Here is a 114132-nt window from a genome sequence, read left to right on the forward strand (position 1 = left end):
CCGGATTGCTATCGTCCTTCAGCAGATAGGCGACGACCGACGAGATTAGCCCCGCCTTGACGATGCCCTTGCCGCCATGGCGTGACATGTACCGCGCCACCTCACCGCCCCCCATCGAGAAGCCGACCAGCGTCGCATCGCTGACGCCCGTCGCCTCGATCACTTGGGCGAGATCGTCGGCGAACGTGTCATAATTGTAGCCGCTGAAGGGCTGGCCCGATCGGCCGAACCCCCGGCGATCGTAGAAGATCACGCGATGTCCGGCCTCGGCCAGCGCGAGCGCCTGATCGTCCCAGCTATCGGCCGAAAGCGGCCAGCCATGGAGGAGGATCACCGGGCGGCCAGACCCCCAATCCTTGACGTAGAGGTCAACATGGTCGCGGGTCTTGACGTAGGGCACCGGCAGCTCCTCTTATGGTAGCTGCTCAACGCGGCAGATCGCGAAAGGCACCGTCAGGCGCCGTGAAATTCCGTCCTCGCCGCCACTTCCGCCGCCTGTGCCTCGCCGCGCATCGGCACGCGGACCGAAGGGCGCAGGCGCGCGATGCTGAGTACCCCCGCCACCGCCGTCAGCCCGGCGGCGATCAGCGCCGGTGTCGGGGAGGCGCCGATCCCGAGGGCGAGGAGGGCCGCCACCAGCGTGGCGCCCGCGGTCTGCCCGGTGAGGCGGGTCGTCGAAACCAGCGCACCCGCCGATGCGGCGCGTTCGCGCGGTGCCGATCCCACGATCAGCCGGGCATTGGGAGACAGATAGAGGCCGAAGCCCGCGCCGGTGAAGGCCATGCGCCAGGCGATGTCGGCATAGCTCGGCGCGTGCGGCAGCCAGGCGATCAGCAGAGCGCCGATGGTGGCGATCACCATGCCGATCCCGCCGAGCAGCCCTGCCGGATAGCGGTCGCTGAGCGTGCCCGCCGTCGGCGCGACGATCATCATCGTGAGCGGCCAAGGCGCGATCATCGCGCCGATCTCCTTGGGGCTGAGCCCGTAGCTATGCTGGAGGCGGAACGGCAAGGACAGGATGATGCTCATCGATGCGATGAAGGCGAAGAGCGCGCCTGCCGTGGAAAGGGCCAGCACGGGCCGCGCGAGCAGATCGACGGGCAGGATCGGCGCGGCTTCGCGCCGCTCGTGCAGGAAAAGGCCGATCCCGAAACCGATCCCGATTGCGACGATGGCGAGGCTTACCACTGGCGAGCTGCCATGGACCAGGGCCTCCAGTCCGGCGATCACCAGCCCGAAAGTGGCCATGTTGAGTATGGCGCCGGCCAGATTGTAGCGGCCCGGGCGGGCGGGCACGTCCGGCAGACTGCTTCGCCCGAGCCAGAGCGACAGCAGCCCGAACGGCGCGCCGATCGCGAAGACCCATGGCCAGGGCGCAAAGCCCAGGATCAGGCCGCCCGCGGTCGGCGCGACGGCGCCGGCGGTTGAGGCAACGACGCTGTTGAGGCCGAGGCCGCGCCCCAGCTTGTCGGACGGATAGACCGAACGGATCAGCGCCGACATGACCGAAAGTGCCGCCGCCGCGCCGACCGCCTGCAACGCGCGGACGACGAGCAGGAATGGCAGGCTCTTGGCGAAGAAGCACAGGGCCGTGGCGATCGTAAAGACGAGCTGACCGAGCTGATAGAGCCGCTTGAGGCCGATCTGGTCGCCAAGCGCCGACAGCGGCAGCAGGGTCATCACCAGCACCAGCTGATAGACGGTCACCACCAGCACCGCCGATGATCCATCGACGTTCAGGTCGCGCGCGATCGTCGGCAACGCCACGGTGGCGATCGCGCCGTCGATCGTGGTGAGTGCGGTTCCCAGGCTGATCGCGGCGGCGGCGAGATAGCGCTGGGGGATCGGCAGGCCTTCGATACGCGGGGCTTCGGGCAAGCTGGACTTCTCCGGGCTAAGGTTCGGCGAACTGGACAAGGGCGCGCTTCTGTTCCAACGGCCCGCGCATCAAGGAGACATTATGGGCTATCGGGTAGTCGTCGCGGGCGCGACCGGCAATGTTGGTCGTGAAATGCTGAACATTCTGGCCGAGCGCGAGTTTCCGGCCGACGAGATCGCCGTGCTGGCCTCGTCGCGCTCCACAGGCCTTACCGTCGATTTCGGCGATACCGGTAAGACGCTCAAGATCCAGAATATCGAGCATTTCGATTGGGCGGGCTGGGATATGGCGCTGTTCGCGATCGGCTCCGAAGCGACCGCCAAATATGCGCCGATCGCGGCGGCGGCGGGCTGCACGGTGATCGATAATTCGTCGCTCTACCGGATGGACCCCGACGTGCCGCTGATCGTGCCCGAAGTAAACCCGGAGGCGATCAGCGGATATAAGCGCAAGAACATCATCGCCAATCCGAACTGCTCGACCGCGCAGATGGTCGTCGCCCTGAAGCCGCTGCACGATGAGGCGACGATCCGGCGCGTCGTCGTCGCCACCTATCAGTCGGTCTCCGGCGCGGGCAAGGAAGGCATGGACGAGCTGTTCGAGCAGAGCCGCAACATCTTCGTCGGCGATCCGGCGGTGCCCAAGAAGTTCACCAAGCAGATCGCCTTCAACGTCATCCCCCATATCGACAGCTTCCTGGACGATGGATCGACCAAGGAGGAATGGAAGATGGTCGTGGAAACCAAGAAAATCCTCGATCCCAAGATCAAGGTCTCGGCCACCTGCGTCCGCGTGCCGGTATTCGTCGGCCATTCGGAGGCGATCAACATCGAGTTCGTCGACGAGATTTCTGCGGCCCGGGCGAAAGCGATCCTGCGCGAGGCGCCGGGCGTGATGCTCGTCGATAAGCATGAGGATGGCGGCTACGTCACTCCGATCGAATGCGTTGGCGAATATGCCACCTATATCAGCCGCGTGCGCGAGGATCCGACCGTGGACAGCGGCCTGAGCCTCTGGTGCGTCAGCGACAACCTCCGCAAGGGCGCGGCGCTGAATGCTGTGCAGATCGCGGAGCTGCTCGGGCGGAAGCACCTGCAGAAGGCTGGCTAAGCCACCGTTGAATGAATGATAGCAGATTGCTATCATTCTTCGATGGGCCAGATGCTGATCCGCCAGTTGGACGATGCTGCGATCGAGCGGCTAAAGCTTCGTGCGAGAAGAGAGCGTACCTCTGCCGAGGCTCTGGCAAGGGGCGCCATTCATCGTGAAGCTGCGCAACTCACCCTTGACGAGAAGCTTGAGCTGGTCCGGCAAATGCAGGAAAAAACGCGCCGCGCGACGATTCCGGACGCGGTGCAGACATCCGGCGTCGATCTGATCCGCGAGGATCGTGACCGGTGATTGTTGATGCTTCGGTGGCTGTAAAATGGCTGATCGAGGAAGAGGGTAGTGCCGACGCGATAGCCCTGCTCAGCCGCGACGATCTCGCGGCGCCTACCTTGTTGCACGCTGAAGTCGCTAATACGATCTGGAAGAAGGCTCGTCGAGGGGAGTTTGCGCCTGATCCAGGCCTCGTTTCGCTGCCGGAGCAAATTGCTGAAATCATCGAGACGCACGACGAAACGCCCGTCATGGCGCGCGCCTTGGCGATCGCAATGGAGCTAGATCATCCAGTCTATGACTGCGTCTATCTCGCTCTCGCGGAGGCCCTAGAGACCAGCTTGGTGACGGCCGATGAACGGTTCCTGCGCAAGCTTGATCAGCGCTATGCCGGTGCCAAGGTGATGGCGCTCGGTGCCTGAAAATGGTTGCAGCCATCTATACAGAGGACAATCCGAACCGCGTGAAGCGCTGGAAGGAAAAAGTTGGCCATCTCCCGCAATGATCTGATCCCGTCGTTCTTCGAGGCGGCGGATGGCGAGAAACTGGCTTATTATACGATCGGCGAGGGACGGCCGATCGTGCTGATCCATGGCTTGTTCTCCAACAGCTGGACCAACTGGGTGCGCTACGGCCACGCCGAGCGTATCGCCGCCGGAGGGCACCGCGTCATCATGGCCGATCTGCGCGGGCATGGCGCGAGCGCGGCGCCGCACGATCCCGCCGCTTATCCGCCCGATATCCTCGCCCGCGATGCGCTGGCGCTGATCGATCATTTGCGAATTCAGGACTATGACCTCGGGGGCTATTCGCTAGGCGCGCGAACGACGGTGCGTGCGCTGGTCCACGGGGCGACGCCGCGCCGCGCGTTCGGGGCGGGGATGGGACTCGAGGGGATTTTGCGCACGCAAGGGCGCGGCAGCTTCTTCCGGCGCGTTTTGGAGAACCGCGGCACGCATGAGCGCGGCTCCCCCGAGTGGATGTCCGAAGCTTTCCTCAAAACCACCGGCGGCGATCCGATCGCGCTCCTCCAGATACTGAACACCTTCGTCGATACGCGCCGCGAGCAGATCGAAGCAATCGCCACCGAAATGGCGGTAATCTGCGGTATCGATGACCATGACAACGGATCGGCGGAAGCCCTGGCGGCGCTCTTTCCGCATGGCCGATATCAAGAAATTCCGGGCAATCACATGAGCGCGGTCCTCAAACCCGAACTCGGTGCGGCCATCGTCGCCTTCATTAACGAATAACATTAACCATTTAAAGATGTTAGGGGGGCTTGACCCGGCTTTACAACATCGCTTTGGAACAGTTCCACTCTTTGGGGGAAGAGTTGGAGCGGATGTATCGAGTATCCTTACTCATAGCTGCGGGGCCATGTTTTACCATGGTGCTGGCGGCATTTGCCATGTTTGTCCTCGGGGACACGCTGGCGCGGACCCGTCACGCCCGCATCTGGGCGGTAGGTTTCGCTTTGGAGGCATGGCTGTGGATGCTGGTCGCTCTGTTCGATCCGCACGAGGTGGGTTTCTCCGCAGCCATCATCCCGATCATCTGCTTTACGACGGCCAGCGCCATCTGCAACTTCGCCGGCTTTCTCGAACGGGCGGGAAGAACGCCGAGCGTGTGGTTGATCGCTGTCGCGACAGGCGCGGCAATCGTGCAGATCTTACTATGCTATCAAAGCAATCATCTTCTGCAGGTGGTGGCTTATGCCATGTTTCCGGCGTGGCGCTGTCTGCTCTTCGCCGTATCGGTGCCGCTGGTGGCGGTAGATCGCAAACAGGCCTCCGTCACGGAGCGGTCGGTGATCGTCATGCTGCTCCTGCTCGCCATCAGCCAGGCGGGCATGACGGTCGCTGCTTTCCTGCCGATGGCGGGCCTGTCGCCGAAGGGGGCGTATACCGCTGCGCTCGCGTTCACCACGACGCCGATCGCGGCGGCGATGGGGTTGTTCGCGCTGATGCTGATGGCATCCGATTTTTCGCGCGAGCGGCTCCGCCTGATCCACACCGATCCGCTCACCGGAGTACTCAATCGCGTTGGCTTCGAAGAGGCGGCGCGGCGGCAAATCTACCGATCCGGCGCTCGCCCGCTGACGTTGGTGCTGGCCGATATCGATCGCTTTAAGGCGATCAATGATCGCTTCGGTCATTTGACGGGCGATGCCGGTCTGATCGGCTTTGCCAGGCAAATGGTCGATGGTCTGCCCGACGCCGCGCTGATCGGGCGGTTCGGCGGCGAGGAGTTCACTATCGTGCTGCCGGATCACGATGGCGAAGCCGCCCGCTCGCGGATCGACGCGATCCGGGCAGCACTGCCTGGAATGGTGATCCCCGGCGGTGCGCGCCTGAACCTGACCGCGAGCTTCGGCATCGCGGAGCATCGCCCGCGTGAGACGCTGGAGGGCCTGTACGCCCGTGCCGATGCCGCGCTTTATCAATCGAAGCAGCAGGGAAGGGACCGCACAACGGTCGATGCGACGCCGTGATGGTAACGGGCCTTGGAGATGTCGGGATCTCGCTGATTGCGGTTTGCTTCATCGTGGCGGTGGTTCTGGCGATCGCCTGGGCGGATTTCGGGCATCCGCGGCATGCGATCACTTGGTCCTTCGGATGCAAGCTGATCGGCTTCGGCTGGATTTTGGTCATATTGCCTCACGCTTCGGTGGCGATCGACCAATTTATCCTGTTCCTCGCGCAGAGCCTGATCGGTACGGGCGTCGGAATGACCGCGGCGGGCTTCGGGCAGCGGTGCGGACGCAGCATCTGGCGGCCTATCGGGATCATGAACGCCATGCAGATCGCGGCCACGGTGCCGCTGATTTGGTGGTGGCGGCCGACCCCGGACGCGCCCCAGTGGCCGCTTTACCTGATGATCGCGGGCTCATCATGGTTTTCTTCACAGACTTTGATCGGTCGGCGAAAGGGCGAGCGGACCGCCGAGCGCCTGGTGCTGTATTGGCTTCGCGGCATGACGCTCGGCGCCTTCGCGTTGCTGGCGATCAGCATCGCGGCGCTTTTGAAGGTGCCGGCCATCGAGCCCGCCTTTCACTGGCGCGAGCTTACGGCGCTGTTACCGGCCACCATGACCTGCTCGGGGATATTCGCGGTTTTCCTGCTGACCGCCGATCTCGCCGATCAATCGCGGCGGCTCGCCGGCACCGACATGCTGACCGGGCTGCTCAATCGACGCGGCTTCCAGGAGGCGGCCACTGCCGTGCTGGCGAGCGCGCAGCGCAATGCGCGGAGCCTTTGCCTGACGGTGATCGATATCGATCACTTCAAGGAGGTGAACGATCGGTTCGGCCATCTGGCGGGGGATGAGGTGCTGCGCCGTTTCGCCGCCTGCCTCCTGCAGCATGCGAACGCCCGCGATGTCGTCGCCCGCGTCGGCGGCGAGGAGTTCGCGCTGGTCCTGATGGATCGCGATTGCGCCAACGCGCATGCGCTGCTCGAAGATCTGCGCACTGCGATTGCGCAATGCCCTTTGGGATTGCCGGACGATTATCGCATTACCGCCAGCTTTGGACTGGCTGCCCTAGGAACAGCCTATGACCTTCCCGGCCTGTTCGAGGAAGCTGATCGCGCGCTTTATGCCGCGAAGGCGGCTGGCCGCAATCGCGTCGTGATCGCGGATTAGCGAAACGGCGGCTCGTTGAAGGCGCGCAGCTTGCGGCTGTGCAGCGCCTCGCCATAGGTGCGCAGTTCCTCGATTGCGGCGATGCCGATGCGCAGATGCTCGGCGATGGCGCGTTCGTAGAAGCGGTTGGCCTGGCCGGGCAGCTTGATCTCGCCATGGATCGGCTTGTCCGAGACGCAGAGCAGGGTTCCGTAGGGAACGCGGAAGCGGAAGCCCTGCGCGGCCAGCGTTGCGCTTTCCATGTCGATGGCCACCGCGCGGCTCTGGCTGAAGCGCAGCGCCGATTGGCTGTAGCGCAGCTCCCAGTTGCGATCGTCGGTGGTGACGACGGTGCCGGTGCGCATCCGGCCTTTCAATTCCTCGGCCGATTGGCCCGATACCTTCTGCGCGCCCTTGGAGAGCGCCAGTTGCACCTCGGCGATCGCCGGCACCGGGATTTCCGGCGGCAGCACGTCATCGAGAACGTGATCGTCGCGCAGGTAAGCGTGGGCAAGCACATAGTCGCCGATCCGCTGGCTAGGGCGCAGGCCGCCGCAATGTCCGATCATGAGCCATGCCTCCGGACGCATCACCGCAAGATGATCGGTGATCGTCTTGGCGTTGGAGGGGCCGACACCGATGTTGACCAGCGTGATCCCCGTGCCGTCCTCGGCTACGAGGTGATAGGCGGGCATCTGGTGCTTCTTCCAGGCCGCATCGGTGATCGCGGTCTGCGGATCGCTGTCGCCGGGCCGGATTTCCAGCCCGCCGGCGCCGCTCAGCATCGTATAGCGGCCGCCGTCGCGCAGCTGCTCCGCCGCCCAGGCGACGAATTCGTCAACATAGCGATTGTAGTTGGTGAACAGGATGTATTTCTGGATGTGGGCGGGCGGCGTGCCTGTGTAGTGGCGCAGCCGCGCAAGGCTGAAATCGACGCGCGCGGCATCGAACAGCGCCAGCGGACGCGGACGATCGTCGCCGTGATTCCAGGTGCCGTCGGCCAGTTCGTCGCCGATCCGCTCCAGCTCGGTCGAGGGGAAGATGCGCGCCAGCTCGGCGGCGCGCACGTCGGCGAGATCGAGGCTCGAATCGAGCACATAGGGATAAGGGATCTCATCCTCGCCGACGCCGGTCTCGACCCACACTTGGAAATCGTCGATCAGCATATCGAGCTGGGTGGCGAGATAGTCGGCGAACATCGCCGGCTGGGTGACGCTGATCGCATAATCGCCGGGCGTGTTGAGCCGACCATAAGCGCGGCCGAGCGGGCCGGGCACATGTTCGCCATCATAATGCAGTTTGATCTGCGGATACGCGAAAGCGCCCGCCGCGCGCGCGCCGGGATCGGGGCGTTCGCCCGTCTCGATATAGAGCGCGAGCGCCGTGCGTAGCCGCGTCACCGATTGCTGATAAAGGCTCTCGAGTTCCTGGACGATCTTCAGACTGCGATTGCTGGGCATGAGCGTCAGAGTGCCGCCAGCTGATAATCCGCCGCGCTGACCCGGAATTCGCCCGGCGCCTCGATATCGAGCCTTTTCACGACGCCGTTGTCGACGACCATCGCGAACCGCTGCCCGCGCGTGCCCATGCCGAAGCCCGATCCATCGAAATCGAGACCCAGCGCGCGCACGAAATCGCCGTTTCCGTCCGCGAGCATCGTCACCTTGCCCTCGGCGCCGGCCGATTTGCCCCAGGCGGCCATGACGAAAGCGTCGTTCACCGCCGTGCAGGCGATCTCGTCCACGCCCTTGGTGAGGATTGCGTCGGCCTTGTCGATGAAGCCGGGCAAATGCTTGGCCGAACAGGTGGGCGTGAAGGCGCCTGGCACCGAGAACAGCGCAATCTTGCGGCCCGCGAAATAAGCGGCGGTGGTCGTCTTGTCGGGCCCATCGGGCGTGACCTTCACGATCGCCACGTCGGGGATGGTATCGCCTATCTTGATCGTCATGGTCTTCCTCTCGATATTTGGAGCTGCTCTAACAGCAGGTGACGGCCAACAAAATCCCGTTCGTCGGCGCGAAAGGCGTGACGAGGTGGACGTAACGGACGCAGAACCCTATTTTCCTGCCATGGCCGTTCTGCTCTCCGATATAGAAGACGAACCCTCCTTAGCGGGAGAATTGCTGCTGGCGATGCCCGGCATCGGCGATCCGCGCTTTGCGCATGCGGTGATCGCGATGTGTGTGCATAGCTCGGGCGGCGCGCTGGGTATCGGCATCGGCAGCACCTTGCCGAGGCTGACCTTACACGGCCTGCTCGGCCAGCTCGACATCGATCCCGGCGTCGCGCCCGATTGCGCCATCCATCACGGCGGCCCGGTCGAACAGCAACGCGGTTTCGTGCTCCATAGCAGCGATTGGGCGGGGGACGACACGATCGATGTCCCCGGCGGCCTCGCGCTGACGACTACCTTGGATGTGCTGCGCGCGATTGCGGAGGGACAGGGGCCGGAACGCTGGCTGGTCGCGCTCGGCTATGCCGGATGGGGCGCGCATCAATTGGATGGGGAACTGGCGCGGCACGGCTGGTTCACGACCCCGCTCAGCGAGTCGATCATCTTCGACGCTGCACCTGCCAATCGCTGGGCCAAGGCCTATGCCGCGGCGGGTGTCGATGTCCGGCTGCTCGCCTGCACTACGGGCAATGCCTGAAGCGGCGCCGTAACGAATTAACCAAAATGCGACGAACCGTTGGCAAGCGTCACGCTTAACGCGCAAGTTACGAAAAATTCAGATGAATCGGTGATGAACCTGTGATTTATTCCATGGGCCGTGCGGGGGATGTCGGGGTTGGCATTCGGGCGGCGAAGGGGGTTACATGTTCAAGTCGCTTGGTGCCGCCGCTGCGGCGCTTGCTCTGGTCGCGGCCTCGGCGCCGGCCAGCGCGCAATGCTGGAACCGCGAGGAAACGTCCGCGGCCACGATCCGCGATCTGCAATCCCTGCTGATGGTCGCCACGCTGCGCTGCCGCGCCGCCGGGATGGATATCACTGCCGACTATAACGGCTTCGTGTCCGCCAATCGCCAACTCGTCCAGCACGAGAATGATCGCATCAAGGCGCATTTCATCCGCGCGGCGGGTCCGGTCGCGGGGCAGCGAGCTTACGACAGCTTCGCGACGCATCTCGCCAATATCTACGGCGGCGACGCCAGCACGCCCGACGCTTGCGAGAATCTGGCGACGGTGGCGCGCGAGGGCGCGTTGATGGCCAATTCGGAAGAAGGCCTGCTGCTGCTCGCCTCGCGTCAGGGCATCTCTACCGATCTGCCTGGCGGGATGTGCGAGCGGCCGACGATCGCTTATGGCGAAGGCGCTCCGGTCACGGCGCGGGCCGATGTGCCGCCGGCCTATGCCATGCCCGCAGGCTACAATCACTGACCAACATATAAAGACATCTTTATATTTGATTTGAGGCCTCGTCGCGGCTAATCGGCGGCGACGAGGCGCCGGCATTTCGGCGCACTTTCCAGGAGAAGCGCCGTGGCCACCGCCACCGTCAGCCCCATCAACGATTACGTCATCGCCGATATTTCGCTCGCCGAATTCGGTCGCAAGGAAATCGCGATCGCCGAAACCGAAATGCCGGGCCTGATGGCCCTGCGTGAGGAATTCGGCGGCTCGCAGCCGCTGAAGGGCGCGCGGATCACCGGATCGCTGCACATGACGATCCAGACCGCCGTGCTGATCGAAACGCTCGCCGCCTTGGGCGCCGATCTGCGCTGGGCGACGTGCAACATTTTCTCCACGCAGGATCACGCCGCTGCCGCAATCGCCGCCGCGGGCATCCCCGTGTTTGCGATCAAGGGCGAGAGCCTGGCCGAATATTGGGATTATGTCGGTTCGATCTTCGATTGGGACGACGGCAACGGCCAGACCTGCAACATGATTCTCGACGATGGCGGCGACGCCACGATGTTCGCACTGTGGGGCGCGAAGATCGAGGCCGGCGCGACCCTGCCTGAGCCCGAGAATGAGGAAGAGGTGGAATTCCAGCGCGCGCTGAAGGCGTTCATCACCAAGAAGCCCGGCTATCTCACCGATACCGTACGCAACATCAAGGGCGTCTCCGAAGAGACCACCACGGGCGTCCATCGCCTGTATGAGATCGCCAAGAAGGGCGAGCTGCCGTTCACCGCGATCAACGTCAATGACAGCGTCACCAAGTCAAAGTTCGACAATCTCTATGGCTGCAAGGAAAGCCTCGTCGACGCGATCCGCCGCGCCACCGACGTGATGCTCGCCGGCAAGGTCGCCTGCGTCGCCGGCTTCGGCGATGTCGGCAAGGGCTCGGCCCAGTCGCTCCGCAACGGCGGCGCGCGCGTGATGGTCACCGAAGTCGATCCGATCTGCGCTTTGCAGGCGGCGATGGAGGGGTTCGAGGTCGTGACGATGGAAGAGGCCGTCCAGCGCGCCGATATCTTCTGCACCGCCACGGGCAATGCCGACGTGATCACCGCCGATCACATGAAGGCGATGAAGCCGATGGCGATCGTCTGCAATATCGGGCATTTCGATAGCGAGATCCAGATCGCGGCGCTTTCGAACTACAAGTGGAACGAGGTGAAGCCCGGCACCGATCTGGTCGAATTCCCGGACGGCAAGCAGATCATCATCCTCGCCAAGGGCCGCCTGGTGAACCTCGGCTGCGCCACCGGCCACCCGAGCTTCGTGATGTCCGCCAGCTTTACCAACCAGACGCTGGCGCAGATCGAGCTGTTCACCAAGGCCGAAGACTATGGCAACCAGGTCTACGTCCTGCCCAAGCATCTCGATGAGAAGGTGGCGATGCTGCATCTCGAAAAGCTCGGCGTGAAGCTGACCAAGCTGAGCGAGAAGCAGGCCTCCTACATCGGTGTCAGCACCGAAGGCCCGTTCAAGCCGGATCACTACCGCTATTGATGGTCCCGGGGCGCCGGTGGCGAAGGCTACGGCGCCCTTTTCCGCCCGTCATGCTGAAACACGTTCAGGATGACGAACGGCGCTCTTGCGGGATGCGTCGGCCGTAACGGCTGCTATAGACGGCGCGTGACGCCGTTTTCCGCCTCATGCTGATGTCTCCCGCTGCGGCGACGCTGATCGTCGCGCTGTTCGGCGCTTGGCTGCTCGCGGGTGTCGCGGCGGTGCTTTGGGGTGTGCGCCGCGGGCGGCATGCTGCCGCGGCGGAGCGCGATGTTGCGGAAATCCAGTCGCACCTTCAGACGGCGCCTGTCGCCGCCTTGATCATCGATGCCGACGGTGGGCTGTCAGGCGCGCCGCGCGCCGCCGGCTGGCTCGGCTTTGTCGATCTGCCGCCGTCGCTCGACGCGCTCGATCAGGCGGGGTTTGATCCGGGCGAGATGAGCGCGCTGCGCGAAGGTGTCGCCGCGGCGCTGCGTTCGGGCAAGGCGTTCGCACAATTGCTGTCGCTGCCGCGCAGCGCGCGCGTGCTGGCGCTGCAGGGCACCGCAATGGCGGGCGGTTTGAAGGAGACGCCGCGCGTCCTCGCCTGGATCAGCGATGTATCGGATGCGCACCGCGTCGCGGTGGATGCGGATCGGGAGACGCGGCGACTGAACCTCGCTTTGGACAGCTTGTCGGCGGTGATCGAGGCGGCGCCTTTCCCGATCTGGTATCGCAAGGAGGATCTGGGGCTGGCGCTGGTCAACAGCGCCTATGTCCGCGCGGTGGAAAGTTCGGATTCCGCCGATGTCGTACGGCGCGGGCTGGAGCTGATCGACGCGGGCAGCGAGGGCAGCGCGGCCGAGATCGCGGCGCGGGTGGCGCGCGGCAACCGCGCCGCCGCGCGCACCACCGCCGCCATCGTCTCGGGCGAGCGGCGGATGATGCAGGTCACCGATGTGCCGATCGAGGGCGTCGGCGTCGCGGGCTTCGCGGTGGACGTGCAGGATTTGATCAACGCGCGCGCCGATCTCGCCCAATTCGCCACCGCCCAGCGCGCGATGCTCGATCGGCTGTCGGCGGGCGTGGCGCAGTTCGGGTCCGATCGCGCGCTGGTGTTCTACAACCGCCACTTCCTCCGCCTGTTCGCGCTGGATGCCGATTGGCTGGCGGACCGCCCCGAATTCGATCGCGTGCTCGAACGGATGCGGGAAGCGCAGCGGGCGCCCGAAAGCCGCGATTTCCCCACCTGGCGCGCCGATCGCCGCGCCTGGTTCAACGCCGCCGAGGCCGCCGAAGAGAATTGGCTGCTGCCCGGCGGCACGCACCTGCGTGTCGTCGCCCAGCCGTTGCCCGATGGTGGGCTGCTGGTGATCTTCGAGGACCGTACCGAGCATCTCCAGCTCGCCAGCGCGCGCGATACCTTGCTCCGCGTCCGCGCCGCGACGCTGGAAAATCTGTTCGAAGCGATCGGCGTGTTCGCCGCCGATGGCCGCCTCCATCTTTGGAACAAGAGATTCCGCGAGATGTGGGAACTCAACGAAGAATATCTCGTCCGGCATCCGCGCGTCGACGCACTGGCCGAAATGATCGCCCCGCGGCTCGAGGATCCGCGCCAGGCCGCGCAGATCCGCGAGATCGTCCGTGCCGCCACCACCGATCGCCAGCACCGCACCGGTCGCCTCGCGCTCGCCGATGGCCGCCATCTCGATGTCGGCGCGGTGCCGCTGCCGGACGGCAACGCCTTGCTGACTCTGCTCGACATTACGTCGAGCTGGCGGATCGAAGAGGTGCTGCGCGATCGCAATCAGGCGCTGGAGGAAGCGAACGATCTCAAAAGCGATTTCGTCTCCAATATGAGCTACGAATTGCGCGTGCCGCTGACGACGATCACTGGCTATGCCGAGATGCTGGCGTCGGGCTACGCCGGGCCACTTGCCGATACGGTCAGCGAATATCTCACGGCGATCCTGTCCGCCGTCGAGCGGCTCCGCACGGTGATCGGAGACGGCCTCGATCTTTCGCAGAGCAAGATCGGTAGCCTGCCGCTGCATATTGCGCCGGAACGGCTCAACGAGCTGGTTCGGGAGGCGACGCAGGCGCTGGCTGATACGGCGACGCAGGCGGGCGTCCGGCTGGCGGTGGATCTCGCGCGCGAATCGCCGGTCGTGGCTGGGGACCGGCGGCGGCTTTTGCAATGCCTCGATCACCTGCTGCGCGGCGCGATCGCCGAGAGCGACGCGGGCGCGCGCTTGCTCGTCGAGGTTCGCGGCGAAGCGCAAGGCGAGGTGCTGATCTCAACCCCAGCAACCCGCCACGATGGCGCGGAGATGGGCGAGGTTCAGGATAATCTGCTCGAAACCGGTCTGCCGCTGGTTCGGCAGCTGGTCGAAGCGCATCAGGGCCACCTCGATCTCGCGATTGATCGGGACAACGGGTTGAGGATCGCGATAGGCCTGCCGCTTGCTGAAGATGGCTGAGCTGTTTCTGGCCGATGTGTCGGCGACGCTGGCGGCGGGCGCGGCGCTCGCGCCGCTGTTGCGCGCGGGCGATGTGGTGACGCTGTCGGGGCCGCTCGGCGCGGGCAAGACCAGCTTCGCGCGCGGCGTGCTTGGTGCCTTGGGGCTGGAGGACGAAGCGCCGAGCCCCAGTTTCGCGATCGTCATCGCGTATGAACCGCCCGACGTGACGCTGCCCCTCTGGCACGTCGATCTGTATCGGCTGGCCGATCCGCAGGAAGCGCTGGAGCTTGGCCTGGAGGATGCGCTGCACACTTCCGCGCTGCTCATCGAATGGCCCGAGCATGGCGCTGGGCGCTGGGCCGACGCGCTGGCGCTGCGTTTCGCGGCGTCGGGGGATGGCCGGCGCTTGACTTGGGAAGCAGGCGCGGCATGGGCGGATCGATGGCCGCCAGCCCCGCTTCGATGATTCCACCGGCGGCGGCGCCCGCGTTTCTCGCATCGGCTGGGTGGGGTGACGGTCGCATCGTGCCGCTGGCGGGCGATGCCTCGTTCCGCCGCTATTTTCGTGTGCTGGGCGATGGCCGCAGCGCCGTGCTGATGGATGCGCCGCCCGAACATGAGGACAGCCGTCCCTTCATCACGGTTGCCGAACATCTCCACAGCCTCGGCTTCGCCGCGCCGCGCATCCTGGCGCGGGATCTGGATCAGGGCCTGATCCTGCTCGAGGATTTCGGCGATGCCCGCATGGCCGAGGTGATCGCCGCCGATCCCACGCGCGAAGCCGCGATCTACACCCAGGCGATCGATCTGCTCCGCGCGCTGCACGCCCACGATGCCGGCGCGCTGTCGCCTTACGACTTGGCGGCGCTGGAACGGGAGGCGGGGCTGTTCCCCGAATGGTACATGCCTGCGGTCGGGCTCGCAGAGACCTCTGGCTGGCGCGAGGCTTGGGCCGCCGCGTTGGCGCATGTCGCCGACGATCGCTCCGTCACCGTGCTGCGCGATTACCATGCCGAGAATATCATGCTGATCGAGGATGGCAGCCTTGGCCTGCTCGATTTCCAGGACGCGCTTGCCGGGAACCCCGCTTATGATCTTGCCTCGCTGCTTCAGGATGCGCGGCGCGATGTGTCGCCGGAGCTGGAGCGCGCGATGCTCGCCCGCTACGGCCCGATCGATCCCGCCGCCTACGCCATCCTTGCCGCGCAGCGGAACACCAAGATCCTCGGCATCTTCACCCGCCTGTGGAAGCGCGACGGCAAGCCCCGCTACCTGAGCTTCCAGCCGCGCCTCTGGGCCTATCTGGAGCGTACGCTGATGCACCCCGCGCTAGGCGAAGTGAAGGCCTGGTTCGACGCCCATGTTCCGGCCGAAAAGCGCGCGGCTTTCTGGGAAGGCCATCGCGCATGACCGCCGAACCGCCGCTCGCGCTGCGCCCTACGCCCAAGGCCCCGCCGATCCGCACCGCGATGGTGCTGGCCGCAGGCCTCGGCAAGCGCATGCGCCCGCTCACCGCGACGCGGCCCAAGCCGATGGTGGAAGTGGCGGGCAAGCCGCTGATCGATCATGCGCTCGATCGGCTCCGCTCGGCGGGCGTGCAGCGCGCGGTGGTCAACGTCCACTACCTTGCCGACGCGCTCGAATCGCATATGCGCCGCGCCAAGGGGATCGAGGTGCTGATCTCTGACGAGCGCGATCATCTGCTGGAAACCGGCGGCGGCATCGTCAAGGCGCTACCGCTGATCGAAGACGATCATTTCCTCGCCATCAACAGCGACAATCTGTGGTTCGACGGTCCGATCGACGCCATCCACCTGCTCGGCGACCGCTGGGATGACGCCCAGATGGACGCGCTGCTCCTGCTGGTGCCGCTCGCCCGCGCCAATTGTCACCGCGGCCAGGGCGATTTCCACATGGACCCCGCGGGCCGCCTCACCCGCCGCAAGCCGGGGCGGGTGGCGCCGTTCGTCTTCACCGGCGTGCAGCTCCTTGCCAAGCGCCTGTTCGACAACGAACCGATCGAGCCTTTCTCGATGAACCGCATGTTCGACAAGGCGATCGCTTCGGGCCGCCTCTATGGCCTCGTCCACCAGGGGCTATGGTTCGATGTCGGCTCGCCCCCGGCTATCCCGCAGACCGAGGCGCTGCTGTCGCACGGCTAGCCTCGTGATCGCCAAACGTTGCTTTCGGCGACCACGCGGCTGCCCTATCGTGCGACGGCCCGCCACGTAGCGGTCGTTTCGTCTAACTCTTCGGTACAAAAAGGGATGTTTTCCCGTCTGCACCATTTCGGAAAATGGGGCTTCCTTCGCCATTTAACACCGCCGTCATATCGCGTTTCAACGTCATTGTATCGGGCATTGCCGTATAGAAGAGCCAGCCAGTGAAGTCCGTTTGAGAGACAGTTGCGAGCAAATAGCCCTCAATCGCGGCGGCCTTGCCCTCCTTCGACGCTTCGATGGCCTTGAGAAGGTCTGTGACTGGGACGACCAAAGCTATCGGATCGCCCTTCTTTGCAGGAAGGCCTTTCCGCCGCCCGCCAGCCGTATCATCTCCCCATAACTCGTAAGAACTATTGCCGGACGCGAGTTGTCCCAGATCACACGTCGCCTTATTCGCAGCAGAAGCATAATCGATATGCATCAGCTTCGGCAGCATGCTCATCGAGACGATGAGGTTCGCATCGGTCTGAAGCGCCGGATTCATCGGCCGCACAACTGCCTTCGGATCGGAAAGAACCGAGCAATCGGCGTAGGCGGCGCTTGCCACCAAGATTGCTAGAATCGCGCCGATAGGTAGGTTTTTGCCCATAGCAGCTTCCATCTCCGTCCGTTGGCGCATTACGCCGCTGAGCGCATCACGTCTGGTCATCCTGCGACAATGACGAGCCTCATGATACTGTTAATCAACGCCCCAGCATATGATCCACGAGCTGCCCGAGGCTGGCGAAGTTGAGGAAGTTGAGGCTTGCGACGCTTTCTTTCGATCCCGGTGGCGTGAGCGCCCGCGTAAAGCCGAGCTTGGCCGCTTCCTTGAGCCGCAGCCCGCCATGCGCCACCGCGCGCACCTCGCCCGACAGCGCGATTTCGCCGAAGACGATCGTCTCCGCCGGCACCGGCCGTTCCGACAGCGCCGAGACCAGCGCCGCTGCCACCGCGAGATCGGCGGCGGGATCGACGATGCGGTAGCCGCCCGAGACGTTGAGGTAGACCTCGCAGGTCGAGAAGCTCAGCCCGCAGCGCGCTTCCAGCACGGCGAGGATCATCGCCAGCCGCGCCGAATCCCAGCCTACCACCGATCGCCGGGGTGTCGCGCCGCTGGCCAGCCGCACGACCAGCGCCTGGATTTCGACCAGCACGGGCCGCGTCCCCTCCATCGCCGGGAAGACGGTGCCGCCCGCCATGCCCTCGGCGCGGTTGGCGAGGAACAGAGCGGAGGGGTTGGCGACCTCCTCCAGTCCCTCGGTCGCCATCGCGAAGACGCCGATCTCGTCGGTGCCGCCGAAGCGGTTCTTGGTGGCGCGCAGGATGCGATACTGGTGGCTGCGCTCGCCCTCGAACGCCAGCACGGTATCGACCATATGTTCGAGCACGCGCGGCCCCGCCAGCTGTCCGTCCTTGGTGACGTGGCCGACCATCACCAGCGCCGTGCCGCGTTCCTTGGCATAGCGGATCAGCTCCTGCGCGGCGGCGCGGACCTGACTGACCGTGCCCGGCGCGCCCTCGATCAAATCCGAATGCATCGTCTGGATCGAATCGATCACCAGCAGGGCCGGGGGCGCGTCGCAATCGAGCGTGGTGAGGATGTCGCGCACCGAAGTCGCCGCGCCGAGCTGCACTGGCGCAGCACCAAGCCCCAGCCGCCGCGCGCGCAGCCGCACCTGATCGGCGGCTTCCTCGCCCGAGATATAGGTCACCCGCTGCCCGGCCAGCGCCATGCGCCCTGCTGCCTGGAGCAGCAGTGTCGATTTGCCGATCCCCGGATCGCCGCCGATCAGCGTCGCCGAGGCCGAGACCAGCCCGCCGCCGAGCGCGCGATCGAGCTCTGCAATCCCCGCCGCCAGCCGTGGCGGCAGCACGACATCGGCATCGAGCCCCGATAGCGCAATCGCCCGCCCGCCGGCGCGCAGATCATGCTTGGCCGCGAAGGGCGTGACATTGCCGCTGCGCTCCTCGACCAGACTGTTCCACTCGGCGCAATCGGCACACTGCCCCTGCCAGCGCGAACTCACGCCCCCACAGGCCTGGCAGACATAGCGACGCTGAAGCTTGGCCATCGATGCTCCGTGTGAACGAAGGAAGAACATAGCAAGCGTCCTGCCTTAGTTCAACGGCAAAAGCGAGGCTCGGCTAGATGGATCGGCATTTGGAATCCTCCCCTGCAAGGGGAGGTGGCAGCCCGAAGGGCTGACGGAGGGGTGTCTCTCTCCTAGATAGCGCGACACCCCTCCTACGCGCTTCGCGCGCCACCTCCCCTTTCAGGGGAGGATTTGTCATCGCTATGGTCGTGGACCCTGCCTAGAGTAAGACATGACCATCGAGACGCTGGCCGATTGGCTCGAACAGCAAGGGATCGTGCCCGCCGAGGGACCGGGGAGCATTGCCGATGTCGCGCTGGTGCGCCGCCTGCTGATCCAGGCCGCGGGGGAGCGGCGGGCGGTTAGCTATTCGGAATTGCTCGGCGCGCTGGGCCATCGGTTCACGCGCCCCAAGGTGCGCGCGCTTTGTAAGACTCTGGATGCGGTCGAGGAGGGTGAGGGTGCCGGGTTGGCGGTACTGGTCGTGCGCGAGAGCGATCGGCTGCCGGGGCAGGGCTGGTGGGTGGCGCAGACGGCGCGGGGGTATGCTGGTCCCTGGAACGGACCGGGCGCGGAGGCCCACGTTGGCGCGCTTCAGCAGATGTTGTTTGAGCGGTGGAACGCCACACCATAGCCCCGTTTGTGCTGAGCCTGTCGAAGCACCGTTCTTCTTGATAGAAAGAACAGCCCTTCGACAAGCTCAGGGCGAACGGGGATAGGTTCGCCTTAAATCCTAAGAGCTCAGTAGAAATCGGCCGGGTTGGGCGTCGGCATGTTGCAGGCGCGCTGGTTGCCGCGCTTGCACGCCGCCGCCTGCCAGCGCCACGCCGCCATGGCATCGGCATAGGCCGCCTGCTGGCGCGCCCAGCGGGCATCGGTGCGGTTCACGGCGCGGTCGTGCTGGGCAAGCGCGGCCATATAGGCCTCGCGGTCGGCCTGATACTGGGCGTCGCCCTCCGCGGTTTTGGCCTGCGCCATGTCATCGGCCGAAAGCACGGCGCCGTTGGCGGCCTGCGTACCCGGATTGGGTGAGGCCGGAGCGGGCTGGGGGCTGTTGGGATCGTAAGCCTGCGCGAGTAGCGGCGTCGCAACGAGCGCGCCGGCGATCAAAAGGATGCGAACCATAGTCTCTCTCCTGATTGTTGCGGCCCCAACGCCCTTGCGCCGGAGCCGTTCCGATCAGGCGGTGACGGGTGCGAAGCTGCCGGTGCCTTCGTCGAGCAGATGCAATTGGCCGTCGGCGATCGCGAACAGCCCGCCGTGCAGTTTGAGCTTGTCCGCCTGCTCCCGCTCCCGGACCATCGGGAAGCTACGCAGGTTGGCGAGGCTGACCTTGATGCAGGCGAATTCCAGCGCGCGGATCGCTTCGGCTTCGGGCAGGCCCTTGGCCTCGACCTCGTCGCGCGCATCGTCGAGCAGCTTCACCCAGTCGGCGATGAAGCCGCCTTCTCCGCGCGGTGCATTCTCGAACAGGCGCTGCAGCGAAGCCTTCACACCGCCGCAGGCGCCATGGCCCATCACGATGACGTCGCTGACTTCCAGCACGGTGACCGCAAATTCCAGCGCCGCGGAAACGCCATGGCGCCCCGGCGTCGTCTCATAGGGCGGCACCAGATTGGCGACGTTGCGCACCACGAAGATCTCACCTGGGGAGACATCGAAGATCTGCGCGGGATCGACTCGGCTGTCCGAACAGGCGATCACCATCACCTTCGGGCTCTGGCCCTCGGCCAGTTCCGCCCAGCGATCGCGCTGGGGGCTCCAGCCGGTGCTGCGGAACCGCTGGTAGCCTGCGAGAAGGCCGGTGAAGTCGCTCGGGGTCTTGCTCATCGGCGCTCCGTTAGCGATCGATCGGCGAATGGCAAGGGCTGGCGATTTGCCCCTCCGCTCGCTATCTGCGCACCATGATCGAGCCGCTCGCCCAGCCTTATCCTCTCCGCCAGCGCAAGCCGGACTGGATCCGCGTCAAGGCGCCTATGGGCGCGGCGTTCAACGAGACCAAGGCGCTGATGCGCCGCCTCAATCTGGCGACGGTCTGCGAGGAAGCGGCCTGCCCCAATATCGGCGAGTGCTGGACCAAGAAGCACGCGACGGTGATGATCCTGGGCGATACCTGCACGCGCGCCTGCGCCTTCTGCAACGTCAAGACGGGGATGCCGCGCGCGGTCGATCTTCTCGAGCCGCAGCATGTCGCCGATGCCGCCGCCGAGTTGGGCCTCGAACATATCGTCATCACCTCGGTCGATCGCGACGATCTCAAGGACGGGGGCGCGAGCCAGTTCGTCAAGGTGATCGAGGCGCTGCGCACGGCGACCCCCAACACCACGATCGAAATCCTCACCCCCGATTTCCGCAACAAGGCCGATGCCGCGATCGAGGCGATCGTCGCCGCCCGCCCCGACGTCTACAATCACAATCTGGAGACGGTGCCGAGGCTCTATCCCACGATCCGCCCGGGCGCGCGCTACTATGCCTCCCTGCGGCTGCTGGAGCAGGTGAAGCGGCTCGATCCTTCGATCTTCACCAAATCGGGCGTGATGGTGGGCCTGGGCGAGCAACGTATGGAGGTCCATCAGGTTATGGACGACATGCGCTCGGCAGGGATCGATTTCCTGACGATGGGCCAATATCTCCAGCCGACACCCAAGCACGCCAAGGTCGAGGCGTTCGTTTCGCCCAAGGAGTTTGAAGCCTATGCCGCGATCGCGCGCGCCAAGGGTTTCCTGCTCGTCGCGGCGAGCCCGCTGACCCGCTCAAGCTATCACGCCGGCGACGATTTCGCGCGGATGAAGGCCGCGCGCGATGCGCAGCTGGCGAGGGTGGCAGCCTAATGATCCTCCCCGGCACGGGGAGGGGGACCATGCACTGCATGGTGGAGGGGGCTCTCAACAGGCGCTGCGCCCAGCGAATAACCCCCTCCGTCACGCCTTCGGCGCGCCACCTTCCCGTGCCGGGGAGGATCTGAGGTGCCCAAACACTCCGAAACCCGCCATCTGCCCTACACGCCGGAGCAGATGTTCGATCTCGTCGCCGATGTCGGGCGCTATGCCGAGTTCCTGCCCTGGGTCGTGGCGGTGCGTGTGCGTTCCGATGGCGAGACCGAGATGCTCGCCGATCTGATCGTCGGCTTCATGGCGCTGCGCGAGAAATTCACATCGAAGGTGACCAAGGAGCGCCCGGGCCGCGTCCATGTCGATTATATCGAAGGACCACTGGCCTATCTCCACAATGATTGGATGTTTCGGCCCGATGGCAAAGGCGGCTGCTTCGTCGATTTCACCGTCGATTTCGCGTTCCGCAGCCGGATCTTCGAGGCTCTGGCCGGGCAGATGTTCGGCCTCGCACTGCGCAAGATGATCGGCGCGTTCGAGGAGCGCGCCGCCAAGCTTTACGGTGCGTCCGTGCCTTCGCCCAGCGGGGCGTCCGGCAGCAGCAGTTCGAGCGCGCACAGCGCCGCCTGATGGCGGATGCCGCCGCGGCCGATATCGCCGAAGCGCTTCTCGTCGGTCAGCGCCTTGTCGGGATCGTCATTCTTGAGCGCGCGCGCGAAGATCACCGTGCCCACCGGCTTGCGATCCGATCCGCCTGACGGTCCGGCGATGCCGGTGATCGCCACTGCGATATCGGCATTGGCCTTCGCGGCCGCGCCGTGCGCCATCGCCCATGCGGTGGCGAGGCTGACCGCGCCGAACGTCTCGATCACATCCTGCGCCACGCCGAGCGCTGCGATCTTGGCTTCGTCCGCATAGGTGACGAAGCCTGCCAGGAAGACATCCGACGATCCGGGAATCTCGGTCAGCGCCGCGCTCACCAGCCCACCCGTGCAGCTTTCGGCGACCGCGATGCGGCGTCCCGCAGCGCGGTTGGCATCGATCACGCGCCGCGCGAGAGCGACGAGATCGTCGGGGAGAAGGGCGTCGCTCATGGCCGGGGCTCTATGTGGGGTTCGGGCCGACAGATGTGAAGCACGCCTGCTATGCCTTTGTCTTTCTTGTCCGCGATCGTCGCGGCCATCGCGGCGAGCTCGCCGAGATTATGCCCCGGCAGTGGCGCGGCCTGCGTGATCGCGGCGTTGATCGTGCCGCAATCGCCGATGTTCACCGCCTTGGCCAGCAATTTGCCAAGCATCGGCTCAAGCAACATGCGCAGCACGTCGGAGTTCATTTCTTCCGGCATCGGCTGGCCGAGCAATTGGGAGAAAAACCCCGCCATCGTGCGTCGCGCCAGCGGCCATGCGGCGTCGGCATCGGGCTGGTAGCGGCGGGCGAGCGCCTCGGCATTGATCGAGAGATAGGCGTTCGGGCCGAGTGAGTTCGCACAGCGCCTGGCAACGCCTTGGACCAGCGAGGGCAGCGCGAAGGTGACGAGCGACGCGGCCTGGCCCTGCGAGATACAACGGGGGGCCTGGGCGATCGAGGCGGTGGGGAGGGTTAGGCTGAGGAGGAGGCCGACGCACATCCTCCCTGAGCTTGCTCGGGGAGGGGGACCAGCCGCAGGCTGGTGGGGGGGAGAATGCGCAACCGTTGCGCCTTGCCCCTCCACCACGCTTCGCGCGGTCCCCCTCCCCAAGACAAGCTTGGGGAGGATGTGCGTCGGCCTCTTCACAACCCCACCTCCGGCACACGCACCGTCGCCACCGCCTGCGCGGCGATGCCTTCGCCGCGGCCGGTGAAGCCCAGTTTCTCGGTGGTGGTGGCTTTCACGCTGACCTGAGCCTCCGAAATCGCCAGAAGTTCCGCGATGCGCGCGCGGATCGCCGGGCGATGCGGCCCGATCTTGGGCGCTTCGCAGATGATCGTGACATCGACATGATCGATCCGCCCGCCCGCCTGCGTCACCAGATCGCGCGCATGGGTGAGGAACTGGTGCGAGGCTGCGCCGCGCCAGCGCTCGTCGGATGGCGGGAAATGGCTGCCGATATCGCCGTCGCCGATCGTGCCGAGCAAAGCATCGACCAACGCATGCAGCGCGACATCGGCATCGGAATGGCCCGCCAGTGCCTTGCCGTGCGGCACCTTGACCCCGCCGAGCCAGAGATGATCGCCCTGCGTAAAGGCATGAACATCGAAGCCCATGCCGGTCCGTGAGACCAGCGCCGGCGCGTGCCGCCGTTCCGCCGCGCCAAAATCCTCGGCCCAGGTAATCTTTTCGAGCATCGCCGATCCTTCGACCATCGCCACCGCATAGCGCGCGTGGCGCACCATCTGCGCATCGTCGCTCGCCTCGCGGGACGCATCCCATGCGGCATGCGCATCGCGCAGCAGCTTGGTATGGAAGGCTTGCGGTGTCTGCACCCTGACCAAAGTCTCGCGCGGCACGACGTCGCCCAAGGTCGGGCCGCCCAGCGCCAGCGTATCCGCCACCGGCAAAACCGGGATCGCGCCCGCCGCCGTTTCCAGGGCTTTGATCAGTCGATCGATCACGGATGCCGGCAGGAAGGGCCGCGCTGCGTCATGCACCAGCACCCAATCGCCGGTGATCGCCGCAAGCCCGTTGGCCACCGACTCGCGTCGCAACGCACCGCCGATCACCGGCGCGGGCAGGGGACGATCGCCGATCGCCTCTGCATAAAGCGCGCCTTGCCCGTCGCCGATCACCACGACGATCTCATCGATCGCGGAATGCGCGAGCAGGGCATCGACCGCATGCGCCAGCACGGGCTTGCCCGCCACGATCCGATATTGCTTGGGGATATCGCCGCCGATGCGGCTGCCGGAACCTGCCGCAACGACCAGCGCCGAGATGCGATGGCTCATCATGCGGGCGCTTACTGCAACCCTCGTTCAAAAGAAATCCGTCCCCTTTTTCCGTTTGCCCTGAGCTTGTCGAAGGGCCGTTCTTCTTCCGAGGGCCAGAAGGGCAGTGCTTCGACAGGCTCAGCATGAACGGTAGTGGGTTGTCGCGGACAGCGCACCCCGCTACGGGTCTGCCGCTTTTTTAGGCAGAGTAAACCAACAGTGTCCGCGCGCCTCAAACCGATCCACATCGGCCCCGTCACCATCGAAACGCCGGTGATCCTGGCGCCGATGACCGGCGTCTCCGATCTGCCTTTCCGCAAAATGGTGCGGGCGTTCGGATCGGGTCTCAACGTGACCGAGATGATCGCGTCCCAAGCCGCGATCCGCGAAACGCGCCAGAGCCTGCAGAAGGCGCTGTGGGATCCGTCCGAGGATCCGGTCTCGATGCAGCTCGTCGGCTGCGAACCCGCGCAGATGGGCGAGGCGGCCAAGCTCGCCGAAGATAAGGGCGCGGCGATCGTCGACATCAACATGGGCTGCCCGGTGCGCAAAGTGGTCAACGGCGATGCCGGTTCGGCGCTGATGGCCAAGCCCAAGCTCGCCGCCGAATTGATCGCGGCGACGGTGAAGGCGGTGAAGGTGCCGGTTACGCTCAAGATGCGGATGGGTTGGGACCACCAGAGCCTCAATGCGCCCGAGCTGGCGCGCGTGGCCGAGGATCTCGGCATCCAGATGATCACCGTCCACGGCCGCACCCGCTGTCAGCTTTACAAGGGCACGGCGGATTGGGCGTTCGTGCGCAAGGTGAAGGATGCGGTCTCGATCCCCGTCATCGTCAACGGCGATATCCTCTCGCCGGACGATGCCACCGAGGCGCTGGCGCAATCGGGCGCCGATGGCGTGATGATCGGGCGCGGCGCCTATGGCCGCCCCTGGCTGCTCGATCAGGTGATGCGCTGGCTGCAGCATGGCGAGCGCCGCGCCGATCCGGCGATCGACGTGCAATATGACGTGTTGACCGATCACTACCGCCAGATGCTCGCGCTCTACGGGCGCGAAGTCGGCGTCAACATGGCGCGCAAGCATCTCGGCTGGTACACCAAGGGCCTGCCCGGCTCGGCCGAGTTCCGCAATCGCGTCAACCAGGAACCCGATCCCGATACCGTGCTCGCGATGCTCGCCGAATTCTATGCGCCGTGGCGAACAAGGGCCGCGGCTTGAACATCATCCAACGGGTGCGCGGCCTGACGGGGAAGGCCGCGAACGAGCTGATCGCCGCGATGCCGACGCCGGTGATCACCATCGATGATCAGGCGCGTGTGCAGGATGTCAATTCGGCGGCCGAGCAGTTGCTGATCCTGTCGCGCGCGGCGGTGGTCGGCGCGGCCATCCGGGATGTGATCGGTTACGAAGTCGATCCCGAGGCGACCGAGACGCCGCTGGTCGCCTATGGCGAGGATCTGCTGCTCACCGGCGGGCGCAGCCAGCGCGCCGATGTGCTGATCGCGCCCTGGCCGGAACGCGCGGGCTGGCGGATCATCACGCTCCATGCGCACCCGTCTGCCGCGCCAATCGCGCGCCGCAGCCGCCACGGCAGCGGCACCGCCACCGCCGCCGGCGCCGCCGCAATGCTGGCGCACGAGATCAAGAACCCGCTTTCGGGCATCCGGGGCGCCGCCCAGCTGCTGGAGAGCGGCCTGGGCGATGAATCGCGCGCGCTCACCCGGCTGATCCGTGACGAGGTTGATCGCGTCGCCGCGCTGATCGATCGGATGGAGGGCTTCACCGATACGCGCCCACTGGAGACTGCGCCGCACAATATCCACGCCATCCTCGATCACGCCCGATCGGTGGCGATCAGCGGTCTGCCGCCCGAGATCAAGCTGCGCGAGCGCTATGATCCCTCGCTGCCTGCGGTGCTCGTCCATCGCGATTCGCTGGTGCAGGTGCTGATCAACCTTATCAAGAACGCCGCCGAGGCATTGGGACCGTTGGGCGGCGAGATTACGCTGACCTCGGCCTATCGGCATGGTGTCGGCACGGTGACCGAGCGGGGTGGCCAGCGCCGCTCGCTGCCGATCGAGGTCTGCGTGATCGACGATGGCGCCGGCGTGCGTTCGGACATCGCCGAGCATCTGTTCGATCCGTTCATCAGCACCAAGCCGACCGGACGCGGCCTGGGCCTGGCGCTGGTCCACAAATTGATCGCCGATCAGGGCGGCATCGTCGAATATGCGCGCGAGGGGCGGCCGGAGCGGACCGTTTTCCGGATCCTGCTGCCCCGCGCGCCGCGGCCCGAGCCTGAGGCGGCGCGATGAAGGGCCGTATCCTCGTCACCGATGACGATGCCGCGATCCGCACCGTGGTGCGTGAGGCGCTGCGGCGCGAGGGGCATACCGTGGAAGTCGCCGCGAGCGTCGCCGAGCAGCGGCGCGCATTGGCCCATTTTCGCCCGCAGGTGCTCGTCACCGATGTCGTGCTGCCCGATGGTAACGGCCTGGAGGTGATCGACGAGGTCCGCCGCCTCCATCCCAACCTGCCGATCATCGTGCTGTCCGCGCAGAATACCTTCACCACGGCGCTCCGCGCTACCGAGCAGGGCGCTTTCGATTACCTCCCCAAGCCGTTCGACCTATCGGAGCTGACCCGCACGATCGCCGATGCGCTCGCCGCGGCCACCCGCGACGAGGCGGTGGAAAGCGATCAGCCGGGCGAAGATCTGCCGCTGATCGGTCGATCGCCGCCGATGCAGGAGGTTTATCGCACGATCGCGCGCGTCGTCGCCAACGATCTCACGATCCTCATCCTCGGCGAGAGCGGCACGGGCAAGGAGCTGGTCGCCAAGGCCATCCACGATTTCGGGCCGCGGGCCTCCGCGCCTTTCGTGCCGATCAACATGGCGGCGATCCCGCGCGACCTGATCGAGAGCGAATTGTTCGGCCATGAGCGCGGCGCGTTCACGGGTGCTGCCCAGCGCAATGCCGGCCGTTTCGAACAGGCGCAGGGCGGCACCTTGTTCCTCGACGAGATCGGCGACATGCCGGCGGAGGCGCAGACCCGGCTGCTTCGCGTGCTGCAATCGGGCGAATATACGCCGGTCGGTTCGGCGCGCGCGATCCGCGCCGATGTGCGCATCATCGCTGCGACCCATCAGGATCTCTCCCGGATGATCGCGGAAGGCACCTTCCGCGAGGATCTCTATTACCGGCTCAACGTCGTGCCGATCCGCCTGCCGGCGTTGCGCGATCGGGGCGACGATGTCGCCGAACTCGCGCGCCACTTCCTTGATCGCGCCGCTGCCGACGGCCTGCCGCGCAAGAGCCTCGACGTTGCCGCCGCGGCGCGGCTGACGCAGCACAGCTGGCCTGGCAACGTCCGCGAGCTCGAAAATCTCATGCGCCGCCTTGCCGCCCTGGGCCGCGATCCGGTGATCGGTGGCGCGCAGGTTGAGCAGCAGTTGGCGGGCGCCTCATTGCCGTCGATCGGGCTGGTGCCCGAAGGATCGAGCCTTGGCGATGCCATCGAGCAGCAAATCGCCCGCCATATCGCCGGCTATGGCACCGCGCTGCCACCAGACGGGCTTTACGATCGCATCCTGGCCGAGGTGGAAAAGCCGCTGTTCAAACTCACGCTGGCGGCGGTGCGCGGCAACCAGCTTCGGGCGGCGAAGTTGCTAGGGTTGAACCGCAATACGTTGCGGAAGAAGCTCACTGAGCATGGTGTCGGCCCGCAGGTGCGGCGCTCAGACTAAGGTCGACCACCTGTGCTGTTCGTCGCATTCGCCCGACGACACGCCGCATTTCGTCGCACTGTGCTTGAATGGCCACGGTGCTGTGTTACCAAAGCAACAATGACCGGGCTTTCTCAACCCGCTGCAGCGTTGCCGAGCCGCTTCGGCACGCGGCGCTCGCGCTTGAGGCGACGTCTGACCCTGCTGTTCCGCGGTCGGCGTGCGATCGCGTTGATCGAACTCGCCACCATCGTGATGATGATCGTGATGGCCGTCGTCGCTTATGTCACGATTGCCGCTTCGGGGGCACCGCAAAAGCCGCTTAAGCCGCCGGTCGTAGCGCTTCTGCTGATCGGCAACCTGTTGCCGGCGATGGTGCTGCTGGTGCTGATCGCGCGCCGCAGCGCACGGGTGCGCGCCGAGCGATCGGGGATGAAGGGCCGCGCCACGCTCCACGTCCGCCTGGTGGCGCTGTTCTCGGCGATCGCCGCGCTGCCGACATTGCTGGTAGCGATCTTCTCCTCGCTGCTCTTCCAATATGGCGTCGAGTTCTGGTTCTCGGATCGCGCGCGCACCGTGCTGCAGAACGCCGATCGCGTGGCGCAGACCTATGTCGATGAGCATAAGTCCGATCTCGGTGCCGAGGCGCTGGCGATGAAGGGCGATCTGCTCAATTGGATGAACAACGCCTCGCCCGAGGATCCGCGATCGTCGCAATATTTTCCGAGCCAGGTTTATTATCGCAAGCTCGATCAGGCGGCGTTGATCGAGGTCGGCCTGGATGGGCGCGAGTCGCTGATCTACGGTGCCAATCTGGATGCGCGGCCGATGGAGCAGAGGCTGCCTCCCGCGCTGATCCCGGAGCTGAGCGACGATCGCCCTCATTTCCGCGCGCGGCCGGATCAGTTCGAAGCGGCGATCGCCTTCGATCGGGCGAGCCGCACCTACCTGTGGATCAGCCGCCATGCCGATCCGCTGGTGCTGGCGCAGACCGGGCGCGCCAACACCGCGCTCGGCGAATATCGCACCCTGCTCGCCCGCTCGCGCATCCTGCAGCTGCAGTTCAATCTCGCGCTCTATCTGGTTTCGCTGCTGATCGTCGCGACCGCGATCTGGGTGGCGCTGCGCGTCGCTGATCGGATCGTGCGGCCGATCGGCGAGCTGGTCGGCGCGGCGCGGCGCGTGGCGGCGGGCGACCTCGCCGCGCGGGTGGCGCCCGCGCATCGTGCGCAGGATGAGGTCGGCACACTCGCCGCCGCTTTCAACCGCATGACGCGGCGCCTGCAGGAGCAGACCGGCGTCCTCGAAAGCCGCCGCGCGCTGACCGAGGCGGTGCTGTCCGGCGTCACGGCCGGGGTCATTTCGGTCGATGCGAACCGTCTGGTGACGATCATCAATCCCTCGGCGATCACCCTGCTCGGCACGACGCGGGCCGATGCGATCGGCGCGCCCTTGGCGGAACTGGCGCCGGAGCTTTTCGACATGCTGCAGTCCGGCGATCGCCAGGCGGTAATCCAGTTGGCGGCGGAGGGCGAGGTGCGCACGCTTGCCGCCACTGTCGGCCGTGCTGGCTCAGGCTATGTGCTGACTTTCGATGATATCACCCAACAACTCGCGGATCAGCGCCGCGCCGCCTGGTCCGATGTGGCGCGCCGCATCGCGCATGAGATCAAGAACCCGCTGACCCCGATCCAGCTTGCCGCCGAACGGCTCCAGCGCCGCTACGGCCGCACGATCGAGAATGACGACGGCACGTTCAGCCGGCTGGTCAGTACGATCGTCCGCCAGGTCGGCGATATCCGCCGGATGATCGACGAATTTTCCGCCTTCGCGCGCATGCCGAAGCCGAGCTTCGCCGAGGAATCGCTGGTCGATCTCGCGCGCCAGGCGCTGTTTCTGCACGAGGTCGCGCATCCGGCAATCGAATTTCGCCTCGATGCCCCGGCCGAGGGCGCGCGGATGGTCTGCGATCGGCGCCAGCTCGGCCAGGCGCTGACCAACCTCGTCAAGAATGCCGTCGAGGCGATCGAGGGGCGGGGCGAGGACGCGCCCGATGGCGAGGTGCTGTTCACGATCGCGGAGCAGGGCGAGCATCTGGTGATGACTGTCGCCGACAATGGCATCGGCCTGCCCGTCGAACGCGAGCGGATGACCGAGCCCTATATGACGACGCGCGCCAAGGGCACGGGCCTCGGCCTCGCGATCGTGCAGAAGATCGTCGAGGATCACCTCGGCACGATGAGTTTCGCCGATCGGCCCGGCGGCGGCGCGATCGTGCGCCTCTGCTTTGAACCGGACGCGCTCGCCCCGCTGGCGATCGCCGCCCCGCATGAACCACAAGCCGCCGCTTTCGCGGCCGGGAGACACTGATGGCGCTGGATATCTTGATCGTCGACGACGAGGCCGACATCCGCGAGCTCGTGGCCGGCGTGCTGGAGGATGAGGGCTACAGCGCCCGCACCGCCGCTGATTCCGATAGCGCGCTCGCCGCGCTCGCCGAACGCCGCCCAAGCCTCGCCCTGCTCGATGTCTGGCTGCAGGGATCGCGGCTGGATGGATTGCAGCTGCTCGACGAGATCAAGCGGCGGCATCCCACGCTGCCGGTGATCGTCGTTTCCGGGCATGGCAATCTCGATACGGCGGTGGCCGCCGTCCGCCAGGGCGCGGCCGACTTCATCGAGAAGCCGTTCGAGAGCGAGCGTCTGCTCCACCTCGTCGCGCGCGCTACCGAGACCGATCGTCTGCGCCGCGAAAATGCCTCGCTCAAGGCGCGGATCGGCGACGAGGCCGAACTGACCGGCATTTCCACCGCGATCAACAGCGTCCGCGCGACGCTGAAGCGCGTCGCCGCCACCGGCAGCCGCGTGCTGATCTCGGGGCCCGCCGGCGTCGGCAAGGAAGTCGCCGCGCGGCTGCTTCACGATTGGAGCAACCGCTCCACCGCTCCCTTCATCATCGGCGCCGCCGCAGCGATGACGCCCGAGCGGCTGGAAGAGGAATTGTTCGGCATGGAGGACGGCGGCGAAGTAATCCGTCCCGGCCTGCTTGAAGAGGCACACGGAGGCACCCTGTTTCTCGATGAGATCGCCGACATGCCGCTGACCACGCAAGCGCGGATCCTGCGCGTGCTGACCGATCAGAGCTTCACGCGCGTCGGCGGCAGCCGGACGATCAAGGTCGACGTCCGCGTCGTCTCCTCCTCATCCCGCGATCTGGCCGACGAGATTGCGGCGGGCCGTTTCCGCGAGGATCTTTATTATCGGCTCAACGTCGTACCCGTTCATCTGCCGCCGCTTTCGGCGCGGCGCGAGGATCTGCCGCCGCTCGCCGAACGCTTCGCCGCGCGCTACGCCGCCGAGCGCCGCCTGCCGACTCCGACGATCACCGCCGATGCGATGGCGGCGCTGCAAGCCTATGATTGGCCGGGCAACGCGCGCCAGCTGCGCAACGTCATCGAACGCACGATCATCCTCGCGCCCGGCGATCGCTTGGCCGAAATCGATGCCGATATGCTGCCGCCCGAAGTGCTGAGCACGCAGTCCGAGATGGTGCCGAACAACAGCGCGCGCGCGATCATGGGGTCGCCGTTGCGGGAGGCGCGCGAAACCTTCGAACGCGAATATCTGCGCATCCAGATTCGCCGCTTCTCCGGCAACATCAGCCGTACGGCGAGCTTCATCGGCATGGAAAGATCGGCGCTTCACCGCAAACTGAAAACGCTCGGCCTCGCCGATTCCCGCGGGGACGAGGAAGAGTGAGGCCCATAACCCTCTCCCGCCTTCGCGGGAGAGGAGGGGCCCGCTCGCGGAGCGAGTGGGAGGTGAGGGTCTTCTTCTTTTGTCGGGCGGGCCAAAGAAGAAGACCCTCACCCAACCCTCTCCCGCGAAAGCGGGAGAGGGCAACCTCCGCCTGTCGGAGAGGATTGCCCCTAGCCAAACCCACTCTTGTGCTGCGGTGCAAAATGCATAGATTGTCCCGTGGGGAGCCTGCCTCGGGCTTCCTCGTCAGCAATGAACGCAATTCGCGGGCCACGACCCGCCAAATACCGGAGAACCGGAACGATGGCCGAGAAAGCCGCCAAGGCCCCCGCCGCCAAAAGCCCCAAGGCCGGCGCCAACAATCTTCAGGATATTTTCCTCAATTCGCTGCGCAAGACCAAGACGCCGGTGACGATGTTTCTGGTCAAAGGCGTCAAGCTGCAGGGGATCATCACCTGGTTCGATAATTTCTCGGTGCTGCTGCGCCGCGATGGCCAGAGCCAGCTGATCTACAAGCACGCCATCTCCACCGTGATGCCGGCGCACCCGGTCGATCTTTCGGCGATCGATGCCGGCTTCGATGATAAGAAAGCGCCGATCCTGCAGGAAATCTTCCTCGCCGCGATCCGCAAATCCGGCGATCCGGTGACGATGTTCCTGGTCAATGGCGTGATGCTGCAGGGTGAGGTTGCGGCCTATGACCTCTTCTGCATGCTGCTGCGCCGCGATGGCATGAGCCAGCTCGTCTACAAGCACGCCATCTCCACCGTCCAGCCGCTCCGCCCGCTCAATCTGATGAGCGAGGAAGAGGAGGAAGACGGCGAGGATTGATCCATTCGTCAAAGCTCCGGCGTACTGCCCGCACTTTACACGCCCTCGCGCGTATAGACTGATATGAGCGGTTTCACCCGGGAGGAAGGCGACGAGGTTCGCCGCGGCGGCCGCGCGATCATCGCGCTGCCCGAGCGCGGCGATCATATGCGCGATACCGATGCGCGGCTGGAAGAGGCGGCGGGCCTCGCCGTGGCGATCGGCCTCGAGGTCGTCGATCAGATGGCGTTCCGCGTCCGCCAGCCCAAGCCCGCGACCCTGTTCGGCTCCGGCCAGGTCGATCAGATCGCGCAGGCGGCGCGCATGGCCGATGCCGAGCTGATCGTCGTCGATGCGGCGCTCACGCCCGTTCAGCAGCAGAATCTCGAAAAGGCGACCGAGGCGAAGGTCATCGATCGTACCGGCCTAATCCTGGAGATTTTCGGCGAGCGTGCGTCCACCGCCGAGGGCCGTCTCCAGGTGGAGCTTGCGCACCTCGATTATCAGGCTGGCCGCCTCGTTCGCAGCTGGACCCACCTCGAGCGCCAACGCGGCGGCTTCGGCTTCCTCGGCGGCCCCGGCGAGACCCAGATCGAGGCCGATCGCCGCATGATCCGCGATCGTATGGCCAAGATCAGGCGCGAACTCGAACAGGTTCGCAAGACGCGCGGCCTCCACCGCGCCCGCCGCACCCGCGCGCCCTGGCCGATCGTCGCGCTGGTCGGCTACACCAACGCCGGCAAATCGACGCTCTTCAACCGCCTCACCGGCGCCGATGTGATGGCCGAGAATCTGTTGTTCGCCACGCTCGATCCCACGATGCGCCAGATCGCGCTTCCCGGCCTCGACAAGGTGATCCTGTCGGACACGGTGGGCTTCGTTTCCGATCTCCCGACGCAATTGGTGGCCGCCTTCCGCGCCACGCTGGAAGAGGTCACCGCTGCCGATCTCATCCTCCACGTCCGCGACATCGCGCATCCCGATAGTGAGGCGCAGCGTGCCGATGTGCTGGCGGTACTGGCGGAGATCGGCATCGGTCCGGAGATCGCGCCGGAGGGCGATGATAGCGAGCAAGGCGCGCCGGTGCCGATCGTCGAGGTCTGGAACAAGATCGATGCGCTCGATGCCGAAGGCCGCGAGGCCTTGCTCGGCGATGCGCGATACAGCGACGAGATCATCCCCGTTTCCGCACTGACCGGGGAGGGCCTCGACCTCCTCAAGCGCCGCGTCGCCACCCGCCTGCTCGCCGGCTCCCGCATCCACCGTGTGCGCCTGCCCAGCGAAGACGGCCGCGCCCTCGCCTGGCTCCACCAGCACGGCGAAGTGATGGACCAGCGTAACGACGATGCGACGGTGACTGTGGACGTGCGGCTATCCCCGATCGAATGGAGCCGTTTCCAGGCGCGGGGGTAACGCGAAAGGCGCCATCATCCCACTAAAATCTGAATAGTGACAAGAGCATGAAGACAAAGTCCGACGATCGAACCCAATAGTCTTGGAAGCACAGCAAAACTGTCATCAGAGAGTCGCGCAAAGCCGTCAAAAAGCTTCCCGAGAAAACGGGGAAATATTCGATGTCCAAAACTCTACAACGCCAGTTTCTGGCGGCGACTGCGCTTTGCCTAAGCCTGACCGCTTTGCCCGCTCACGCCGCCGATCCCGTGCCGGCCGCTGCCGTGCCCGCCGATCAGCATCAAGTTCGTGGTCGGCGGCCTTGCCTATCATGAGCATGTTCGGGATCAGGCACAGGCTTTCAACACGGGATATTTCAATAGCGCCGGTCAGTGGATCGTTAGCCTTCCCGGACCCAATAATCTGATCAATCTCAACGGCCAGACGGCGGTCACGAACGCCGTGACGCCGCTATACCCCTATGCCGGCGTCGATCGTGCCAGCATTGCCAAGACGACCAGCTACGGCATCTTTGGTCAGGCGACCTGGACGCCGGCTTTGCTGGAAGATCGCCTGCACCTGACGGGCGGCCTGCGCTGGACCGACGATAAGAAGCAGGGCACCTTGCTAGTCACCAACAACTTCGCTCCGGTCAATTCGAACGGCAGCTTCGCGCCGATCAGCTTCAAGTCGGAGTGGAAGCGGGTCGATCCGATGGTCAATCTCGCGGTCGATCTGTCGCGGGATATCCAGGTTTATGGCAAGTTCAGCACCGGCTACAAATCCGGCGGCGCCAACTCACGCTCGCTCAACTATCGCGCGTTCGATCCTGAATCGATCTCGGTGTTCGAAGTCGGCCTGAAGAGCGAGTTCTTCGACCATCATGCCCGCTTCAACATCGCGGGCTACACGGGCATCTACAAGAACCAGCAGGTCGATTTCAGCGTTCCTTACTTCTGCTATAGCGCGGCGGGCGCCGTCATCGCCTGCCCGGGCGCTGCGGTCACGACGCGGACCACCACCAACACCTACAACACGCCCGAACATGGCCGGATCAGCGGCATCGAGACCGAGCTCACGCTGGCGCCGTTCGCCGGCCTGACCCTCACAGGCTCTTACACCTACGCCTATGTCCGCGTCGGCGCGGCGGTCGATCCCTTCTGCGAACCGCTGGCCACCGGCGGCTGTATCGTCGATCCCACGCCGCGCGCACAGCAGCCCGTCAACACACCGAAGCACAGCGCATCCGGCCAGATCGATTATGAAACCTCGCTCGCCGATCTGACGCTGCGCGGCCACTTCGATGGCGCCTGGGACTCGGGCTCCTATACGAGCAGCACGCCGAACCTGCCCGGTATCCCGAACCCGCGCAGCGTACCCGGCATCGTGTTCAACACCCGCGTTTCGGTCGGCGATATCGCGCTGGGCGGTGTCGGCGCCAAGCTGACGATTGCCTTCTGGGTGCGCAACCTGTTCAACGAACAGCATCTGGTAGCGCGCACCTACACCACCGGAACGGGCATCTACGGTTATTTCAACGATCCCCGCACCTTCGGCGCGCAGGGCACGGTTCGGTTCTGAGAGGAGACGTGGCGATGACGGGGCTGGTGTTCGATCGATGGCGGCGGATCATTCTGGCCGGGGCTGTGCTCCTGCCGGGAATGCCGCCGGCCTTCGCCCAGATACCGGCCCCCGTGGCGGTGCCGGCACCGCACGATCGGCTGCTGCCGCTGCAGGGCGGCCGCAACTTCCGCGATCTCGGTGGCTACCGCACCGCAGATGGCCGCTCTGTGAAGTGGGGCCTGCTGTTTCGATCGGGATCGATGCACGGCCTTACCGATTCCGATTACCGCAATCTCGAGGCCCGCGGCATCCGCGTGGTCTGCGATTTCCGCGATCGTAAGGAGCGGGCGAGTGAACCGGTGGCCTGGCCTGCCTCAGCTGCGCCGCGCGTGCTGAGCGACGATTATGACACCGACATGCACTTCATGCCCCCCGGCGATCCCAAGGGCTGGACCGAAGCGCAGGCGCGGGCGTCGATGGCGGCCGCCTATCCGCGCCTGCTCCGCCAATTCAACAGCCAGTACCGGCGCATGTTCGGCGAATTGCTCGCCGGCCATGCTCCGCTCGCGTTCAACTGTTCGGCAGGCAAGGATCGCACGGGCGTCGCCGCGGCGCTGCTGCTCACGGCGCTAGGCGTGCCGCGTGCGACAGTGATCGAGGATTATCTGCTCACCAATCGCTACCTCGATCCGGCGAGCCTTCGCTCCAGGGATGCTGCGCCGAGCCCAGCCAATCTGCTGGCGGGCGTTTCGCCGCAGGTGGCCAAGGTGATGATCGCCGCCGATCCGAGCTATATCGCCGCGGCGTTCAGGGTGATCGACGCGCATGAAGGCGGTGCGGAAGGCTACCTCCGGGATGAACTGGGGCTCAGCCATGCCGATCTGGCGAAACTGCGCGATCTTTACCTGACACGGGCCTAGGATCGAGGGCGCATCTGGTCCACCGAGCGCGCCACGCTGCTAACGACCCCTTCCAACGTTCACCGCAAAACCAGGCGATCCCCTTGGATAGCCACCTCATCGAGCCGTGAGAGTACGGCCTGGCCGAGCAGGCACGGCATGCCGCTGCCGGGCACGAGAATGCCGGAAACGTCGTGCAGCTGGCGGCCGGCTAGCTCCAGTGTCATCAATCGGGTGCGTGCCGCCCGCCGAATGCCGCCGGCTGTGGCGATTTGGCCGTTCAACTTCAGACTGTCGCTAATCCCCAAACGGCGAGCCTCTGCCATATCCAGGGTCAATCCTGACGCGCCGGAATCGATCAGGCAGCGCACCGCGTTTCCGTTGATCTTGACCTCTGCATAGAACAGCCCGTCGGCGGCCCGCGTCACCGTGCCGGGTTCGCGGCGATCGTCATCGATGATCGGGGCGTCGTTCGGTCGCTCCTGCGTCTCGCTCGACGCCATGGAGGCGGAGAAGGCCGGTGGGCTCGCGTCGGCGACTTTGAGAGCATCGGGAATGCCCACCAGCGCGCCTGCCGCAAGGCCGGCGAGCGCAAGTCCGGTCACCCGATCGGCGATCCGGGCCACGTGACGGCGGCGGTTCATCACAGAAAACGCTCTGCCAGCGCGATGGGCAGGGCCCATCCGAGCAGCGCGCCGCCCAAGATCAGGCTGACGCGAACCCGCAGCGGAAGCTTATCTTCATCAGCGATATGATCGCTGGTGTCGATCAGCCAATCGTCCATGGGTTGGGACCAAGGCGCGGCAGTCTTGAGCGGCGAGTTCGCCACCGAATCTACCCGCGTAAAAGAACTGCTGACCGGATATTCTGCGCAGTCTCTGTAAATCTGGTTTGAAAAGCAAGCAACCATCTCACAAATCCCTTCCTATACTCTGAAGGACTAATATTTATTTGAACGCTACGCTACCAACCTTTCCAGGGGAGGGGGGATTCCCCATGCCATCTTTCTGCCGATCCCTGCAGCGTCATTCTATCTACGGAATCTACCGTGTGCTTTACGAAGGTGATCGACCTACGCGGGGCTGCCGCCCTCTCTCTTCAAGACGGTATCCGCCCCGCCTCTTCGGTCGTTTTCGCGGGGTTAGGATATGACGGCCGTTACGCCGCGCGCTGAAGCAACGGCTCCGTCAGATGCCCGGCCGCATGTGGTGTATCTTAGCCGCGCACCTGCGCTATCGCTTCGAGCAGCTCCTTGGTCCGGAACGGTTTGCGCAATATCGGCACGCTGCTGATATGGGGTGGGGGGGATTCGAGTTCGTCGGCGAATGCGGTTATCAGCAGCATCGGCATATCGGGGCGCTCCGCGCGCACCGCCGCGACCAGATCGATCCCGCTCATGCCGTCCCCCATGCGAATATCCGAAACGATAAGATCATAGGGATGCAGTTCGCGCACGAGATGCATCGCCTCCTCGCCATTGGCAGCCTCGTCGACGATATACCCGGCGCGAGCCAAATGAATGGCGAGCAGTTTTCGGACCTTTCCTTCATCCTCGACGATCAAAACACGCGGGGCGTTGGAACCCTCGGCCAAGGCATCCGGCGCTACTGGCATGGCTTGTTCAGACGGCAGGATTAATTCAATGGTCGTTCCCTGGCCGAGCGAACTTTCGATTTTGGCGTAGCCGCCCGATTGGCGCACGAAGCGATACACCATCGAAAGCCCCAGACCGGTGCCTTTGTCATTATCCTTGGTCGTGAAAAATGGCTCGAATGCGCGCAACCGCGTCTCTTCATCCATACCTTGGCCCGTATCCGTCACGCTTATCACGATCGCGTTCTCCAGGCCCGGCCCCGCGTCCGCGCGACGGCGTGTGGAAATCCGAATAGATCCCCCGTTTGGCATCGCGTCGCGCGCATTCAGCGATAGATTAACAAGGGCGGTCTCGAACAAGGTTTTGTCCGCAATGACCGTGCCCACGGAGGCGCTGAGGTCCGTTTGAAAATGGATGGTTTTGGCCATCGTTCGGGCAAGCAGCGCTACGACCGACTGGATCAGAGCGTTGACATTTACCGACTCAGAGGCGGTGGATTGGCCGCGTGCGAACTGAAGCAGGCGCGCCACGACATTCGAGCCCCCGTCTGCTGCTTCGATGATATCCCTGGCCGCTTCGTGCAAGAGCGAACCGACCGGCGCTTCGCCCGCGATGATCTCGGCATTGCCCATGATCAACGCGAGAATATTATTGAAATCGTGCGCCAGGCCGCCGGACAGCTTACCCAGCGCCTCCATTTTCTGAGATTCTCTAAGGCTATCTTCCAGCTGGAGACGCTCAGTCACATCGATCTGTACGCCGACAAAAAATTTTCCATTTTGGCCATCGTCGACGGGGATGATGGTTAGATCGTTCCAGAACTGGCTACCGTCCTTACGATAATTCAGGACAAGGCCGTGAAACGGTGCATGTTCCCTGACGGCGGTTCGGATCCGCTGGCGCACATAGGGCGCGGTCTGAGGACCGCTCAGCAAATTGCAACTGCGGCCCATGACTTCATCGGCCGAATATCCTGTCAGCTTCTCAAAGGCCGCATTGACATAGATCATGGGGCAGCCGTCGCGCAGTGCGTCGGATACCACTACGCTTTGGGGAACAGCGTCCAGTGCAAGCTCGCGGATCCGCGTGATGTCATAATTCCTCTGATCGACAGCGGAGACCTGCTGTTCCATAATTCCCTTCGGTGCGTGAATATGTCGCGCCTAGGAAACATTTAGCACATAAAAAAACAATATGGTATTTCTCGTATACAGAGGTCTCAACGCTTCTCAATAGACTAAGTCAATTGGAGACGGCAGGGTATGGCATCTTCTTTGCCGATCTACGTTTTGGACGACGACGCGAACATGCTTGGCATGATCGCGCGGCTGGTCGAACTGATCGGTTACAAGGTGACGAGTTTTGCCAGCGCAACTGCGTTCATCGACAAACTCGAAGATTTGCCCTTTGGTTGCCTTTTACTTGATATTGGCATGCCCGCTCCGAACGGACTGGAGATTCTTTCTGCACTGTCACAGCGGCAACCTGCGTGGCCGGTCATCATGGTATCGGGCACGACCGATGTGGGCGACGCCGTTGAGGCCTTTCGGCGCGGTGCGATCCAATTCCTACGCAAGCCCTTCCGGCGGGCGGAGTTGGAACATATTCTGTCGGAGGCTATCGATATCGGGCTCAAACGGCTGGCCGAGCACGAGCGCATTCAGCGGGCAGGGAAAATCTCCCTGACCGGCCGCGAACGCGAGGTGCTCTGCGCGATCGCCCGCGGTGATCCGACCAAGAAGATCGCCTGGTCCCTTGGGCTATCGTCGCGTACGATCGATATGCATCGTGGGAATGTCCTGAAGAAGCTCGCGGCTCGAAATGCCACGCAGGCAGTCGCCTTGGCGCGCGAGCTGAAGCTGATCGAATAAGTTTTAATCCCAAACGCAAGTCGCTCGTTATGGGCGCGATGATGGCCTTGGCGCCCGTCCGGCGCTGATCGCTACGGCAACTTCCCTGCTGCCAACGGTCGCAACCAACAGCGCTTCTGCCCGTTGCTGCGCCAAAACCGCGCCCAAAGCTCATGCTGCTCTTTATTGCCGCACATTACAGGACCGCACGATGGCGACAATTGCAGCGGCAGGAGAAAATGGAGGGCATAGCGCGGACCTGACGCGGGGCAAGCGCGCGCTGCAAGCCCTCAACTTCTTCATGGCCGATATGCAGGCCGGGATCGGCCCGTTTCTGGGCGTGTTCCTGCAGCAGCGAGGATGGGCGACGGGGCCGATCGGCACGGTGATGACGGCGGGCGGGGTGGCGGGAATGCTGTTCACCGCGCCCGCCGGCGCGTTCATCGACCATACCACAAAAAAGCGCAGGGTGGTCGTGGTCACGGGCATCTGCACCGTGGCGGCCTCGTTCCTGATCCTGCTCTCGCAATCGGGTTGGGTCGTCACCGTCAGCCAGGTGGCGACGGCCATCGCCGGTGCCGCGATCGGCCCCGCCGTTGCGGGTATGACCCTCGGGATCGTGCGCCAAAAGGGCTTCAACGCCCAGAACGGGCGCAATCAGGCGTGGAATCACGCGGGCAATATGGTGGGTGCAGGCCTTTCCGGCTGGCTAGGGTGGCGGTTCGGGATGCCGGCGATCTTCTACCTCGCGGCGGCGTTCGGGGTGCTCGCCATTGCATCGGTGCTGCTCATTCCCGAGCGCGCGATCGACCATCAGGCCGCGCGGGGCCTCGAAAAGGGAGACAGTGACGACGCCGGCGGAGGACAGGCCGAGGGATTCCGCGTGTTGCTGCGGAACCGGCCGATGTTGATCCTCGCCGTCTCCCTTGCTTTCTTCCATCTCGGCAATGGCGCAATGCTGCCGCTCTATGGCCTCGCCGTGGTCGGCGCGGGCAAGGGCAACCCTGCGGTATTTACCGCCACGACCGTCGTCGTCGCGCAAGCGGTGATGATCGTCACCGCGCTGATCGCGATGCGGGTGGCGGCCGGCAGGGGCTATTGGTTGGTCATGCTCATCTCGTTCGCGGCGCTTCCCGTACGCGGGCTGATCGCCGGTTGCGTCATCGAGCATTGGGGCGTGTGGCCGGTGCAGGTGCTCGACGGTATCGGCGCGGGGCTGCAGAGCGTCGCGGTGCCGGGTCTGGTCGCGTGCCTGCTCAACGGCACGGGTAGGGTGAATGTCGGCCAGGGCGCGGTGATGACGATGCAAGGGCTGGGCGCATCGCTCAGCCCCGCGATCGGTGGCTGGCTCGCGCAACTCCTCGGCTATCGCATCGCCTTCTTCATCCTGGGCGGGTTTGCCCTGGGGAGCCTGGCGCTCTGGCTGGGGTTTGCCGCGACGCTGCGACCGGCGTGCGCCGGTGATCGGACCGAACAGGAACCGGCTACGGAATGACGGCCGCGTTACCCACTTGGATCATCTGTATCGCAGCGACGGCCGGAGTCATCACCCGCCCGTTCCGCTGGCCGGAAGCGATCTGGGCGGTCGCGGGGGCGGTCCTGCTGGTGGCGTTGGGGCTCTTGCCGATCGGTTCGGCGCTTGGCGCGATCTCGAAGGGCACCGACGTCTACCTGTTCCTAACGGGCATGATGCTCCTGTCCGAAGCCGCGCGCGCCGAAGGGCTGTTCGATTGGGTGGCGGCAACGGCGGTCAACCACGCGCGCGGGTCTTCGATCCGCCTCTTCATGTTGGTCTATGGCGCCGGGGTGGTCGTCACCACGTTCCTGTCGAACGACGCTACCGCCGTCGTGCTGACGCCTGCGGTCTATGCGGCCGCGCGCAAGAGCGGCGCGGAACCGCTCCCGCTGCTGTTCGCCTGCGCGCTTGTCGCCAACGCCGCGAGCTTCGTGCTGCCGATTTCCAACCCGGCGAACCTGGTTCTCTACGGGGGACATATGCCGCCGCTGAAAGCCTGGTTGGGCTCGTTCGCGTTGCCGTCGCTCGCTGCGATCACCGTGACATTCGTTGCTCTCAGGTTGGTCGAGCGCAAGCGGCTGGTGGGTCCTTGCGCGCCCGCTGTGGAACGGCCCGTCCTTGGGCGCGGGGGATGGGCAGCGTTGCTCGGGATCGTTGCGACGGCACTTGTGCTGATCGCCATGTCGGCGCTCGATCGGCCGCTCGGGTTGCCCACCTGCCTGGCGGGCGCTGCAACGGCACTCGGGGTCAGTATCATGGCGAGGCGCTCGCCGGCCAAACTGGTCGGCGCGATTTCCTGGGGCGTGCTGCCCCTCGTCGCGGGGCTGTTCGTGCTGGTCGAGGCTCTCAACCGCACGGGCGTCGTCGGGTGGATCGCCGGCGCGCTCGGCCGCGCTGCGCGGTTTGGTGAGCCGATTGCCGCTGCGGGGGCGGGGACGATCCTCGCCTTCGGCTCCAACCTGATCAACAACCTGCCCGCCAGCCTGATCGCGAGCACCGCGATCGCACAGGCGCATGCGCCACGTCTCGTCGTGGACGGGTTGCTGATTGGGGTGGATCTCGGGCCCAACCTCTCGATCACCGGCTCGCTCGCGACGATCCTCTGGCTCGCTGCCATTCGGCGGGAAGGCGAGGATGTAAGCTTCTTGCGGTTTCTCAAGGTTGGGGCCGCGACCATGCCCCCGGCCTTGCTTGCCGCGATTGGGGCACGATTGCTAACCAGCTGACATTCCGCGGGAAAAGCCGTCATGTCCGCCGTCCGCGCAGCCGGGGCGGCGTTGGAACGGCAGACTGCGGTAGGTGGCGCGCCCGGCTGGATAAACATAACGAATATGTTTCGCCGTTCGTACTGCCCTAGAGCCGTCTGACGCCGCCGTAATCCGCTGTCTGCCGTTCCGCCCCGCCGTCGGAGCTATGCCGGATCAATTACGCCGGCAGCGCCGCCGCCCGTGCGCCGACACGTCAAATCTTCAGAGATCCGTGGCGTAGTGCATACGGCATTTGTGGCGCGCCAGCGCGGATATGTCTGACATCTATTCATCGCAGTTGCTCCTCTATTAGAGATGCCGATTACCGCTGCGCTCTGCCCGCCCACGCAGTACGGCGCTGTGCCAGCTATCCTTTGGCATAGACGCGGAGGAACAGCGCCACGCCACGGTCGACGCGGTCGACCAGATCGGCATGAAAGGCATCGATCTCCACGCCAAGCGCGAAGCGGAAGTTGCTGAATCCTTGCCACAGCCCGAACAACTCTTCGGCTGCGGTAGCCGGGTCGATGGCGACTAGTTGGCCGCTATCCTGCGCTCGTTCGAGCAGCGCGATGAGGTTCGCGTGGGTCCGGCCAGGCCCCAATCGATAGAAGCTCGACGCCAGATCGGGGTGGCGGCGAAGCTCGCCGGCGACCACTGCATAGAAATCCACCGCCGGCTTGCTCGCGAGAAAGGACATGATGCCGATGCCGAAGGCGCGCAGCGCCCCGGCTAGGTCGGCGTCCTGCATTGGCGCCCCGATCACCTGCGCCGCCTCGATACGCTCCATTTCCCGCAGCACGGCCGCTTCGAACAGCGCGGCGCGATCGGCATAATGGCGGTAGAGCGTCACCTTGGAGACGCCGGCCCGCCGCGCGATCAACTCGATCGAGGTCGCTGCGATGCCGCGGTCCAGAAACAGCGACCAGGCGGCATCGAGGATGGCGACAGCCTTCGCGGCGTCGCTCGGCCGCCCGCCCGCCCGCTTCAGATTCACCGGCCGTTTCATTGAAAGGATTGACCGGCGCGCGCGGATCGAGTTAGTGAACGGTATCGTTCACGAACATAAGCGAGACAGGAAATGGCGTTCGAAGGTCGATGCCTGTGCGGCGCGGTGACGTTCAGTTCGGTTGGGTCGCCGGTGTTCATGGGCAACTGCTATTGCAGCGACTGCCGCCGCGAAAGTGGCACTGGCCACATCACAGCCGTCGCGGTGCCGGAGGCGACACTGACCGTCCGTGGCGAAACGCGCGAGTTCGTGAAGCCCGCCGACAGCGGCGAGACGATCACGAACGTCTTCTGCCCGGTTTGCGCGACGACGCTGTTCACCCGGCCCTCCGGGCTGCCGGGGCTTGCCCTGCTGCGCGCTGGCACGCTCGACGATCCGACAGCCGTCAATCCGCAGGTGAACATGTATGTCGCTGCGGCGACGAAGTGGGATCGTCCTGTCGCGGGCCTGCACGATTTCGTCGGCATGGCTTCCGGCGTCTGACCGCGCTCGGCGTGCGCGAACAGGCTGATTACGGTATAGACGCGCCAGGTGTCCGGCGCGCGATGGCAACGGTCGGCGCGATCGGGCTCGGGGCTGGCATCGGTCTTTCGATCGTCGCTGCTCATTCCGCCGGGAACCTTCCCGCGGCGATTCGGGTGACCAGGATTTTTCTACTGCTGGTCGGGCTCTACGGCTCGGGCATGGCCTGTTATATGACCTACGGCAGCCGGGTCGGGAAACTGCGCACGCGCAAGCGCCTCCTCGACCTCGCTACTCGCTTCCGTCCCTGGTCTGGCGCCGAACAGGTGCTCGACGTCGGCTGCGGTCGCGGGCTCCTGCTCATCGAAGCGGCCCGACGCCTTACGTCCGGCCACGCGAACGGCGTTGATCTCTGGCGATCCGAGGATCAGTCGGCGAACGCGCCAGAGGCGGCGCTCCGCAACGCGCGGATCGAGGGCGTCGCCCACCGCGTGTCGATCCGGACCGGCGACGCGCGCGAGTTGCCGTTCCCCGCTCAGTCGTTCGATCTGGTGATGTCGCATTGGGTTCTGCACAACCTGCCTACCGATGCCCAGCGATCGCAAGCGGTGGGCGAGATGGTGCGGGTATTGAAACCGGGCGGGCTGATCCTTCTCGCTGACATCAAGTACCATACGGCCTATCGTGCGATGCTGCGGAAGACAGGTTTGGTTGAACGCCGGGCGGACAATGGCGGCTGGCGTTCGTCGATCATCGGCGCGCTCAGCAGCGGCAGCTTCCGGCCGGCCGAGATCATCGCCGAACTGCCAGTGAAATGAGCGTCGACCAGGATTGAGCGAAGGCCGCGCGGCAGCGCTGAAATGCTGGAGCAACCATAAACACCGGCAAGAACGCGGTCCGCGCAGGAACCATTCGAACTTTCAGTCCGACAGTGGCCGTCGACGCTAATACGCTGGCGTATCAGCGACGGTGCCGAAGCATGAACGGCGGCACACGGCGGTATTTGGCGCGCCCGGCTGGATTCGAACCAGCGACCACAGGCTTAGAAGGCATGTGCTCTATCCAGCTGAGCTACGGGCGCCCACGGGAGCCGATAGCGTGGATTGCTTAGGAGCGGAACCTCGATAGTCTGGTGGCATGGACACTCTCCCCAAACCCGCCCACGGCACCGTCGCGATCGCGGCCAATGCGCTGCAGGGGCGATCGCTGCGCTATTTCGATTTCGCGATGGTGGGGTTCGTCACCATCCTGCTGCTGTCCAACGTCATCGGCGCGGGCAAGGTGGCGATCGTGCATCTGCCGATCATCGGCGCCTGGCCGTTCGGCGCGGGCATCCTGTTCTTTCCGCTGAGTTATCTGCTCGGAGACGTGCTGACCGAGGTCTACGGCTATGCCCGGGCGCGGCGTTGCATCTGGGCGGGGTTGGGCGCCATGCTGTTCATGGCCTTCATGAGCTTCGTCGTCGTGGCGCTGCCGCCGGCGCCGACCTGGACGGGGCAGGCGGCGTACGAGCAGGTGTTCGGCCAGGTGCCGCGCATCGTCTTCGCCTCGATCGTCGCTTTCTGGATCGGCGAATTCGCCAACAGCTTCGTGCTGGCGCGGATGAAGGTCTGGACGGGCGGGCGGATGCTGTGGACGCGGACGATCGGATCGACGGTGGTGGCCGAGGGCATCGATAGCCTGGTCTTCTATCCGCTCGCTTTCCTGGGCGCGGTGGGCTGGACGAGCGGGCTGGTGGTGCAGGTGCTGCTCACCCAATGGGCGCTCAAGGTGGCGTGGGAGGTGCTGCTGACGCCGGTGACCTATGCGGTGGTTGGCTTCCTCAAGCGCCGCGAGGGCATCGACGTGTTCGACGAGCGCACCAATTTCTCGCCCTTCACGCTCAAGGCCTGACGGCGTGCCTTCGGGATCGCCCCGCTTTGGAGGGGATGGCCTTGATCCGAGATACAACCTAAGCTTGGCGCCATGAACTTCCTGCGCACGCTGTTCTGGATCGTCGTGACGGTGGTGGTGGTCGTCTTTTCGGTCAACAATTGGACGACCGTGACGATCAACCTGTGGGGCGGGCTTCAGGCCGATTCCAAGCTGCCGCTGCTGCTGCTGATCGCCTTCCTCATCGGCTTCGTGCCGCTCTACATCTGGCACCGCGCGCATCGCTGGCAGACCGCCAAGCGTGTGGCCGCGCTGGAGACCGTGATGCCGGTCACGCCTCCAACGCCGGCTTCCATCGCGGAGCCGCCGCTATCGGATACATTCTGATGGCTGGCCGCATTTTCGTCGCGATCGATACGCCCGATCTCGCCCGCGCGCTGGCGATCGGGCAGAAACTCCGGGGCCATGCCGGTGGGCTCAAGCTGGGCCTCGAATTCTTCTGCGCCAACGGCGCGGTGGGCGTGCGGGAGATGGCGGGGCTCGGCCTGCCGATTTTTCTCGATCTAAAGCTGCACGATATTCCGAACACGGTGGCGAGCGCGGTGCAGGCGCTGCACGGCATCGAACCCGCGGTCCTCACCGTTCATGCCGCCGGCGGGCGGGCGATGATGGAAGATGCCAAGGCCGCCGCATCGCCGGGCACCAAGGTGGTCGCCGTCACCGTGTTGACCAGCCTCGATGGCGACGACCTCGACAGCATCGGCGTGGCCGCCGATCCGCATGAGCAGGTCGCGCGGCTGACGGGTCTGGCGCGGGAGGCTGGGCTCGACGGCGTGGTGTGCTCGGGCTTCGAGGTGGCGGCGGCGCGCAAGCTCTGGAAGGATGGCTTCTTCGTTGTCCCCGGTGTCCGCCCAGCAGGCGGCGCGATCGGCGATCAGAAACGGGTGATGACTCCCCGCGCTGCACTGGATGCGGGCGCGTCGATATTGGTGATCGGACGGCCTATCACCAAGGCCGAGGACCCGGATGCGGCGCTGAGGGCGATCGCAGCGACCTTATAGATCCTCCCCACGTTTTCGTGGGGAGGGGGACCGCCGCCGAAGGCGGTGGTGGAGGGGAAAAGCGTAACGGCGGACTCCCCTCCACCATGCTGCGCATGGTCCCCCTCCCCGGCGAAAGCTGGGGAGGATTTTAGGCCACGAACAACCTGTATCCCGCGAATACCAAAATCGCCGCGAGGATCGGGCGCACCCAGGTATCGGACAGCTTGTGGGTCAGGATCGATCCGACGATCACCGCGGGGATCGATCCCAGCAGCAGCTCCCCCAGCATCGTCAGATTGACGTTGCCGATCCAGAAATGGCCGAGCCCGGCGATGAAGGTCAGCGGTACGGCGTGGACGACGTCGGTCCCCACCAGCCGCCGCGCCGAAAGCCGGAACGGATAGAGCGTCAGCAGCATTGCCGCGCCCAGCGCGCCCGATCCCACCGAGGTCAGCGTGACGAGGAAGCCCAGGATCGCGCCAGCACCGATCGTGGCGGCGGGCTGCCAGGGCGAGGCCTTGATCGCGGTGGTCCGCGCGCCGGTTGCCCAGCGATGGATCGGTGCCTTGAAAAGCGTGGCGATCGCAGTGACGACCAGCACCGCGCCGAGGCCGTGCATGATCGTGCCGCTCTTGATCTGATGGAAATCGGCGCGCGACAGCCACCAGACGGTGAGCGCCGAGACGGGCAGGCTGCCGATCGCCAGCAGGCGGACGATCTTCCAGTCAGGCCCGCCGTGGCGCTGGTGGACCACGCCGCCCACCGTTTTGGTCAGCGCAGCGAACCACAGATCGGTGCCCACCGCGGTCGCGGGGGTGACGCCGAACAGCAGGATCAGGATCGGCGCCATCAGCGATCCCCCGCCGACCCCCGTCAACCCGACCGCCAGCCCGACGAAGGCACCCGCCAGCGGATACAACCAATCCATGCCGTCTCCCTGGCGCCTTATGCGCTTGGATTGCCACGCGGCGGCTGGCTGCGCCAGCGGGCGGCGGCGACTGTTTGCTTGCGTGGCATGAAGCTCGGCTTGTCGCCCGCGCCCGCACCGCGGCCTTGACCCGCTTCGGCCTCTCCCTCTATGGCGCGCGCCTGCCCCTCGGGGCGGGCTTGTGGCGGTTGTAGCTCAGTTGGTTAGAGCATCGGTTTGTGGTACCGAGGGTCGCGGGTTCAAGTCCCGTCATCCGCCCCATTTCCCCCAAAAACGGCTACGAACGGAAGCGTTTGCGCAGCGTGATGCGGAACGTGCGGCCAGTGGGGTTCAGATAGGCTTCGCTATAGGCGGACGGCACGTTGCCGAGGCGATCGTGGACCCGCAGGCGCGCGCCCAGCACATTATCCGCTGAAAGATTGAGGTTGCCTTTGATGCGCGGAAACAGGTGCGTGAGCCAGCGCTGATCGGCGAGATTGATCTGCCAGCGCAGATTGAGCGTGATCCCGTTGGAGAAGGTGAGATCGTTGGCCGGGTTCAGCGCATCATGCTCGCTGGTCGGCGTCTGCCAAACGCCGCTGACGTCGAGACTCATCGCATGCGTCGCAATGCTGGTCTGCAGCTCGACGCGATGGGTAGGGGTGCCGCCGGTATCGCTGATGAAATCGCCGTCGAGCAAATTGAGCGTCGGCTGGCCATCGACCAGCCGGATCTTATCCTGGAGCCCCCACGTATCGTAGAGCGCGATCTGGAACTGATCGCGGCGGGTGGAGGGGCTGCCGTCCTTATTGGGCCAATAGCTGCCGAAGCCGGTGGCGTAATTGATGCCCCAGCGGATTTGCTGGCTGCTGCGCCGCGCGGCGTTGATGGGCGTGACGTCGAGCGCGGTGAGATTGCCGTTCCGGCGGGTGAAGCGCGAGGGCAGGGCTGCCATCGTCTCCGCGGTCACCGCCGTCACGCTGACGACCGGATCGTGAGCGCGCTGGAGCGTATATTCGGCAGAAAGCGTCAGGTTGGCCGCCGGAAGGGGCTTGGCCTGGAGCCGCGCCTTCATCACATCGGCATTGCCGGCGATGAGATTGGTGGTGCCGCCCTCGGTGCGCTGGACGATCGCGGTGCCGCTGGTCACGAAATCATATTCGCGCAGATCCGGCGTGGTCAGCGCCGCCTGGCCAAGCTGCAGCAGCGTCGGCGCCTGGGTGCCGTGGCTGTAGGAGGCGAGGAAATCGATCGCCCGGATCGGCTGCCAATCGAATGTGCCGCCGACATCGGTGAGCGTTCCGAACGCGCTTACCGGGTGGGCCGCGCCATCGACGCCCACGGTCAGCTTGCCGATTGGCGAGTCGCGTGAGGTGAGCGGGAAATCGAGATTGCCCTGCGCGCTCCCCTCATCGCGCCTTAGCACCGCCGCCTGTTGCGGGGAGACGCTGCGGATGTCGCTGAACGCGAAGCCCGTCCGCACTGCCGCGGTGATCGCGCCGCCCGGCAGCGACCCGAGATCGCCATTGAGATAGAAGTCGCCGCTTGCCCGCCGCGTTGTCGTCGATACGCAACCCGCCGCAGCCAGCGTCGCGCAGCGGTCGCCGAGCAAACCGGGGGAGGGGAGCAGGATCGTATCGAGCCCGCCGTCGCCGAAGGCGCTGGTGGTGCGGGTCTCGCGCGTGGTCTCGTCGAGCCGGCCGATCGCGGACCAGCGCCAGCGCGCGGCCTTGCCGTTCAGCGTCAGGCTGGTGCCGGCATGCACCGTCTGATCGAGCCGGTGATAGGGGCCGCTGATCAGATCGCTGAGACCCTGCGACGTGAGCAGATCGGCGTCGATCTGCGACAGGCCCGGCCGGCTCTGAACCGAATCGAGATCGAGCGAGGCGTTGAGTTCGGCGTTGGTCGCGCCGATCATCCGGTTGACGGTGCCGGCGGCGGTCAGGTGATCGGTCTGGCTCGCCAGCGTATGATTAGGGATCTGCGTTCCGCTGGGAACCGCGCCGGGCGCGGCGACCGTCGTGCCCGCGTACAGCGCATCCTGATGGCTGAAATCCAGCCCCGCGTTCCAATGCGAGGTCTCGCCGATGCGGATCAGATCGATCTTGGTGCGGTAGATATTGTGCCAATTCTCCGGCGCGGCGGTGTAGCGGCCGACCAGCGTCAGGGCGCGATAATTGTCTCGCAGCACCACGTTGACGACCCGCTGTCCGGGGCCATAGCCATATTGCAGCGCGACCGTATCCGGGAAGATGTCGATCCGCGCGACCGACTCGGGCGGGAAATCCTTGATCGACGAGAAGCCCGCGATCCGCTGGCCGTTGACCAGCACGATCGGGGCGCGGCTTTGCTCGTCCGGCGCCGCGGGCGAGGTGCCGAGTTCGGGCGCGAGCTCCTTGAAGACCTCGGTCAGGTCGACCGCGCCGAGCGACTGGATCACCACGTTGTTGAGGCTGACCTCGGGCGGGATTTCGGTGTGGACGTCGGTATGCGGCCGCGCCGTGACGATGATATCGTCCTGCAGCGAATTGGGCACGCTGGGCTCGGGTTCGAGGGGATTGCCCCTCGCCGGCGGCGCTGCCCCGATCGCGGCGGTCGGAACGCCTGCGCTCACGCAGAGGGCGCCCACCAGGAGAAGCGCCGGAGGGAGCGCCCGTGATACCGCGCCCGTCACCCCGGTCGCGGAGCCTTTGTTCATTGTCACACTCGATCCCGTGACTGTCGCCCTACCCGACATCCGCCGCGATGATGCGGCCCGGTCGCTGACCCGCGCCTTGTGAGGCGCTGGATGGCTGCAGAATGTACAAAGATGCGAGCGGATCGCCGAGGGTTACGGTTCCGGCACCATCGCAGCTTCGGCGGGGATCAGTCCGCGCTGTCGTTCACGATAGGCGGTGTAGATGCCGCTGGCGGCAATCAGCGCCGCGCCCGCCAGCATCGTCGCGGTCGGCGGTGTTGCGAACAGGAACCAGCCGATCAGCGTCGCCCAGATGATCTGGAGATAGTCGAACGGCACCACCACCGCGACGGGTGCGAAGCGTACGGATGCGGTCGATGCCAGTTGGCCGATTCCGCCGAGCACACCGCCGCTCAGCAGGATCATGGTCAGGCCGGGCCCGTGCCGCACGCCGAGCCACGGCAGCGCCGCCGCGGCGGCGGCCGTAGTGAACAGCGTGAACCAGAAGACGATTGCGCTCGGGCTTTCGGTCTTGCCGATCTGGCGTAGCGTGATCGCAACCGCCGCCTGCCCGAGCGAGGCGAACAGCGCGATGATGACCCCGAAGGTCGAAACGTGGCCGCCGCCGGGCCGCGTCACGAGCAGCACGCCGAGGAAACCGACGACCACCGCGATCCAGCGCCGCGATCCGACTTCTTCCCGCAGCACCAAAGCGGAGAGCACGGTTGCGCTGATCGCCGATGAATAGGAGAGCGAAACCGCCGTCGCGATCGGCAGCAGCGCCAGAGCGCCGAACGCGGCCACCATCGAGACGAGGCCGATGCAACAGCGGGTCAGGTGCTTGAGCGGTTGGCGAGTGCGGACCGCCGCGGCGCCGCCGTGCAGCAGCGCCCATCCGACCACGACCGGCAGCGCGCCGACGCTGCGGTAGAAGATCAGATCGTCAACGGTGGCACCCCGATCGCTGGCATATTTCATAAAGGCACCCATGACTGCGAAGCTCGTCGCGGTCAGGCAGCGTAGCGCCACCCCGAGCAACGGACGTTCGGCAGGGGGGGGAGCGGCCAGCATGAGGAGGCCTTGGCGCGCACCACGCGGCGGGGCAAGCGACGAGCCGCACTTTCCAGCAGCCGCATCGTGGTTTATCGACTGCCGCAACCACATGCACCGCTTCGCCAATCCCGCCCGCTTCATCGCCCTCGCCCGCCCGCTGACCGCCTGGTTCGGGTGGAGCGGTGCGCTGTTGATCCTGATTGCGCTGGGCGGCGGGTTGACGGTGACGCCCTCGGACTATCTGCAGGGCGAGACGGTGCGGATCATGTACATTCACGTGCCTGCGGCCTGGCTTGGCATGGCGGGCTGGGGCGGGATCGCGGCGGCGAGTTTCCTGCAACTGGTCTGGCGGCATCCGCTGGCGGCGGTGGCGGCGCGCGCCCTGGCGGTGCCGGGCGCGGTGTTCGCCGCGATCTGCCTCGCTTCCGGATCAATCTGGGGCCGGCCGACCTGGGGCACCTGGTGGGTGTGGGACGGGCGGCTGACCTCGATGCTCGTCCTGTTCTTTCTGTATCTGGCTTATATCGCGCTGGCGCAGGCGGCAGGGCGCGAGGAGAGCGGCCAGCGCCTCACCGCGCTGTTCGGGCTCATCGGGGCGGTCAACCTGCCGATCATCCATTTCTCGGTGCTGTGGTGGAGTACGCTGCATCAAGGATCGAGCATCGGCCTGACCGGCACGTCGATCGACAAGAGCCTGCTCTGGCCGCTGCCGCTGGCTTTCTTCGGCTTTACCTTGCTGTTCGCCAGCATCGTATTGATGCGAATGCGGACCTTCCTCGCCGATGCCAAGGTCGAGGCGCGCCTGCGCCGGATGGCGGCGGCATGAGCGCCGTTCGATGATTGGCGGCTGGGCCTTCGTGCTGGCGGCTTATGCCGTGGCCGGCGTCGGGACTGTGGTGCTGACGCTGTGGTCCATCGCCGCGCTGCGCCGCGCCGAGCGGAGGGCGGATGCGCTCCGCGACCGTTAGGTGAAGGCCAAGAATCAGAGATTGACGCTGGCGTTGCTGGCGGTGGCGGCGGTCATCGGCGCCGCCTTGCTCGCGATGTCGGCGCTCAAGGATCAGGCCGCGTATTTCTACACGCCGGGCGATGCGGTGCGCGATCATCTGCCGCCCGATAAAGCGATACGGCTCGGCGGCATGGTGCCGAAGGGATCGATCCAGCATTTTCCCGACGGCGTGACGATCCGCTTCCTCGTCACCGATGGCCAGGCGACCGTGCCGGTGCGCTATTCGGGCATCGTGCCCGCGCTGTTCCGCGAAGGATCGGGCGTGGTGGCGGATGGGCGTTTCGATGCGAGCGGTCTGTTCATGGCCGACCAGATCCTGGCCAAGCATGACGAACGCTACATGCCGCCGCAGGTCGCGGGCGCGATGCACAAAACGAAGAGTCTGAAATGATTGCGGAGGCGGGCCTTGCCGCGCTGTGGCTGGGCGCGGCGCTGTGTGCGCTGCAACTGGTGGCGGCGGTTCTCTCTCTTTCCGCTCGTGTCGAGCGAAGTCGAGACACGTTCGACACCGCGCCCGGCGGCACGTCCCTCGACTTTGCTCGGGACGAACGGGGTTTGAGTGGGCTCATCCGCCCCGTCGCCGTCGCGCAGGCGGTGCTGACGGCGCTCGCCTTCGCCTGTCTGATCGCCGTCTTCATCACCGTCGATCTTTCCGTGAAGCTGGTCGTCGAGAATGACGGCGTCGGCCGACCGTTGATGTACCGCTTCTCCGGCACGTGGGGGAACCACGAGGGATCGATGCTGATGTGGGTGTCGATCCTGGCGGTCGGCGGGGCGGCGGTCGCGCTGATCGAGCGGCGGCTGGAAGAGCGGACCCTGATCGCCACGCTCGGCGGGCAGGCGGTAATCGGGCTCGGCTTCTACGCTTTCCTGCTGTTCGCCTCGAACCCCTTTGCCCGGCTCGATCCGGCGGCGCCGGCGGGGCAGGGGCTCAATCCGCTGCTCGAAGATCCCGGCTTGGCCTTCCATCCGCCGACGCTCTACATCGGCTATGTCGGCCTCTCGATCGCTTTCTCCTTCGCGATCGGTGCCTTGGTGACGCGCGATGTCCGCCCGGCGTTCGCCCGTGCGATGCGGCCGTGGGTGCTGGGCGCGTGGATTTTCCTGACGATCGGCATCACCGCGGGCAGCTATTGGGCTTATTATGAGCTCGGCTGGGGCGGCTGGTGGTTCTGGGATCCGGTGGAGAATGCGTCTTTGATGCCATGGCTGGCGGCGACGGCGCTGCTCCATTCGGTGACCGTGCTGGCGACGCGCGATGGCCTGCGCGCCTGGACGGTGATGCTGGCGGTCGTCGCTTTCTCGATGAGCATGATCGGCACCTTCCTGGTGCGCTCCGGTATCCTGACCAGCGTTCACGCCTTCGCTGTCGATCCCCGGCGGGGCAGCTTTCTGCTCGCGCTCCTGATCCTTTATATCGGCGGGGCGCTGGCGTTGTTCGCGCTGCGGGTCGGCACGGTGCGGGAAGGCTCGCGCTTCGATGTCGTCAGCCGTGAGGGTGCGCTGGTGATCAACAATTTGCTCCTCTCGGTAATCCTCGGCATCGTGCTGATCGGCACGCTCTATCCGCTGGTGGTCGAGGCGTTCGGCGACAAGATTTCGGTCGGCCCGCCCTATTTCAACGCCACCGCCGGCCCACTGGCGCTCCTCCTGCTGATCGTGATGGCGGCCGGCCCGATGATGCGGTGGCGGCGCGAGCAACTCGGGATCATCGCGCGACGACTGATCGTGCCCGCGCTGGTGCTGATTGTGGCGCTGGTGGCGGTGAAGGCGCTGCACCCGGCGATCGGCCTCTGGCCGCTGTTGGGTCTTGCCGTCGCGGCCGGCGTCGGGCTGGCGAGCTTGGCGCCGTTGTGGGGCCGCAACCTGCGCCGCACGCCGCTCCACACCTGGGGTATGGTGATCGCCCACTTCGGCATCGCCGTGGCCTTGGCGGGGATGGCGAGCGATAGCGCCTTTACGCAGGAGCGTCTCGTCGCGGCCCGCGTCGGCGAGACGATGGCGATCGGGCCTTATCGCGTGACACTCGCCAATATCGCGCCCGATTTCGGGCCGGGCTGGACGGCGCTCAACGCGACGTTGGCCGTCAAGCGCGGCGCCGGTGCCGCTTACGAGCTTCACCCGCTCGCGCGCACCTATTGGACGCAGGGCACGCAGACCAGCGAGACCGCGATCCAGACCGTGCTCGACGGCCAGCTTTACACCGTACTCGGCGCGTCGGCGGGCGAGGGGCGGTGGCAGGTGCGGTTGTGGTGGAAGCCGTTCGTGACGTTGATCTGGGCGGGTGGGGCGCTGGTCGCGATCGGCGGTGTGTTGAGCCTGCTCGGCCGCCTGCTGCGCGAACGCCGCAACGAGCTCCGCAAGGCTGAGGTCTGGGCATGAAGCGGCAGCTGACGCTCTGGCTGCCGCTGGCGATCTTCATCGGGCTGGCGACCAGCTTCGTGCTCGGCCTGCGCAAGCCCGACGATCGCCTCGTCCCCTCGCATATGATCGGCATCACCGTGCCCGGCTTCGCGCTGCCCGCGATCGGCACGGATATCTCGGGGCTATCGGCGGCCGATCTCGCCACCGGCAAACCGCATCTCGTCAATTTCTTCGCCAGCTGGTGCGTGCCGTGCGCCGCCGAAGCGCCGCAACTGCAGGCGCTGGCGGCGCAGGGCGCGCCGATCCTCGGCATCGCGCTCCGCGATCGGCCCGCCGACATGCGTGCGTTCATCGCCCGCTATGGCAATCCTTACCGGAAGATCGGCATGGATCCGGACAGCCGCGTCCAGATCAATTTCGGCGGATCGGGTGTTCCGGAGACATTCGTCGTCGATGGCAAGGGCGTGATCCGCTACCAGAAGATCGGCCCGATCGCCGATAGCGAGGTGGGCGATTTGCTCGCCGCGCTGAAGACGGCGTCGTGAGGGCGGCAATTTTCTGCCGTGCTCCGGCGAAGGCCGGAGCGTTGGATAATCGGGCGCATCGCTTGTGGTTCTTGGCTCCGACCTTTGCCGGAGCACTGATGCTCTCGGTGCCGCTATACGCCGACAGCACCATGCCCGCCGCCCAGCTCGCCAACGTCCAGCTGCCCGATCCCGCGCAGGAAGCCAAAGCCAAAGCGCTGATGGAAACGCTACGCTGCCTTGTCTGTCAGGGGCAGTCGATCGCCGACAGCAATGCCGACCTCGCTGGTGATATGCGCAGCCTCGTGCGCCAGCGCATCGCAGCGGGCGAAAGCCCCGAGGCGATCCGCGCGTTCCTGATTGCCCGCTACGGCGATTGGGTAAGCTTCGCGCCGCCGATCGATCGCACCACCTGGCTGCTGTGGGCCGCTCCCGTGCTGTTCCTCGTCGCGGGCGGCGCGCTGGTGGCGGGGCGGCTGAGGCGGCGGCGATGATCGGCTGGTTGATCTTCCTCGTCCTGGCGATCGCGTTGCTCGGCCTTTTGGCGTGGCGGGTGCGGCTCGATCGCGGGCTGCTGATGCTCGCGGCGGCGGCCGTCGCGGTGGCCGCGGCGGGCTATAGTTGGCAGGGGCGTCCCGGTCTCGGTGGACACCCCGGTGAGGCGCTGCAGGATCGCAAGCCCGGCGAAACCGCCTTCGCGGACGAGCGGCACGATTGGATGGATAGTGTCGGGCCCGAGGCGCAGGTGCTCGATACCGCCGATGCCTTCATCCGCAACGGTGATCCCGATTATGCCGTGGGCGTGCTGCGCGGGGCGATCGCCCAGGCGCCGCGCAGCCCTATGCTGTGGATTGGCCTTGGCAACGCGCTCGTGCATTATGCGGACGGTCAGGTGACGCCCGCCGCTTACTTTGCGTTTGAGCGCGCGGCGCAGCTCTGGCCCGGCCACCCCGCGCCGCCCTATTTCCTTGGATTGGCTGAGGTGCTTTCTGGCAATGTCGATGCGGGAATGACGCGGTGGCGGCGTCTGCTGATGGAGGCCCCGCAGGATGCTCCATGGCGATCGGTCGTGGCCGAAAGGTTGATGCTGGTTCAGTCGCTGCGAAATAATGATGGAAAAATCGGTCCTTAACTCGGATCAATGGATTTTGTTCCGCGCCGCTTCCATTGGCGTTGCGTCAGATACCTAGAATAGAAGAGTATCGGGCAGTAGCGGGGCTGTTATCCATAATGACTGACCAGGCATCGGGCGGCGTGACTGCCTCGCTCCTGACCAGATTGCGGCGATCCGACGAGGTTACTGACTCGGAGGCCGTTCGTCTTGCGGGCGCGGTTTCACGGATGGAGAGTTTCGCGCCCCGCGCCACGGTTTGCCGCGCCCACGTCCCGCTGGACGTCAGCAAATTGCTGATCGACGGCTTCGTATCGCGGCAATGCACCTTGCTGGATGGCCGGCGCCAGATCCTCGCGATCCACGTACCTGGCGATTTCGTGGACCTGCATGCTTTCGCGCTCAAATATCTCGATCACGATGTCGTTGCCCTGACGACCGCTCGGCTTGCTGTGGTGCCGCACGAACAATTGCGCGAGATCACCGACAGCGAGCCCCACCTCACCCGGATGCTGTGGTTCGCGACTACCGTGGATGCCGCGATCCATCGCGAATGGATCGCCTCGCTCAGCCGATCGGCGATGGCGCGCGTGGCGCACTTGTTCTGTGAACTGCGGGCGCGGCTTGAGGTGGTGGGTCTCGCTGATCGTTCGGGCTATGCTCTGCCGCTGACGCAGATCGATCTCGCCGATGCGACATCGCTGACGCCGGTGCACGTCAACCGCACGCTCCGCCAGATGCGGGAGGCGGGGCTGCTCGATTTTCGCGCGGGCCGGGTGGAGATCGGCGATCTCGACGGGCTGATCCGCCTCGCCTCCTTCGATCCGCGCTATCTCTACCTCGACCGCACCGCGCGCTGACAGATTATATCGGCTCGCGAAGGGCATCCCCTTCAGTTGCCCGGCGGCCGGTCCTCCGGCAGATCATTGGTGAGTTCGGAACAGTCGGCCGCGGTTTTCCAGCTCATCCCATATTGGTTCTGTGCGCCGTTGAAGCAGCCGATCATCTGTTCTCGCAACGCGGCGACCGGCTGGCTGCGATGCCAGGCCGCTTCAAACTTGATGAAAGCCTTCTGCTCGTCGCGGAGACAATTGGTATAGCCGTCCTGATCACTGTGCAGCCAGTGGCAGTAATCCGATTCATAGGAGGGATAGTTGGTGGCGAGTGCGCTATCGATACGATCCACGCGCTCGTTGGAAAGCCTGAGATAGCGATAGCCGTAATAAGCGCCCACCGCGGCTAGGCCGAGCAAAATACAGCCCGCGATAATCAGCCGCCCGGTCCGAAAGTCGGGTGATCGAAGATATTTTTCGAACCGGTTGAGCTTCTTCTCGAACGCCCGCAGCCGTTGATCGAGAACATGAAGATCCATCAGTGCCCCCGCCGGCCTGATCGGGCAATGTCATGCAAAGTGTCGGTCACATTCCCCCGGCGTTCGCGCCCGCTTGGGGCCGACGCCGACCATAGGCGTGGCATGGATACCGGCGAATCGCAACGGGTGCGCGATACGCTGGAGCGGGCGAAGGGATTCGAACCCTCGACCCCGACCTTGGCAAGGTCGTGCTCTACCCCTGAGCTACGCCCGCTCGGCGTGTCGATCGAGAGGCGGAGCCCCTCGGGGAGGGGGGCTGATAGCGAAGGCTTTTCGCCGCGGCAAGTCCGCTTTTTCGCGGAGGCGCCATGCCGGCGCTCGTGGGTTGCATCCTGGCGGCAAGCGGGCATACGGGGCGCTACGCCCAGCCGCACAGCGAGAGAGCCCCTTTGGCAGTCAAGACCGTGCCCAGAGGACGGAAAGTGAGGGTGCTTGCCACGCTCGGCCCCGCGTCCTCCTCTCCGGAGATGATCCGCAAGCTGATGGTGGCGGGCGCCGATGCCTTCCGCATCAACATGAGCCATGGCGCCCATGCTGATAAAGAACCGCTGATAGCGGCGATCCGCGCGCTGGAAAAGGAAACCCGCCGCCCGAGCACGATTCTGTTCGATCTGCAGGGCCCGAAGCTGCGCGTCGGTAAGTTTGCGGGCGGCAGGGCGGTGCTGGAAACGGGCGCTGCCTTTACCCTTGATCGCGACGATATTCCTGGCGATGCCACCCGGGTCCGCCTGCCGCATCCCGAGATTTTCGCGGCGCTCGAAGTGGGCGCGCGGCTGTTGCTGGACGATGGCAAGCTGGTGCTGCGCGCGCTGGCGGTGAGCAACGACCGGATCGAGACCCGCGTCGAGGTCGGTGGGCCATTGTCCGACAATAAGGGGCTGAACGTGCCCGATGTCGTCGTGCCGATGGCGGCGCTGACTGAGAAGGACCGCCGTGATTTGAGCTTCGCGCTGGAGCAGCAGGCTGATTGGATCGCGCTCTCCTTCGTCCAGCGGCCCGAGGATGTTGCCGAGGCGCGGCGGCTGATCGGCGGCAAGGCTTCGTTGCTGGTGAAGATCGAGAAGCCCGCGGCACTCGATCGGCTGGAGGAGATATTGGAGCTGGCGGATGCGGTGATGGTCGCACGCGGCGATCTCGGCGTCGAGCTGCCGCCGCAGCAGGTGCCGCTGGCGCAGAAGCGTATCGTCTCTACCGCGCGGCGCATGGGGCGGCCCGTCGTCGTCGCCACACAGATGCTCGAATCGATGATCGTCGCGCCCACGCCGACGCGCGCAGAGGTGTCGGACGTCGCGACCGCCATCTATGACGGCGCCGATGCGGTGATGCTCTCGGCGGAAAGCGCGGCGGGTGCATGGCCCGAAGAATCGGTTGCGATGATGGACCGCATCGCGCTGGCGGTGGAAAGCGATCCCAGCTTCAACGCGCGCGTCCATTTCACAGAGACGTTGCCCGATGCCACCACCGCCGATGCGCTCAGCCAGGCGGCGCGTGACATCGCCGATACGGTAAGCGCGCGCGCGATCGTCTGCTTTACGATGTCGGGATCCTCGGCGCGGCGGATTGCGCGGGATCGGCCCGCGGTGCCGCTGCTGGTGCTCACGCCTAAGCTGGCGACGGCGCGCCGTTCCGGGCTGCTGTGGGGCGCGCACGCCGTCCAGACGCGCGAGGTCGGCAATTTCGAGGAAATGGTCGCCAAAGCCAAGCGCATGGTGCTGCGGCACAAGCTGGCGGCGGCGGGCGATCGCATCGTCATCATGGCAGGCGTTCCGTTCGGTACGCCGGGATCGACCAACGTCCTGATGGTCCAGCGGCTGACCGGGAGCGAACTGGACGGCTATCAGTGACGGTTAACCGTCATTCCAGGTGCTTATCGACGCAGTCGATGATAGCGTGGCGCCGATGACCGCGATCGACCCCCCTGCCGTTGCGTCCGCGATCGTTTCCGCGACGGTTCCCGATTGGTCGCGCGAGGCGGTCGGCCTGTTCGAATGGCAACCGTCGCGCAAGCTGTTGAAAACGATCCGCGACTATCAGCGGGTCGCCGGGCGTCGTGCGCTTCACACGCAGCTCTACAGAAAATGGGCGGTGCTCCGCTATCGCTTCTGGTCGGTGGTGACGGGCGCGGACATCCCGCTCAAAACGCGAATCGGCGGCGGGCTGCTGATGCCGCATCCCAACGGGATCGTGATCCACCCCGATGTCGTGATCGGCCCCAACTGTCTGCTGATGCAGCAGGTGACATTGGGCTTCCGCGGCGAGGGGGTGCCGCGGCTGGGCGGCCATGTCGATGTCGGCACGGGCGCCAAGCTGCTCGGCAAGATCACGCTGGGCGATGATGCCGTGGTCGGAGCCTGCGCGCTGGTCATCGCTGACGTTGCGCCGGGCACGACGGTTTTCGGCGTGCCTGCGAAGCCGGCTTCGCAGGCGGTTGAATTAGCGGAACGGCCAGCGGCGCCGGTCAGCGCCGGCTAGATCAGCCCTGGCGCGCCTTGAAGCGGCGGTTGGTCTTGTTGATGACGTAGGTGCGGCCGCGGCGGCGAATCACGCGGTTGTCCCGATGCCGGTCCTTGAGCGACTTCAACGAATTGCGAATCTTCATGGCCGGTAACGCCTGCCTTCAAATCTTTAGGTTTTAATGAGCCGTGGCCGTTACGGATCGGCGTCGCCCAAGTCAAGCAAGAGATGGCTTGCATCCAAGAGCTGGATGGGGCGTTGCCGAAATAAGTAAGTTTCTGGGAGCGAGAGAATGAAGAACGGGTTCCTGATCGCCGGCGCGCTGGCCGCGCTGACTTTGGCGGGCTGCACCACCACGCCGGAAACGCACGTCACGCGCTTTCATCTCGATCAGCGCGTAGCAACGGGCCAGATCGCGGTCGAACCGATCCGGCCTGCTGACAAGGGCAGTCTCGAATTCCAGACTTATGCTTCTATCGTCGGCGCCGAACTCGCGCGGCTGGGCTTCAGCGAGGCGCCGGGCCTTGCGACTTCGGAGCAGGTCGCCGCGATCGTCGTCGAGCGGGGATCGCGAGAGGGGCTTGCGCGTAGCGCGCCGGTCACGGTTGGTATAGGCGGTGGCAATTACGGCTGGCACGGCGGCGTCGGCGGCGGGATTTCCTTCCCGATCGGGCACGCGAAGAGCGATGAAATCGTCATGACCCGGCTAATCGTCCAGATAAAACGGCGCTCGGACGCCTCCGTGGTGTGGGAAGGCCGCGCCGAAACCGCCGCGCGGGCCGGGTCGCCCGAAGCCGATCCCACCGCGACGGTAAGGCGGCTTGCCACCGCGCTGTTCAAGGACTTCCCGGGCGCATCGGGGCAAACCGTGACCGTAAAATGACGGTACGGATTTCGGCAAGATTCGACACGGGTAATATCCGTGTCGTCGGCGTCGATGGCGCGCAGGCCCGGCTAGAGATCGTCCCCGATCACCGGTCCGATTTCTACCAATGGTTCTACTTCCGCGTCACCGGCGCCAAGGGGCAGGCGCTCCAGCTGGATATCGTGAATGGCGCGAATGCGGCCTATCCCGGCGGCTGGCCGGGATATAGGGCGCGGGTTTCGGACGACCGAATCGCCTGGCGCCAGGCCGAAACGCATTATGCCGACGGCGTCCTTTCGATCCGGCATCAGGCGGCCAGCGACACGCTCTGGTTCGCCTATTTCGCGCCTTATTCGATGGAGCGGCATCACGATCTGATCGCGCGCACGGCCGCACAGCCGGGCGTCAGTTACCGATCGCTCGGCCAGACGCTCGATGGGCAGGAGATGGATTATCTATCGCTGGGCGAGGGAAGCAAGCAGGTGTGGCTCTATGCCCGCCAGCATCCCGGCGAGACGATGGCCGAATGGTGGATGGAGGGCGCGCTCGCCCGCCTGACCGACCTCCACGATCCCGCCGCGCGCGTCCTGCGCCGGGAGGCGACGTTTCACATCATCGCTAACATGAACCCCGACGGCTCCCGCCGCGGCCACCTGCGCACCAATGCCGCCGGCGTGAACCTCAACCGCGAATGGCACGAACCGACGCCCGAGCGCAGCCCCGAGGTGCTTGCGGTGCGCAACCGCATGGACGAGACCGGCGTCAGCTTCGCAATGGACATCCACGGCGACGAGGCGATCCCCTATGTCTTCCTGGCGGGGTTCGAGGGCATTCCCAATTGGACCGACCGGCAGGGCGAACTCTTCGGTCTGTACGCCGAAACGCTCGCCGCGCGTTCACCCGATTTCCAGCGGAAGCATGGTTATGCAAAGGCCAGCCCCGGCACCGCCAACCTCACCATGTCCACCAACCAGCTCGCGAATCGCTTCGGCGCGGTGGCGATGACGCTGGAAATGCCGTTCAAGGACAATGACGACCTGCCCGATCCCGAATTTGGCTGGTCGGCGGAGCGATCGATGCGGCTGGGCGCCGACTGCATCGGCGCGCTGCATCAGGTGATCGATAGGCTTTAGGCTGCGCGTAGCGGTAGCGACCCGGTCTCCAAGGTTGAGAGATCCAGGGTCTGCGATGCCCGATCGATGTCCAGTCCCACGATTGTGCCATCGGAAGCGAAATCCGCATTGAGGCCGTCAGCGATCTCGCGCGTCTCGGCGCCGGCATCGGGCTTGAGCTCGATATAGAGGCTGTCCGTTTCGGGATAGTAGTGCAGTTTCATAACCGGACTTTCTAGATCCTCCCCGATACGGGGAGGTGGCATCGCGTAGCGATGACGGAGGGGGCTCTCGATCAAGCGCAGCGCATAGCGGTGAGCCCCCTCCACCATGCTGCGCATGGTCCCCCTCCCCGTGCCGGGGAGGATATTACGCCGCCACTTTCTCGCGCTCCTTCAGCTCCTGATTGAGCATTTCGGCCAGTAGGAAGGCCAGCTCGATGCTCTGACCCGCGTTCAGGCGCGGATCGCAGTGCGTGTGGTAGCGGTCTGCCAGACCCTGCTCGGTCACCGCGATCGCGCCGCCCGTGCATTCGGTCACGTTCTGGCCAGTCATTTCGGCATGGATGCCGCCGCCGTGCGTGCCCTCGGCGCGATGGACGGCGAAGAAGCCGCGTACTTCGTCCAGAATGCGGTCGAAGGGGCGCGTCTTGTAGCCGTTCGAGGCCTTGATGACGTTGCCGTGCATCGGATCGCAGCTCCACACCACCGGCCGCCCTTCGCGTTTCACCGCGCGGACGAGCTTGGGCAGGTGCGCCTCGATCTTGTCGTGGCCATAGCGGGTGATCAAAGTGATCCGCCCCGGCGTCCGCGCGGGATCGAGCGTATCGAGCATCCGCAGCAGCGCATCGGGCTCCAGGCTCGGCCCGCACTTGAGGCCGATCGGATTGCCGACGCCGCGCAGATATTCGACGTGCGCCGAACCTTCGAAGCGGGTGCGATCGCCGATCCAGAGCATGTGGGCTGAGGTGTCGTACCAGTCACCAGTCAGCGAATCCTGCCGGGTGAGCGCCTGCTCGTATTGCAGCAGCAGCGCCTCATGGCTGGTGTAGAAGCTGGTGCCCTGCAGCTGCGGCACAGTCTCCGGGCTGATCCCGCAGGCGGCCATGAAGGCGAGCGCATCGCCGATGCGGTCGGCGATCTGCTGATAGTGCGAAGCCCAAGGGCTGCGGCCCATGAAATCCAGCGTCCAGCGATGGACCTGCTGGAGATTGGCATAGCCGCCATGGCTGAAGGCGCGGAGCAGGTTCAGCGTCGCCGCGGACTGGCTGTAGGATTTGACCATCCGCTGCGGATCGGGCGCGCGGCCTTCCGGCGTGAAAGCGATATCGTTGACGTTGTCGCCGCGATAGCTCGGCAGCTCGACGCCATCGATCGTCTCGGTCGGCGCCGAGCGCGGCTTGGCGAACTGCCCCGCCATGCGGCCAACCTTCACGATCGGCAGCTTCGACGAATACGTGAGGATCACCGCCATCTGGAGCAGCACGCGAAACGTGTCGCGGATGTTGTTCGGGTGGAATTCGGCGAAGCTTTCGGCGCAATCGCCACCCTGGAGCAGGAACGCCTTGCCCGCTGCGACCTGGGCAAGATCGGCGGTCAGCGCGCGCGCTTCGCCGGCGAACACCAGCGGCGGATAATGGCCAAGCTCCGCCTCTGCCGCGGCCAAAGCCTGCGGATCGGGATAATCGGGCAGCTGTCGTGCCTCGTAGCGGCGCCAGCTTTCGGGCGTCCAGTTCGTCGCCATTGTCGTCCTTTCAAGGGCGCGGCCCTTACGGGAAACGGGGCGGGGAGGGAAGCCGCTTCACTTGTTCGCCGGCCACAGCCGCGTGCTGATCGAGAACAGGATGCGCGTGTCGCCGCGCCGCACGGCATAAGGCGCGGCCTTGAGCGGCAGCGCCAGCGAAAGATCGGCGCGCGCCCGCGTGCCCAGCGCCGCGCGCAGGCCACCACCGATCGAGATCAGCGTGCCGCCGACATCGCCGGGCGAGCTTTCCCCCCGCGTCCAGGCATGGACGGCATCGAGGAAGGTGAAAGGCTGAAACGAAAAGCCTTTCGCCCCGAGGCGGCCGTAGCGTAGCTCGGTTGCGAGGCCGACGCCGCTGTCGCCGATCGCCGCGCCGGGATCATAGCCCCGGCCGATGGTGTAAGCGCCGCCCGAGAATTGCTCGTAGCCGAGCAACGGCGCGAAGGCATATTGCGCGCGTGGGGCGAGCGCGATCGAGAAGGGGCCTGCGATCCGCGCCTCGGCATTGCCGCTGAACCGGATCAGCGCCGCCTGCGGATCGGCCTCCAGGCGGCTGATCGTGGGGAAATACACACAGTCCGGGAAATAGGGGGCATCCCCGCAACCCTTGCTGGCGCCCAGCGCGCTCAGCCCCTTGCGGAATTCCAACGTGCCGTTGGCGCGCCAACGTGCCTGATGATCCGCGGTCGTCACGTCGCCGCCGCCGAATTCCAGCGTGGCGAAGGCGGTGCGCAGGCGATCGCGGGTCAGCACGAAATCGCCGACGCGCAGATCCTGATCGATGATGTCGATCCCTCCGCTCGCCGCCAGATCGAAGTTTTGCGATCGGATGAAGGGGTAGCGGGCGAGCGCCGAGCCGACGGTCGTATGGCTCTTGTAATTGATTCCGCTTTCGGATTCGGTGCGGATCCAGGCATCGGTGAAGCGCGCCCCGATGCTGAGCCCCTGATGCCCGACGCGCAGATCATAGGCCGATTGCACGACGATCTGGCGGCGCGGATGCGTGCTGGTGAAGACGCCCGCCGAAAGCTGATCGCCCGCTGCGATCACGCCTGCCGCCTGCGCCGCTGCGAGCACGCCCCAGCGGCCGGTATCGCGGCTGCCGTAGTTCTGGATGCCCGCCTGCAACTGCAGCGCGCGCGGTACGACGACGACATCGGCCGTCACCTCGCCGGGATGCTCGGCGGGGATGAGCGTGATCGTGATATCCATGCCCGGCAGATCGCGGGCGAGCAGCAGCGTGCGTTCGGCATAGCGCGTGTTGAAGGGCTCCGCCCGCACCAGGCCGCGCAGATAGGCCTCGATCAGTCGCTGCCGGCGTCCCGTGACGCCGCGCACCTGGAAGCCGACGAGATGCGCCATCAGCACCTGGAAATGGACGGTCCCCCCGTTGGTCAGCCGCTGCGGCGGGATTTCGAGGGCGGCGATATAGCCACGTGTGGCGAGGATGGCGGTGGCGGCATCGCGAATCGTGCAGAGATCGCTGGGCGCGACCGGATGGCCGATCCGCGCACGATAGGCGGGGGCGAGCGTGTCGGGCGACAGCGCCTCGAGGCCATCGAAGCTTACGCCGCCCAGCAGCGTCGATCCGTTCTCCTGTTCGGCAAGTGGGCAAGGGGCGGCGGCAGGGCCCTTCACGGTCAGGCGCGAGGTTGGCGCATGAGTCTCGGCCGCGCCGCGCTGCACCTCTTCGCGGGTCGGCGGCGTGAAGGCCGCGGGCGGAGCTGCGGCGGCGAGGGAGGAAAGCGCGAGCGCGGCAGCCGCGAACAGTCCGGCAATCAACCGCATCGCGCTCCCCCTCAGGCCCGCGCACCATCGCACCGGCTTCCCCTCGGAGCCTCGCTCAAATATCGCTCCTCCACCAGCGTAAAGGGAGGGTGGCGAGCGCAAGATGAACGATGTTGCGCTTCAGGCCGTGCTGGCGGGCATTGTTGGGGCGGTGGTCGGCAGCTTTCTGGCGACGCTGGCGATCCGCTGGCCCGCGGGGCGATCGATCGCGCGGGGCCGGTCGGCCTGCGACGGTTGCGGGCTTGTGCTGGCACCAGGGCGATTGGTGCCGCTGGTCAGCTACGCGGGTACGCGCGGGCGGTGTTCCGCCTGTGGCGCGGCGATCGATTGGCGGCATCCCGCGATGGAAGTGGCCTGCGCGGCGATCGGCGGGATCGCGCTATGGATCGCGCCCGGGCCGGCGGGGTGGCTAGGGGCGCTGTTCGGCTGGGCGCTGGGAGTGCTGGCTTTGCTCGATGCCGATCATTTCTGGCTGCCCGATGTGCTGACCTTGCCGCTGCTTGCGGGCGGGCTCGTCGTGGGTGTGCCGCCGTTCGGCGCTCGGCTGATCGGGGCGGCGGCGGGGTGGGCGGTGCTGGCTTTGCTGGCCTATCTCTATCGCCGCGCGCGGGGGCGGATCGGGCTGGGGCAGGGGGATGCCAAGCTGCTGGGCGCTATCGGGGCGTGGCTTGGCTGGGCGGTGTTGCCTTGGGTGGTGCTGGGAGCGTGCGCGATCGGGATCGCGTGGGCGCTGGTCCGGGGAATGCGGCGCGACGATCGCTTGCCGTTTGGAGCCTTGCTGGCCGGCGCGGCTTGGGCGGGTTGGGTGTTGCTCCAACTTTATTAAATCCGTTCGCCCTGAGCTTGTCGAAGGGCTGCTCTTCGTCGCCCGCAAAGAACAACAGTGCTTCGACAGGCTCAACACGAACGGACGTCAACCCACCCGGTTTTTCACAAGATCGTCCACGACTGCCGGATCGGCCAGTGTACTCGTATCCCCCAGGCTCGCCACGTCTCCCTCAGCGACCTTGCGCAGGATCCGCCGCATGATCTTGCCGCTACGGGTTTTGGGGAGGCCCGGCGCGAACTGGATGGCATCGGGGGTGGCGATCGGGCCGATCTCGGTGCGCACCCAATCGCGCAGCTCCTTGCGCAGCGCGTCGCTCGATTCCTCGCCCGCGTTGAGGGTGACATAGGCGTAGATGCCCTGGCCCTTGATATCGTGGGGGAAGCCGACAACCGCCGCCTCGGCGACCTTGGCGTGGAGGACGAGCGCGCTCTCCACTTCGGCGGTGCCCATGCGGTGTCCGGAGACGTTGATCACGTCATCCACCCGGCCCGTGATCCACCAATAGCCGTCCGCATCACGCCGTGCGCCGTCGCCGGTGGTGTAAACGCCAACGTAGGTGGTGAAGTAGGTCTGGAAGAAGCGTTCGGGATCGCCCCAAACGCCGCGCATCTGCCCCGGCCAGCTTCTGGCGATTACCAGATTGCCGCTCGCCGGCCCTTCGAGTGCTGCACCCTTTTCGTCGAGCAATTTGGGCTCGATCCCGAAGAAGGGTTTGGTAGCCGATCCGGGTTTCAGCGGGGTGGCGCCCGGCAATGGCGTGATCATGTGGCCGCCGGTCTCGGTCTGCCACCAGGTATCGACGATCGGGCAGCGGCCTTCGCCGACGATCTCATGATACCAGCGCCACGCTTCGGGATTGATCGGCTCGCCGACCGTTCCGAGCAATTTCAGGGATGTGCGGCTGGTCTTTGCGACGAAGCCGTCGCCGTCCTTCATCAGCGCGCGCAGCGCGGTCGGGGCGGTGTAGAGGATTTCGACCTGATGGCGATCGACCACCTGCCAGATGCGGCTGGCGTCCGGCCAGTTGGGAACGCCCTCGTACATCAGCGTGGTGCCGCCATTGGCGAGCGGCCCGTAGACGATATAGCTGTGCCCCGTGACCCAGCCGATATCGGCCGCGCACCAATAGACCTGGCCGGGCCGGTAATCGAACACCGTCTCATGCGTCAGCGCCGCCCACAGCAAATAGCCGCCGCTGGTGTGCATCACGCCCTTGGGTTTGCCGGTCGATCCGCTGGTATAGAGGATGAACAGCGGATCTTCGGCGGACATCGGCTCGGTGGGGCATTTCGCCGGAGCCGCCGCCATTACGGTGGCGTAATCCACGTCCCGTCCCGGCTTCATGGTCACCGTGCCGCCCGTTGCCGCGACGACGATCACCGTCTCGACGATCCCGGCCAGATCGCACGCCGCATCGACATTGGCCTTGAGCGGCACGGTCTTGCCGCCGCGCCGGCCCTCGTCGGCGGTAATGACGATCTTGGACCCGCAATCCTCGATCCTGCCCGCCAGCGCATCGGGCGAGAAGCCGCCGAACACCACTGAGTGCACTGCGCCAATTCGCGCGCAGGCGAGCAGCGCCACCGCGGCCTCGGGGATCATCGGCAGGTAGACGGTGACGCGATCGCCTTTCTTTACGCCCTGCGCCTTGAGGACATTGGCGAGGCGGCAGACCTGCTCGTACAGTTCGAGATAGGTGATAATGCGCGGCGTGTCCGTGGGATCGTCGGGCTCCCAGACAATCGCCGGCGCGGCGCCACGGCTGGCGAGGTGGCGATCGAGGCAATTGGCGGCGACGTTCAGCCGCCCGTCCGCGAACCATTTGATACCGAAATCGGCCTGCAAGAAGCTGCTTTCGTCCGCCCTGCTCGGGAAGGCTAGCCAGTCGAGCCGCTTGGCCTGCTCCAGCCAAAAGGCCTCGGAATCGTCGATCGATTGTCGATAGAGCCGATCATAGCCCGCGGCATCCACCTTGGCATTCTCAGCCCATTCCGCCGGGACCGGATAGATATCCTCGCTCATCCTCTCAGGCCTCTTTCTCATTGGCATAGCGCCGCGCCAGGAAGGCACAGGCCATCAGCTGCATCTGGTGGAATAGCATGATCGGCAGCAGGATCACGCCCACTTCCGGACCCGGAAACAGCACGCGCGCCATTGGCACGCCCTGCACCAGGCTCTTCTTGGTGCCACAGAACAGGATGGTGATGCGATCCTCGCGGTCGAAGCCCAGCAGGCGACCGATGCCGAAGGTCATGCCCAGCGCAATGGCGAGCAGCACGACGTTGACCGCGAGCAAAACGGCCAAGCTGGCGGGCGCCAGTTGGTGCCACAGCCCCTCCAGCACCGCCGCGGAAAAAGCACTGTAGACGGCGATGAGGATGGTCGAGCGATCGGTATAGCCGATGATCGGCTTATACCGCTCCACGAAGCCCCTGATCCATGGCCGCAGCAGATGGCCGGCGGCGAAGGGCAAGAAGATTTCAAGCGCGACTTTGCCGACGCCGGACGCGCCGCCTCCACCGCCATGCGTCCCCGCCAAGACCCCCATAAGCACGGGCGTGACGAAGATGCCGAGCAGCTGGCTGGCCGAAGCCGACGCAATCGCTGCCGGCACGTTGCCGCGGGCGATCGATACGAAGGCGACAGCCGATTGTACGGTGGACGGCAAAGCGCAGACGAACAGCACCCCGATCCACAGATCCTTTGGCATCAATCCGGGCGCCAGACGTTCGCCGATGATGCCGACGATCGGAAACAGGATGAAGGTGATGACGAGGATCGTCAGATGCAGCCGCCAGCTTGCGAGGCCGGCGACCACCTCCTCGCGCGCCAGCTTGGCGCCGTGGAAGAAGAACAGCGCCACCACCGTCGCGATCGAAAGCCAGCCGACAACCACCGCGAAGCCGCCGCGCGCGGGCAGGAAGGTCGCCAGCAGCACCGTGCCGACGAGCCAGAGCAGGAAGGGATCGGGGATCAGCCGTTTCAGCATCTTGCCGCCTTTGGCAGCGGATGCGGCGCAGGCCAACCGCCTTGCGCGGGACATCGGCGATGGGTTCGAACGCGGCAAGCCTGGAACTGACGTAGGTTAATCCCGTTATGCGCGCACAAGTTTATGATGTTGGAGAAGTAGGATGCGTATCGCACGTCTGGCGCAGGGCGCCGCACTTTCAGGCCTGATCGCGCTGGCCACCACGGCCGCTTATGCTGAAGGCAAGGGCGATCGCGCCCAGCAGGCGATTGCTGCTGCGCAGGGCAAGATCGAGGCTGCGGGCCATGTCGCCACCCTAGGGGAGTCGGCGCATATCCGCGCCGATGCCACCGCCGCGCTGAACATGGCGCGCGAGGATGCCTCCGCCGGCCATAAGGAACGCGCCATCCAGGAGGCAATCCACGCGGGGGAGCTGGCCGATCACGCTTTGGCCGAAGCCAATCAGGCGCAGCAGGCCGCTAACGGCGCCAATGCCGCCGCTGCGCAGGATGCGCAGGCCCAGGCCGCCGATGCCAACGCCCGTGCGGCCGAAGCCACCGCCCGTGCCGATGCCGCGCAGCAAGCGGCTCAGTCGGCAGCGGCCGATGCCGCCGCTGCCCGTGCTCAGCCGCCGGTGGTCGTAGCCCAGGCGCCTACCGCAACGCAGGTGACGACCGAAACGACCAAGAGCTCGACCGCGACGCCTGCGCGCACACATGTCGTAAAGAAGGTCGTCAAGGTGCCGGCCCGCTCGGCGACCACCGAGAAGACCACGACGACGGTTTCGACTACGCCGCAATAAGCGATCGTACATCGCAACAAAGGGCGCCGTTCGAGAGGACGGCGCCCTTTTCTTATCCTCCCCCTGGCGGGGGAGGATTTGGATTGGGTGACGCCCGCCCGCCGCTCTGCTAACCGCCGCGGCAATCATGGCATCCTCCGCACCATTTCCGCGCCGCACCTTCGCGATCATCTCCCACCCCGACGCCGGCAAGACCACGCTGACCGAAAAGCTCCTGCTGTTTGGCGGCGCGATCCATGCCGCGGGCGAGGTGCGCGCACGGGGGCAGGCGCGGCGTGCGCGATCGGACTGGATGAAGATCGAGCAACAGCGCGGCATCTCGGTCACATCGTCCGTGATGACATTCGAACGGGACGGCATCACGTTCAACCTGCTCGATACGCCCGGCCACGAAGACTTCTCGGAAGACACCTACCGGACGCTGACCGCGGTCGACTCGGCGGTGATGGTGATCGACGCGGCGCGCGGCATCGAGGCGCAGACGCGCAAATTGTTTGAGGTCTGTCGGCTGCGCAACGTGCCGATCATCACCTTTGTCAACAAGGTCGATCGCGAGGGGCGCGAAGTATTCGCTCTGCTCGACGAGATCGCCGATGCGCTGGCGCTCGACGTCTGCCCGATGATGTGGCCGGTGGGCATGGGCGGCGAGTTCGAGGGCATCTATGACCTTGCCCGCGACAAACTTTATCTGCCGGCCGACGATGCCACTGGCGCCTATGAAGGCAGGCAGGAAACTGTCTCCGGCCTCGATGATGCCAAGCTGGAGTCGATCCTCACCGAACGCGGCCTCGGAAAGCTGCGCGAGGAGGCGGAGCTGGGGCAGGCGGGCTATGCCGCGTTCGATGAGACCGCCTATCGCGCGGGCGATCTGACGCCGGTCTATTTCGGATCGGCGCTCAAGGACTTCGGCGTCGAGCAACTGATCGATGCGCTCGCCGATTTCGCGCCGTCCCCGCGCCCCCAGCCTGCCGAGCCACGCGAGGTTAATCCTGACGAATCAAGTGTCTCCGGCTTCATCTTCAAAGTTCAGGCGAACATGAACCCGCAGCACCGCGATCGCATCGCCTTCATGCGGCTGTGCGCGGGCCGCTTCCGGCGCGGCATGAAGCTCGCCCAGATCGGCACCGGCAAGACCATCGCGGTTCACTCGCCTTTGCTGTTCATGGCGCGCGACCGCGAACTTGCCGACGAGGCCTTTCCCGGCGACATCATCGGCATCCCGAACCATGGAACACTGCGCGTCGGCGACACTTTGACCGAGGGCGAGGAGCTGCGCTTCACCGGGCTGCCGAACTTCGCGCCCGAAATCCTGCGCCGCATCCGCCTCGCCGACCCCACCAAGACCAAGCAGCTGCGCAACGCGCTCAACGATATGGCGGAGGAGGGGATCATGCAGGTTTTCCACCCCGCCATCGGCTCCAACTGGATTGTTGGCGTCGTCGGCCAGCTCCAGCTCGAAGTGCTGATCTCGCGCCTCCAGGCCGAGTATAAGGTCGATGCCGGGTTCGAGGCCTCCCCGTGGGAAACTGCGCGCTGGGTCTCGGCGGGGGAGCCCAAGCTCCTCGATGGCTTCATCGCCGATCACCGCGCCGCCATGGCCGAAGACCGCGACGGCGCCCCCGTGTTCATGGCCAAGGACAATTGGGAGCTGAGCTACGTCCAGCAACGCAATCCGGAGCTGCGCTTCGCGGCGACCAAAGACCGGCGCTAAAGCGACCCCCCGCTTCTTCCGCTTGCCCTGAGCCTGTCGAAGGGCCGTCCTTCTTGTGCACCCGATCAAGGACGGTGCTTCGACAAGCTCAGCACAAACGGTGGTTAACAAAAGTGCCGATCAGCGCTTGAGCACGCTGCGAAACACCGCATCCGTGCCGTCCACCTGGTGCGGCGGCAGGCCGATCAGGTCGCGTAGCAGCGGCTCGACAGCGACATTGTCGAAGATCGGCAGGGTGCGGCCGGCGCGGAACGCCGGGCCGTTGGCGATGAACAGCGCGCGCATCTCGGGCGCCTGATTGTCATAGCCGTGCGCGCCGGGTTCGAGGCCGTCCTTGGGCGCCTCGCTGGCGATCGTCCAGCCGATATCGGCCAGGCAGACGTAGGACGCAATGCGCGGGTTGGTGCCGTAGCGGAAGCGGACGGGCATCTCCGCCTTGCGCCAGCATTGGACATGATCGTGGTGCGCCAGCAGCGCGCGCTCCAGCGCCGCCTCACGGCCCGGCACCGCGTACAAGGTGGCGATCGGCTCCTTTTCCACCGCGCGGAAATCGGCGGGATCGGCGAGGGCGCTGGTCAGGATCAGGCCGTCGGGCCGCACCGCCGCCATGCCGTGATCGGCCACGATCACCAGATTGGCGGGCTGGCGGAGCGCGGCTAGACCGTCGATCAGTCCGCCGATCGTCCGGTCGATGTCGACCAGCGCCGCGTTCAGCTCCGGCGAATCCGGTCCGTGATGGTGGCCGGCGGTATCGATCGTATCGAAATAGAGCGTGATGAAGCGCGGCCGGATCGCCCCCGGACGCCGCAGCCAATCCATCACGGCCTGCACGCGCTGCGGCCCCTTCACCTCGGCATTGAACTGCATCCAGTCGGCCGGGCGCGTGCCGCCGATGATCAATTTATCATGCGCGATCGTCCGCTTGAACCCGCCGACCTGCACGTTCGATCCCGGCCAGAACATCGTCGCGGTGCGGACGCCGGCCTTTTCGGCGTCGGCCCAGATCGGCATTGCCGCGTTCCACCAGAAGGGATCGTCGCTCTTCATATCGAACTGCTCGCCCGGGCGCGCCGGGTCCTCCATCTTGTTGGCGACGATGCCGTGGTGATCGGGAACGAGGCCGGTGACGAGCGTCCAGTGGTTGGGAAAAGTGATGCTCGGGAAGGAGGGACGCATCGCGGCGCGCACGCCGTTCGCCGCCAGCGCGTGGAGGCGCGGCGTCAGCCCGCGATCGAGATAATCGGCGCGGAAGCCGTCGATCGAGACGAGGATCGTCACCGGTGCGCGCCTTTCGGCCAGTGCCGGCGTGGCGAGCAGCAGGAGCAGGGCGAATCGAAGGAAACTGAGCATCGCGCCATAGTGGCGAAGCAATGTGACAGGCGAAAGAGTGCTGCGAGCGGGAATCGACGGAGGCGAAACGGAGAACATGAGAAAAAAGCCCATAAATCTGCCGTATTAGGAGGGCCTTAACCAAAGGCGCGGCAGAAACTTTGATCAGGCCGCCAGAGCTGTGGAGAGTCACTAGCCAGGAGAACCCCTCATGCAGGACCGCGTGCTTGATCTCGCTTATGAAGTCTCCCGGATTACCGAGGAGAAAGTGGGCGTCATCGAACAGGTGATGCGGCAGACCGGCATCCTGGCGATCAATGCGCGCCTGGAAGCGGCGCGTGCGGGCAGCGCGGGCAGCGCCTTTTCGATCGTCGCGCAGGAGGTCGGCAGCGTTGCGCAGGCGATCCGCAACGTCTCGGCCGATCTTCGCGCCGCCATTGCCGGCAACGTCGCGCTGCTGGAAAGCGCGGGCGAGCGTATGCGGGTCGAGATGCGCGGCGCGCGCTTCACCGATCTTGCGCGCAACGCTATCGAGATCATCGACCGCAACCTTTATGAACGCTCCTGCGACGTGCGCTGGTGGGCGACGGACAGTGCCGTGGTCGACGTCCTCGCCTATGACACGCCCGAAGCGCGCGATTTCGCAACGCGGCGGCTGGCGACGATCCTGCGGTCCTACACCGTTTACCTCGATCTATGGGTGGCGGATGCGGCGGGGCGGGTCGTCGCCAACGGGCGACCGGAACGGTATCCGCATGTCATCGGCAGCGATGTTTCGGGCACGACGTGGTTCCGCGAGGCGATGCGCACCCACAGCGGCGAAGACTTCCACGTCTGCGACATCGAAGCCGCCGCCGCACTGTTCGGCGCGCCCGTCGCCACCTACTCCACCGCGGTCCGGCGCGGCGGGGAGACGCAGGGCGAGCGGCTCGGTGCGCTCGGTATCTTTTTCGATTGGGAGCCGCAGGCTACCGCGATCGTCTCCGGTGTCCGGCAATCGGGCGAGGAGCCGGGCGCCTGCGTGATGATGCTCGATCAAGACATGCGCGTCATTGCGGCAAGCAATCCAGAGCGGCGCGACACCCGCTTTTCACTGCGGATCGATCATCCCGAGCGCGGTTATTATGTCAGCGGCGATCGGCTGATCGCCTACGCGCTGACGCCCGGATATGAAACCTACCGGGGTCTCGGCTGGTACGGCTGCATCGATGCGCCGCTGGCGCCTTCCAACTGAGCGCAACAGAGCGTTCGATTGGGCTTCAGACTCAAAGGTCGCGGTTCGGCCGCTCAATCGTAGCGATACGGATTTCTGTCGATCGTCGTCGTCCCGCGGGTTTGATTGCAGAGAAAGACCGTGCCCGTATAATATATTCCGGGCTTGGTGATGGTCTTGGCGAATTCGTAAGACGAGCGGAGCTGCTCCACGGTCATCTGTACGGGTGCCTCGTCGGGCTGGTAAGTCATCCCATAGGCATAGTCTTGGCCATCCTTGCTCATCTCGACATGACAACCCATGACATGGCTGACCGGATGCGTGTCGCAGAAGCGGATCAGGCGCGTCATGCTATCGAACCAGGGCTGCCAGAAGCTGATGTAGCATCGTCCCCGATAGAACATGTCGCCGGTGAAGAGGATCTGCGTGTAGCTGTCGTAATAGGCGAATTCGGCGATGACGTGGCCCGGTGATCCCCAGATCAAGATCTCCCGCCCGCCTAGATCAAGCGCGACCTGCTGCTCGGGGAAGTTGGTCATTCCCCAGAAACCGAACATCTCTTCCTGGGTCAGGCCCATGTACCGCGTGTTGGGGCGATCCGCGAACTGGTTGGTGGCGGCATAATGATCGGAATGCAGGTGGGTGAAGGCGACGAGCAGCTCCATGCTCGCCGGATCGCGGCCGTTGCGCGCGCACCATTCATCGATGCATTTATCGACCACGCCGCGAAAATCCCAATCGGTGCGTAGCTGCACGAAGCCTTCATCGAGCAGCAGGATGCGGTCGTTGCCAAAATAGAGCGGGGCGAACGGCGCCTCGTAGCTATACGCCTTGTTCTGGCGCAGAATCGCCGTGTGGGCATTGTACCAGTGGACGTGAACCGGCGGATCGGTGTTGTCCATGCAGGAGGGCGAGCCGCAAATCCACTTTTCGGGGAAGCTGCCCGGCGCGGGCAGATGGCTCTTGAAATCGATCGGCGCCGGATCAGGAGCCAGCGTGGCGGCATTGGCCAGCCCCGCGATCGTGTTCGCCAGCCCTACGGTCGTGGCTGCGGCGGCGGGGTAGGAGAGGAAGGTGCGACGGTTCATGATATTACCTCGTCGGTCGATCGTCAGAACGGGCGCGGCGGAGTGATGTTCGGGACTCCGGCGGGCCAGACCAGGGTCTTCTGATCGGGGCTGACGCCGTTGAAGAGCACGAAATCGGGCCGGATCAGCACCATCTCTTTGCCCTGCACCTCCCTGCCGTACTGGATCAGCTCATCGATGATCGATGGCTCCAGCTCGAGCACGCGCTCGTAGGGTTTGTAGGTGTAGAAGCGCGGATAATATTTGCCGGGGGCGAACATCATCTCGATGTGGCCGCCGAGGATATATTTGACGTTGTTCGCCGCGACGAACGTCTTCAGCCGCTCCAGTGAGACGACGAAATCGCGATCGTTGCCGATGTTGATCCGGCCCGGGAAGATGAAATCGCCGGTGAACAGCAGATCGCAATAGGGATCGTAGAAACTGACCCCGTCCTTGTGCGTGCCGGGCGTGGGAATGACGGAGATGATCCGGTCGCCCAGGTCGATTGTCCCGGTGCCGGAAGGCCAGCGACCGCTGAGGCCATAGAATCGCTTCATCACTTCCAGCGGCTTGGGGACGATGGTCGTGTCCGGGCGGCCTGCAAATTGCGCGAGGCCCTGGTTCTGCGCGATATCCTCGCCCGAGGTGAGCGCGATCGTCAGCGGTACCGTCTTGCGCCCGCGGACCTTGGCCCAGCGGGCGATAATCGCGTCCACCGTCTCGCGCAGGGGATAATAGAGGCGCTCGGCATTGGCGCCGGTATCGATCAGCAGCGCGCCTTTGTTGCCGAACAGCAGATAGGTGAATGGCGCTTCCCAGTGCACGCACATATTCTGGCGCAGCACCACCGTATCCTCATTATACTGCATCACCTGAATGCGCGGATCGCGGTTCTTCGCCGCGATGTTGGATCCGTACATCCAACGGAAGGCGAGCTTGCCGGGCGCGGGACCATCGCAGACGTAGACATGGTCCACAGGTTTGGAGCGATGGAGTGGAACGGCACTGTCGGTATTGCGGGCGCCGGGGAGATTGTAAGGCACATCGGGATTGCCGTTGGGATAGGCACCGCTCGGCGAGTTGGGAATTCCCGAAAGGGTGGGGTTGTAAGTCGGCTTCTGATCCATGAAATCCCCACGCTGCAGGCGCCTTCCCCTAGACGCGCATCTCCCGAGAGCGAGCGGCTGTGCAGCGCTCTGCCCAAGAGTTGTCAGCTATGGATATCGTCCCGCCCGTCCGGGATAATAAGTCGAAGCACGTAGACTGGCGGCAGGATTAGGGATCACCGAAGCGTCGGTGCGCATCGCAAAAAAGCCCCGCCAGCATGCCGACGGGGCTCTTCAGGATCAGCCGAATTGCGGCTAGATTTAATTCAGCGCGGCACCGACATTCGAACGCAGATCGGCGGCGCTGGCCGTGCGCTGCTCGATGCGGCTGCGGATATCTGCGACGACATCCTGACGGCAGGATCGGGCCTGGTCTTCCATATCGAGATGGATCGTCGCAACGCGATCGCCGCATACGGCGCGCGCGGCCTGATCGATGCGTATGGCCAGCCGCTGCTGCCCGTCGACCGAGGCCAGATCGAGGCCTTTGAGATCCAAAACCACCTTTTCGGCGGCAAGCGGGTTATGCTCCGACGCGAAAGCGGGGGCGGTAAGTGCAAGCGCGGCCAGAGCCGCAAAGCCGATCTTCATCCTGTTCTCTCCTACATATTTTCACTGCCCTTCTGAGAGGGCTGGCCATAAAATAGGCACGATCGGCCTTCCCACAAGTATTATAGGCCGATTTCCCGTGATTTTCGGCCGCCTCGTACGCCAAATCCTGGCGGATATCGGCCCCAACTTTCGAGTCAGTGTGGCAGTGCCGCCACAGTTGCGGCAGGCTTACGTCAAACGCCCCATGTCGCACCGACCCCGGATGACAACATCATGACACAATAATGCGACGTGGAATCCTTCCAACTTCGCAATCTCAGCGCCGATAGAGCGCAACCTGGGGCGGCCCTGAACGAACGGCTTAAGACCGAAGGGGGACTTTACGTGGCACGACAGATTTTGAAGCCGGCGTTATTGAGCGCGACCATGCTGATGGGGATTGCGTCGCCTGCTCTTGCGGACGCGGCTCCGGCGACATCGGACACGGACAGCAATAACGAGATCGTCGTAACCGGCAGCCGCCGCGCCACGACGCTGCAGAACGCGCCGATCAACATCAGCGCGGTCGGCGCCGAAGCACTCGCCAAGACGCGCGTGGACGATGTTCGCGGGTTGGGTGCTTTCGCGCCCGGTCTGACGGTGATCGATACCGGCCCCTCGTCGACCGGCAACATCATCATGCGCGGCATCTCGTCCAGCGACACCTCGGTCGGCGGCGCGAACGCCAACAGCGCAGTCGGCGTTTATCTTGGCGAGGTTCCGCTCTATTTGGACTTCAAGCTGATCGATATTCAGCGGGTCGAAGTGCTGCAGGGGCCGCAGGGTACGCTTTACGGGCTCGGCACGCTGTCCGGCGCGGTGCGTTACATCCCCAACCGGCCCGACACGAGCCACTTCACGGTGGATGTCCACGCGCGCGGCTACGCCGAATCGCACAGCGATGATTTCGGCGGGCAGGGCGATGTCGCGATCAACGTGCCGATCATCAAGGATCATGTCGCGTTCCGCACCGCCACCGGCTATTATGACAATGCCGGCTTCATTGATTACAATTATGTGCTGAAGCAGCCGGGCGTGTCCAATCCGCAGCAGGTGCGTGGTACAGCCGCGCAAGCTCGTCTAGGTACTGGCGTGTTCCAGAACGCAAATTTCGTGCAGCATCCTGACGAGAATTTCGAGCATACGTTCACGACCCGCAACCAGCTTTTGCTCGAAGCCAATCCCAACATCAAAGCCTATCTCACCTACGCGCATCAGCAGACCAAGACCGGCGGAAGCCAGTCTAACGGCGCCGGCGTGTTGGGGACGGGGCGGTATGAATCGCCCAAGCGCTATCTGGAGCCGGTCAACCGCCGCTCCGATCTGTTCGCCGGCGAGCTGAACATCAACCTGTTCGATATCGCTCAGCTGGTCAGCACGACGGCTTACACAAAGCAAAAGCTGAAAGGCAGTTCGGACAACACCGATTTGTTGCTGGACCTTGATTACGGTTACGAAGCTTTCCCAAACTTCTCTTCCTATAATACGCGGACGAGCGAATATAAGCAGCTCAACCAGGAACTTCGCTTGGTCTCCTCGCATGGCGGGCCGTTCAACTGGGTGCTGGGCGGCTTCTACAACCGCTTGAAATATGACAGCAATTACGCAGAATATGTCCCGGGCTACGCCGCCTATTTCAACATCCCGCGGCCTGACGACTTGGAGTATATCTCTTTCGTCAACACCAAGACTGTTGAGAAAGCGGTTTATGGCGAAGGTACGCTGCACCTCACCAAGGCTTGGCAGGTCACGGGCGGCATCCGCTACTATAAGTATGATGCGAGCGCGACCGGCGGCACCGAAACCCCGCTCACCGGCGGCGGCATCCGGCGCACGCCTTATCCGCTGATCCAATATGCTCCCAGCCGTGTCCGATCGGGCAGCACCGGTGCCGATGGCGTCGTGTGGAAGGCGAATACCTCCTACAAGTTCAGCGATAACGTCCTGGCCTACTTCACCTACAGCACCGGCTATCGCACGGGTAACGTCAATCGCGTCGCGCCCTGCGTGCTGCCGCTGCCGCCCGGCCAGAACATCTGCGCGCTGCCGAACGAGCTATCCTATGGCCCCGATCGGACACGCAACATGGAGCTGGGTATCCGCATCTCGGCGCTCGATCACCGCCTGCAGTTCACGCTTGATGGTTTCAAGATCAATTGGGCCGGAATCCAGGTGCCGAGCCAGACCGTGAACGGCGCGACCGGCATTACGGTCAACGGCGGCACCGCGGTTTCGCAAGGCGGGGAATTCTCCGGCACGTTCAAGGTTACGCCGCAGTTCATCGTCCAGGGCACCTATTCCTATACGGATGCCCATCTGACGCAGGACGTGGCCGGCCTGGTGGTAAGCCAGGGCGTGCGGTATGCGGCTTATTCGGGCGATCGCCTGCCCGGCTCGACCAAGAATTCGGGCACGTTGCAGGGCACCTATACCTATCCCCTGGGCAAGAGCCGCGATATCGAAGCGAACTGGACGGCGGTCTACACCGGCAGCATCTATTCGCGCGTCGGCCTGCGTGGCTTTGGCGAGCGGATTCCCGGTTACGTCACGCATCGGGCGTCGGTCACCTATCACGCGCCGAGCTTCGATGTCGGTGTGTTCGCGGACAATATCTTCGACAAATATGCGATCACTTCGATCAGCAACGACGTCAGCTCATACAATCAGGTGCGGACGGGCGTGGTCGAACGCTACTACCAGACCGGCGTGCTCACACCGCGGCGCGTCGGTATCGACGTTCGCTTCCACTATTGAGCGTCAAGGGAGGGGGCTCGCCAAGCCCCCTCCCGCGCGTTGCGCCGTTTGACGATATGGTCCAGAGCCCTGCTGGAATCCGCAGGAGCTGAGGCTTGGTCGATCGCGCGGCCCTTCCCGACAAGACGTTTGCGAGCCGTGTCGATTGGAACCTGTTGCGGACGTTCGTCGAGATCGTGCGCGCAGGCGGCGTCGGGGCCGCCGCCCGCAAGCTGAACAAGCAGCAGCCGAGTGTCAGCGCGGCGCTTCGGCGGCTGGAAGAGCAGGTCGGCGTCCAGCTGCTGCATCGTTCGTCCACGGGCGTAGCGATGACGGCTGCGGGCAAGGCGCTGATGGCGTTGTGCGAGGAGATGCTGGAGGCGGCACGGATGGTGCCGCATCAGATCGCACAGGCGACCAAGCGGGTCGAAGGTGTGGTCCGCATCCAGCTGATTTCGGCGGTCGTATCGCCGGAATTCGACGAGGCCATCGCGAGCTTTCACCGCCGCAATCCCAACATTCAGATCGATCTGCGCGTTTCGCCCTGGCGTGCTGTGCTGGCGGCGCTGGAAAGTGGCGAGGCCGAGATCGGGGTCGGCTATGACGGCAGCGCGCGCAGCGGGCTGGTCTATGAGCCGCTGTTTGTCGAGCGCCAGCAGCTCTATTGCTGCCGAAGCCATCCGCGCTTCGGCCATCGCGTCAATCGCATGGGCGAACTCAAGGACGAGAATTTCGTCCTGACGGGCGAAGACGAACTCGAGGTTATTACCCGTCTGCGCGGGCGTTACGGTCTCGGATCGAAGGTCAATGGCTTGACCGAGGACGTCAACGAAGCGCTGCGGCTGATCTCGCTCGGCGTCGGTATCGGCTTTCTGCCCGTACTGGCCGCTGCCCAGGCTGTCTCGACCGGCCGGCTGTGGCCGTTGCTGCACACCGATCTCGAGCCGTCCTATGATATTTTCTTGCTCGCCCGCGCCGAGCACTCTCGAGACACCGCGACCCAGCTTTTCCTCGATGAGGTCACCCGCCGCGTCCGCAGCCAGCGGAAGGCATAGTTTTTATCTATGGCTTTCATTGCCATTTTGTCACTTTATCGATGATCGCCTGATCGGCAGGATCATGGGCAAGGGAGTTCACCATGCTTTACAGCTTGCGGGCGGTCCAAATGGGGCATGAAGCAATCAATGAGACCGCCGCATGAGGCGGGCATTCTGGCTTCGCGCGACGGCCATGGTAGCCCTCGTGGCGCTTGGCGGCTGCAGCAAGCCCAGCGGCGCTCCGGCCGCCGAAGCCGCGAAGAAGGATTTCACGATCGGCTGGTCGATCTACACCGGCTGGATGCCGTGGCCCTATGCGCAGCAGGCGGGCATCGTGAAGAAATGGGCCGACAAATACGGCATCAATATCCGCCTCGTTCAGGTCAATGACTATGTCGAATCCGTCAATCAATATGCCGCCGGGAAGCTCGATGGCGTGGTGGCAACCACGATGGACGCGCTCACCATTCCGGCGGCCGGCGGGCGCGATACCACCGTCCTACTGATCGGCGATTATTCCGACGGTAACGACGGCATCGTTTTGAAGAACGGCCATTCGATGGCCGATATCAAGGGCCGATCGGTCAATCTCGTCGAGCTTTCGGTTTCGCACTTCCTGCTTGCGCGTGGGCTGGAACTCAACGGCCTCAAGCTCTCTGATGTGAAGACGATCAATACCGGCGACGCCGATATCGTCGGCGCGTTCGCCTCGCCTAACGTCACGGCGGTGGCGACCTGGAACCCGCAGCTTTCGACGATCAAGGCGACGCCCGGGGCGACCGAAGTGTTCGATAGCTCGAAGATCCCGAACGAGATCCTCGATACGATGAACGTCAGCACGGAGACGCTCAAAGCGAACCCGAACCTCGGCAAGGCCCTGGCCGGGATCTGGTATGAGACGATGGCGTTGATGAGCCGGAATGATGCCGCCGGCAAAGCGGCGCGTGCGGCGATGGCCAAGGCGGCGGGCACCACCGAAGAAAGCTTCGAGGCGCAGCTCAAGACCACGCACATGTATGCGCAGGCGAAGGACGCGGCGGCTTATGCTGAAAATCCCGACCTGATCCAGGTGACGGACCGGGTGCGCCAATTCAGCTTCGCGCATGGCCTGTTTGGGCCGACCGCCAAATCGGTCGATGCGATCGGGATCACGTTTGCCGGGAATAAGACCTTGGGAGACGTCAAGAATGTGAAGCTCAGGTTCGACCCGAGCTTCATGAAGATGGCGGCGGACGGCAAGCTCTAGCCCGCCACGAACGACAGGCTGGAGGAACAGGGCCGGCGCGGCTGCGCGGGCGATGGATGAACTGTGCTCGCAAAAGCGGGCCTTAGGAACGTGAAGGATCACACTGCTGACGACCCTGTCCGCCTTTGAGATTGCCGGGATCCTGCGGGTCGCACGGCGCGCAGCGGCCGCGGTTGCGGGGTGGCGAAGGTGAGGCGACTGGTCGACATCCGGCCGCGGCGCGGCGCGCGGTTGCTGCTAGGCGGGCTGCCGATCCTGATCCTGCTCGTCGTCTATCTGTTCGCGTCAGAGATGCGGCATGCCGCCAATTCCGCCGACAAGGTGCTGCCGACCTTTTCGGCGATGGGGCAGGCGATTCAGGGCTTCACCACCGATCGCGATCCCATGACCGGCCGCACCACGATCGTCGCGGATACGCTCGCCAGCCTCTATCGCCTCGGCCTCGGGCTCGGGATCGCGACCGTGACGGCGCTGCTGCTTGGCCTCCTGTTGGGGGTAGTGCCGCTGGCCCGCGCGCTTTTGGGCCCGGTGATCATGGTGATCGCCGTGATCCCGCCGATCGCGGTGCTGCCGATCCTGTTCATCGTGCTGGGCCTAGACGAAGCCTCCAAGATCGCGCTGATCGCGATCGGTATCGGGCCGTTCATGACGCGGGATCTGGCCGGCTTCGTCGCCGCTTTGCCCCGGGAGCAGTTCGCCAAAGCGCAAACGCTGGGCGCGAACAGCTGGCAATTGGCGCTGCGCGTTGCGCTGCCGCAACTGATGCCGCGGTTGATCGAAGCCGTGCGTCTGTCGATCGGGCCGGCCTGGGTGTTCCTGATCGCGGCCGAGGCCGTCGCCTCCGATGTCGGGCTGGGCTACCGCATCTTCCTCGTCCGCCGCTATTTCGCGATGGATATCATCCTGCCTTACGTCGCCTGGATTTCGCTGCTGGCGATCGCCGCCGACGCGCTCCTGCTCCTGATCAGCCGCAAGGGCTTTGCCTGGGCGCATGGGGACGGGCGATGAGCGCGCTGCTGGAGCTGCAGGACATCTGGGTCGAATATGGCGACAAGATCGTCCTCGAACGGCTGTCGATTGCCATCGCCGAGCGCAGCTTCGTCGCCGTCGTCGGTGCTTCGGGATCGGGCAAGAGCACCTTCCTTCGCCTGATCCTGGGCCAGGAAGCGCCGACCCGCGGGCAGGTGCTGCTCGGCGGCCAGCCGATGCGCGCCGAATGCGGGGCCGATCGCGGCGTCGTCTTTCAACGCTATTCGGTGTTCCCACACCTTACTGCGCTCGGCAACGTCATGTTCGGGCTGGAATGTGCCGGGGCGCCCTTCACCGGGCGGCTGTTCGGAGCGAGCCGACGGGCTGCGAAAGAGACGGCGATGGCGATGCTGGCGGCGGTCGGCCTCGAGCATAGCCTGCACGTCTATCCGGCGCAGATGTCGGGCGGGATGCAGCAGCGGCTGGCGATCGCGCAGGCGCTGGTCAAGCATCCGCGCATCTTGCTGCTCGATGAGCCGTTCGGCGCGCTCGATCCGGGCATCCGCCTCGATATGCACGAGCTGATTACCCGGCTGTGGCAGGAGCATGGGCTCACTATCGTCATGGTGACGCACGACATAAGCGAGGCGTTCAAGCTCGGCACGCGCGTGCTGGCCTTCGACAAGCGCCGCCACGATCCGCAAGCACCGCACCGCTTCGGCGCGACCGTCACCTACGATCTGCCGCTCGATCGCAAGACGTTTCCGCCGGCCGCGCTCGTCGAGGCGCTGGGCGATCCTGACCCACAGCCGAGTCTTCTGCAATGAATATTACCGCCGATCCCAAGGGCGCCCGCGCCCACGCCCGCGCCCAATCGGGCACCCAGACCGAGGCGATGCCGATGCTGCCCCCGACGGCGCCGGATGCCGATGGGGACATTCTCTGGGAGGAGACGGTCGCCCCTGCAGGTTATACGTCGCGGGGGATTATGCGCGGCACGCGGCTGCGGCTGATCGATCTGCGGGGCGATGCCTGCGCGTCGATGCTGCTGTTCAATGTCGACATGCCGACCGAACGGCTGAACGTCGCCGATACGCTGAAGGTGCAGTGGAACGGCTATCTCGGCGCCGGGCGCCTGCTGTTGTCGGACATGGGCCGGGTGATGATGAGCATCGTCGAGGACGGCGCGGGCACCCACGATGCCTTTTGTGGCGCTTCCAACGAGGCCTCCAACGCGCGCGCTTATGGGGACGGCGAGAATTACGGCGCGCACCCGAACGCCCGCGATCGGTTGATGTTGGGCGCCGCAAAGCACGGTTTGGGCCGCAAGGACGTCCATCCCTGCATCAACTGGTTCAAGGGCGTCCGCATCGGCGAGGATGGCGCGACGGCGCCGGAGATCGGGCCGTTCGCGGCGGGGCGCACGCTGCTGCTCCGTGCCGAGATGGATCTGATCGTAGTGCTCGCCAATTGCCCCCATGTCCTGGACACCCGCCCGGATTTCAGCGTCACGCCGCTGCGCGTGACGGCCTGGCGCGGCGATGCGGCGGCGGACGGCGACCCCATCCGCAACGCGACCCCGGAGGGCCTGCGCGCCTTCCTCAACACCGAAGACCTTTACCGGCGCTGATATGACCATGACCCACACCCCTCTTTCCGATCTGCCGGGCGGCATCCTCCACGACGAGGTGGTGCCCGCCCGCGCGCCCTGGACGCATCGCGTCAACACCGGCGAGACGCTCAGGATCATCGATCTTGAAGGCAATCAGGCGGTCGATTTCCTGATGTATTCCGCGGCCGACGATGCCGAACGCTACAGCGCGCAGGATACGATCGCCGCCCAGCGCAACATCTTCCTGCGGGAGGGCACGGTGCTGCTGTCCAACGAAGGGCGGCCGATGATGACGATCACCGGCACCAGCGTCGCCTATCACGATACGATCGGCGGGGCCTGCTCGTGCGAGAGCAATACGCTGCGTTACGGCCACCATACCAAGGCCCAGCACAGCTGCGTCGACAATTTCCTCGACGCCAACGTCCGCGCCGGGCGCGGCAAGCGCGACATGGTCTCCAACATCAATTTCTTCATGAACGTACCGGTCGAGCCCGATGGCACACTCGGCATCGTCGATGGCATTTCCGCGCCGGGCCTGACGGTCGACGTGCGGGCTGAGATGGACGTGATCGTCGTCGTCTCGAACTGCCCGCAAATCAACAACCCCTGCAACGGCTTCAATCCCACCCCGGTGCGCATGGTGGTGTCCGGCTGATGTTCACCAAGGTTCTTATCGCCAACCGCGGCGCGATCGCCTGCCGCATCATCCGCACACTGAAGGCGATGGGCGTGCAGTCCGTCGCGGTGTTCAGCGATGCCGATGCCGGTTCCGCGCATGTCGCGCAGGCCGATGAGGCGGTTCGCATCGGGCCTGCGCCGGCGGCGGAAAGCTATCTGAATGTCGAGGCGATTCTTGCCGCGGCGGAGGCGACCGGCGCGGAGGCGATCCATCCCGGCTATGGCTTCCTGTCCGAGAATACCGCCTTCGCCGAGGCGTGCGCCGCGCGCGGCATCACCTTCATCGGGCCGACGCCGGACAATATCCGTGCCTTCGGTCTCAAGCACACCGCGCGCGATCTGGCGGCGGCGCAGGGCGTCCCGCTTGCCCCCGGCACCGATCTGCTGACCGATGCCGCGGCAGCGATCGAGGCGGCGGCGCGGATCGGCTATCCGGTGATCCTCAAGGCGACCGCCGGCGGCGGCGGCATCGGCATGAAGGTCTGCGCAGACGAGTCCGATATCCGCGAGGGATTTGCAACCGTCGCCCGGCTCGGCGCGGGCAATTTCGGCGATGGCGGTGTTTTCCTCGAACGCTACGTCGCCCGTGCCCGCCATATCGAAGTGCAGGTGTTTGGCGACGGTGCTGGCCGCGTCGTGGCCCTTGGCGAGCGCGATTGCTCGCTGCAGCGGCGCAACCAGAAGGTGGTCGAGGAGACGCCCGCGCCCCTGCTGCCTGCCGCCACCCACCAGGCGCTGATCGACGCCGCCGTAAGACTGACCGCCGCTGCCAATTATCGCTCCGCCGGTACGGTTGAATTTCTTTACGACGCAGAGCGCGACGATTTCTTCTTCCTCGAGGTCAACACCCGCCTCCAAGTCGAGCATGGCGTGACCGAGCAGGTGACGGGCATCGATCTGGTTGAATGGATGGTGCGCGGCGCGGCGGGCGATTTCACCTTCCTCGACGGCTTCGAGGCGAAGCCGCAAGGTGCGTCGATCCAGGTAAGGCTCTATGCCGAGGATCCCGCGCAGGATTATCGGCCCAGCTCCGGCCGCCTCGTCGGCGTCTCCTTTCCCGAAGGGCCGCGGGTAGATAGCTGGATCGAAGCGGGGACCGAGGTTTCGGCCTGGTACGATCCGATGCTCGCCAAGCTGATCGTCACCGCGCCGACGCGCGATGCGGCGGTGGCGGCGATGCAGAAAGCGCTGGACGAGACGGTCATCGCCGGGATCGAGACCAATCTCGATTGGCTGCGCACGGTCGTCCGTTCGGAGGCGTTCACCAGCGGGCAGGTCTCGACTCGTGCGCTGGCGGAGATCGTCTACACCCCGCGCACGATCCGCGTGCTGGCGGGCGGCGCCTCGACCACGGTGCAGGATCATCCCGGCCGGCTCGGCCTGTGGGACGTCGGCGTGCCGCCGTCGGGGCCGATGGACGCTCTGGCCTTCCGCCTCGGCAACCGCCTGCTCGGCAATGCAGAGACGGCGGCGGGCCTGGAGATCACCGCCGCCGGGCCGACCTTGCTGTTCAATGCGCCGGCGCGCATCTGCCTGACCGGCGCGGATTTCGGCGCCACCCTGGATGGCGTGGCCGTCGCCTGCTATGCGCCAATCGATATCGCGGCGGGGCAGACGCTCAAGATCGGGCGGCTGACCGGCGCCGGCATGCGTGGTTATATCCTGATCGCAGGCGGGCTGGATGTCCCGCTCTACCTCGGCAGCCGCAGCGCCTTCACGCTCGGCGAGTTCGGCGGCCATGCCGGCCGCGCGGTGATGACCGGCGACACCCTGCACCTCGCCCGTGCCGCCGGGCTGCAGGACGCCGGCGCGCTTCTTCCCGCCGATCGTCCCGCGATCGTGCGCGAATGGACGCTCGATGTGCTCTATGGCCCGCATGGCGCGCCGGATTTCTTCACGGCGGACGATATCGCGATGCTGCGGTCCACGCAGTGGAAGGTCCACTACAACTCCAACCGCACCGGCGTCCGCCTGATCGGGCCGAAGCCGCAGTGGGCGCGCAAGGACGGCGGCGAGGCGGGGCTGCATCCCTCCAACATCCACGACAATGCCTATGCGATCGGCGCGGTGGATTTCACCGGCGATATGCCGATCATCCTCGGGCCGGACGGCCCCTCGCTCGGCGGTTTCGTCTGTCCGTTCGTGGTGGCGCAGGCGGACCTGTGGAAGGTCGGCCAGCTCGCGCCCGGCGATAGCGTGCGCTTCCAGCCCATCGACAATGCCGCCGCCGTCGCCGCCGAGCAGGCGCAGGATCGGCTGATCGCAACCCTATCGGGCGCTTCGCAGGCAGTGACGCGAGACCGCGGCGAAGACCTCGGCTCGCCGATCCTGCGGTCGATCGCCGCCCAAGGCCTGCGCCCGGCGGTGCTCTACCGCCAGCAGGGCGACCGCAACCTGCTCGTCGAATATGGCCCGATCGTCCTCGATCTCGAGCTGCGGCTGCGCATCCATGCGCTGATGCTGGAGATCGAAAGGATGGGCCTTCCCGGCATCATCGACGTGACCCCCGGCATCCGATCGCTGCAGGTCCACTACGACAGTCGGCAGCTCAGCCAGCAGGCGCTGCTGGACGCGCTCGTCGATGCGGAAGAGCGGCTCGGCGGCCTCGACGATTTCGAGATTTCCTCGCGCGTCGTCCACCTGCCGCTGTCCTGGAAAGACCCGGCGATCTACGAGACGATCGATAAATATATGGCCTCGGTACGCGATGACGCGCCCTGGTGCCCCGACAACATCGAGTTCATCCGCCGCGCGAACGGCCTCGACAGCATCGAGGACGTCGAACGGATCGTGTTCGATGCCGATTATCTGGTGATGGGGCTGGGTGACGTCTATCTCGGCGCCCCGGTGGCGACGCCGATCGATCCGCGCCACCGGCTGGTCACCACCAAATACAATCCCGCACGCACCTGGACGCCGCCCAATGTCGTCGGCATCGGCGGCGCCTATATGTGCATCTACGGCATGGAGGGGCCGGGCGGCTATCAGCTGTTCGGCCGCACCATCCAGGTGTGGAATGCCTGGCGCCAGACCGATGCCTTCCGCGACGGCAAGCCGTGGCTGCTGCGCTTCTTCGATCGCATCCGCTTCTTCCCGGTGAGCCACGAGGAGCTGACCGAGTGGCGCCGCGACTTCCCGCTCGGGCGGCGCTCGATCCGGATCGAGGAGGAGGTGTTCCGCCTCTCCGAATACCGCGCCTTCCTCGCCGCCAATGCGGATTCGATCGCCGATTTCCAGACGCGGCGTGAGGCGGCGTTCGCCGCGGAGCGGGCGGAGTGGGAGCGCAACGGCGAGTTCGATCGCGTTGCCGCGCTGACCCAGCAGGATGAGGGCGACGGGCCTGCCGCCGCCATCGATCTGCCCGATGGCTGCGAATTGGTCGAAGCCCCGTTCGGCGGGAGCATCTGGAAATTGCTCGTCAGCGAAGGCGCGCAGGTGGAGGCCGGCGAGACCATCGCGGTGATCGAAGCGATGAAGATGGAATCGCCTGTTGCCAGCCCGGTCAGCGGCACCGTGCGGCGCGTCTATGTGAAGGAGCGCCAGTCGATGAGCGCCGGCGGCGCCTTGCTGGCGGTGGAGGCTGCATGACCGACATGCTGTTCGATGCCGCCACGCTCGCCGCAGCGGTGGCGGGGCGCAAGATGAGCGCGGTCGCCGTCGCGCGCGAATCCCTCGATCGCATCCAGGCGTATGCGGCCGTTCAGCCCGCGGTGTGGATCGCGCGCGTCGCGGAAGAAAAGGTACTGTCGATGGCGGCGCGGGCCGATGCGCGGGTCGCCGCCGGAGAGCGCCTCCCGCTCGCCGGCGTGCCCTTCGCGATCAAGGACAATATCGATCTCGCAGGGATCGAGACCACGGCGGCGTGCCCCACCTTTGCGTACACGCCGTCGCGATCGGCGGAGGTGGTCGATCGGCTGATCGCGGCGGGCGCGATCCCGATCGGCAAGACCAATCTCGATCAATTCGCGACCGGGCTCAACGGCACGCGCAGCCCCTATGGCGCACCCGCCTGCGTGTTCAACCGCGCTTATGTCAGCGGCGGATCGAGCTCGGGATCCTCGGTTGCCGTAGCGGCGGGCCTAGTCGCTTTCGCGCTCGGCACCGATACGGCGGGGTCTGGTCGCGTGCCTGCCGCCTTCAACGGTCTGGTCGGCATGAAGCCCACCAAGGGGCGGTGGAGCACCACGGGTCTGGTGCCGGCATGCCGTTCGCTCGATTGCATCACCGTCCTCGCGCAAAGCATCGCCGATGCGCGGCTGATCGATCGCGTCGTCGCCGGTTTTGATCCCACGGATGCTTATTCCCGCCCCCGCGAGGAGCGCCCGCTCGCGGCGCGCAGCATCGGCGTGCCCCTGCCGCATCAGCGCCTCTTCCTCGGCGATGCTGCGGCGGAGCGGCTTTACGAACGCGCTCTGGAGACGCTCGCCGCTACGGGCGCGGACCTGGTCGAGGTCGATATCGAGCCGCTGCGCGAAGCCGCCGCGCTGCTTTACAACGGCCCCTGGGTCGCGGAGCGCACCGCCGCTACCGAGGCGCTGCTGGACGATCAACCCGAAGCCATCGATCCGGCCGTGCGCGAAATTCTGGAAGGCGGTCGATCGGTCAGCGGCGTGGATGTCTTCCGCGGGCAGTATCGGCTTGCCGAATTGCAGCGCATCGCCGATGCGATGTGGCAGAGCCTCGATCTGCTGGCGCTGCCGACGGCGCCGACCATTTACCGGATCGCCGAGATGCGTGCCGCGCCGATCGCGCTCAACAGCAATCTCGGCCTCTACACCAACTTCGTGAATCTGCTCGATATGGCAGCGCTGGCTCTGCCCGCCGGATGGCGGGACAATGGTACGGGCTTCGGCATCACCTTGATCGGGCCGGCCTGGACCGATGTCGCCTTGCTCGCCGCGGGCGAGGCTTATCTGGCGGCCGCACACATCCCGCCACAACCGGCCTTGGATATGGAGGGACGTATGGAAACCGTGAAACTCGCCGTCGTCGGTGCTCACCTCGAAGGAATGCCGCTGCACTGGCAGCTCAGCTCCCGCAAAGCGCGCCTGATCGAGGCGACCACCACCGCGCCGACCTATAAGCTCTTCGCCATGGCCAACAGCACGCCACCGAAACCGGCGCTGATCCACGTCGGGGCGGAAGGTGCGGCGATCGCGGTCGAGGTCTATGAGCTGGATGTCGCGGCATTCGGCAGCTTCGTCGTCGAGGTGCCGGCGCCGCTCGCCATCGGCTCCGTGACGTTGTCGGATGGCACGGTCGTCAAAGGCTTCGTCGCCGAACCACGCGCGATCGAGGGCGCGCGGGACATCACCGTATTGGGCGGCTGGCGCGCCTATATCGAAACGCTAGCCGCATGATCGCGACATCGTGCCCGCGCTCACGCCTGCCGTATCGCGGCCCCGGTCCGTGCGCCCGGTAACGCCGCATCCGGACCGTTTCGAAGCGGCTGCGCCCCGCGATGGCGCGGACGCGGCTGCCGACAATCGCGAGATCGCGCAGCTGAAGGCGGAGATCACCGAGCTTCAGCATGCCAAGGAAGCGGCCGAGGCCGCCAACGAGGCGAAGACGCGCTATCTCGTCTCGGTCAGCCACGAGATCCGATCGCCGCTGAACACGATCTACGGCTATGCCCAATTGCTCGAACGCGATGATACATTCCCGGGCGTGGAGGCGGGTGCCGTCATCCGCCGTTCGGCCGAGCATCTCACCAATCTTGTCGAAGGATTGTTGGAGATTTCGCGGATCGAGGGCGGCGTCATCCGCGTCCGATCCGATGACGTCGAGATCCGCCGGCTGCTCGGGCACATCGTCGAGATGTTCCATATGCAGGCCGCGTCCAAAGGGCTCGATCTGCGGCTGATCATCAAGGATCATCTCCCCGATTGCGTTCGAACCGACGAAAAGAAGCTTCGCCAGATCCTGATAAACCTCGTTTCCAATGCTGTGAAATATACGCCTGAAGGTAAAGTCACCATCACGGTCCGCTACCGCAGCCAGGTCGCCGACATCGATGTGAGCGATACCGGCATCGGCATTGCCGCCATAGACCTCGATCGGGTTTTCGAACCGTTCGAACGCGGCGGTTCGCAAGAGGCGCGGCTTCAGCCGGGGATCGGCCTGGGCCTATCGATAACGCGGGTTCTTGCGCAGGTGCTGGGCGGCGACATTGCGGTCACCAGCACGCCGAACGTGGGAAGCAGTTTCCGGCTGCGTGTGATGCTTCCGGCCGCGACCCGAGCGGTCAACGACGCCGCGAGCGGTGATCGCATCATCGGCTATCTCGGCCAGCGGCGCACCGCGCTGGTCATCGATGATGATGCTTCGCAGACCGTCATCCTGCACTCTCTCCTACGCCCTCTAGGCTTCACCGTTCACACGGCGGCGAACGGGTTGGATGGGCTTGCGCTGGCCGCGCGTCATCGGCCTGATATCGTCCTGCTCGATATCCAGATGCCGGGTATGAATGGCTGGGAGGTTGCGGAGCGGCTGCGCGCCGCCCACGGTACAGCGATCAGGATCGTGATGGCGTCTGCCAACGCGCACGAATTCCGTAGCGGCGGCGACGGTGACAGCAGCCATGATGCCTTCATCACCAAGCCGATCGACCTCGACGCGCTGGTGGCGCTCATCGGCGGCCAGTTGGACTTACAGTGGGAACGGGCGGAGCCAGTTGTCGCCCAGATGCAGGCCCAACCTTTGCTGCCCCTGCCAAGTGCAGCGGAGCCCTTCCTGCAAAGACTCAACCACCTGGCCAAAGTCGGCCACATCCGGGGTATTGCGGATGCGCTGGATGAATTTGGAACGACTATACCGGCCGCTGCGCCGATAATCGCTGTCTTGAAAGGTCACCTGAACGATCTCGATCTCCGCTCGTTTGCAAAGACGCTTGACGATGCAAAAATCTGATCATGGTGCCGCGCCGCGGCCGACCATTCTGGTTGTCGAAGATACCGCCGAATCTTTGCGATTTCTGACAACCATGCTCGAAAGCGCGGGAATGACCGTGCTGATCGCGGTCGACGGGCTCGCGGCCTTATCCCTGCTCCAACATGTGACGCCCGATCTTGTACTGATGGACGCGGTGATGCCCAATCTCGATGGGTTTGAAACCACCCGGCGGATCAAGAGCGACCCAGCGTTCCAGCACCTGCCGATCATCTTCATGACCGGGCTCAGCGAAACGGAAGATGTTGTCCGGGGCCTCAGTGCGGGCGCGATCGATTATGTGACGAAGCCCATCGTGCTCGATGAACTGCTGGCGCGCATCCGCGTGCATCTGGCCAGCGCGCGCGTTGCGCATGGCAGCCAGCTTGCGCTTGATACCAGTGGCCGGCCGGCGCTCGCGGTGAACGGCTCGGGGGATCTCGATTGGCTGACGCCGCTCGCCACGGACATGCTGGAGCGGCTTTTTCCCGGCTGGTCGGCGGCCTCCGGAACCCTCCCCAAGCCGTTGCACGCGGCCATTCGGGAACTGCAGGCTGGTGTACCGACACCCGGCACCAGCGCGACCGTGGAAAAGGGCGAAAGCTGTCTGGAGGCCGGCTTCCTGCGCTGCACCACCACCGGCCAATGGCTGTTCCGTCTCTCCGAACGCGGCGAGCGCGAGGAGCGGCGCCTGCTGGCGGCGCGCCATGGCCTCACCTCACGCGAGGCCGAAGTGCTGCTGTGGATCAGCCGGGGCAAGCAGAACCGCGATGTCAGCGAGATCCTGCACATCAGCCCGCGCACCGTGAACAAGCATCTCGAGCAGATTTTCGAGAAAATGGGCGTCGAAAATCGCGCGTCGGCCGCGGCGATCGCCGTCACCACCATGTCCCAATAGCCAGCGGATTCGATGGGGCAGGAGCGATCGGCGGCGATCCGCGCCGCTCTGCAGCGCGGGGAGGTTGAGCACGTCTATCGGAGCGCTGTGCAATGGCGCGCGGAGGCGCCGCACGCAGCCGAGGCGCATTTTCTGGTCGGTATCAGCGCGGCGATGCTCGGGCGGGTGGGCGAAGGCATCGCGTCGATCGAAGCTGCGATAGAGCGGGAAGGGCAGGGGGAATATCGCGCGCAACTCGCGCGGCTTTACACCCTAGTCCGGCGCGATGCCGATGCCGCAAAATCGCTGCGGGCGGCCGAAGCATCGCCGCCGTCCGATGCGCTGGGCCGCGATACGATGGGATGTGTTTATGCGCGGTTGGGAGATCATGCCGCTTCGCTGCCGCACTTCGCGGAGGCGATCCGGCTTGAACCTGCGAACAGCGCCTTCCGATACAATTACGCCGCCGCGCTGAGCTTTGTCGGCCGGCGGGAGGATGCGGAGCGGGAAATCGAGGCACTTATCGCCTTATCGCCCGGCGACGCCCGCGCGCACTATTTGCTCGCCGGCCTCCGCAAGCAAACCGCGGACAACAACCATGTCGATCGGCTTACCGCCGCGCGCCAGGCGGAGGCATCGCCACCCAATCGGTTGCTGCTGGGCTATGCCTTAGCCAAGGAAAAGGACGATCTCGGCGATCCGAAGGGCGCGTTTGCGGTGTTGGCCGAGGCGAACGCCGAACATCGCAGGACATTGCCTTACCGCTTTGAACAGGATGCGGCCGTCTTCGATGCGATTGAGACATATTGGACGGAGATTGCCGAAGAAGCGCCCGAGCGCGCTTCCTCAGCCGCGCCGATATTCGTCATAGGAATGCCGCGCACCGGCACGACCTTGGTCGATCGTATCCTGTCCTCGCATCCGGCTGTCGAAAGTGCCGGGGAGCTGCAGGCCTTTCCGCTCGCCACCAAATTCGCCAGCGGAACGCGGACCCGTACCGTGCTCGATCCCGAGACTGTGAAAGCCGTGGCTACCGCCGATTTGGTGGCGATCGGCCACGATTACCTTAAGCGCGCGGGACCGCATATCGCGGGCGCCAAGCCGCGCTTCGTCGACAAATTTCCCGGCAATTTCCATTATGTCGGGCTGATTGCTCGTGCATTGCCCCATGCCCGGATCGTCTGTCTCCGGCGCAATCCGCTGGACACCGTGCTGGCCAACTTCCGCAATCTGTTTGCAGTCAGCTCGCGCTATTACGATTATAGCTACGATCTGCTCGACATTGCCGCTTACTATCAGCGTTTTGACCAGCTGATGGCCCGGTGGGCCGCGCTTTTCCCCGGTCGTGTGCTCGAATTGCGCTATGAACAGCTGGTAGGCAGCCAGCGGGAGGAGACCGAACGGCTGCTCGCCCATTGCGGGCTGGAATGGGCCGATGCCTGCCTGGACTTCCACGCCAATGCCGCGCCCGTATCAACGCCAAGCGCGGCGCAGGTGCGGCGCCCTTTATATCGCGATGCCGTCGATCGCTGGCGCATCCACGCCGACGCACTGGAGCCCGCCCGTCGCTTTCTCGAACAGCACGGGATCGCGGTTGAATAGGCCGCCGATGGCTACGTCAAAGAGCGTATGGGGTGACAGGCCGGGCTGCGGGATGGTGCGAGGATGCAGTTCGCCCGCTTCTCTGCCCTCGGTATCGCCGTTGCTATGACCTTTCAGGCAGCCGCTATCGCGGACGCGCCGTCGTCGATCCATGCAGAAACCCATCTTAGCCGTTGCGGCGAGGGGGCGTGTCTCGTGGTAAGGGGGCATCGGTCGGATGCGACCGCGCCCGTGAGGCTGGCGGGCCATGAAGTCGCAGTTCAGGGCGCACATAGCTGGCGGGTCGCCGTGCCGTTGGAGACGGTCCAGGTCTGGTCTGCCCCCTTCGCACGCACGATCTCGGTACAGATCGGCGGCGCAGAGGGTGGAGAAGGGAAGGCCCGCCTGCCGATCGGGCTGCTCGGCCATATTGCCGATCTCGCCTTCCTGGACGTCAGCGCGTCGCATTAAACGCGCGCGATCATCGGCTCAGCGACTATCATTCCGCTCCCAAGGGGGGCGAGGGAGGATCATCATGTTTGGCGGGAAATTGCGGGCAGCTCTAGCGGTAAGCGCGGCGTTCATCCTCACGGCTACCGCAGCCTCCGCAGAGCCGGTCGTCCGGCAGATGTCGGACCTCAAGATTACCGCGACGATTCCGGTCGGCAAGCGTGCCGATTGGGTCGCCATTTCCCCGACCAGCGTCTGGATCGGCAGCAAAGAACCCAATGCGGTCAGCGAAATCGATCCGGCCACAAATCGTGTTGCGGCGACCGTGGTACTGCCCGGGGTGCCGTGCGCGGGATTGGCGATCAATGGTGACAGCCTTTGGGTGCCGCTCTGCGGCCCGGTCCCGTTGCTGGCGGAGGTCGATCTGAAAAAGCGATCGCTCGCGCGGTTGCTGATTGTCGGTCCGCCCGCCGGGGAAGGCGGTATTGCCGTCGGTGCCGGCAGCCTTTGGTTGGTTAAGGATAAGCTTGGTTCGCTGGTGCGGATCGATCCGGTCAGCGGTGCGATCCGCGCGACGATTGCTATCCCTCCGGGCTCCTACAACCCGGTTTTCGCCAAGGGACGCATTTTCGTGACGCGCTTCGACGGCGCCGAAGTAACGATCGTCGATACCGCGACCAGCAAGATCGTAGGTCAGGTTCCGACTGGGGCGCATCCCCGCTTCCTGACGGCGGGGGCCGGCGCGGTTTGGGCCTTGAGCCAGCAGGATGGCACACTCAGCCGCATCGATGCTGCGGGGGAAAAGCCCGCGGTTACGTTGCCGCTGCAAATCCCGGGCGCCGGGGGCGACGTGGCTTATGGCGCTGGCCGGGTTTGGACGACGCTGATGAAGACGCCGCTGACGGCGGTCGATGCCGGGACCTCGAAGATCCTGTGCCAATGGAAAGGACCCGGCGGTGACTCCCTCGGCGTCGGCCATGGTGCGGTCTGGCTCACCAACCTGGACGACGGAACGGTATCCCGCATCAATCTGAGCGATCTGCCCGCGGAGTGCGGCGGGGCTGATCCCAAGCCCTGACAGAAAGATCAGATTTGGGTGATGGCGATGGTTGCCCTGGGCAGCGTGCTCAAACCGTACCCTGATACGGGCGGTGCAAATCACTGGCGGTAACAACCGGCGCACCCGCCAAAGTCCTCATGAAAAGCCTTTTCACCAATACGTCTTCGAGGATCCGCCCGACGACATAAAGAATGGCGAAGAGCGACGCGAAGACGTAAGCGGCCGTCGGCGATGGCTTCCGGTTCCGCCCGGCGGCAGGCTTGTCCTTCCCATCCTTGGGCTTGTCAGGTTCAGGCGCGCCCAGGAACTTGTCGATCGGGTTCAGCGGCATGGCCATATCCTTGGCCAGCGTCTTCTTCGCCTTGGCTGCGGTGGCTTCGGCGGCTGGTTTGTCGGGCTTGTACAGGGCGATAGTGAGCTGGGCGAAGCCGATGAACAGCAGCGGCGCCAGAAAGCAGAACAGCAACGCCCGGCTGACCAGATGATACCGCATCACCGACCCGGCAATGCGATTTTCGACCCACAGGATACCGCTATCGAACACGGACATCTTATCCTGGGCCGCCTGGTCCTTCTTGGTGAAGGTCAGCGTATCGTTGCTCGTTTCGTGACGGGTGCCGCGCTCACGGAACAGCGGATCGATCTTGCGGAAGACGTCATTGCTCGATTGTCCGGGGGCGAGTGGCACGCTCCCCCGAACGTGCCAGATCCAGTCAATGAAACGCAGGTTCAAAATATTGCCTTTCGAGGGACGTCGGGGTGCCCCCGAGCGCCATTGCCGGAGCCGATCGGCGACGTTCGCGCTATTCTGCCGGAACCGCCGTTTGCCGGCCAAACCGCTCGCGGAGCGTTTTCCAGCCCTCGGTGAAGGGATAGGTCATCTGCTCGCGGATCGACATGCGGCGCCCGTTTTCCAGCCCCAGCAGCTCGGCCTCGCCATCAATGCAGGTGCCGAACATGCGATCGATGAAGATGTATGAATTGGAATAGTTGCTCCGCGTCGCCTCATAATCCTGCGAGTGATGCAGGCTGTGATGCTCGGTGGTGTTGAACAGGAAGCGCCACCATCTTGGCGAATTGAACCGGACATTGATGTGCTGGTAGATGCTGATCGTCATGCCGAGCGCACCGGCCAGCAGCGCGGCGCGCGGCAGGAAATCGAAGAAACCGCCGATGCCGAGCCCGATCAGGAACAGCTCTACCGGATTGCCGACAGCACCTTTGTTGATGTTCAGCTGGGTGATGTAATGATGAACAGAGTGGGGCAGCCACAGCGGATACCAATTGTGCATCCCGCGATGCATCCAATACTGGCCGAAATCAAAAATGAACGAGATCAGAAATGCCTGCAGCAGCAGCGGAAGGCCCAAAAACCACTTGAACTTATCCATATCGAAATGGTGCTGGATGGCTTTGATCGCGACATCGCTGCCGACATGATCGTCCACGATCCGGAGAATGGTATAGCCCAGCCCGACATAGAAGAGATCGGTGACCAGTTCCTTCCAGGTCAGCCGCCAGCTCGCGTAGCGCGGGTTCACCCATTCGAGCCCCAACAGCAGCACCTTGAAACCGATGCCGATGCCGATGGCTGTTGATGCCTTGGCGATGGAATTGGGCGCATAATAATAGAAAGCGAGCAGCCCGAAGAGCGCCGCCGGCTGAAACCAGGTGAAGATGAACTGCTTGACGGGGCCGCCCTGGACCTTGGGAATATTTTCCCAGCCCACCGTGACCGGCCCCTGCGTGCCGATCACTCTGTTGCCTACGCGAATTCCGTCCATTTTGCCACCGCGATACCGAGTTATGGCGTTAAAATGCCCTAAATTTCACATCGGCGTGATACGTCATCCGCCGTATAGGCCCACCTCCGAGGCAAGAGCCTATTCCGGACATACCGCTTATGTCTCGGTTTGACTAGGTGATCGCACCTTTGGGAACGGCGGTGCATGATTGATGATTACCGCTCATGGCGTAATGCCGCCGCTGGCGCTGTACCTTGGCGCAGCCGGGGTTTAGACGGAGCTGATCCGGTAACGGATTCTCGCGCTGGAGACCAAGATGTCCGTAAACGAGTCCGGCGATTTCAAGCTGACGCGCCGCGCCGTGCTAGCGGCGGGTGGAGCGTCGGCGGCGGTCACCGTCATGCCGGCCGAAGCGGAGCCGGTGCCTGCACCGAAGCCCGCGACGCTGCCGCTCTCGGTCACGGTGAACGGCAAGCGCCGTGACCTGACGCTCGACACCCGCACCACCTTGCTCGACACACTGCGCGAGCATCTCGGTCTGACCGGCACCAAGAAGGGCTGCGATCATGGCCAGTGCGGCGCCTGCACCGTCATCGTCAACGGCACGCGGATCAATTCCTGCCTGAGCCTGGCGGCGCAGCACCACGGCGACGAGGTGACCACAATCGAAGGTCTTGGCACGCCCGATAATCTGCATCCGATGCAGGCGGCCTTCATCAAGCATGACGGCTATCAGTGCGGTTATTGCACGCCTGGGCAGATCTGCTCGGCGGTGTCGGTGCTCCGGGAGATCAAGGCGGGCGTGCCAAGCCACGTACAGGCGGACATCACCGCGGCGCCCACTGCGACCAACATCGAGATGCGCGAGCGGATGAGCGGCAACATCTGCCGCTGCGGCGCTTACTCCAATATCGCCGAGGCGATGGCCGAAGTCGCGGAGGCCCGGGCATGAAGAGCTTCACCTACGAGCGCGCCAAGACCCCCCGCGATGCCGCCGCGGCGGTCGCGCGCACGCCAGGCGCCAAATTTCTGGCCGGCGGCACCAACCTGCTCGATCTGATGAAGCTGGAGATCGAGACGCCGACGCATCTGGTCGACGTGCAGGATCTGAAGCTCGATCGGATCGAGCCGACCCGCGACGGCGGCCTGCGCATCGGCGCGTTCGTCACCAACACGCATCTCGCTGCCGACGAGCGCGTGCGGCGCGATTATGGCGTGCTCACCCGCGCGATCGTTGCGGGTGCGTCCGGGCAGTTGCGCAACAAGGCGACGACGGCGGGTAATCTGCTTCAGCGCACGCGCTGCCCCTACTTTTATGATCCCAACATGCCCTGCAACAAGCGCAAGCCAGGATCGGGATGTGGCGCGTTCGGCGGCTTCAACCGCAATCATTCGGTGATCGGCGGCAGCTCCTTGTGCATTTGCGCATTCCCGAGCGACATGGCGGTGGCTATGCGGGTGCTGGACGCGACCGTGGAGACGGTAAGAGCGGACGGCAGCGCCCGGAGCATTCCGATCGCCGATTTCCACCGCCTGCCCGGCTCCCAACTGCCGGTCGGCGAATTCGCGCTCGAGCCAGGTGAGCTGATCGTCGCGGTCACGCTGCCGAAGCCGATCGGTGGCAGGCATTTCTACCAGAAGGTCCGTGATCGCTCGTCTTATGCCTTTGCGCTGGTCTCGGTCGCGGCGGTGATCCAGCGCGATGGCACGGGCCGCGTGGCGTTTGGCGGCGTCGCACCCAAGCCCTGGCGGGTCGAGGCCGCGGAAGCCGCACTGCCGCAAGGCGCGGCGGCGGTGACGGCTGCGGCGTTCGCGGGGGCAGCACCAAGACCCGATAATGCATTCAAGCTTCCGCTCGCCACGCGCGCGCTCGCGTCGGTGATTGCGCAAGCCAAGGCTGAGGCGGCATGAAGTTCGATACTCCAGCGGGCCAGAACCCCATCGATCAGCTCAAGGTCGTCGGCCGCCCCACAAGCCGTGTCGATGGCCCGCGCAAGACTACCGGGACGGCGCCTTATGCCTATGAGCGCCATAACGTCGCCCCGAACCAGGCCTATGGCTATATCCTCGGCGCGGGCGTGGCCAAGGGCCGCATCGTCCGCATGGACATCAGCGAGGCCAAGGCGGCGCCGGGCGTCGTTGCGGTTGTGACGACACTTGATTTCCCCGCGCCGTTGCCGCTCGGCTTGGCCAACATCGCGCATCTGTTCGGCGGCGCGGAGGTCGCGCATTACCATCAGGCGATCGCGGTGGTCGTGGCAGAGACGTTCGAGCAGGCGCGTGCCGCCTCCACGCTGATCCACACCGAATATGCCCGCGCGCCGGGCAAGTTCGATCTTGCCAAGGAGGCGCCCGACGCCCCGCTCGCGGGCGGCAGCAGGGGCGGGGGATCGGGCACGCCACCGATCGACCGGATCGGTGACTTTGCAGGGGCGTTCGCCGTGGCGCCGGTCAAGATCGACCGCACCTACACCACACCCGGCGAGAGCCACGCGATGATGGAGCCGTTCGCGACCATCGCGGCCTGGGAAGGCGACAAGCTGACGCTCTGGACCTCCAACCAGATGATCGCATGGAGCAAATCCTCGCTGGCCAAAATCCTGTCCGTAAGACCTGAGAATATCCGGCTCGATTCGCCGTTTATCGGTGGCGGTTTCGGCGGCAAATTGTTCGTCCGTGCTGATGCGGTTTGCGCCGCGCTTGCTGCCAAGACGGCGCGGCGGCCGGTGAAAATCGCGATGCAGCGCCCATTGATGATCAACAATGCGACGCACCGCCCCGCGACCATCCAGCGCGTCCAGCTCGGAGCAAACCAGGACGGCCGGCTGACCGCGATCGCCCACGCATCGACCAGCGGCAATCTGCCCGACGGCGAACCCGAAACCGCGGTGTCGCAGACCAAGCTGTTCTACGCGGCGCCGAACCGTGAGACCTATATGAAGCTCGCGCGCATGGATCTGCCCGAAGGCAATGCGATGCGCGCGCCAGGCGAAGCGCCGGGGCTGATGGCGCTGGAAATGGCGATGGACGAACTCGCCGAAGCGCTGAACATGGATCCGGTGGAGCTGCGTGTCGTCAACGATACGCAATTCGATCCCGAGAAACCGAACCGCCCCTTTTCCGAGCGGCATTTTGTCGAATGTCTGCGCACCGGCGCCGAAAAATTCGGCTGGTCGCGGCGCAATCCCAAACCGGGCTTGGTGCGCGACGGCAAATGGCTGGTCGGCATGGGCATGGCCGGAGGCTTTCGGAACAACATCCTCACCAAATCGGCTGCGCGCATCCGACTGGAAAAGGGCGGTCGGCTCACGGTCGAGACCGATATGACCGATATCGGCACGGGCACCTACACGATCCTGGCGCAGACCGCGGCCGAGATGATGGGTGTCGGCCTGGATGCGGTGACCGTGGTGCTGGGCGACAGCGATTTTCCTGCCTCGGCGGGTTCCGGCGGTCAGTGGGGCGCGAATAACTCCACCGCCGGGCTTTATGCGGCCTGCCTCAAGCTGCGCGAGGCGATCGCGCAGCGGCTTGGGTTCAACCCTACCGATACGATCTTTTCCGATGGGAAGGTGACGGCGGGCGGTCACAGCGTTCCGCTCGCCGACGCGGCGCGCGGTGGAGCGCTGGTGGGTGAGGATGGTTTCGATCCCACCGACATGAGCAAGCGCTGGCAGCAATCCACCTTCGCGGCGCACTTCGTTGAGGTCGCGGTGGATAGTTATACCGGCGAGACGCGGATCCGCCGCATGCTGGCGGTGTGCGACGCGGGGCGCATCCTCAATCCCAAGGCGGCGCGCAGCCAGGTGATCGGCGCGATGACGATGGGCGCGGGCGCCGCGCTGATGGAGGAACTGGCCGTCGACACCCGCTTCGGCCTGTTCATAAACCACGATCTCGCGGGTTACGAAGTGCCCGTCCACGCCGACATCCCGCACCAAGATGTCATCTTCCTCGACCATCCCGACGACAAATCCTCACCGATGAAGGCGAAGGGTGTCGGCGAGCTTGGGCTTTGCGGCGTGGGCGCGGCGATCGCCAACGCCATCTACAATGCCACGGGCGTGCGCGTGCGCGACTATCCGATCACGCTCGACAAGCATCTCGATAAGCTGCCTGCCATTGCCTGATATGCAGACGGCTTCTTAGCCCGGCAAGGCAAGCGGGCGGGCCTTCGATGCGCGGAGCCATTGCGAGACGTCCGCCGTCAGAAGTTCCGCCGTCCGTGCGACAAGGCGGCGGAGGCCGTCGAAGGACGCGGCCTCGTCGATCGCGATCCGACGGACTTGGGCGAGGCGTTCGGCGAGTATTTCATTGCGTTCGACGACGCCCGCGAAATCACCCTGCATGCGGATGCCATAGATTGCGGCGCCGATCGCGGGCAGCGCCGCGCTGATTACGGTGACACCGAGCGGCAGGCGGTGCGCCAGGCCAGCCATCCGATCCGGCAGCAGCGCGCCCAATCCCTCGATCAGCAGGACCGCGATGCACAGCAGCGCCGTGACCGCAAAGAGGACGGCGCCCAACCGGTGTAGCCGGTGCTCGAGACGATGCATGCGCGCCGCTTCGCGGCCGAGATAGGCCATTTGATCGTCCAGCAGATCGATGAAGCGCGCATAGGTCGCCGCGAGATAGGCGGTATCGACCCGCGCCGACGGAAGGCCAAGTCTGCGGGCGATCATGATCGTGCCCGCGCGCGCACTTTCCCCTGCCACGCCATGCAACAGCAAATCCCCCAGCCTGGCAGAAAGCGCCAGACAGCGGAGCTGCTCGGCAAGCTGCCGCCGGTCGAGCCAGAGCTGATGCCAGCCCGCGCGGGACGCAGTGTGCGTGATCGTCAGGATACTCGCGATCGCGGTGAATTCCCCCAGCACCAGCAGCGGCTTAAGATGGACCGGTATCAGCAGACCGAGCAGCGACAGGATCACCGCTAGCGCGGCCAGCGCGAAATTGCTCACGAAGGCACCGCGGAATTGCTGCGCAGCATGCGTGGCCGCACAATCCGCCTCATCGAAATAGGGTAGCAGCGTGTGATTGATCCGGGCATCGATTGATCCCGGGTCCGCTATAGATGCGGGGCGCGGCGGTGGCTTCGGCTTCCTGAAGTCTGCGGCGCGCGGGCGTCGCACGCCGGCGGCTGCCAGCAGCAGAGGATAAGCCAGCGCGTAGGCCCGCCGCCCCGCTTCCAACCATCCGCGCCTGCTGTGATCGGGGGGAGGTGCTTCGGCGAGCATGATTGTCGAGAAAAGCCGGGGCAGATCCTGAACGGTACCGCGCGCGACCGTTTCCACCGATTCCGGCCCAAGCTCGTGCGCATTGAGGCCCCGCCACAACAATTGCGGAGGCCGGGGACTTTCAGGATCGAGCACCAACACGGGAATGCTCGTTGCGATCGCCTCCTCAATGATCTGGGCCGTGCCGCCGCGGCCGCGAACGGGTTCGCCATCCCAGATCGCCAGCAGCAGATCACTTTGCGCGAGGACGATGCGGCCGGCGCGCTCATAGGCGCTGGACGACCCGCCGGACTCGTCGCGGGCGCCGGGAAGTTCGAATACGTCCGTGGAGACAGCGAGGAGTCGGTGCAGTTTCGCCGCCTCGGCCTGATCGAAATCGCGCTCATAGATTTCGCGCGCGAACGGCAGCACGGTATCGACCTGCCATCCGCGCGCCAAGGCCACATCGGCCATGATGGTGTCGGCGCCCTCCGCCAGACTTCCTACGAGACGAAAACATGCCCCGTGTGCCGCGCGTTCTATCGCAACCAGCACGCCGTCGACCTGCGCCGCGAGGACGCTTTGGTCGATCGTGCCGAGGCGCTCCGCCCTGTGCCCGGTAACGCCGACGGCGATCGGCGCCGGAACATTGGCCGGTACGTCGCTCACGCTGTTCGGCATTCTGCGTCCATCCGGCCCTCCCTCGCGGTTCCTTAGCACTTGTCTGACGCCGTGCTATAGCAAGCGGCGGGCGGCACCGGGTGGGCATGGGCGATATCTTCATTTCCTATAAGGCGGAGGATCGCGCACGGGTCCGCCCGCTCGTCGATGTGCTGATCGCCGATGGCTTTTCGGTCTGGTGGGATGCGCAGATCGAGGGTGGCGCATCGTGGCGTCAATCCATTCAGGAGAGGCTCGATAGTGCAAAGTGCGTGATCGTCGTCTGGAGCGAACGGTCGGTCACGGCTGCCGGCCACTTCGTCCATGATGAGGCCAGCCGGGCCCAGCGGCGCGGACTCTATCTGCCGGTGCGGATCGATCCGGTAGAGCCCCCGATCGGCTTCGGGGAAGCCCAGGCGATAGACCTTATTCGTTGGAAGGGTGGTCGCGCCGATCCGCGATACCAGCATATCGCCGACTGCGTTCGGACCATGATCGAGAACGGACCACGGGCCGCGGCGCTCCTTCCTCTGGGCTATGCGCGCCATCCATCGCGGCGCATACTGATCATGGGCGGTGGTGCGGCGACGTTTGCCGCTGCCGCGGCCGCGGGCGGCTGGGTCTGGTATCGGAGAGGAGCGGCACCTTCGTCCAACAGTATCGCTGTCCTGCCTTTTGAAAATCTCAGCGGGGATCCAGCTCAGACCTATTTTTCCGACGGCATCTCGGAAGAATTGCGCGATACTCTGACCTCTATTCCGAGCCTGCGGGTCGTCGCGCGTACCTCGTCGGACATGTTTCGCAATAGCCGGGACGCCGCGACGATCGCCGCCCGCCTGGGTGTGGCCTATGTTCTCGATGGCAGCGTCAGGCGGGGCGCCGATCTCATCCGCATCAGCGCACAAATGACCGAAGCCGCCACCGGCATTGAGCGATGGTCGCAATCCTATGACCGTGCACCCGGCGATGCTTTGTCGATTCAAAGTGACATCGCCAACCGGGTTGCGGAAGCGTTGCAGATTGCGCTTGGAACGGCCGGTGCGGCGAAACTGGAGACTGGCGGCACGCGCAACCCCCAGGCGCATGACGCCTATCTCAAGGGCGTGCAGTTGCTCGATCAGGTCGGCGCAGAGGCGGACTACCGCGTTGCGATCGCGCAGTTCGACCAGGCGATCGCCGTCGATCCGAGCTATGCGCGGGCCTATGCCGCACGCGCGCAGGCCATAGCGCGAATGGCGAGCAGCTTCAGCAGCGCGGCAGCCGCCACCGCTCAATATGCTGATGCACAAGCTTCGGCGCGGCACGCGATCAGCCTGGCGCCTGACCTTGCCCAGGCACATCTCGCCGCCGGTTATGTGCAGGTCACGCAGCTCCATGTCGCGGCGGCGCAGCCCTATTACGAACGCGCCTATGCGCTCGGCGCGGGAGATAGCGGCATCCTGTCGGTATATGCTGCCTTTATGTCCCGGATCGGTCGCGACGCGGCTGCCGTCGCGGCCGCCGAACGCGCAGTGTCGCTCGATCCGCTCAATCCGCTTGCCTTCGCTCTGAAGGCCGCGGCTTTGGGCGGGGCAGGGCGTTTTCCTGAATCGCTTGCCGCTTACCGCGCCGCCTTGAAGCTGAACCCGCAGGCCAGTTTTCTTCACGGCAATTCCGGAACGATCCTTTATCTGATCGGCAAAACCGACGAAGCGGCGCAGGAATTCGCGCAGGAGCCTGTCGGCTGGGCGCGCGCGACGGGGGAAGGGATCGTCGCCGCACGCAGAAAGGACGGCGCGGCGCTCACGCGCGCACTGGATTTCCTCAAAACCGACGGCGGGGACGATTTTCAGATCGCAGAGGTGCTGGCGCAAAGCGGCGACCATCCCGGGGCGCTCGACGCGCTGGAACGCGCATGGGTGGCGCGCGACGGCGGTCTGGTTTCTCTCAGGGCCGATCCGTTGCTTGTGCCGCTGCGTTCGGACCCGCGCTATCAGCGCCTGCTCAGCAAGCTGGGCTTTGCTTGATTGCATTGGACAACGGCACGAAACTGTTGTTTCTTGCGGGTGCGTAACGACTTCATCGAAGGGCACGACATCATGAAAATGCGCATCATCATCGCCGCTGCTCTCGGAGCAACGCTCGCCTTAGGCGGCTGCAGCAAGACCGAGAACACCAACGTGTCGGTCAACGAGACCACGCTGACGGGTGACAATTTGTCCGATACAAACGACCTTGCGGGCAATGTCGATAATATGAGCGATGGCGGCGATTCCCAGAAGAACGATCCGACCCATCCCTAAAGGTTCGCGCCGGATTATTGTCCTGGGGTGATGATTCCGCCCCTTATTGCTTCTTTACCGCGGCGCGGAGCGCGTCGATCTGCTTGAACGTCGCCTCGGCCAGGGCGTCGCTGGTGGTCACCGTATGCGCGCCGGGCTGAACGTCGGCGGCGCAGAGCGGATGGAAATTGACCGTTCCCTTGTTGGGAAGCGGCACCGCGACCAGCCAGTCGGGATCGGCAACGGTTGTTCGCACCGTAACCTTGAAGGCGCCGGAAACCAGATCGATCCGGAGCGTCCGGCAGGCTGAGGTGAGGATCGCGCCGTGCACGCTGGTGCGCGCGCTGCGCGGCAGGAAACCACTGGCCGCGGGATCGTCGAGGAATTCCGCCGAATAAGTCCAATCGGGATTGTTCGGCACGGTGGGCGGCGCAGGCGGGGCCTTGACGTCTTTCAGATCGATCACGATCGGCAGATTGAGCGCCAGGGCATCGGTGCTGGTGCCCTGCGTCTCGCCAGCCGCGAGTTTGGCGGCGCCCACGGCGATCGCGCCGATCGTGTTGATCGCCTCCAGGCGATGATCCCTGACCTCTACGTCGAGGGACTTGAGCCGCAGCGAGTTGTCGAAATAGGACGGCGTTATGCTGGTTTCGACGAAATGACGCGAGATTGGCTCGATCGCGAAAATCGCGCCGCTGAACGGAATCGGGCTTCCCAGCGCACCGACGCGGACCGAGCCATTTTCATCGCGGCATCTCCCGCCGAGCTTGCATTGGATCGTCGTGGGAGCAAGATCGACCGGTGTCTTGTCGCTGGCGATGCCGATCGCGATGCTCGTGTCGGTCAGCTGATAGGGGATCCATTTGTCGCTGCGCGGCCGATCGCTGAGTAGATGATAGTTTACCTGAGGCGTGACGGCGCACCCGGCGAGCAGCAAGCTGAAGCTCAGGATCGCGCAGCGTTTCATGACTTCGCCCGAAACTTGGCGATCTGCTCGTTGATCCATCCCTGGAAGGCGGGGACGTACGTGAAATAGGTGGGATGTCCGGGCAGACCGCAGCCCTTCGCCCAGCTCACCAGCCCGATCAGCTGAAACTCCTTGGGTTTGGGGCCATAATCGCGCTGGCGCACCAGCGGGCCGCCGCTATCGCCTTGGCACGTGGCGGTCTGGGTTCCGTTGACGACATCGCCCACCGCGCAAATATCGACCCCCATCCCCTTGGCATCGGTTAAACAGGCCAACGGCGCGACGATATGCAGTGTCTCAGCAATCTGCAGATCGGGAATGAAGACGAACTGGCTGGATTGAGCCTTGCCTTCCGGACGCGCCGCGATGCTGCCCCAGCCCGTCGCCGCAACCTGATCCCCAACCTTGAGCGGTTTGGGTGAATTTTCGGGGAGGATTTCGATCCGTTTCATCGGGCCCGGGTTGGCAGCCTGCCGCGCCTCTGGATCGGGAACGATCTGAAGAAGCGCGATATCGTTACGCCAATGGTCTTTCTGGCCTTTGTAATCGGGATGCCGCACATAATCCTTGATCAGAAACACTCGACCGACGCCGCCGCTGACACTGCGCCCTTGGAGAGTCTGGGTGCTGGTAAGGATGCGGAAGCCTTTCATGTCCTCCGGGCTTTCGTCCTCGATGCAGTGCGCTCCGGTCACGACGATGTCCGGCGCGATCAGCGCGCCACCGCATTGATGTTGTCTGGACCAGAGCGGATGCCCGGCGAGCTGCTCGGGAGTCCACTTGTCATAGACGTTGAACATCTCGACCTGCCACGGCACCGTCCCCGGCTCCGCAGTATGGCCGCCGACGATCCGGCCATTGCCGTCTTCCGCCTGTTGCGATGGCGCTGGCGGATCGGCGCGGGCCGCGCTTAGCGAGAGTGCGGCGCAGCAGAGGAGGCGTAGGTGGCGCATGGCGACGGCGGCTCCGGCAAGGGGCGGCTGGAATCGACAACACGCAACGTGACGAGGGTAGCGCCCCAATCGCCGACCTGGGGAGTATCGACGGCGCGGGTGCCATTTTCCGCCGCCTGCAGCAGCTTTGCAAGCGGATTGAGATCGCGCGAGAGCCCCTCCTGCGCGAGCATGCTCATGTCGATCGGCCGGGGTGTCGCAATCAGCAGGAGGTGCGCGCGGCCTGGGAGACCGGCGGTGCCGGCGAAGGATACGTCCTTCTTTGCGGGCAGCAGATCATTCGCGCCGCCGGGCTGGAACGGGGTGACTGAATAACGGTCGGGTTCGAGATCGAAGAGGTAGACATATTGGTCCTGCGCGGTCTCGTTCGTGGCGGTGACGCGGAAGCGCTCGCCGGTGTGGAACTGCGGCTCGCCGTCGTCGGTCGGCAGGTCCGCACAAGCGATGTCGGCGCGATCATCGCAGTTGCGCGTAACGGCAAGGCTTACGCGCTTCGGCCCCTCATCATTGCGCAGCGCCAGCATCGATTGGAAGCGTGCAATAATCTGCGCCGCGGTCGCCATGCGATCGGCGAACAACGGATCGGCCGAGCTGCCCAGCGCCTCGAGAAAGCGCCCGTCGCTGTCGCACAGCGCCACCTGGCCGTTCGTGCTGGCGACGATCAGATCAGCATGGTCGCTCGCCGGCTTCATCAGGCCGCCGGAGCCCTCAAGCGCCTTCGTGGCGATGCGAGCCGCCCTGGGATCATCGAGGCGGAGGAGTACGCCCAGCCCATCGGCGCCGTACCGGTGCTGCAGTTCGCGCAGCGCCACCACGGCGGGCAGGCGTTTGGCGAGATCGCCGGTGACATCGAGCAAGGCGGTCTCGGCGTCGATCGAGGTAACGGCGCCTCGGCCAAGCGGTGTGCCTGCGGCTACGGCGCTGGTGGTATCCGCATAAATCGCGAAGACCGAACCGACGCTGACACCCGACAACAGCCCGCCATCGATTCTGGTCTGCCGCGCGGAGATCCGCGTACCGGCGTAGATGCGTGTCGTTCCCGGATCGCTGCCGAGGAATGTGGCGAGCAGCGCGCCTTCCGCTTGCGGGTGCTGCTTCGCATTGGCGCGATCATCGAGCGCGAGCTGCGTGGCGCGGGCGAGATCGCCGTAGGTCGCCGCCGGACGCCGCGCGATCTGCGCCGCGAGCGCCAGCGTAAAGGCACCGTGCCAAGTCTTGCCATAAAGATATTCGTGCGCAGTCTCGCTATCCTTGGCGGCGGCCAGGTGGACGCGATAGGCGCGTCCGTCGGCGACGACCACGTCATTGGCGTCCATTTGCGCCAGTGCATTGCCGAGCGAGGCGCGCACCGCCGGATCGATCGCGGCAGGAGGGCCGGGCGGCACCGCGCGCGAATTCCCCTGCGCGAGTGCGCGCGTGGCGGTGCCGGAATGGCAGGAATCGAAGATCGTGACGACGCTCACGCCCTTCTTGGACGCCGCCGCGATGATCGCCCGCAATTCGGTGTCGAGGATATCGGGGTCGCCGCCCAGCTTGCGCGAGTCGTAGGCCAGAATCGTGTCGGATCGTCCGCCGGCCTTGGTGCCGCTCTGATCCAGATAGGTCGATCCGTGCCCGGCATAATAGAAAAGCACGATATCGCCGCTACGCGCGCGGCAAATCTGGCCGGTAAGCGCGCCGAGGATCGCGGTGCGCGTCGCCTGCGCATCGACGAGCGTGATCGCCGTCCGGCTGGGGCCGGGGCAGCGCGGGTCCGCCGGTTCCACCCGGCCCTCGACATCGAGCCCGACGGCCTTGTGCAGCGTCGTCTTGATCAGCGCGACGTCGCTCACGGGGCCTTGCAGATCCTTGAACTCGGCGGTTTCGAGGCCGGAATATTGGTAGTGGTCGATGCCCACGAACAGCATCCGTACGGTCCGCGCTTTGGCGAAGGTCGGTGCCAGCACGAGCAGCAAGAGTGCCAATATCCGGCTCATTTCGGCTTGGCCGCGGCGCGTACCGTGACAGGGCTGGTGCTATCGGTGAAGTCGAACAGCTGCGGCTTCTGGACGTTATGGCGCGGTGCGTTCTCACCATCAAAAATGATCGTGCGCGCCGCCAGCATCGCCGGCTTGTCAGGCTTGGGGCGCGAAAGTTCGGGCAACCGAAGCTCCGCGTAATGCAGCAGTTCGTCGAGCCTGATGCGACCGTCGCCATCCAGATCGGCGAGACCCTTGGCGAGGCCGTCTTCGACCAGCGCATAGGTGAGCAGGCCATGCCGCAGCGTCGCGCTCTCCATGGCAACGCCGTCGCCCTGGCTGGCGGCCAGGATGCGGATGCCTTTGTCGAATGCGAGCTGACCGAGGCCGGGATCGCCGATCGGCGCGGGTTTGAAGTCGCCATTGTCGACGCTGGCCGCCGAATGGCAGGCATCGACTACGAACGCCATTTCGCCGGCGTTCACCCCGCGCAGCCAATCGGTCAGTTCGGCGCTGGAGATGAGCGAGGCGGGATCGGGAGCACCGTCTTCGGCGCGGCGTCCGTCTGCCGGCACCAGGAAAAAGTTGCGATCGGCATCGGTATCGCCATGCCCCGAGAAGGTGAGGATGACAGCGTCGTCCGGCGTGGCCTTACCGATCCCGCTCACGTCGATGCCCTTGGCCTTTAGCCGGGAGCGCCCCTTTTCATCGCCCGCAAGCAGGCCGATCACCGCCTGAATATCGGCTTTGGTTGCCTGGTCGTGGAGCGCGTCGGCAAGCAGGGTGACGGGGACGATCGTATAATCGCTGATCGTGCCGAGTGAAGCGGTCAGCGCCTTGGCATCGCCGGCCGCAAACTGCAGCCGCCAGTCCTTTTCGCGGTAGGCATCGATTCCGATCGCGATGACGAAGGCGCGCCGGGGGTGAGGTTTCAAAGGTGGCAGCGCCACGCTCGTGCGCACGCGGTCGCCCGTCACGCGATCGTCGTTGAACGCATAAGCGGAGAATTCGACCTTTTGCGTTCCGGTCGGGACGGGCACCTCGGCCGTCTGCAGGAAACTGCGCGCGCCGCCCGCCTTGACCAGCACGCTATGCGCCCGCCAGGCGACGAGATCGCGCGATTGTGACGGGGCCGGCCATTCGCCGACGAGATGCCCATCGCGGAACAGGCGTAAATCGTAGGCGCCGGAATGGGTGCGGTGATTGGCCGCTGCGGGATCGGACTGTTCGGTGACGGTCATCCGGACACGCGCCGCGCCGTGGTCGGTCAGGGCGACCTCATCGATGCTCACGCGCGGCCGCAGGCGGTTGAGCGTCTCGAGGGGCGGTAGCGGCTTGAAGCTGGGACAATCGCCCGTCGGCAGCGCGCAATCGATCAGCCGCGTGGCAAGGCGCGGCTCGAAATAATCGCGCATGAAGGTTTGGGGCGCGAGCAGGGTGAAGGGCGCATCGGGCATGACCCAACCGATCGCCGAAGTTTCGGCCGGCAGGTTGGTCTCGTAACGCCCGTCCGGCGCCGCGGCGATGAAGCGCCGATCCGCGAAAGTATAGAGCGTGAAGAGTTCGCGCTGGTTTTTCGATGACCAGAAACGGACAACACCGTTGCTGCCCGCCGCCCAAAGGATCGGCTTCTTTTCGACGAAGCCAACCGCGGCGACCTCGATCGATGGCATGTCGAGGCTGGGCAATGCCGTACCGTCAAGCTTGTGGAGCGCGATCCCGGATTCCGATCGCGCGGCATCGGCGACCAGACCCTGCGGCGAAGCGGCGAGATGATCGACCGTATTCGGATGTGTCGACAGCGTGCGGAGCTGCTGGAAGGTCTCCATATCCCAGGCGATGACCAGGTTGCCCTGCGCGGCCAGCAGTTGCCGTCCATCCGCGCTGAAGGTGATGGCATAGCCGAGGCCTGCCTTGTCGCCGAGCGTCGCCTTCAGATCGCCGGTCGCCGTGTCCCACAGCAGCAATTTCCGCCAACGCGCACCGCCGTCACCGTAACCGACGCCGAGCTGCGCGATGGTGCCGCCGTCGGGCGAGAGCGCGTAACCTTCCATCCCGCTGGCGGCAGCACCCTGCTCGCCGAAATGGCTGACCGCCTGCTTCTTGCCGGCGTCATAAAGCGTAAAGCTTTTGCCATATTTGCCTTCGCGCGCGAAATAGCGGTTCTGGCCGATAGGGCGGATGTCGCCGACGGGCATCGTCTCGATAATCGTGCCGCTGCGCACATCGAGGATCGCGGCCTCGCCACGGGTCGTCACCGCCAGCCGATCCTCGCCGATCCAACGGATACTGGCGCAACCGCAATCATTGTCGAAGTCTATCCCAGGCAGGAAACGGCCCTGTTCTGCATCCCAGACCTCGATGCGTGTGGCGCTCGGTGCGGAATGATCGGGGGATTCGCCTTTGCCGAACTGCTCTTCCAGCATCGCCACCAATTGCCCATCGGCGGACACGGCGGCGTCGAGAAGCTTGATCGGCACCGTGGGTGCAAGCGCCATGGCCGGCGTCTTGCCATCGGCTGCAGCGATCTCAATGCCACTGTCCGTGGTGCGCGCGATACGCCTTCCATCGGGGCTGGGGACTGCAAGCGCGCTAATCCCTGGGCCACCGCCTGGATTGGACAAGGGAAATTCGGTCCCGCGCTCCGGGAAAGATGTCTCCGCCAGGCCTAGCGCCGCGCCGGTGGCACTATCCCCGAGCCGGAGTGCCGATCGCTCCGCCTGAGGATGTTGGGGGTCGTAGGGCTTGATTTCATCGAAGGTGACGCGCGCGCCGTCCGGGCTCACCGAGAAGGATTGCCCCGCGACATCTGTCGGCAAGAGCGGCGGCAGGGAGAATATCCGCTCGGCCTGTCCCGGCTTGTAGACATGAACCACCCGCTTGTTGTCGAGCAGCCAGGCGGTGTCGTCCGTGGTCCAGCTGATCGCAACGATCCGTCTTATGTCCGGGATAGCTCCGGGCGCAGAATGCCCCTCACTATCGATGACGTGCAGCGGGCAAATATCGAAGGCATTGCAACCCAATATCGTCCAACGGCCATCCGGCGAGCGTGCCGCCAGCGAGGGATGATCCAGCGTCAGCAGCGGCGGTTCGGCGGCGTCATTTTCGATGGGCAGCCAGGAGAGCGGCACCGGCGGATAGGAATCGTCCTCCCTCCGCGACGCCGATCCCAGCAGCAGGAGCTTGCGGCTGTCCGTGGACCAGAACAGCGCCGAGGCGGGCACGTCGCGCAAAACTCGGCGCGTGGCGATGTCCCAAATGACGGTTTCGTGCTGCATGCCGAAATCGAAGTCGATCGTGCTGGCGAAGCGCTTGCCGTCCGGCGAAACGATGATCCGCGCGATGTTGAACGACTGCTCACTGTCCAGGCTGTGCGGTACGCGCGATCGATCGAGAGGCATGATATCGCGGGAGAGCAGGTGCCCGGAGACTGCATCCCAGACCAGGATCGCCAGATCGGTGCCGCCCGTAAGAAGCAGCCTCCCGTCCGGGCTCCACGCTGCGGCTGTTACCGATCCGTCATGTCCTGTTTGCAGGACCAATTTCGGCTGAAGATCGGCCGCGAAGACACGTGCGTTGCACACGACAAGAAAAAGAAAGA

At 65.1% G+C, this 114132-nt stretch carries 104 protein-coding genes and 3 tRNA genes (2 of these 107 only partly in view); 69 read left to right on the forward strand and 38 right to left on the reverse strand.

Annotation, left to right across the window (positions count from 1 at the left end):
* Both FHS31_RS00855 and FHS31_RS00860 read right to left on the reverse strand, forming a co-directional pair.
* Positions 1 to 400, reverse strand: the 5' portion of a protein-coding gene (locus tag FHS31_RS00855; RefSeq protein WP_167071117.1) for an alpha/beta fold hydrolase. It extends 428 nt beyond the left edge of the window; the window shows 400 of its 828 coding nt (coding positions 1–400); its start codon is at positions 398 to 400; its stop codon lies beyond the left edge, outside the window.
* A gap of 53 nt (positions 401 to 453) precedes the next feature.
* Positions 454 to 1878 carry an MFS transporter gene (locus tag FHS31_RS00860; protein WP_208408478.1) on the reverse strand — a complete coding sequence of 475 codons (1425 nt, stop codon included), beginning with the start codon at positions 1876 to 1878 and terminating at the stop codon, positions 454 to 456.
* Between the two features lie 82 nt (positions 1879 to 1960).
* Here FHS31_RS00860 and FHS31_RS00865 point away from each other — a divergent pair, with 82 nt between their 5' ends.
* The 6 genes from FHS31_RS00865 (at position 1961) to FHS31_RS00890 (ending at position 6904) form a co-directional block, all read left to right on the forward strand.
* Positions 1961 to 2989, forward strand: coding sequence for an aspartate-semialdehyde dehydrogenase (locus FHS31_RS00865; protein WP_167071126.1), 1029 nt, complete (start codon positions 1961 to 1963; stop codon positions 2987 to 2989).
* A 42-nt stretch (positions 2990 to 3031) separates the two neighbouring features.
* Positions 3032 to 3280 carry a FitA-like ribbon-helix-helix domain-containing protein gene (locus FHS31_RS00870; RefSeq protein WP_167071128.1) on the forward strand — a complete coding sequence of 83 codons (249 nt, stop codon included), beginning with the start codon at positions 3032 to 3034 and terminating at the stop codon, positions 3278 to 3280.
* Positions 3277 to 3681 (forward strand): PIN domain-containing protein, encoded by a 405-nt coding sequence (locus FHS31_RS00875; protein ID WP_167071130.1) that lies wholly within the window; start codon positions 3277 to 3279, stop codon positions 3679 to 3681. The genes FHS31_RS00870 and FHS31_RS00875 overlap by 4 nt, the downstream gene beginning before the upstream one ends.
* Before the next feature lie 69 nt (positions 3682 to 3750).
* Positions 3751 to 4512 (forward strand): alpha/beta fold hydrolase, encoded by a 762-nt coding sequence (locus FHS31_RS00880; RefSeq protein ID WP_167072004.1) that lies wholly within the window; start codon positions 3751 to 3753, stop codon positions 4510 to 4512.
* A gap of 158 nt (positions 4513 to 4670) precedes the next feature.
* Positions 4671 to 5753 carry a GGDEF domain-containing protein gene (locus tag FHS31_RS00885; RefSeq protein WP_167071132.1) on the forward strand — a complete coding sequence of 361 codons (1083 nt, stop codon included), beginning with the start codon at positions 4671 to 4673 and terminating at the stop codon, positions 5751 to 5753.
* The gene (locus FHS31_RS00890) at positions 5753 to 6904 is read left to right on the forward strand and encodes a GGDEF domain-containing protein (RefSeq protein WP_167071134.1); all 1152 of its coding nucleotides are present in this window, start codon (positions 5753 to 5755) and stop codon (positions 6902 to 6904) included. Before FHS31_RS00885 ends, FHS31_RS00890 begins: the two co-directional genes overlap by 1 nt.
* On the opposite strand, the gene FHS31_RS00895 is transcribed toward FHS31_RS00890, so the two are convergent.
* Both FHS31_RS00895 and FHS31_RS00900 read right to left on the reverse strand, forming a co-directional pair.
* Positions 6901 to 8343 (reverse strand): AMP nucleosidase, encoded by a 1443-nt coding sequence (locus FHS31_RS00895; RefSeq protein WP_167071135.1) that lies wholly within the window; start codon positions 8341 to 8343, stop codon positions 6901 to 6903. The two genes, FHS31_RS00890 and FHS31_RS00895, sit on opposite strands and share 4 nt — an antisense overlap.
* Positions 8344 to 8348: 5 nt before the next feature.
* A complete protein-coding gene (locus FHS31_RS00900; RefSeq protein ID WP_167071137.1) occupies positions 8349 to 8831 on the reverse strand; it encodes a peroxiredoxin in 483 nt (160 codons plus the stop codon).
* Between the two features lie 142 nt (positions 8832 to 8973).
* Here FHS31_RS00900 and FHS31_RS00905 point away from each other — a divergent pair, with 142 nt between their 5' ends.
* The 7 genes from FHS31_RS00905 (at position 8974) to FHS31_RS00935 (ending at position 16385) form a co-directional block, all read left to right on the forward strand.
* A complete protein-coding gene (locus tag FHS31_RS00905; RefSeq protein WP_341786279.1) occupies positions 8974 to 9534 on the forward strand; it encodes a YqgE/AlgH family protein in 561 nt (186 codons plus the stop codon).
* A gap of 166 nt (positions 9535 to 9700) precedes the next feature.
* A complete protein-coding gene (locus tag FHS31_RS00910) occupies positions 9701 to 10261 on the forward strand; it encodes a hypothetical protein (RefSeq protein ID WP_167071141.1) in 561 nt (186 codons plus the stop codon).
* A 102-nt stretch (positions 10262 to 10363) separates the two neighbouring features.
* Positions 10364 to 11782, forward strand: a complete 1419-nt coding sequence (gene ahcY, locus FHS31_RS00915; protein ID WP_167071142.1) for an adenosylhomocysteinase — start codon at positions 10364 to 10366, stop codon at positions 11780 to 11782.
* Between the two features lie 152 nt (positions 11783 to 11934).
* A complete protein-coding gene (locus FHS31_RS00920) occupies positions 11935 to 14241 on the forward strand; it encodes a sensor histidine kinase (protein WP_243843189.1) in 2307 nt (768 codons plus the stop codon).
* The gene (gene tsaE, locus FHS31_RS00925; protein ID WP_167071151.1) at positions 14234 to 14689 is read left to right on the forward strand and encodes a tRNA (adenosine(37)-N6)-threonylcarbamoyltransferase complex ATPase subunit type 1 TsaE; all 456 of its coding nucleotides are present in this window, start codon (positions 14234 to 14236) and stop codon (positions 14687 to 14689) included. Before FHS31_RS00920 ends, tsaE begins: the two co-directional genes overlap by 8 nt.
* Positions 14686 to 15633, forward strand: coding sequence for an aminoglycoside phosphotransferase family protein (locus tag FHS31_RS00930; RefSeq protein ID WP_167072005.1), 948 nt, complete (start codon positions 14686 to 14688; stop codon positions 15631 to 15633). The genes tsaE and FHS31_RS00930 overlap by 4 nt, the downstream gene beginning before the upstream one ends.
* The gene (locus tag FHS31_RS00935) at positions 15630 to 16385 is read left to right on the forward strand and encodes a nucleotidyltransferase family protein (RefSeq protein ID WP_167071153.1); all 756 of its coding nucleotides are present in this window, start codon (positions 15630 to 15632) and stop codon (positions 16383 to 16385) included. Before FHS31_RS00930 ends, FHS31_RS00935 begins: the two co-directional genes overlap by 4 nt.
* An 82-nt stretch (positions 16386 to 16467) precedes the next feature.
* On the opposite strand, the gene FHS31_RS00940 is transcribed toward FHS31_RS00935, so the two are convergent.
* Positions 16468 to 17094: a hypothetical protein gene (locus FHS31_RS00940; protein ID WP_167071155.1), complete on the reverse strand. Its 627-nt coding sequence runs from the start codon at positions 17092 to 17094 to the stop codon at positions 16468 to 16470.
* 34 nt (positions 17095 to 17128) lie between these two features.
* A complete protein-coding gene (gene radA / locus FHS31_RS00945) occupies positions 17129 to 18499 on the reverse strand; it encodes a DNA repair protein RadA (protein ID WP_167071156.1) in 1371 nt (456 codons plus the stop codon).
* 253 nt (positions 18500 to 18752) lie between these two features.
* Between radA and FHS31_RS00950 the strand changes: the two genes are divergently transcribed.
* Positions 18753 to 19154 carry a ribose-phosphate pyrophosphokinase gene (locus tag FHS31_RS00950; RefSeq protein ID WP_243843190.1) on the forward strand — a complete coding sequence of 134 codons (402 nt, stop codon included), beginning with the start codon at positions 18753 to 18755 and terminating at the stop codon, positions 19152 to 19154.
* 107 nt (positions 19155 to 19261) lie between these two features.
* On the opposite strand, the gene FHS31_RS00955 is transcribed toward FHS31_RS00950, so the two are convergent.
* Together FHS31_RS00955 and FHS31_RS00960 are read right to left on the reverse strand one after the other, a co-directional pair.
* A complete protein-coding gene (locus FHS31_RS00955) occupies positions 19262 to 19645 on the reverse strand; it encodes a hypothetical protein (RefSeq protein WP_167071158.1) in 384 nt (127 codons plus the stop codon).
* A gap of 54 nt (positions 19646 to 19699) precedes the next feature.
* Positions 19700 to 20350, reverse strand: a complete 651-nt coding sequence (locus FHS31_RS00960; protein WP_167071160.1) for a carbonic anhydrase — start codon at positions 20348 to 20350, stop codon at positions 19700 to 19702.
* 74 nt (positions 20351 to 20424) lie between these two features.
* On the opposite strand from FHS31_RS00960, the gene lipA reads away from it, so the two are divergent.
* Complete coding sequence (lipA, locus tag FHS31_RS00965; protein ID WP_167071162.1) at positions 20425 to 21351, forward strand: lipoyl synthase; 927 nt, start codon at positions 20425 to 20427, stop codon at positions 21349 to 21351.
* Between the two features lie 135 nt (positions 21352 to 21486).
* Positions 21487 to 21981 (forward strand): SRPBCC family protein, encoded by a 495-nt coding sequence (locus FHS31_RS00970; protein WP_167071163.1) that lies wholly within the window; start codon positions 21487 to 21489, stop codon positions 21979 to 21981.
* Here FHS31_RS00970 and FHS31_RS00975 read toward each other — a convergent pair.
* The 3 genes from FHS31_RS00975 to FHS31_RS00985 form a co-directional block, all read right to left on the reverse strand.
* Positions 21909 to 22445, reverse strand: a complete 537-nt coding sequence (locus tag FHS31_RS00975; RefSeq protein WP_167071165.1) for a CinA family protein — start codon at positions 22443 to 22445, stop codon at positions 21909 to 21911. The genes FHS31_RS00970 and FHS31_RS00975 overlap by 73 nt on opposite strands.
* Positions 22442 to 22978, reverse strand: coding sequence for a hypothetical protein (locus FHS31_RS00980; RefSeq protein ID WP_167071167.1), 537 nt, complete (start codon positions 22976 to 22978; stop codon positions 22442 to 22444). The genes FHS31_RS00975 and FHS31_RS00980 overlap by 4 nt, the downstream gene beginning before the upstream one ends.
* A 143-nt stretch (positions 22979 to 23121) precedes the next feature.
* Complete coding sequence (locus FHS31_RS00985; protein ID WP_167072007.1) at positions 23122 to 24276, reverse strand: bifunctional 2-C-methyl-D-erythritol 4-phosphate cytidylyltransferase/2-C-methyl-D-erythritol 2,4-cyclodiphosphate synthase; 1155 nt, start codon at positions 24274 to 24276, stop codon at positions 23122 to 23124.
* Between the two features lie 201 nt (positions 24277 to 24477).
* On the opposite strand from FHS31_RS00985, the gene dusB reads away from it, so the two are divergent.
* The 9 genes from dusB (at position 24478) to FHS31_RS01030 (ending at position 36431) form a co-directional block, all read left to right on the forward strand.
* On the forward strand, positions 24478 to 25479 hold the full coding sequence (gene dusB, locus FHS31_RS00990) for a tRNA dihydrouridine synthase DusB (RefSeq protein WP_167071169.1): 1002 nt from the start codon (positions 24478 to 24480) through the stop codon (positions 25477 to 25479).
* On the forward strand, positions 25476 to 26576 hold the full coding sequence (locus FHS31_RS00995) for a two-component system sensor histidine kinase NtrB (protein ID WP_243843191.1): 1101 nt from the start codon (positions 25476 to 25478) through the stop codon (positions 26574 to 26576). The genes dusB and FHS31_RS00995 overlap by 4 nt, the downstream gene beginning before the upstream one ends.
* Positions 26573 to 28009 carry a nitrogen regulation protein NR(I) gene (gene ntrC, locus FHS31_RS01000; protein WP_167071170.1) on the forward strand — a complete coding sequence of 479 codons (1437 nt, stop codon included), beginning with the start codon at positions 26573 to 26575 and terminating at the stop codon, positions 28007 to 28009. Before FHS31_RS00995 ends, ntrC begins: the two co-directional genes overlap by 4 nt.
* 99 nt (positions 28010 to 28108) lie before the next feature.
* The gene (locus tag FHS31_RS01005; RefSeq protein ID WP_243843192.1) at positions 28109 to 30358 is read left to right on the forward strand and encodes a sensor histidine kinase; all 2250 of its coding nucleotides are present in this window, start codon (positions 28109 to 28111) and stop codon (positions 30356 to 30358) included.
* Positions 30358 to 31746: a nitrogen assimilation response regulator NtrX gene (ntrX, locus tag FHS31_RS01010; protein WP_167071172.1), complete on the forward strand. Its 1389-nt coding sequence runs from the start codon at positions 30358 to 30360 to the stop codon at positions 31744 to 31746. Before FHS31_RS01005 ends, ntrX begins: the two co-directional genes overlap by 1 nt.
* Before the next feature lie 303 nt (positions 31747 to 32049).
* Positions 32050 to 32577, forward strand: coding sequence for an RNA chaperone Hfq (gene hfq, locus FHS31_RS01015; RefSeq protein ID WP_167071174.1), 528 nt, complete (start codon positions 32050 to 32052; stop codon positions 32575 to 32577).
* A 63-nt stretch (positions 32578 to 32640) separates the two neighbouring features.
* Entirely contained in the window at positions 32641 to 33969 is a 1329-nt protein-coding gene (hflX, locus tag FHS31_RS01020; RefSeq protein ID WP_167071176.1) for a GTPase HflX, read from the forward strand.
* Positions 33970 to 34257: 288 nt separating this feature from the next.
* Complete coding sequence (locus FHS31_RS01025) at positions 34258 to 35529, forward strand: TonB-dependent receptor domain-containing protein (protein WP_167071178.1); 1272 nt, start codon at positions 34258 to 34260, stop codon at positions 35527 to 35529.
* Positions 35530 to 35543: 14 nt separating this feature from the next.
* On the forward strand, positions 35544 to 36431 hold the full coding sequence (locus FHS31_RS01030) for a tyrosine-protein phosphatase (protein WP_208408479.1): 888 nt from the start codon (positions 35544 to 35546) through the stop codon (positions 36429 to 36431).
* 59 nt (positions 36432 to 36490) lie between these two features.
* On the opposite strand, the gene FHS31_RS01035 is transcribed toward FHS31_RS01030, so the two are convergent.
* The 3 genes from FHS31_RS01035 to FHS31_RS01045 form a co-directional block, all read right to left on the reverse strand.
* Positions 36491 to 37054 (reverse strand): retropepsin-like aspartic protease family protein, encoded by a 564-nt coding sequence (locus FHS31_RS01035; protein WP_167071180.1) that lies wholly within the window; start codon positions 37052 to 37054, stop codon positions 36491 to 36493.
* Positions 37054 to 37194, reverse strand: a complete 141-nt coding sequence (locus FHS31_RS01040; protein WP_167071181.1) for a hypothetical protein — start codon at positions 37192 to 37194, stop codon at positions 37054 to 37056. The genes FHS31_RS01035 and FHS31_RS01040 overlap by 1 nt, the downstream gene beginning before the upstream one ends.
* A gap of 431 nt (positions 37195 to 37625) precedes the next feature.
* Positions 37626 to 39137, reverse strand: a complete 1512-nt coding sequence (locus FHS31_RS01045; RefSeq protein ID WP_167071183.1) for an ATP-binding protein — start codon at positions 39135 to 39137, stop codon at positions 37626 to 37628.
* A gap of 129 nt (positions 39138 to 39266) precedes the next feature.
* Between FHS31_RS01045 and FHS31_RS01050 the strand changes: the two genes are divergently transcribed.
* From FHS31_RS01050 to FHS31_RS01060, 3 genes are all read left to right on the forward strand, one after another.
* A complete protein-coding gene (locus FHS31_RS01050) occupies positions 39267 to 39875 on the forward strand; it encodes a response regulator transcription factor (protein ID WP_167071185.1) in 609 nt (202 codons plus the stop codon).
* Positions 39876 to 40065: 190 nt separating this feature from the next.
* Positions 40066 to 41349 (forward strand): MFS transporter, encoded by a 1284-nt coding sequence (locus FHS31_RS01055; protein WP_167071187.1) that lies wholly within the window; start codon positions 40066 to 40068, stop codon positions 41347 to 41349.
* Complete coding sequence (locus FHS31_RS01060; RefSeq protein ID WP_167071189.1) at positions 41346 to 42596, forward strand: arsenic transporter; 1251 nt, start codon at positions 41346 to 41348, stop codon at positions 42594 to 42596. Before FHS31_RS01055 ends, FHS31_RS01060 begins: the two co-directional genes overlap by 4 nt.
* 388 nt (positions 42597 to 42984) lie before the next feature.
* On the opposite strand, the gene FHS31_RS01065 is transcribed toward FHS31_RS01060, so the two are convergent.
* Positions 42985 to 43626, reverse strand: coding sequence for a TetR/AcrR family transcriptional regulator (locus tag FHS31_RS01065; protein ID WP_167071190.1), 642 nt, complete (start codon positions 43624 to 43626; stop codon positions 42985 to 42987).
* A gap of 72 nt (positions 43627 to 43698) precedes the next feature.
* On the opposite strand from FHS31_RS01065, the gene FHS31_RS01070 reads away from it, so the two are divergent.
* The gene (locus tag FHS31_RS01070; RefSeq protein ID WP_167071191.1) at positions 43699 to 44109 is read left to right on the forward strand and encodes a GFA family protein; all 411 of its coding nucleotides are present in this window, start codon (positions 43699 to 43701) and stop codon (positions 44107 to 44109) included.
* Between the two features lie 62 nt (positions 44110 to 44171).
* On the forward strand, positions 44172 to 44906 hold the full coding sequence (locus tag FHS31_RS01075; protein ID WP_167071192.1) for a class I SAM-dependent methyltransferase: 735 nt from the start codon (positions 44172 to 44174) through the stop codon (positions 44904 to 44906).
* A 186-nt stretch (positions 44907 to 45092) separates the two neighbouring features.
* Here FHS31_RS01075 and FHS31_RS01080 read toward each other — a convergent pair.
* Positions 45093 to 45169: transfer RNA gene (locus FHS31_RS01080), tRNA-Arg, on the reverse strand.
* A gap of 56 nt (positions 45170 to 45225) precedes the next feature.
* On the opposite strand from FHS31_RS01080, the gene FHS31_RS01085 reads away from it, so the two are divergent.
* The 3 genes from FHS31_RS01085 to pyrF all read left to right on the forward strand — a co-directional run bounded on the left by FHS31_RS01085 (position 45226) and on the right by pyrF (position 47021).
* Positions 45226 to 45981, forward strand: a complete 756-nt coding sequence (locus FHS31_RS01085; RefSeq protein WP_167071193.1) for a queuosine precursor transporter — start codon at positions 45226 to 45228, stop codon at positions 45979 to 45981.
* Between the two features lie 72 nt (positions 45982 to 46053).
* Positions 46054 to 46347: a hypothetical protein gene (locus FHS31_RS01090; RefSeq protein ID WP_167071194.1), complete on the forward strand. Its 294-nt coding sequence runs from the start codon at positions 46054 to 46056 to the stop codon at positions 46345 to 46347.
* Positions 46347 to 47021 carry an orotidine-5'-phosphate decarboxylase gene (gene pyrF, locus FHS31_RS01095; RefSeq protein WP_167071195.1) on the forward strand — a complete coding sequence of 225 codons (675 nt, stop codon included), beginning with the start codon at positions 46347 to 46349 and terminating at the stop codon, positions 47019 to 47021. Before FHS31_RS01090 ends, pyrF begins: the two co-directional genes overlap by 1 nt.
* Before the next feature lie 130 nt (positions 47022 to 47151).
* Here the strand turns inward: pyrF and FHS31_RS01100 are convergent, their stop codons facing one another.
* Complete coding sequence (locus FHS31_RS01100) at positions 47152 to 47931, reverse strand: sulfite exporter TauE/SafE family protein (protein WP_167071196.1); 780 nt, start codon at positions 47929 to 47931, stop codon at positions 47152 to 47154.
* 184 nt (positions 47932 to 48115) lie between these two features.
* On the opposite strand from FHS31_RS01100, the gene FHS31_RS01105 reads away from it, so the two are divergent.
* Positions 48116 to 48192: transfer RNA gene (locus FHS31_RS01105), tRNA-His, on the forward strand.
* A 16-nt stretch (positions 48193 to 48208) separates the two neighbouring features.
* On the opposite strand, the gene FHS31_RS01110 is transcribed toward FHS31_RS01105, so the two are convergent.
* Positions 48209 to 50524, reverse strand: a complete 2316-nt coding sequence (locus FHS31_RS01110) for a hypothetical protein (RefSeq protein WP_167071197.1) — start codon at positions 50522 to 50524, stop codon at positions 48209 to 48211.
* 216 nt (positions 50525 to 50740) lie between these two features.
* A complete protein-coding gene (locus FHS31_RS01115) occupies positions 50741 to 51658 on the reverse strand; it encodes a DMT family transporter (RefSeq protein WP_167071198.1) in 918 nt (305 codons plus the stop codon).
* 91 nt (positions 51659 to 51749) lie between these two features.
* Here FHS31_RS01115 and ccmC point away from each other — a divergent pair, with 91 nt between their 5' ends.
* The 8 genes from ccmC (at position 51750) to FHS31_RS01150 (ending at position 57508) form a co-directional block, all read left to right on the forward strand.
* Positions 51750 to 52466 (forward strand): heme ABC transporter permease CcmC, encoded by a 717-nt coding sequence (gene ccmC / locus FHS31_RS01120; RefSeq protein ID WP_167071200.1) that lies wholly within the window; start codon positions 51750 to 51752, stop codon positions 52464 to 52466.
* Between the two features lie 10 nt (positions 52467 to 52476).
* Entirely contained in the window at positions 52477 to 52608 is a 132-nt protein-coding gene (locus FHS31_RS16550) for a hypothetical protein (RefSeq protein ID WP_279587862.1), read from the forward strand.
* Complete coding sequence (gene ccmE, locus FHS31_RS01125; RefSeq protein ID WP_167071202.1) at positions 52609 to 53040, forward strand: cytochrome c maturation protein CcmE; 432 nt, start codon at positions 52609 to 52611, stop codon at positions 53038 to 53040.
* On the forward strand, positions 53037 to 55031 hold the full coding sequence (locus tag FHS31_RS01130; protein WP_167071204.1) for a heme lyase CcmF/NrfE family subunit: 1995 nt from the start codon (positions 53037 to 53039) through the stop codon (positions 55029 to 55031). Before ccmE ends, FHS31_RS01130 begins: the two co-directional genes overlap by 4 nt.
* The gene (locus FHS31_RS01135) at positions 55028 to 55558 is read left to right on the forward strand and encodes a DsbE family thiol:disulfide interchange protein (protein WP_167071205.1); all 531 of its coding nucleotides are present in this window, start codon (positions 55028 to 55030) and stop codon (positions 55556 to 55558) included. The genes FHS31_RS01130 and FHS31_RS01135 overlap by 4 nt, the downstream gene beginning before the upstream one ends.
* Positions 55559 to 55656: 98 nt before the next feature.
* Positions 55657 to 56031, forward strand: coding sequence for a cytochrome c-type biogenesis protein (locus FHS31_RS01140; protein ID WP_167072011.1), 375 nt, complete (start codon positions 55657 to 55659; stop codon positions 56029 to 56031).
* Entirely contained in the window at positions 56028 to 56669 is a 642-nt protein-coding gene (locus tag FHS31_RS01145) for a tetratricopeptide repeat protein (protein ID WP_167071207.1), read from the forward strand. Before FHS31_RS01140 ends, FHS31_RS01145 begins: the two co-directional genes overlap by 4 nt.
* A 98-nt stretch (positions 56670 to 56767) precedes the next feature.
* Positions 56768 to 57508, forward strand: coding sequence for a Crp/Fnr family transcriptional regulator (locus FHS31_RS01150; protein ID WP_167071209.1), 741 nt, complete (start codon positions 56768 to 56770; stop codon positions 57506 to 57508).
* A gap of 32 nt (positions 57509 to 57540) precedes the next feature.
* Here the strand turns inward: FHS31_RS01150 and FHS31_RS01155 are convergent, their stop codons facing one another.
* Together FHS31_RS01155 and FHS31_RS01160 are read right to left on the reverse strand one after the other, a co-directional pair.
* Positions 57541 to 58020 carry a hypothetical protein gene (locus FHS31_RS01155; protein WP_167071211.1) on the reverse strand — a complete coding sequence of 160 codons (480 nt, stop codon included), beginning with the start codon at positions 58018 to 58020 and terminating at the stop codon, positions 57541 to 57543.
* A gap of 139 nt (positions 58021 to 58159) precedes the next feature.
* Positions 58160 to 58234, reverse strand: a tRNA-Gly gene (locus FHS31_RS01160).
* Between the two features lie 175 nt (positions 58235 to 58409).
* Here FHS31_RS01160 and pyk point away from each other — a divergent pair.
* Positions 58410 to 59864 (forward strand): pyruvate kinase, encoded by a 1455-nt coding sequence (pyk, locus tag FHS31_RS01165; protein WP_279587869.1) that lies wholly within the window; start codon positions 58410 to 58412, stop codon positions 59862 to 59864.
* A 19-nt stretch (positions 59865 to 59883) separates the two neighbouring features.
* Positions 59884 to 60492, forward strand: coding sequence for a serine acetyltransferase (locus FHS31_RS01170; protein WP_208408481.1), 609 nt, complete (start codon positions 59884 to 59886; stop codon positions 60490 to 60492).
* Position 60493: 1 nt separating this feature from the next.
* On the opposite strand, the gene ykgO is transcribed toward FHS31_RS01170, so the two are convergent.
* Positions 60494 to 60619 (reverse strand): type B 50S ribosomal protein L36, encoded by a 126-nt coding sequence (gene ykgO / locus FHS31_RS01175; RefSeq protein WP_003046794.1) that lies wholly within the window; start codon positions 60617 to 60619, stop codon positions 60494 to 60496.
* 147 nt (positions 60620 to 60766) lie between these two features.
* Here ykgO and FHS31_RS01180 point away from each other — a divergent pair, with 147 nt between their 5' ends.
* Together FHS31_RS01180 and FHS31_RS01185 are read left to right on the forward strand one after the other, a co-directional pair.
* Entirely contained in the window at positions 60767 to 61357 is a 591-nt protein-coding gene (locus FHS31_RS01180; protein ID WP_167071215.1) for a DUF4136 domain-containing protein, read from the forward strand.
* Complete coding sequence (locus FHS31_RS01185) at positions 61354 to 62472, forward strand: M14 family metallopeptidase (protein WP_167071217.1); 1119 nt, start codon at positions 61354 to 61356, stop codon at positions 62470 to 62472. Before FHS31_RS01180 ends, FHS31_RS01185 begins: the two co-directional genes overlap by 4 nt.
* Here the strand turns inward: FHS31_RS01185 and FHS31_RS01190 are convergent.
* The 3 genes from FHS31_RS01190 to FHS31_RS01200 all read right to left on the reverse strand — a co-directional run bounded on the left by FHS31_RS01190 (position 62469) and on the right by FHS31_RS01200 (position 65982).
* Complete coding sequence (locus FHS31_RS01190) at positions 62469 to 62675, reverse strand: DUF2283 domain-containing protein (RefSeq protein WP_167071219.1); 207 nt, start codon at positions 62673 to 62675, stop codon at positions 62469 to 62471. The genes FHS31_RS01185 and FHS31_RS01190 overlap by 4 nt on opposite strands.
* Before the next feature lie 145 nt (positions 62676 to 62820).
* The gene (locus FHS31_RS01195; protein WP_167071221.1) at positions 62821 to 64194 is read right to left on the reverse strand and encodes a class II 3-deoxy-7-phosphoheptulonate synthase; all 1374 of its coding nucleotides are present in this window, start codon (positions 64192 to 64194) and stop codon (positions 62821 to 62823) included.
* A 57-nt stretch (positions 64195 to 64251) separates the two neighbouring features.
* Complete coding sequence (locus FHS31_RS01200) at positions 64252 to 65982, reverse strand: ShlB/FhaC/HecB family hemolysin secretion/activation protein (RefSeq protein ID WP_167071223.1); 1731 nt, start codon at positions 65980 to 65982, stop codon at positions 64252 to 64254.
* Positions 65983 to 66085: 103 nt separating this feature from the next.
* On the opposite strand from FHS31_RS01200, the gene FHS31_RS01205 reads away from it, so the two are divergent.
* Positions 66086 to 66808 (forward strand): prepilin peptidase, encoded by a 723-nt coding sequence (locus FHS31_RS01205; RefSeq protein ID WP_167071225.1) that lies wholly within the window; start codon positions 66086 to 66088, stop codon positions 66806 to 66808.
* A gap of 87 nt (positions 66809 to 66895) precedes the next feature.
* On the opposite strand, the gene acs is transcribed toward FHS31_RS01205, so the two are convergent.
* Complete coding sequence (gene acs, locus FHS31_RS01210) at positions 66896 to 68833, reverse strand: acetate--CoA ligase (protein WP_167071227.1); 1938 nt, start codon at positions 68831 to 68833, stop codon at positions 66896 to 66898.
* 4 nt (positions 68834 to 68837) lie between these two features.
* Positions 68838 to 69800 carry a bile acid:sodium symporter family protein gene (locus FHS31_RS01215; protein ID WP_167071229.1) on the reverse strand — a complete coding sequence of 321 codons (963 nt, stop codon included), beginning with the start codon at positions 69798 to 69800 and terminating at the stop codon, positions 68838 to 68840.
* A 142-nt stretch (positions 69801 to 69942) separates the two neighbouring features.
* Here FHS31_RS01215 and FHS31_RS01220 point away from each other — a divergent pair, with 142 nt between their 5' ends.
* Both FHS31_RS01220 and FHS31_RS01225 read left to right on the forward strand, forming a co-directional pair.
* A complete protein-coding gene (locus FHS31_RS01220; RefSeq protein WP_167071231.1) occupies positions 69943 to 70581 on the forward strand; it encodes a hypothetical protein in 639 nt (212 codons plus the stop codon).
* A gap of 127 nt (positions 70582 to 70708) precedes the next feature.
* A complete protein-coding gene (locus FHS31_RS01225) occupies positions 70709 to 72292 on the forward strand; it encodes a peptide chain release factor 3 (RefSeq protein WP_167071233.1) in 1584 nt (527 codons plus the stop codon).
* 120 nt (positions 72293 to 72412) lie between these two features.
* Here the strand turns inward: FHS31_RS01225 and FHS31_RS01230 are convergent, their stop codons facing one another.
* Entirely contained in the window at positions 72413 to 73642 is a 1230-nt protein-coding gene (locus FHS31_RS01230; protein WP_243843194.1) for an alkaline phosphatase family protein, read from the reverse strand.
* A 190-nt stretch (positions 73643 to 73832) separates the two neighbouring features.
* Here FHS31_RS01230 and FHS31_RS16555 point away from each other — a divergent pair, with 190 nt between their 5' ends.
* Positions 73833 to 74855 (forward strand): cache domain-containing protein, encoded by a 1023-nt coding sequence (locus FHS31_RS16555; RefSeq protein WP_167071237.1) that lies wholly within the window; start codon positions 73833 to 73835, stop codon positions 74853 to 74855.
* A 53-nt stretch (positions 74856 to 74908) separates the two neighbouring features.
* On the opposite strand, the gene FHS31_RS01240 is transcribed toward FHS31_RS16555, so the two are convergent.
* The 3 genes from FHS31_RS01240 to FHS31_RS01250 all read right to left on the reverse strand — a co-directional run bounded on the left by FHS31_RS01240 (position 74909) and on the right by FHS31_RS01250 (position 77601).
* Positions 74909 to 75922, reverse strand: coding sequence for an MBL fold metallo-hydrolase (locus tag FHS31_RS01240; protein ID WP_167071239.1), 1014 nt, complete (start codon positions 75920 to 75922; stop codon positions 74909 to 74911).
* Between the two features lie 23 nt (positions 75923 to 75945).
* Positions 75946 to 77031, reverse strand: a complete 1086-nt coding sequence (locus FHS31_RS01245; protein ID WP_167071241.1) for an MBL fold metallo-hydrolase — start codon at positions 77029 to 77031, stop codon at positions 75946 to 75948.
* Between the two features lie 240 nt (positions 77032 to 77271).
* Positions 77272 to 77601 carry a UrcA family protein gene (locus FHS31_RS01250; protein ID WP_167071243.1) on the reverse strand — a complete coding sequence of 110 codons (330 nt, stop codon included), beginning with the start codon at positions 77599 to 77601 and terminating at the stop codon, positions 77272 to 77274.
* A gap of 393 nt (positions 77602 to 77994) precedes the next feature.
* Between FHS31_RS01250 and FHS31_RS01255 the strand changes: the two genes are divergently transcribed.
* From FHS31_RS01255 to FHS31_RS01320, 14 genes are all read left to right on the forward strand, one after another.
* On the forward strand, positions 77995 to 80355 hold the full coding sequence (locus tag FHS31_RS01255; protein ID WP_243843234.1) for a TonB-dependent receptor: 2361 nt from the start codon (positions 77995 to 77997) through the stop codon (positions 80353 to 80355).
* Between the two features lie 95 nt (positions 80356 to 80450).
* Entirely contained in the window at positions 80451 to 81389 is a 939-nt protein-coding gene (locus FHS31_RS01260) for a LysR family transcriptional regulator (protein ID WP_167071245.1), read from the forward strand.
* Between the two features lie 142 nt (positions 81390 to 81531).
* Positions 81532 to 82617, forward strand: coding sequence for a putative urea ABC transporter substrate-binding protein (locus FHS31_RS01265; RefSeq protein ID WP_208408482.1), 1086 nt, complete (start codon positions 81532 to 81534; stop codon positions 82615 to 82617).
* Between the two features lie 189 nt (positions 82618 to 82806).
* On the forward strand, positions 82807 to 83625 hold the full coding sequence (locus tag FHS31_RS01270; protein ID WP_167071247.1) for an ABC transporter permease subunit: 819 nt from the start codon (positions 82807 to 82809) through the stop codon (positions 83623 to 83625).
* Positions 83622 to 84413, forward strand: a complete 792-nt coding sequence (locus FHS31_RS01275) for an ABC transporter ATP-binding protein (RefSeq protein ID WP_167071249.1) — start codon at positions 83622 to 83624, stop codon at positions 84411 to 84413. The genes FHS31_RS01270 and FHS31_RS01275 overlap by 4 nt, the downstream gene beginning before the upstream one ends.
* Complete coding sequence (locus FHS31_RS01280) at positions 84410 to 85216, forward strand: urea amidolyase associated protein UAAP1 (protein WP_167071250.1); 807 nt, start codon at positions 84410 to 84412, stop codon at positions 85214 to 85216. The genes FHS31_RS01275 and FHS31_RS01280 overlap by 4 nt, the downstream gene beginning before the upstream one ends.
* A 7-nt stretch (positions 85217 to 85223) precedes the next feature.
* Positions 85224 to 85856: an urea amidolyase associated protein UAAP2 gene (locus FHS31_RS01285; protein WP_167072015.1), complete on the forward strand. Its 633-nt coding sequence runs from the start codon at positions 85224 to 85226 to the stop codon at positions 85854 to 85856.
* Complete coding sequence (gene uca, locus FHS31_RS01290; RefSeq protein ID WP_167071252.1) at positions 85856 to 89467, forward strand: urea carboxylase; 3612 nt, start codon at positions 85856 to 85858, stop codon at positions 89465 to 89467. The genes FHS31_RS01285 and uca overlap by 1 nt, the downstream gene beginning before the upstream one ends.
* On the forward strand, positions 89464 to 91239 hold the full coding sequence (gene atzF, locus FHS31_RS01295) for an allophanate hydrolase (RefSeq protein ID WP_167071254.1): 1776 nt from the start codon (positions 89464 to 89466) through the stop codon (positions 91237 to 91239). The genes uca and atzF overlap by 4 nt, the downstream gene beginning before the upstream one ends.
* A 10-nt stretch (positions 91240 to 91249) precedes the next feature.
* Positions 91250 to 92788, forward strand: coding sequence for an ATP-binding response regulator (locus FHS31_RS01300; protein WP_341786256.1), 1539 nt, complete (start codon positions 91250 to 91252; stop codon positions 92786 to 92788).
* Positions 92775 to 93704: a response regulator transcription factor gene (locus tag FHS31_RS01305; RefSeq protein WP_167071256.1), complete on the forward strand. Its 930-nt coding sequence runs from the start codon at positions 92775 to 92777 to the stop codon at positions 93702 to 93704. Before FHS31_RS01300 ends, FHS31_RS01305 begins: the two co-directional genes overlap by 14 nt.
* A 12-nt stretch (positions 93705 to 93716) precedes the next feature.
* A complete protein-coding gene (locus FHS31_RS01310; protein ID WP_167071258.1) occupies positions 93717 to 95285 on the forward strand; it encodes a tetratricopeptide repeat-containing sulfotransferase family protein in 1569 nt (522 codons plus the stop codon).
* A gap of 231 nt (positions 95286 to 95516) precedes the next feature.
* Complete coding sequence (locus FHS31_RS01315; protein ID WP_167071260.1) at positions 95517 to 95735, forward strand: hypothetical protein; 219 nt, start codon at positions 95517 to 95519, stop codon at positions 95733 to 95735.
* 79 nt (positions 95736 to 95814) lie between these two features.
* Positions 95815 to 96792: an NHL repeat-containing protein gene (locus tag FHS31_RS01320; protein ID WP_167071261.1), complete on the forward strand. Its 978-nt coding sequence runs from the start codon at positions 95815 to 95817 to the stop codon at positions 96790 to 96792.
* 49 nt (positions 96793 to 96841) lie between these two features.
* On the opposite strand, the gene FHS31_RS01325 is transcribed toward FHS31_RS01320, so the two are convergent.
* A complete protein-coding gene (locus FHS31_RS01325) occupies positions 96842 to 97462 on the reverse strand; it encodes a hypothetical protein (protein ID WP_341786257.1) in 621 nt (206 codons plus the stop codon).
* A gap of 115 nt (positions 97463 to 97577) precedes the next feature.
* Positions 97578 to 98558, reverse strand: a complete 981-nt coding sequence (locus FHS31_RS01330) for a sterol desaturase family protein (protein WP_167071265.1) — start codon at positions 98556 to 98558, stop codon at positions 97578 to 97580.
* A 277-nt stretch (positions 98559 to 98835) separates the two neighbouring features.
* Between FHS31_RS01330 and paoA the strand changes: the two genes are divergently transcribed.
* From paoA to paoC, 3 genes are read left to right on the forward strand one after another with little or no spacing between them, the layout of a single operon-like run.
* Entirely contained in the window at positions 98836 to 99471 is a 636-nt protein-coding gene (paoA, locus tag FHS31_RS01335; protein ID WP_167071267.1) for an aldehyde dehydrogenase iron-sulfur subunit PaoA, read from the forward strand.
* On the forward strand, positions 99468 to 100430 hold the full coding sequence (locus FHS31_RS01340; protein ID WP_167071269.1) for an FAD binding domain-containing protein: 963 nt from the start codon (positions 99468 to 99470) through the stop codon (positions 100428 to 100430). Before paoA ends, FHS31_RS01340 begins: the two co-directional genes overlap by 4 nt.
* Complete coding sequence (paoC, locus tag FHS31_RS01345) at positions 100427 to 102649, forward strand: aldehyde oxidoreductase molybdenum-binding subunit PaoC (protein ID WP_167071271.1); 2223 nt, start codon at positions 100427 to 100429, stop codon at positions 102647 to 102649. The genes FHS31_RS01340 and paoC overlap by 4 nt, the downstream gene beginning before the upstream one ends.
* A 15-nt stretch (positions 102650 to 102664) precedes the next feature.
* Here paoC and FHS31_RS01350 read toward each other — a convergent pair whose 3' ends face one another.
* Positions 102665 to 104401 (reverse strand): hypothetical protein, encoded by a 1737-nt coding sequence (locus tag FHS31_RS01350; RefSeq protein WP_167071274.1) that lies wholly within the window; start codon positions 104399 to 104401, stop codon positions 102665 to 102667.
* Between the two features lie 98 nt (positions 104402 to 104499).
* Here FHS31_RS01350 and FHS31_RS01355 point away from each other — a divergent pair, with 98 nt between their 5' ends.
* Positions 104500 to 106398, forward strand: coding sequence for a TIR domain-containing protein (locus FHS31_RS01355; RefSeq protein ID WP_167071276.1), 1899 nt, complete (start codon positions 104500 to 104502; stop codon positions 106396 to 106398).
* 72 nt (positions 106399 to 106470) lie between these two features.
* Complete coding sequence (locus FHS31_RS01360; protein WP_167071277.1) at positions 106471 to 106674, forward strand: hypothetical protein; 204 nt, start codon at positions 106471 to 106473, stop codon at positions 106672 to 106674.
* Between the two features lie 43 nt (positions 106675 to 106717).
* On the opposite strand, the gene FHS31_RS01365 is transcribed toward FHS31_RS01360, so the two are convergent.
* The 4 genes in view from FHS31_RS01365 to FHS31_RS01380 are tightly spaced (at most 8 nt apart) and all read right to left on the reverse strand, a layout consistent with a single transcriptional unit that may run on beyond the window.
* Positions 106718 to 107620 carry a hypothetical protein gene (locus FHS31_RS01365; protein WP_167071279.1) on the reverse strand — a complete coding sequence of 301 codons (903 nt, stop codon included), beginning with the start codon at positions 107618 to 107620 and terminating at the stop codon, positions 106718 to 106720.
* Positions 107617 to 108573 carry a serine protease gene (locus tag FHS31_RS01370; RefSeq protein WP_167071281.1) on the reverse strand — a complete coding sequence of 319 codons (957 nt, stop codon included), beginning with the start codon at positions 108571 to 108573 and terminating at the stop codon, positions 107617 to 107619. The genes FHS31_RS01365 and FHS31_RS01370 overlap by 4 nt, the downstream gene beginning before the upstream one ends.
* Complete coding sequence (locus FHS31_RS01375) at positions 108531 to 110537, reverse strand: caspase family protein (RefSeq protein ID WP_167071283.1); 2007 nt, start codon at positions 110535 to 110537, stop codon at positions 108531 to 108533. Before FHS31_RS01375 ends, FHS31_RS01370 begins: the two co-directional genes overlap by 43 nt.
* Before the next feature lie 8 nt (positions 110538 to 110545).
* Positions 110546 to 114132: the 3' portion of a caspase family protein gene (locus FHS31_RS01380; protein ID WP_167071285.1), read on the reverse strand. Its footprint extends 13 nt past the window's final position; the window shows 3587 of its 3600 coding nt (coding positions 14–3600); its start codon lies beyond the right edge, outside the window — the gene reads right to left on this strand; its stop codon occupies positions 110546 to 110548.

The organism is Sphingomonas vulcanisoli, assembly GCF_011761305.1.
In the GTDB taxonomy this organism is placed as follows: domain Bacteria; phylum Pseudomonadota; class Alphaproteobacteria; order Sphingomonadales; family Sphingomonadaceae; genus Sphingomonas_I; species Sphingomonas_I vulcanisoli.

Bases quoted from the DNA above. Each gene is read 5' to 3' on its own strand.
- FHS31_RS00865 (WP_167071126.1), top strand. From the start codon at position 1,961: ATGGGCTATCGGGTAGTCGTCGCGGGCGCGACCGGCAATGTTGGTCGT.
- FHS31_RS00870 (WP_167071128.1), top strand. From the start codon at position 3,032: ATGGGCCAGATGCTGATCCGCCAGTTGGACGATGCTGCGATCGAGCGG.
- FHS31_RS00885 (WP_167071132.1), top strand. From the start codon at position 4,671: ATGTTTGTCCTCGGGGACACGCTGGCGCGGACCCGTCACGCCCGCATC.
- FHS31_RS00890 (WP_167071134.1), top strand. From the start codon at position 5,753: ATGGTAACGGGCCTTGGAGATGTCGGGATCTCGCTGATTGCGGTTTGC.
- FHS31_RS00895 (WP_167071135.1), bottom strand. From the start codon at position 8,343: ATGCCCAGCAATCGCAGTCTGAAGATCGTCCAGGAACTCGAGAGCCTT.
- FHS31_RS00900 (WP_167071137.1), bottom strand. From the start codon at position 8,831: ATGACGATCAAGATAGGCGATACCATCCCCGACGTGGCGATCGTGAAG.
- FHS31_RS00910 (WP_167071141.1), top strand. From the start codon at position 9,701: ATGTTCAAGTCGCTTGGTGCCGCCGCTGCGGCGCTTGCTCTGGTCGCG.
- FHS31_RS00920 (WP_243843189.1), top strand. From the start codon at position 11,935: ATGTCTCCCGCTGCGGCGACGCTGATCGTCGCGCTGTTCGGCGCTTGG.
- tsaE (WP_167071151.1), top strand. From the start codon at position 14,234: ATGGCTGAGCTGTTTCTGGCCGATGTGTCGGCGACGCTGGCGGCGGGC.
- FHS31_RS00930 (WP_167072005.1), top strand. From the start codon at position 14,686: ATGATTCCACCGGCGGCGGCGCCCGCGTTTCTCGCATCGGCTGGGTGG.
- FHS31_RS00935 (WP_167071153.1), top strand. From the start codon at position 15,630: ATGACCGCCGAACCGCCGCTCGCGCTGCGCCCTACGCCCAAGGCCCCG.
- FHS31_RS00940 (WP_167071155.1), bottom strand. From the start codon at position 17,094: ATGACCAGACGTGATGCGCTCAGCGGCGTAATGCGCCAACGGACGGAG.
- radA (WP_167071156.1), bottom strand. From the start codon at position 18,499: ATGGCCAAGCTTCAGCGTCGCTATGTCTGCCAGGCCTGTGGGGGCGTG.
- FHS31_RS00950 (WP_243843190.1), top strand. From the start codon at position 18,753: ATGACCATCGAGACGCTGGCCGATTGGCTCGAACAGCAAGGGATCGTG.
- FHS31_RS00955 (WP_167071158.1), bottom strand. From the start codon at position 19,645: ATGGTTCGCATCCTTTTGATCGCCGGCGCGCTCGTTGCGACGCCGCTA.
- FHS31_RS00960 (WP_167071160.1), bottom strand. From the start codon at position 20,350: ATGAGCAAGACCCCGAGCGACTTCACCGGCCTTCTCGCAGGCTACCAG.
- lipA (WP_167071162.1), top strand. From the start codon at position 20,425: ATGATCGAGCCGCTCGCCCAGCCTTATCCTCTCCGCCAGCGCAAGCCG.
- FHS31_RS00975 (WP_167071165.1), bottom strand. From the start codon at position 22,445: ATGAGCGACGCCCTTCTCCCCGACGATCTCGTCGCTCTCGCGCGGCGC.
- FHS31_RS00980 (WP_167071167.1), bottom strand. From the start codon at position 22,978: ATGTGCGTCGGCCTCCTCCTCAGCCTAACCCTCCCCACCGCCTCGATC.
- FHS31_RS00985 (WP_167072007.1), bottom strand. From the start codon at position 24,276: ATGAGCCATCGCATCTCGGCGCTGGTCGTTGCGGCAGGTTCCGGCAGC.
- ntrC (WP_167071170.1), top strand. From the start codon at position 26,573: ATGAAGGGCCGTATCCTCGTCACCGATGACGATGCCGCGATCCGCACC.
- FHS31_RS01005 (WP_243843192.1), top strand. From the start codon at position 28,109: ATGACCGGGCTTTCTCAACCCGCTGCAGCGTTGCCGAGCCGCTTCGGC.
- ntrX (WP_167071172.1), top strand. From the start codon at position 30,358: ATGGCGCTGGATATCTTGATCGTCGACGACGAGGCCGACATCCGCGAG.
- hfq (WP_167071174.1), top strand. From the start codon at position 32,050: ATGGCCGAGAAAGCCGCCAAGGCCCCCGCCGCCAAAAGCCCCAAGGCC.
- hflX (WP_167071176.1), top strand. From the start codon at position 32,641: ATGAGCGGTTTCACCCGGGAGGAAGGCGACGAGGTTCGCCGCGGCGGC.
- FHS31_RS01030 (WP_208408479.1), top strand. From the start codon at position 35,544: ATGACGGGGCTGGTGTTCGATCGATGGCGGCGGATCATTCTGGCCGGG.
- FHS31_RS01035 (WP_167071180.1), bottom strand. From the start codon at position 37,054: ATGAACCGCCGCCGTCACGTGGCCCGGATCGCCGATCGGGTGACCGGA.
- FHS31_RS01040 (WP_167071181.1), bottom strand. From the start codon at position 37,194: ATGGACGATTGGCTGATCGACACCAGCGATCATATCGCTGATGAAGAT.
- FHS31_RS01045 (WP_167071183.1), bottom strand. From the start codon at position 39,137: ATGGAACAGCAGGTCTCCGCTGTCGATCAGAGGAATTATGACATCACG.
- FHS31_RS01050 (WP_167071185.1), top strand. From the start codon at position 39,267: ATGGCATCTTCTTTGCCGATCTACGTTTTGGACGACGACGCGAACATG.
- FHS31_RS01055 (WP_167071187.1), top strand. From the start codon at position 40,066: ATGGCGACAATTGCAGCGGCAGGAGAAAATGGAGGGCATAGCGCGGAC.
- FHS31_RS01060 (WP_167071189.1), top strand. From the start codon at position 41,346: ATGACGGCCGCGTTACCCACTTGGATCATCTGTATCGCAGCGACGGCC.
- FHS31_RS01065 (WP_167071190.1), bottom strand. From the start codon at position 43,626: ATGAAACGGCCGGTGAATCTGAAGCGGGCGGGCGGGCGGCCGAGCGAC.
- FHS31_RS01070 (WP_167071191.1), top strand. From the start codon at position 43,699: ATGGCGTTCGAAGGTCGATGCCTGTGCGGCGCGGTGACGTTCAGTTCG.
- FHS31_RS01075 (WP_167071192.1), top strand. From the start codon at position 44,172: ATGGCAACGGTCGGCGCGATCGGGCTCGGGGCTGGCATCGGTCTTTCG.
- FHS31_RS01085 (WP_167071193.1), top strand. From the start codon at position 45,226: ATGGACACTCTCCCCAAACCCGCCCACGGCACCGTCGCGATCGCGGCC.
- FHS31_RS01090 (WP_167071194.1), top strand. From the start codon at position 46,054: ATGAACTTCCTGCGCACGCTGTTCTGGATCGTCGTGACGGTGGTGGTG.
- pyrF (WP_167071195.1), top strand. From the start codon at position 46,347: ATGGCTGGCCGCATTTTCGTCGCGATCGATACGCCCGATCTCGCCCGC.
- FHS31_RS01100 (WP_167071196.1), bottom strand. From the start codon at position 47,931: ATGGATTGGTTGTATCCGCTGGCGGGTGCCTTCGTCGGGCTGGCGGTC.
- FHS31_RS01115 (WP_167071198.1), bottom strand. From the start codon at position 51,658: ATGCTGGCCGCTCCCCCCCCTGCCGAACGTCCGTTGCTCGGGGTGGCG.
- ccmC (WP_167071200.1), top strand. From the start codon at position 51,750: ATGCACCGCTTCGCCAATCCCGCCCGCTTCATCGCCCTCGCCCGCCCG.
- FHS31_RS16550 (WP_279587862.1), top strand. From the start codon at position 52,477: ATGATTGGCGGCTGGGCCTTCGTGCTGGCGGCTTATGCCGTGGCCGGC.
- FHS31_RS01130 (WP_167071204.1), top strand. From the start codon at position 53,037: ATGATTGCGGAGGCGGGCCTTGCCGCGCTGTGGCTGGGCGCGGCGCTG.
- FHS31_RS01135 (WP_167071205.1), top strand. From the start codon at position 55,028: ATGAAGCGGCAGCTGACGCTCTGGCTGCCGCTGGCGATCTTCATCGGG.
- FHS31_RS01140 (WP_167072011.1), top strand. From the start codon at position 55,657: ATGCTCTCGGTGCCGCTATACGCCGACAGCACCATGCCCGCCGCCCAG.
- FHS31_RS01145 (WP_167071207.1), top strand. From the start codon at position 56,028: ATGATCGGCTGGTTGATCTTCCTCGTCCTGGCGATCGCGTTGCTCGGC.
- FHS31_RS01150 (WP_167071209.1), top strand. From the start codon at position 56,768: ATGACTGACCAGGCATCGGGCGGCGTGACTGCCTCGCTCCTGACCAGA.
- FHS31_RS01155 (WP_167071211.1), bottom strand. From the start codon at position 58,020: ATGGATCTTCATGTTCTCGATCAACGGCTGCGGGCGTTCGAGAAGAAG.
- ykgO (WP_003046794.1), bottom strand. From the start codon at position 60,619: ATGAAGATTCGCAATTCGTTGAAGTCGCTCAAGGACCGGCATCGGGAC.
- FHS31_RS01180 (WP_167071215.1), top strand. From the start codon at position 60,767: ATGAAGAACGGGTTCCTGATCGCCGGCGCGCTGGCCGCGCTGACTTTG.
- FHS31_RS01185 (WP_167071217.1), top strand. From the start codon at position 61,354: ATGACGGTACGGATTTCGGCAAGATTCGACACGGGTAATATCCGTGTC.
- FHS31_RS01190 (WP_167071219.1), bottom strand. From the start codon at position 62,675: ATGAAACTGCACTACTATCCCGAAACGGACAGCCTCTATATCGAGCTC.
- FHS31_RS01195 (WP_167071221.1), bottom strand. From the start codon at position 64,194: ATGGCGACGAACTGGACGCCCGAAAGCTGGCGCCGCTACGAGGCACGA.
- FHS31_RS01200 (WP_167071223.1), bottom strand. From the start codon at position 65,982: ATGCGGTTGATTGCCGGACTGTTCGCGGCTGCCGCGCTCGCGCTTTCC.
- FHS31_RS01205 (WP_167071225.1), top strand. From the start codon at position 66,086: ATGAACGATGTTGCGCTTCAGGCCGTGCTGGCGGGCATTGTTGGGGCG.
- acs (WP_167071227.1), bottom strand. From the start codon at position 68,833: ATGAGCGAGGATATCTATCCGGTCCCGGCGGAATGGGCTGAGAATGCC.
- FHS31_RS01215 (WP_167071229.1), bottom strand. From the start codon at position 69,800: ATGCTGAAACGGCTGATCCCCGATCCCTTCCTGCTCTGGCTCGTCGGC.
- FHS31_RS01220 (WP_167071231.1), top strand. From the start codon at position 69,943: ATGCGTATCGCACGTCTGGCGCAGGGCGCCGCACTTTCAGGCCTGATC.
- FHS31_RS01225 (WP_167071233.1), top strand. From the start codon at position 70,709: ATGGCATCCTCCGCACCATTTCCGCGCCGCACCTTCGCGATCATCTCC.
- FHS31_RS01230 (WP_243843194.1), bottom strand. From the start codon at position 73,642: ATGCTCAGTTTCCTTCGATTCGCCCTGCTCCTGCTGCTCGCCACGCCG.
- FHS31_RS16555 (WP_167071237.1), top strand. From the start codon at position 73,833: ATGCAGGACCGCGTGCTTGATCTCGCTTATGAAGTCTCCCGGATTACC.
- FHS31_RS01240 (WP_167071239.1), bottom strand. From the start codon at position 75,922: ATGAACCGTCGCACCTTCCTCTCCTACCCCGCCGCCGCAGCCACGACC.
- FHS31_RS01245 (WP_167071241.1), bottom strand. From the start codon at position 77,031: ATGGATCAGAAGCCGACTTACAACCCCACCCTTTCGGGAATTCCCAAC.
- FHS31_RS01250 (WP_167071243.1), bottom strand. From the start codon at position 77,601: ATGAAGATCGGCTTTGCGGCTCTGGCCGCGCTTGCACTTACCGCCCCC.
- FHS31_RS01255 (WP_243843234.1), top strand. From the start codon at position 77,995: ATGGGGATTGCGTCGCCTGCTCTTGCGGACGCGGCTCCGGCGACATCG.
- FHS31_RS01265 (WP_208408482.1), top strand. From the start codon at position 81,532: ATGAGGCGGGCATTCTGGCTTCGCGCGACGGCCATGGTAGCCCTCGTG.
- FHS31_RS01275 (WP_167071249.1), top strand. From the start codon at position 83,622: ATGAGCGCGCTGCTGGAGCTGCAGGACATCTGGGTCGAATATGGCGAC.
- FHS31_RS01280 (WP_167071250.1), top strand. From the start codon at position 84,410: ATGAATATTACCGCCGATCCCAAGGGCGCCCGCGCCCACGCCCGCGCC.
- FHS31_RS01285 (WP_167072015.1), top strand. From the start codon at position 85,224: ATGACCCACACCCCTCTTTCCGATCTGCCGGGCGGCATCCTCCACGAC.
- uca (WP_167071252.1), top strand. From the start codon at position 85,856: ATGTTCACCAAGGTTCTTATCGCCAACCGCGGCGCGATCGCCTGCCGC.
- atzF (WP_167071254.1), top strand. From the start codon at position 89,464: ATGACCGACATGCTGTTCGATGCCGCCACGCTCGCCGCAGCGGTGGCG.
- FHS31_RS01305 (WP_167071256.1), top strand. From the start codon at position 92,775: ATGCAAAAATCTGATCATGGTGCCGCGCCGCGGCCGACCATTCTGGTT.
- FHS31_RS01310 (WP_167071258.1), top strand. From the start codon at position 93,717: ATGGGGCAGGAGCGATCGGCGGCGATCCGCGCCGCTCTGCAGCGCGGG.
- FHS31_RS01330 (WP_167071265.1), bottom strand. From the start codon at position 98,558: ATGGACGGAATTCGCGTAGGCAACAGAGTGATCGGCACGCAGGGGCCG.
- paoA (WP_167071267.1), top strand. From the start codon at position 98,836: ATGTCCGTAAACGAGTCCGGCGATTTCAAGCTGACGCGCCGCGCCGTG.
- FHS31_RS01340 (WP_167071269.1), top strand. From the start codon at position 99,468: ATGAAGAGCTTCACCTACGAGCGCGCCAAGACCCCCCGCGATGCCGCC.
- paoC (WP_167071271.1), top strand. From the start codon at position 100,427: ATGAAGTTCGATACTCCAGCGGGCCAGAACCCCATCGATCAGCTCAAG.
- FHS31_RS01355 (WP_167071276.1), top strand. From the start codon at position 104,500: ATGGGCGATATCTTCATTTCCTATAAGGCGGAGGATCGCGCACGGGTC.
- FHS31_RS01360 (WP_167071277.1), top strand. From the start codon at position 106,471: ATGAAAATGCGCATCATCATCGCCGCTGCTCTCGGAGCAACGCTCGCC.
- FHS31_RS01365 (WP_167071279.1), bottom strand. From the start codon at position 107,620: ATGAAACGCTGCGCGATCCTGAGCTTCAGCTTGCTGCTCGCCGGGTGC.
- FHS31_RS01370 (WP_167071281.1), bottom strand. From the start codon at position 108,573: ATGCGCCACCTACGCCTCCTCTGCTGCGCCGCACTCTCGCTAAGCGCG.